This is a genomic window from Agarivorans sp. D1326, assembly GCF_056958115.1.
In genome coordinates this window covers 351,910-467,252 of the sequence record NZ_JBTWEN010000004.1, presented here as the reverse complement: position 1 = coordinate 467,252, position 115,343 = coordinate 351,910, and the positions used below count along the sequence as shown (strand labels likewise).

Sequence of the window (115,343 nt, the reverse complement as noted above, 5' to 3'; positions counted from 1 at the left end):
ATAGAACATAGGAGCGATATACATGGCCACTCGGGGCATTAATAAAGTAATTTTGGTTGGTAACTTAGGACAAGATCCTGAAGTTCGTTTTATGCCAAACGGAGGGGCCGTCGCCAATATTACTATTGCAACTTCAGAAAGCTGGAGAGACAAGCAAAGTGGTGAACAAAAAGAGCGTACTGAATGGCACCGTGTAGTGTTGTTTGGCAAGTTAGCCGAAGTTGCAGGCGAGTACCTTAAGAAAGGTTCGCAAGTATACATTGAAGGTCAATTACAAACACGTAAATGGCAAGACCAAAGCGGCCAAGACCGCTACTCTACCGAAGTGGTTGTGCAGGGCTTTAATGGCGTGATGCAAATGCTAGGTGGACGTCAAGGTGGTGGCCAAGGTCAAAACATGGGCGGTGGTGCTCCGCAGCAACAAGGTAACTGGGGCGGTCAACAACAAGCTGCGCCTCAAGCAGCCCCTGCTCAGCAAGGTGGTTTCCAGCAACAAGCTCCACAGCAGCAAGCACCTCAGCAAGGTGGTTATCAGCAACAGCCTAAACCTGCTCCGGCACCTCAACAAGCTCCACAGCAGGCAACTCAGCAGTTTAATGAGCCTCCTATGGATTTTGACGATGATATCCCGTTTTAAGAACAGGATTTCTTAGAAGTGTACGAATACTAATTAAGCCCTTACTTTGAAGGGCTTTTTTGTACCTGTAAGTTTTCAAAATACTATTTCAGGCTGCTGAGAAGTTGCTTTAGATGAATTACTGGGATGGCATAGCTGATCGCGCTTGGGTCAGCCAATACGGCTTCTTTGGTCGTTTTGACGAAAACTTTATTGATGATAGCGATAACTTCGCCTGTTTCTGGGTGATAGAGGGGGCTGCCACTATTACCGGGATAGGCAGTGGCATCAAGTTGATAAATATTATAGGGTGATTTGAGACGTTTTAATTGAGCAAGGTTTAGTTCGCTGGCATTTCTCGCCGGTATAACCACGGGTGTAATACTTGAGATGATCCCGCGGTGCGTAACCGGATATAGACCTAATACAGCGCCTATTGGGAAACCCGTGAAGGCATATAGTTCCCCTTCGCGAACTTTCTGGTTTGAAAGCGTTAGCGGTTTTAGGGCTTTGCCTTCAATTTTTAGTATGGCTAAATCGTGTTGTTCAATGCTAGCCACTACGCTGGCAATACGCAGTTCTGGCGAGCGACCTTGGCCAACAAATACAACTAATTTTTCGTTCTGCTGTTGGTTTAGGCTTTTTGGGATCACATGTGCATTGGTGGCGATAAGGTGAGAGCCAACAACAAATCCGGTACCTCGCAAGCTGGCTCTAGGAGAATTTAGTTTATTGTAGGTGCCAATTCCTACAACAGACGGTTTGATTTTTTCTATAGTGTCTGCAAGTGCGCTGGAAGCTTCTACACTAAACAGAGATGAAAAAGAGGCTAGGATTACGATGAAGACGAGTTTCATACTATATTCTTCCTTGAATGACCTTTTAATCTTAATTTTTACTATGCATTAGAGCAAGTTGCTATGTTGTTCGTGGTTATATGCAGGCGAATGGATGTCGTCAATCTTATAAGGCTAACTAGTTATGAGTTTTAATTACGAAGATGCTTTTTCTCGGAATATCGGTTGGGTAACGGAAGCAGAGCAACAGGTGTTACGTGGAAAGCGTGTTGCAATGGCGGGTGCCGGGGGTGTTGGTAGTGAGCACATTGTTACCTTGGCTCGCTTGGGGGTTGGCAAGTTTCACATTTCTGATTTTGATGAATATGAAGTTCACAACTTTAATCGTCAAGCTGGCGCGTTTATGTCTACCGTTGGCCAAGACAAAGTAAAAGTAATGGAAAACATCTGCTTAGATATAAACCCTGAAGCGGAGGTGAAGTCCTTCCCTGAAGGTATTTTTGAGCACAATGTTGATGAGTTCCTTGAAGGTGTGGACGTATATGTAGATAGCCTAGACTTTTTTGCCTTGGCTGCGCGAAAGTTGGTCTTTCAAAAGTGTTTAGAGAAAAATATCCCCTTAGTTACTGCTGCACCGTTGGGTATGGGCTGTGCATTTTTGTGTTTTATGCCTGGCAGTATGAGTTACGAAGAGTATTTTCGATTTGAAGATGCTACTAGTGAAAACGAGCAATATATTAAGTTCCTAATTGGTTTATCCCCCGCTATGTTGCAGCGCCCTTATCTGGTTGACCCGAGTCGAGCCGATTTTCACGCTAAAAAAGGACCATCGATGCCTATGGCGGTGAAGATGTGTGGTGGTATAGCGGGTACGTATGTTTTAAAAATCCTACTTAATCGTGGAGATCTAATTACCGCACCTTACGGCTTGCATTTTGATGCTTATCGAAATCGATTTAAGAAAACGTGGCGACCAATGGGTAATCGTAATCCCTTGCAGCGAATGGTATTTAAGATAGCCAAAAAGATAGTTTTAAAAGAAGAAAGCTGAGCGTTTTTTATGTCAGTAAGTTTTACACATCATAATTGATTTATTTATTTTTAGCGTGTAACTATTTGTTAATATTGGTTAATTATATTTGGCCCGAGTTTTGCTTTATGCACGGTCTTTATATCTAAACGCTATTACCAAATTGGATGGGTGAAATGAACAAATTGAAACTTACTTGCTTGGCTGCAGGCCTAGGATTTGCAAGTATTTCTGCTAACGCTGAACTAATCACTGAATGGAATTACTCGAATGATGCGGGTTTTAAAGAGTGGAGTTCAAACGCTGGCCAACTAGGTATTGATACCGGCGGCGCAACAGCCGATGAGTTTGATCCTCTTTTTGGTGGTGAGTTACCTAAAAGCCTTGCATGGGGTACACCATACGGCGCTGTAAACCCTCAACTTATCAAAAGTTCACTTGAGATTGACGACGCTCAGTCTGGTCAAGTAAGTACAAGTGTAGTTGACGGTGTTGGTGCATTGGATTTCGTAACAGGTACAGGCCTTACCCATGAAAACTGGGGTGTAACTGGCAATACGTTGTCTTCAGCAGTTTTGTTTGATGGCTTGTTCCTGCAACCTCTAGCTCCTTTTGTTGGCCCAGCACTTCCTGCGCCGGTTCTTGAGTTTGATGTATTGTTTGAAGAAACGTACAACACTCCTACTAATGACACCTGTAAATACGGTGATACTAAAGTAGGTGAAGCTGGCATTAATGAAGCTGGTTGTGCTGACTTATTCACATTGGTACTAGATGACGGAGTTACGTTTACTGAAGTTGGTGATGATATCTACCTTCAGAACAGCTTCATTCTACCAATTCCTGGTTTTGACGATTACGTGTATACCTTAACTACTCGTCTTCAAGGCTTAACTGTATTAGATAACCTAGATTGTGGTCCTGACTCTACATGTATTGGTTTCTTAACTGAAGAAAACCAGAAGAACGAATTAAAGGCAGCTTTCGCTATTTCTGCTGCTCAAGTAACTGAGCCAGGTACTTTAGCTATCTTTGGTTTAGGTTTGCTAGGTTTGGCTTCTGTTCGTCGCCGCGCTTAATTAGCTGCTCTTATATAATTGCTGCTGCGCTTTCGCAGCAGCAATTTTTATTTTCTTTAAGAAACTCTCACTTCCAAAGATCAAATTCTCAATTGTAACTGTCTTGTTCGAAGGCTCAGCTTTCTCATCTACCTTTGTAGTGCTTAGCAACTTAACACCAGAATGCTGTTGTTTGTTGGTCCAAGGTAAATCGTAAATTGGATTTAGTAAGGGAAATCTTCATATATTAAGCTTTAGAACAAGGATCTTAAGGATCTTTTGCGGTGGTAAATATAATGGGTTTTTGTGTCAGTAATTTTTACATCCTATTTACTTCAATGATTTGATTATTTCTTAAGCTACTGCTTTTAAAGGTTTTTTAAAGTTGGCACCTAGATTGCTTTGTATGACTTGTATTTCGAATCGTACTGACCAAATGGATGGGTGACATGAACAAATTAAAACTTACATGCTTGGCGGCTAGCTTAGGTTTTGCAAGCATCTCTGCTAACGCTGCTCTTATCACTGACTGGGATTACCTAAACGAAGCTGGTTTCGATCAGTGGACTTCTGATGCTGGTTCAATTGACCCAACGGGTATTGATGCAACTGGCGAAACTTTAGATGATTTTGACCCACTTTTTGGTGGCGAGCTTCCTAAGTCTCTTGCTTGGGGTGACCCGTACGCTGCTGAAAACCCAGATCTTAAGAAAAGTGCTTTGAATATTGAAGATTCTAAATCAGGTACTGTGACTACCAGTGTTGTAGATGGTGTTGGTGCTTTAGCATTTTCAGAAGGTACTGGCCTTGTACACGAAAACTGGGGTGTAACTGGTGATACTCTAGTAGCAGCTACATTGTTTGATGGTTTGTTCCTTGCACCTACAGCACCTGTTGCTTTCCCATTAGCTCCAGCACCTGTACTTCAGTTCGGTGTGATTTTTGAAGAAACCTACAACACACCAACTAACAATGTTTGTAAGTACGAGCCAACTCAGTTGGTAGGACAAGCCGGTATTAACCAAGAAGGCTGTTCTGACTTATTCACTATCGTGTTGGGTCCAGATGTTACATACACAGAAGTGGGTGATGACATTTACTTAACAAATAGCTTCGTACTACCAATTCCAGGTTACGATGACTATGTATACACCCTAACTACTCGCCTACAAGGTTTAGAAGTATTAGGTGATATTGATTGTGGACCAAACGCAACTTGTATTGGCTTCCTTACAGAAGAAGATAAAACTAACGAATTGAAAGCTGGTTTCGCTATCTCTGCTGCACAAGTATCAGAGCCAGGAACATTAGCTATCTTTGGATTAGGTCTATTAGGCTTGGCAGCTGTTCGTCGCCGCGCATAATGCTTAATTAAAAGTCGCTAAGTTTTAGCATTGTACATCCAAAGCGCAGCCTAGTTCTGCGCTTTGTTTTTTCTGCAAGCCTGCCTTTTATAATTCTAAATTGTTTCTAAAATCTAAATGTTATGTTTAGAAAGTTTGAAGCTTTGAGAGCGCTTTATGATCCGAAACAAACATGTGAAAAACCTAGCAAGTATCCCTTATCTTGGGGCTGTTGTGAGAGGTGGCATTTCGTTATTGGTTAAGCGAGAAGCTAAGCTAATTGCTCAGCACTTTGCAGAGTATCTTCGCCCGGTAGTTGCTTATAAAACCGATACCGTACAAGAAGCATTTCGAATTCGTCATGACGTATACTGTGAGGAACTTAATTTTGAGCCAGTCCGTGAAAACGGTATGGAACAAGATGAGTTTGATGAATACTCTCGCTTTTGTTTAATCGAGCACAAACCTAGTACCAACTATGCAGGCTGTGTGCGAATAGTATCTCCTTCTAGTAAAGATGAGTTACTGCCCATCGAGAAGTTTTGTTCTAATGCTATTGAAGGTGCTAAATATCACCCTTCGCAATTTGCTAGAAGCGAAATTTGTGAAATATCGCGTTTAGCGGTTCGCCCACAATTCCGACGTCGTAAAGCGGATAACTTTGATGGTGCTGCCTCTGGTGCGATCAATGAGCAAACCTATTCTGAGGAAGAGTTACGTTGCTTTCCTTTTTTAGCTATTGGTTTGTATTTGTCTATTGCCGCTTTAGCTGTGCGAGCTGGCACCCATCACGCGTTTGTTATGATGGAGCCGCGTCTTGCTAGAAGTATGAGCTTTTTAGGCATTAAGTTTGAGCAGCTTGGTCCAGCTATTGAGTATCATGGCTTACGTGCGCCTTACTACATTAGTGCAGGAACACTTACACGTACGTTACCGGTAGGCTTTCAAGTCTTGATGCGTAATATTGATAAAGAGGTAGAGAAGGGTTGTCTAGCAGCAAGAAACAATGATGACAATGATGACTATATTAAAAAAATGTATTCACCGAGTTTCTATAAAAATGACTCTCCGAACATATCGTTACGAGAGAGCCATAAATGGTGTGAATCTAAAGGTTTATATTTGCCCCAATAAAGTCTTATTAGGGCTATATAGATTAATTTAGCTGAGCTTCTAGTTCAGCTTTTTTATTGGCTAACTCTGGCTCAATATTTATTAATCCATCGAGTAGCTGTTTAGCTTCTTTGGTTTGCTTATTTGCAATTAGTGCTTCTGCTAAATGCAAACCTACCTCATTACTAGCATCTTGCTTGTAACTATCTTCAAGCGCTTTAGTTGCTTCTACTATTTTCCCTGACTTAAGTAACATGTAGCCGTAGGTGTCTTTTACCTGTGGTATATCCGGCTTTAGTTCGTGGGCTTGCTTGGCGTAAGTTAAGGCTACTTCAAATTCGTTTAAGTCATGATAAACCCAAGCGAGGTTGTTCCAGGCAACAAAGTTATCTGGCTGATCTTTAATGATCGCTTGGTACTCCTCAATTGCTTGCTGCGGGTTAGCTTTCATTTGCAGTTCTGCAAGTTGCAGTTGAAGAGGTTTTGCCGCTTCGCCATGAACATCGATAGCTTGTCTAATGAAAGCAACGGCTTGCTCGATTTTATCTGCTTCTTTGTATGATTTGATTAACAGGTTGGCGGTTTGGGTACTTGGATAAGCTTCATATAGTTTATTGAAAGTGTCCGTTGCCGCAGGCCAGTTTTCTTGAACTAAATAAATGTAACCTTGCTGCTGCAAAACCGCTGGTGTGTTCATTTGATTTGCATCAAGGTTGTTTAGGGCATCTTGGCTGGCTACGGCATCACCCGCTTTTAGCTGCAATACAGAATGAACAAACAGTAAACGTTGGTTGTTTTTATATAGTTTTACTGCTCTATTGCTTAAGGCTACGGCTTCTTTCAAGTTACCAGAAGATTCTAAGATGTTGATGTTCTTAACATACGCCGGTAGCGAGAGAGGAGAGTTTTCTAGCCAAGCTTGATAACTTAAAATGGCCTTCTCTTGATTATCTGTTTCTAGGTACAAATCACCGATCAATTGCCAAACTCTGTCTTCGCGGGTTAAAGCATCAATTTGCTCAAAAGATTCAATGGCTTTCGGAAACTCTCGGGTAAATAAAAAGTATCGGCCTAACTGTTCTTTCAACAATGAAGAATCTGGAGCTTCGGCAAGTTGTTTATCAAGAAGTGCCTTTACCTCCTCAGTCTTTTCTATTTGAGAAGCGTGACTCATTAGAAACTCAAAAACACGTAAGTTTTCAGGCTGCTCGGTTTTAACCTCGTAGGTTATCTCATAGGCCTTTTCTACTTCGCCTTTTTGCACATAAACCGATGAGCTAAATAGTTTTGCTGCTAGGTCATCAGGTTGGTCTTTCAATATTGATTGATAAGCTGCGAGTGCTTCGTCGTAGCGCTCTTGCTGCTCAAGAATGGCACCTTTAAATAGTTTTACACTTTGATCTTCTGGGTGAGCATCTATCCAGCTATCCAGAGACTTTAGCACTTCATCAGCTTTTCCTTGGCGGAAGTAATGAGTTTGTAAACCTAAAAATGCTTGGGCATGAGCAGGATCTTCGGCTAGCACCTCTTCTAATATGCTAATTCCATCTAAATCATTTTGTTTAAGCTTCAGTAAACCCAATTTAGCTTTTTCTGATAAGCCTCCTGAACTTGCTGCTTTTTCGGCAATTTGTACTGCTTCTTCGGTGCGGCCTAAACGGTTGAGCTGCATGCTCACTGTGCTTAAGAAGTCGCTGTCTTGGCCCTCAGCAACCGATGCTTGGTTAAGCTGATTGAAGGCGTTGTCTAATTGGCCAATCCTAAACTGAGTAGTTACGTATAAACGTTGTGCCAGGGCATTCTGAGGATCTTTAGTAATTACTCTCTCTAGTTGAGTTAAGGCTTGTTCGTACTTTTGTAATTTGTAAGCAGAGATACCTGCAACAATTTGGGTAGCGGTGTTATGAGAACCACTTTGCAAGGCTTTAGTTGATAAGGTAAATGCATTCTCAAAATCTTCATCTTGAAAACGTACATAAGCTTTAAGTTGATTGCTAAGCATGTGGTTTGGTGCGATTCTCAAAATACTGTCTAAGTATTTCTCCGCTTCGCTAAATTGCTTATTTTTTACCAAAGCCTGTGCTAAATACAAAGTGAACTGAGCAGCATCTGGGGCCAGTTCCACTGCTTTGCTGTATGACTCTACTGCTACTTCTGTGTCATTAGACATAGACGCAAGGTGGCCTTTTAGCAGCCATACATCGGTATTGTCTGGTACTTCTTGGCTTAGCTGTTCCAGTGTTTCGTTGGCAGCCCCAAATTGTTGGTCTGCTGCTGAGATACTGGCCTTTACCATCCGCGAGTAGGTACCTTCAAAGCCAAGCTCTTGGGCCTGGTTTAAGGTGGTTTTAGCCGGATCAAATTGACCATTTCTAAATAGCGAAAGGGCGTGAATTGCCAGTAATTCGGTTTCTAGCTCGGCCTCAAAAGGTCTATTTTGAGTAATCAATTCGCCTATTTTTTCAGGTTCATTTTGATTTAAATAGGTTCTAGCTAGTAGGGGAATGAGTTGCTGTTTTTCAGCGTTTAAGTCTAAGGCTCTAAGTAGCTCTTTTTCTGCTGCTGGATAGTTACCACGTTCTAGGTAAATTTCACCCAAATTCAAGCGTGCCTGTGCCAATGAGGCATCTTTTTTTATGGCATTTTTTAGTTCGATGATTGCAGCGTTCTGATCATTTTTTGCTAAGTATTCGGTAGCCTTAGATAAGTGCTGTTCTGCGGTGTCCCCACCACAGGCAGTTAATGCGATGGTTAAGGCACTAACTGCCAGAATTTTCTTCATTCCAAACCTATGATTACTCATATTATTCCCTGTTTGTTGGATTGATAAATCACATTAAAATAATACAGCTTAATTAACCCGATGTCTTACTTTGTAGCGTGTTTTGTTTTTATGTGGATTTTGACCCTTACTTTCTGTTCCAATATGCGGTTTAATTAGCATTAGAAAACTGTTTTCAAATTTAAATGGATGTATACATGGACGTGAGTATTGCCGTAATTGGTTTAGGTTATGTTGGCCTGCCGTTGGCTGTAGAGTTTGCTAAAAAACGCAGTGTGGTTGGTTTTGATATTAATCAAGGACGAGTGACTGAGCTTCAGCAAGGTGAAGACCTTACCCAAGAGGTTAGTAATCAAGAGCTAAAAGACGTTGCTGGCAATATGTCTTACAGCTGCAACATTGAAGATTTAGCAAAATGTAACGTGTTCATTGTGACCGTTCCTACTCCAATTACTGAGCATAAACAGCCAGATCTAACACCTTTGGTACGCGCCAGCGAAACAGTTGCCAAAGTACTTAAACCTAATGACATTGTTATTTACGAATCTACGGTGTATCCAGGTGCTACTGAAGAGCAATGTGTGCCTGTTTTAGAGAAGAACTCGGGCCTTAAGTTTAATAGTGATTTTTATGTTGGTTACAGCCCTGAACGTATCAATCCGGGCGATAAGACTCACCGTGTTTCTACGATTAAAAAAATCACCTCTGGCTCAACCCCAGAAATCGCGACTATCGTCGATGATCTTTACGCTGAAATCGTGGTAGTGGGTACCCACAAAGCTAGTAGCATTAAGGTGGCAGAAGCGGCTAAAGTTATTGAAAATACTCAGCGTGATGTAAATATCGCGCTTATTAACGAATTAGCGCTCATCTTTAATCGCTTAGATATTGATACCGAAGCAGTACTAGAAGCCGCCGGCACTAAGTGGAACTTTTTACCATTCCGCCCTGGCTTAGTTGGTGGTCACTGTATTGGTGTCGACCCTTACTACTTAACGCATAAAGCTGAGTCTATTGGTTACCGCCCGGAAGTGATTCTTGCAGGTCGAAGAATTAACGACAATATGGGTCGTTATGTTGTATCACAGTGTATTAAGTCAATGGTGAAACGTAATATCTCGGTAGTAGAAAGTAAGATTTTGATTTTAGGTTTAACCTTTAAAGAAAACTGCCCTGATATTCGAAATACCAAAGTTATCGATATTGTTCACGAGCTTGCAGATTACGGTGTTCAAGTCGACACTTACGACCCATGGGCAGACAAAGATGAATGTCATGAAGAGTACGGTATTGATTTAGTAGAAAGCCCACAGGCTGGTAATTACGACGCAATCATTTTAGCCGTTGCTCACCAGCAGTTTAAAGATATGTCAGTAGAACAAATACGTGCCTTTGGTAAAAAAGACCACGTACTTTACGATCTTAAATATCTATTGCCAGTTGGCGCCAGTGATTTGCGTTTGTAATGGGGACTGATACCGTGCAGCGTTTTCAACAAGTGTGTGAGCAACTAAAAGCCGAACCTAAAGTGTGGGCAATTACCGGTGTGGCGGGTTTTATTGGCTCTAACTTATTAGAAGCCTTATTAAAGTTAAACCAAAAGGTAGTTGGTTTAGATAACTTTGCCACTGGGCATCAGCATAACTTAGACGAAGTTAAAGGTTTGGTAAGTGAGCAACAATGGCAGCAATTTCGCTTTGTAGAAGGCGACATTCGAGACCAAGCAACTTGTCAGGAGTTTTTATCTGGTGCTGATTTTGTGTTGCACCAAGCAGCCCTTGGCTCGGTTCCTCGCTCGATAAATGACCCTATTACCACCAATGAAGTAAACATTTCTGGTTACTTGAATATGTTGCAGGCAGCTAAAGAGCAACAGGTATCTGCCTTTGTTTATGCCGCGTCTAGTTCAACTTATGGCGATCACCCAGATTTACCTAAAGTAGAAGATAAAATTGGCAATCCCTTATCGCCTTATGCCGTGACCAAGTATGTTAACGAGCTCTATAGTTCAGTATTTCAACGTACTTACAATTTCCCATCTATTGGTTTGCGTTACTTTAACGTGTTTGGTCCTCGCCAGGATCCAAATGGCGCATATGCGGCGGTTATTCCTAAGTGGACAGCGGCACTGATTGACGAAGAACAGGTATTCATTAATGGCGATGGTGAAACCAGCAGAGATTTTTGCTTCATTGACAATGTAGTGCAAATGAACATTTTGGCTGCAACTGCCGGTTTAGAAAGCAGTGAAGTATTCAATGTAGCCCTGAATGACCAAACCAGCTTAACTCAGCTCTATGACTTACTGTGTGAAAACCTATCTAAGTACGGGGTTGTGCGCTCTGCCAAGCCGGAGTATCGCGATTTTCGGGCTGGTGATGTACGTCATTCGCGCGCTGACATTAGTAAGGCTGAGCAATTGTTGGGTTATGCGCCAGAGTTCACTATTGGTCAGGGCTTAGCTATCGCCATGCCTTGGTATATTGAGCAATCTAAAGCGAACTAAAGCTGTAGATTGACAGCGCTGAAGATCTTTTTAAGGAAGAAAAGATAAGTAGTGGAAACCAGCAGTAAGCTTGATGCTGGTTTCTTTATTTTAGCCATTTGCTGAGGTTGTTTAGCATATCTAAATGAGAGATGCCGATACTTTACAGTGGCGTGAAATTCGCTCACTAGACCAACTTGTAGCTATACAAGAACAGTGGCAGGCCCTTAGTCAGTTATGCCAAGCAGACATGTTTAACTGTCCTAGTTGGTTAGTACATTGGACTAATCAGTTTTGGGATAAGCACTGTGAGCTTTATTGTATGGCTGGGTTTGCCAATGAAAAGCTGGTGGTATTAGCGCCTTTTTACACACGGCGCAGCGCTAAGCTGTTGGGGATAAAGCAGCTGTTTTTACTTGGTCAGGGGGAGCCTGAGCACGCGGAGGTAGCATCTGAATACCCTGATGTACTGCTAAATCAAGACTATCAGGCAGAGGCCTTAAAGGTTTTGTTAGCGTGGCTGTCTAAGATTAGCTTTGATGTGTTTGTTGCTCGCGCGGTAATAGAGCATAGCTTTTTGCATCAGCTGCTTAACAGCGTGCCTAACATTCAGCTTGCCGAGGCTCGTCGTTATTCTTTAGAAGTAAAGCCGTGGTCTATAAAGCAGCTTAGCCGTAATGCTCGCTCGCAGTGGCGCAGAGCCGATAAAGCTTTAGCTGAGAAAGGGGCAGAGTTTAGATGGTTAACAAGCTCTGAAATTGAACAGTATTGGCCAAGCTTGGTGGCGTTTCATCAGGCGAGGTGGCAAAAAAAAGGCAAGCTTGGTGCATTTTCCGATCAGCGTTTTAGCCAATTTCATCAGCAGTTTCGCCAGCAGCACCCTGATTCAGTCGCTATGAGTGGTGTGTTTATTAAGCAGCAACCTTTAGCATTAAACTTCTATTTGCTAGAACAGCAGCAGTTACATTTTTATCAATCTGGCTGGGATGAAAAACAGTTTTCGCAATGTTCACCCGGATTCGCACTTCATGTATGGAGTATTTTAAACAGCAAAGCTGTGCTTTATGACTTTATGATGGGCGCCACCGCGCAAAGCTATAAAGCAAAGTTTTCATGTGACGAAACCAACTTGGTTAATCTGTCGCTGATTAATTCCCCATGGAGGGTAAGACTATTCAAGCTCGTCGACAAAATCCTTTAGCGGCAGACGTAACACCGCTAGGTAGAAGGCCTTTACCTATTAAGGAAAAAACAGCACCTTTGGCCTTCTTTTTCCTTTGCCTATACAGCATTGCGGTGCTGATTCGGCCGCATGAATTTTCGCTATCAACGGCTAATTTCATCATCATTAAGGTATTTGCGATTCTTTCCTTTGGCTTTACTTTGATTACCTTAAGACCAATAAAGCTGCAGCCTCAACACTATTTGTTACTGGGCTTAGTGCCATTGATTATGATGTCGGCATTTTTAAATGGTTGGGGCACCGGGGGGATTTTTCAGGCGCAACGCCTATTTGTAAGCTCCATTATTCCTTTTTTCCTTTACAGCGCGTTAATCGCTACCCCAGGTAGGCAGCGCTTACTCATGTATATATGCATCGCTGCAGCCTTGGTGATGGTATACAACGGACATATTCAACAAGCCTCATTTAACGGAAAGTATGGCATTGGCATTGGCGATAGTATTACTGTTGGCCGTGAAGAGATGCGCATCACTTACCTCGGATTCTTTAGTGACCCTAACGATTTAGGTATGTTCTTGGTAATGAATATGCCTTTTGTCGCTTACTTTTTTGGTCGAGGTGGTGCGGTTGTAAAAATAGCAATGCTGGCTATTTTAGTGGCGTTTGGCTACGGCGTATATATGACCGGGTCTCGGGGCACATTGCTGGGCTCTGTTGCAGTAATTGGTCTGTATTTCCTCATTAGTAATGCTGGTGCGCGGCTTATTTTATTTGCATGTTTAAGCGCGCCAATTGCTGCTACCTTATTGGCATCGTTTGGTGGCTTATCTTCGACAGAGTCCTCTGCTGCTGGGCGCTTAGACGCTTGGTACGATGGCATTCAAATGCTTATCCATAACCCTGTTTTTGGGGTAGGTATGGGTAACTTTATGGATCATCACGGCAAAGTGGCCCATAACTCCTATGTGCATGTGGCAGCGGAATTAGGTGTACCTGGCTACAGCCTGTGGGGCGGTGCGCTAATTCTTAATATGCTGGTGGGTTACGCGATCTTGAAGCGATTCAATCGTTATCCCAACGATGATGATCCGCAAGACTTAGAAGTGAGTGAAGAGAAATCAGAACAGTACAAAGAAGAAGCTAACCTGAATAAAGCGTTATTTTATTCGATGATTGGTTTTATGGTGACAGCCTTTTTCTTAAGTCGTCAGTTCACTCTGCTGATGTTTATTTTTATGGGGATGCAAACCGCTAGTCATTTACGCTTGATGAAGTTGCGCCCAGATTTAGAAGAAATGTTTTCAGCCAAAATGGTTTGGCGATGTATGGGTTATAGCTGGGCGGTAATCGTTGCTGTTTACATGACCTTAAAGGTTGGTTTATAGCCACCACAAATTGAATAACTCGGCTGAACACGGCCGAAGGCAAAGGATTAACTAGGTTAAAAATGCAATTATTTTACTACAAGGATGAAGTGGGCAATTTTGGTGATGACCTTAACCCATGGTTATGGCCCAAGTTACTTCCTGACTTTTTTAATGACGATTCTTCAGAGTTGCTAGTGGGCATTGGTACTTTGTTGAACCACCGGTTACCCAATGACAAAACCTTACACATTGTTGGCTCTGGTGTGGGCTATGGTCAACTGCCAGCGGTTACCGATAAGTGGAAGGTTCACGCTGTTCGTGGACCATACAGTGCTAAAGCTTTAGATCTTGACCCTAGTACCGTTGTGACAGATTCAGCCTTATTACTGCGCAATGTGATGGAGCCGACTCATAAAGAAAGCGGTGATATTGGCTTTATGCCGCATTACTTGAGTTGTCGTAGTGCCGACTGGGAGAATATTGCCGAAGCTTGTGGCTTTAGGTTTATTTCTCCTGAGTGGTCGGTAGACAAGGTGTTTGCAGAGATGGCGCAATGCCGATTGATGCTAACAGAAGCGATGCACGGTGCTATTGTTGCCGATGCGCTACGCCTTCCTTGGAAGGCGGTTATCTTGGGTGACCATGTCAATCAGGTTAAATGGCAGGATTGGCTATCAACGGTGGATATGCAGTATCAACCGGAAAGTGTGCCTAACTATTTTTATAGTGCAGGCATGAGCTCGGTTAATGCCATTAAAGATGAAGTGAAGCGGCAACTACAAAGTGTCGGTTTTGGCAAAAGTTGGTATAAACCCAAGCCGCGCAACTCGAGCGCTAAGGTTCGTTCTGAAGTTTGTTCTCAACTGAGTGCTATTGCTAATAGCGCCCAAGGGGAGTTAAGTGGTGAGGCTATCCAGAACCAGTTGATTCTTAGACTTAATCAAAGCTTAGACGCTTTACAGGCGTAGCTAATCAGGAGGGTATAAGCGATGACAGTTGCAGTCAGCATTATCATTCCTGCCTATAACTCAGCGGCTTTTATCGACAAAGCCATCGAGTCTATCTTGGCGCAAAGCTTTGATGACTATGAGATTATTGTTGTAGATGATGGTTCTAAAGATGATACCGTTGCGAGCTTGGAAAAGTATCAGGCAAAGATACAGTTAATTAGCCAGCAAAATGGTGGCGCGTCTAAGGCAAGAAATACCGGTATTCAAGCGGCAACAGGAGAGTTTGTTGCCTTTCTCGATTCTGATGACTTATGGCGTCCACAGAAGTTGATGGATCAAGTTAACGCTATGCGTGCACAGCCTGACTGGGTGGCCTGTTATACCGAGACATCCTACAAGGCTGATGAAGAAACCCTCAACCAACAAAGTGAGCAAGCTCCGGAGCTAGTCTCTAAGGACTTACAGCAAGTCTTTTTACATCCTTATTTGGTGACATCTTCATTTATGGTACGCCGAGAGGTGCTTAATAAGGTGGGGTTGTTTGATGAAAGCTTAAAAACCGCTGAGGATATCGACCTGTACCTACGGATTGCAGAGCAAGGGCTAATCGGTTTATTGCAAAAAAGCTTAGTGTGGAAAGCCGATATAGAGGGAAGCTTAGGCAGTTTGTTATCCTCTTATCAAGACAACCTTGATGTTGTAGATGCGTTCTTAGCACGGCAAGGTAGTAACAGCACTAGTTGGGGTGATCTGGTTGGTAAAGTGAAGGCCAAGATCTACCTAGATTGGGGGAAAGACTTGTTATGGGATGAGCAATGCTTTGCTGCCTTTAAAGCTTTGTCACAGTCTTTAAGCTTGAAGTTTTCTGGTGCTACCGTTTGGCTAATGATAAAAGCGCTTATTAAAGCCGCGCTGAGCCCGCTGCGGGGCTCGAAGTAACATACGCCAAGCTTGGTCTGTTGTACTTAACCGCAGAAGTGCAACAGACTTTAGCCGTTACGTTTAAGCATGCTAAGCACTTCTTTAATCGAAGCCCTATCTAAAAGCAGCATCAAGCCCAAGTAAGTTATCCCACCCAAAATGATTTGTAGCAGCAACGCCACTACGATGTCTGCTTCAATAAATGATTTAGCGCCATAAACTACCGCAAACATTGCTGCGCCCGACAACATTGGGGCTAACAGCAACTTAACAAATTGGCTGAATTGCGTATTTAAGGTTTGGCTATTTCGCCAAGCCACGATTAAGTAGGCAATCGGAAATCCACACAACCACGCTAAAGCTAAGCCGGTTGCACCATAGCGAGCTGCGACCATTATGCTTATAAACATGATCACCACCATAAAGCATAAGTTCACCAGCATGTGGTTCACTTTCTTTAAGCTTTTTAGTGCGGGGTTAAATAACTCTTCACTGAAGCGAAGTGGCATAATCATCAACATAATAGTGGTTGGAATTACTGCGCCTAACCATTTTTCGCCGAGTAGCAGCGGAATCACCAAATCGGTGACTGAAGCCAAGCCCCAAAAAATGGGCAAGGTTAAGCTAATGCATAAACGCTGTGCCTTCAGCACATAGTTGGCGATGAGCTTTGGTTGATCTTGTATTTGAGAAAATGCAGGGAAGGCCACTTGTCGAAGTAAGGGCATGATTTTCTTCTGCGGCATTAGCGCTACTTGCAAGCCAATGGCATACAGGCCTACCTCGGTTGGTGTCATTATCCTACCGGCAATCGCTACATCCATATGCATGAATACATAAAACAATACCGATTGAATAGACAACATACCGCCAAATTTAAGCATGGCGGTTATATCGTTTATCTTAAAGCTAGGTAGAAAATCAATCGGTTTGGCAGCAAAGGTCAGCGCGGCTCGCAAGCCAATAAAGATTATCTCGCCAATGACCAAAGACCAAAATCCATAGCCTAAATAAGCCATCACTAAGGTTGACACTGCCGCTACGATATTAGAGATAGCGGCAATAATCGATACTCGCTTAAACTCCATGTTCTTAGCTAGCAAGGCGGCGGGAATCACCTCTAAAGCTAAGATAATAAAACACCAAGCATTCACTTTTAAAATTTGGCTTACTATGTCTGATTTATAGTAACTGCCGGCCACATCAGCTAAAGAATACTGCAGTGCGAAAAAGCCAAGGTGGCTAATAATAATAGCGCCAAATAACTGCTTTAAACTTTGTTTAGTTAAGTTCTTTTCTTGAATAATTGACGAAGCGAATAAGGAGCCTAGCAATAAGTTAAGAAAACCAAACAGTACGTCCGACATAGCAACCAGGCCATAGTCGTCTGGGCTTAATAAGCGAATAACCCAAAAAGTCATAGCCCAGCGCAGTATTTGGGTAACAATTTTCCCCATGGCTACCCATTTTAAGGAAGATAGAACTTGATTTTTTAGCTTGGAATCTTTGGTCATGTTAAGGCTTTTGGCTCGAGAGGAACAAATTAGTGGTATTGCTTGGGGTGATATAAACCTAAGCTAGACAACAGTTTTTTTAGCTGGTTTTTAAATAGCAAAAAGACTTTGGCCGGTGAACGCCTGAGGAACAACATAGTGGCCGAAAGGTAGTGATGAGCAGCAAAGCGATATCCCTGCTGTTTAGCCCAAATCACTATTTCTTTTAGCAGCGGGTCCTTGCTAATTAGAACTTCATTAATGAATGCTTGCTTGTGTTGCTGGTAAACCTCTAAATCAAAGTTGTCTTTATATAGCTCAAGTTTACCGGCCAAATCTAAGGTCAGCAGGGTGCGTAAACACTTATCGCAGTGTGAGCAATTGCCCGCTCTATCACCTTTCACGCAAACATCTAATACTTTGTATGAATCTGGGTTGCTACTAATACGCAGGGTTTTTTCTACGCGCGAGTGCTCGCTACCCACCGAGTGACATTGCAAGCTTTCAGTAGCCAAGAGCGGCATACTAAAAGCGTCGCTATATGCCATGTCGTAGCTCTCGCCAACAAATAAATCTTGATAGCTGTAGGCGGATGAATATAAAAAGTGGCCAATGAATTGTTGAAACAACATCGGGATAGCGGCATTTCGCAGAGTGTGAGTTAACTGAAAATCCAAACTACGGCCATAGAAGTCATTCATATTTGAGTTAACAGTAATGAACGGAAGCTGCCAAGTATCGGCTGTTTCTTTTAATTGTTGGTAGCGTTCGCGAAATAGGCGTTCTTCTCCCGGCCCGTGAGAACCCACATTATTGTAAAGTAGATGAGTAATCTTGAGCGCTTTAGGAGGGCTATCTGAAAAGTAGTCGGTAATGGTGCAAAACGAATCTACGCCCGCAGAAAAGCCAGTGATAACGCCGGTAGCTGACGAGCTTTGTGTATTGCAGTGCTCGGCGGTAATGTTCACTCGCTGCAAATAAGGAATGGTTTGGGTCAGTATAGTTTGGTAAGCGCCATTTAAACTAAATAGTAAACGCTCAGACACGCTACCTCTAACATGAATGTTTTCATTGGCTAACATTGCTGGAAGTAATAAAGCCATTAAGGCTGTGTCACTGCTACTCGACAGTTCTTGTTGGGCAAGGTTATCAACTTCAAACCAAAGTTGTTGATGACTTCCTTTTAGGTCGAAGTCCACTTGATAAACAAGCGCACTGCCTTTCGCCACAATAGTAACTGGACCGATGTCCATATCGCGTTTTCCTTAACACTACATCACCAAGCTCAATGCTGATTAGGCTAACGTATAAAACAACAAATTAGTAGTAATCTTGGCGTTTAAATTCACGCCTGTTTAGCGTTACTATAATGCCTAAGTAAAAGGAATTGCTCGATTAATGGAAGACCTCGCCAACCCAGTAGTAGATGTTTGTTGTTTACTTAAATGTTAGGGTAAGTAGCAAAGGTGTTTCATTGAACGTAGTTAATAACAGCGCTTGAGAAAAGCGAGTAAGCAACTTGCCTGTTCAATACTTTGAGCCTTGTACACATTAGTTATCATACGGATATGGAAGTCAACGATGGCCATTTACCCATCTTTTTTACGAAGCTGCTTAATGCCCGCCTACGAGGCGATTAAAGGCAAAGACTTGTTAAAGCATTTAGGTGCTTATGAGCAACGCCTTTCATGGACTAAAGAGCAGTTGTTAGCTCATCAATGGCAAGAGCTACAAAAACTGCTGCAGCATGCTTACCACAATACTCAGTATTATCCTCGGGTTTGGGCTGAAGCAGGCATTAAAGATCCGCGTGATATTAGCAACATGCGTGACTTTGAGGCTTTGCCGATAGTCACCAAAAACGATATTAAGCAGCACTATGCTGAGTTTGTTTCGAGCAAACATCCAAACAATATCCGTAAGTCCACCGGTGGCTCTACCGGACAGCCTTTTCACTTTGAGCTGGACCTCAACAGCAATACTCGCCGAGAAGCTGTTATGTGGCGAGGTTATGGCTGGCTAGGCGCAGGACTAGGTCAGAAAACCTTGTACCTATGGGGGGCCGATTTAGGCCAGCCTTCGCGCTTTAAAACCATTAAAAATGCGCTTTACCACGGCTTTTATAATCGAAAAATGCTCAATTCTTTTGCTATGACTCAAGATAACAAACAAGAGTATGTTGATGATATTAATGCCTATAAGCCAACAGCTATGGTGTCTTACGTAAACCCGCTTTATGAGCTGGCTCGTTATATTAACGACCAAGGAATAAAAGTGTGGCGCCCCAGCACTATTTTAACAGGGGCTGAACCTTTACATGACTTTCAACGAGAAGAGATAGAGAAAGCTTTTAAAACGCCGGTGTACAACACTTTTGGTTGTCGAGAATTTATGTTGATGGCGGCAGATTGCCAAGAACAACGTAATTTGCACATGAACATCGACCACTTGGTGATAGAAACAATCGATGACCAAGGGCAGGTGGTAACAGAGACCAGTGGTGACCTCTTGGTTACCGATCTCTATAACTATGGAATGCCCTTGATTCGTTATGTAAATGGCGATCGCGCAACGATTAACCATCAGGCCTGCAGCTGCGGAAACCCTTTGCCAATTATGTCTAGCATTGACGGGCGTAAGCTAGACATTATAAAAACGCCGTCGGGTGGCAGTATTCCTGGCGAGTTGTTCCCACATTTATTTAAAGAGTTTGTCGGCATTTCGCGCTTTCAAGTTGTTCAACAGCAACTTGAACAAGTCACTCTAAAAATTGTAGCTAATGAGCAATTTAGTGAAGCAGATAAAACCGCCATTAGTGATGAAATAAACAAATATAGCAATGGTGAACTGATGCTTAATTTTGAGTTAGTGGATGATATTCCGTTAACAGCCAGCGGTAAACACAGGGTAACTATTTGTGAAGTCTAAGCCAGCAATGGTGATTATCACCAATTTATACCCTCTCCCTTGGGAACCTAATCGCGCTAAGTTTAATCATCAGCAATTTGAATTGTTAAAGTCTGAGTATCAGTTAAGCATGTTAGTTCCGGTGGCCTTTCCTGAATGGTTTAAACATCGTAAGCAGATTAAACAGTCAGAAAAGTTACGTTACGCTCCGTATTTTTACACGCCAAAAGTGGGGCGTCGTTTTTATAGCGTGATGATGTTTTTGTCTTTATTATTGCATTCTGGGTTGTGGTTAAAACGTAAGCAAGTCAAAATCTTAATGGCAAGCTGGGCTTTCCCTGAAGCGGTTGCAACCAGTTGGTTAGCTAGAATGTTTAAAGCCCGCTTTTTCTTTAAGGTGCATGGCAGTGATATTAACCAATTAGCAAAAGATCCTGCACGTGCAAAGCAAATGAAAGAAGCCAGTCAAAGCGCATTGGGTATCTTGTCGGTATCGAAAGCTTTAGCTAAAGAAATGCAGCGACTAGGAATAGAGCAATCCAAGGTTTCTGTTATCTACAATGGCGTCAATCATCAAAAATTTGGTAGTGAAAGTGACAAACCAATAGCGCAAGACTACATCTTATATGTAGGGAATTTAAAGCCAGACAAAGGCGTTGTAGAGCTCTATGAGGGCTTTGCTAAGATTGCCGCTAAACAGCCTGCATTAAACCTGGTTTATGCTGGTACTGGTGCCAAACGAGCGACCATTGAGCAACAAGCGCAAGCTGATGGATTAACAGATCGAGTGACATTTTTGGGCTCTGTTGCGCACGCCGATCTACCAGCTTGGATAGGCAATGCTGAACTTCTCGCCTTGCCTAGCTACGCAGAGGGGGTGCCTAATGTTGTATTGGAAGCGATGGCGGCTGGCACACCGATATTGGCTACTGAGGTTGGGGGCATTCCCGAGGTGATGGATACTAGCTGTTGCGGCGTGCTTATTCCGCCGAAGAGTTCGTCGGCGGTGGCAGAGGGGCTAGAGCTGATGCTGGATAAACAGTGGGATAAACAGGCGATTAAGCAGCATGCTAGTCAGTTTTCTTGGTCGCTTAATCAACAACAATTTTTAGCAATGTTGAAAAATGGTGAAGTTTAAAAGATAAGTTAATAATTTGCTGGGGCTAAGCAGGTATTTTGTTACACTAACAAGCTTGATTAAGCTCTTAGTATTGGCACAAATGGATTTGTAGTTAATGTTGAATAAGATCAAATATCTTATACGTAGTAAAGTTCTGCCTGATAGTTGGTTTCTGATTAAAAGAAGTCCGCGCGAGGCTGCGCTTTATTTAACCTTTGATGATGGACCTTATCCAGAGTACACCACCGCTTTATTGGCGCTGCTTGCTAAGCATCAAGCCAAAGCAACTTTCTTTGTATTAGGGGCGCGAGCAGAAAAGTTTCCTGAGCTCACACGCCAAATTGCAGAGCAAGGTCATAGCCTTGCTAACCATTCTTACAATCATCCTCGCTTTGATCATATCAGTGCCGCTGAGCGCAAGTTGCAGATAGAACAGACCAACAACGCTATTCAAAACCTTACTCAGCAACCGTGTCGCTTATTCCGCTCCCCGCAAGGACGTTGGAGCAGTTCTTTACTGGTTTATTTGATTCGGCGTGGGATTACTGCAGTGCATTGGAGTCGCGACTCCTTAGATTACAAAAAAGAGCCTAGTGCAACACTAATAAAACGCTTTAACGAGCAACCAGTAAGCGCAGGCGATATTATTTTATTTCATGATGACAACAACCTTTGCATTGACGCTCTAGCGGAATTGATTCCCAAGTGGCAAGCGCAAGGTTTTGAACTTAAAGCATTGGAGAGCTGAGTTAAATGAACATTTTGTTCCACCACCGAACACGTGGCCGAGGAGCCGAAGGTGTACATATTCGTGGTGTGGTTAAAGGTCTACGTGAACTAGGCCACAAGGTAAGCATTTTATCTCTGCCTGGTGCTGATCCGGAAGAAGAGCTGGCGGCGCCGAAACAGCAGCAAGCGGCTAAACCGCCTGCTAAAAAGAGCTTATTTTCTCGCCTAGCTGAGTTAACCAAACATACCCCGGAATTTGTGTTTGAACTGTTTGAGCTGGCTTTTAATGTGTTGGCTTGGTGGCGCTTACGTAAAGCGGTTAAAGAGCAGCAAATAGAGTTTGTTTATGAGCGCTATTCATTGTTTATGTTTGCCAGTGTGTGGTGGGCAAAGCGCCATAACATCCCGATTGTGTTGGAAATTAATGACTCCTGTTTAGTGCATCGTGTTCGTGAACTATTTTTTCAACGTTTTGCTCGCTCAATTGAGAAGTGGATTTTTAGTAACGTTACTGGTTTAGTGTTTATTTCTAGTCGCTTTCAACAAGTTGCTCAAGATGCTTACCCAAATATTGCTCCCTCAGTGATTTCGCCAAATGCTGCAGATTTAGATCAGTTTATTATCGATGATGCTGCTGCTTTAGCCTTACGCCAAAAGCTAGAGGTAGAAGATAAAGTTGTCGTTGGCTACGTTGGTGCTTTTGTACATTGGCACGGTATCGACTGGTTTGTTGATTTGATCGCTGAGCGCCTAAAAGATTATCCCAACATTGTTTTATTGTTGGTAGGCGATGGCGTTTGTTATCAAAGTATTAAACAACGAATTGCTGATGCAGGGGCAGAGAAGCAAATTATTATGCCCGGCAGAGTCGCCCATGACCAAGTGCCGACCTATTTATCTGCCATGGACTTTGGCATTTTGCCGGATTCAAATGACTATGGCTCACCGATGAAACTGTTTGAGTTTATGGCTATGGGCAAAGGTATGGTTGCTCCTGACTTTACGCCTATTGCTGAAGTTGTAGCCGACGGCGAAACTAGTTGGTTGTTTAAAGCAAACGACCGCGATTCTTGCGTAGAAAAGGTGCTCAGCCTTTCTTCTCAATTGGAACAACAGCAGCAAGTTGGTCTGCAAGCTAGGGCTTATATCGAGCGAGAAAGACAGTGGCGTCATAATGCTGAACAACTATTAACCTTGGTGAAGTGATGGAAAATATCAAAGCTGATTTTCGTCGTAAGCAAGAAATCTTCAGATTAGATGGTGCGTCTGTAAGCATGCTGAGGATAGTGATGGCAGATGGTTCTAGCGCCAATATTATCTATCGCTGGATGCGTTGGTGCGCCAATCATAACTTGGGCTTGCTTGCCTATTTCTTCCAATGGCTGAATAAGTTTATGAATGGTTGCGTAATTGGCTCTGGTGCGGAATTTGGCCCAGGTTTTGTGATTATGCACCCAGTAGGCATTGTGATTAATTCTAAGGTAAAGGGCGGTAGTAACATTACTTTAGAAAGTGGTGTGGTGATTGGTGATGAAAAGGGCAAATCACCGCGTTTAGGCTCTGAGCTATTTGTCGGTGCTGGCGCCAAAATCATTGGTGACTTAGATGTTGCCGACCAGGTAAAAGTTGGCGCCAATGCTGTGTTAACTAAATCTGCAGAAGAAGGCGCAACCATGTTAGGTATACCCGCTAAAGCATATCGCCGAAAGTCAGCCGAGATGGAGCAGTAAATGGAATTGTTATTTTGGTTGGCAGTGGGTTTAATTGGCTACAGTTATGCTGCTTATCCAGTTGTACTGCTAATGATTAGCGGTATTAAACAAGCGGTTCGTGATACCCGCTATCTCTGGCGTCGCCGAGAACGCCGTTCACTAGAAGCTAAAGAGTGGCCGTCTGTTTCAATTATTATTGCCGCTTATAATGAAGAGAGTTGCTTGCAGCAACGGGTAGACAATTTACTGCAACTTAGTTATCCCAAAGATAAACTTACCATTCACATTGGCTCTGATGGCAGCACGGATAAATCTGCAGAAATTTTGCAGGCCGTGGAGGCGAGCAATTTTAAAGCCCATATCTTTGAGCAAAATCGCGGCAAAATAAATGTACTTAATGACTTGGTGGAATTGGCCGAAGACCCGATTTTAGTAATGTCTGATGCCAACACCCATTTTGAAGTGGACGCTATCGAAAACCTAGTTAGGCACTTTGATAGTGACGACATCGGGGCGGTTTGTGGGGAGCTGCATTTAGTTGATTCGGAGTCAGCAGATAACAAAGACGGTATCTACTGGCGTTACGAGCAAATGCTTAAGTTTCATGAGTCGCGTTTAGGTGCTCTGCTTGGAGCTAATGGCGCTATTTATGCGATTGCTAAACCTTTATATCAGGCGCTACCTGCTAATACGATTGTTGACGATTTCATGATTGTGATGAATGTGTCTAAGGCGGGAAAAAAAGTTTTGTATGAACCAAACGCGGTAGCGTTTGAAGAAGTAGCGCCTTCGCTACAGGATGAAGAAAAACGTCGAATACGTATTGGTACCGGTAATTATCAAGCTTTTACTCGTTGTTTATGGGCACTAAATCCACTGCAAGGTGCACGCTTTTTTGCTTACCTAAGCCATAAAGTGTTGCGCTGGTTTACCCCGCATTTAATGTTGATTGCCTTGCTGTGTAACCTAATGTTGGTGACTAAGCCTTTGTATGCCAGCTTGTTGGCCGTTCAATTGGCCGGCTACTTGGTGGCAGCTTGGGGGAACAGTCGCAGTAAGCGGGGTAAAAGCGTGCCTGGCAGCATTGCGTTTCTAACTTTTTTTGTATCTATGAATATGGCTTTATTAAAAGGCTTCTACTCATTCTTGTTTAAAAATGTGCAAGGCACATGGCAAAGGACATCACGGTGATAATCTTTTTAGCTTTAATTGTATTGCTGCTAGTTGGCGCAGCAGCGGTAACCTTAATTATTCGAAAGAAGCAGATGCACCTATGGTTACCTCATTACCTAAAACAGAAGTTTAGAGCCAAGGCAAAATTTGAAGGACCAACCCACGTTTTGTTTTGTTTTGTCGACCACTACGAGCCGCAGTGGGGCAAAAATATTAGCCTCGAGCAAGAGCGCGCTCGTGTGGACCGCTGGTTTAATGAATACCCGGTAGTTGCAGGTAAACACCAAGATGCGGATGGTTGTCACCCTAAACATTCGTTCTTCTATCCAGAAGAAGAGTATCGCTATGAGCACTTAGCCAAGGTAGCCGATATATGTGCGCGTGGTTTTGGTGAAATTGAAATTCATCTGCACCATGACGACGATACCAGCGATAATTTGCGCAAAACCTTGGAAGGCTTTACCGAGTTATTACATGAAAAGCATGGTGCCTTTGTACGAAGTGAGGAGACCGGCAAACTACAATACGCGTTTATTCACGGCAACTGGACCTTAGATAACTCGCACCCAGATGGAAAATTGTGTGGTGTGAATGATGAACTTATTGTGCTTAAAGAGACCGGCTGTTTTGTTGATTATACCTTCCCGTCTGCTCCGAGTGTTACCCAACCCGCAACGGTGAACGCGATTTATTATGCCAAAGACGATCCTCATGCGCCTAAGTCGCATGACACTGGCAAAATGGTCAAAGTAGGTGGTCAAATGTGGGGTGATTTAATGCTAATTAATGGCCCGCTAGACCTTAACTGGAAAGCGCGTAAAAAAGGCATTTTCCCGCAAATCGAGAACTCCGATATTCGCACCAGCATGATGCCTACCAAAGATCGTGTTGATTTGTGGGTTAAGGCAAATATTCATGTCGAAGGTCGACCGGAGTGGCGCTTCATTAAGATCCATACCCATGGTACCCAAGAAGCAGACATGCCCACTTTGCTAGGTAAACCTTTCGATGACATGTGTAGTTACTTGGAAAGCAAGTATAACGATGGTGAAAACTACGTATTGCACTATGTGTCGGCGCGTGAAATGTACAACATGGCTAAAGCTGCCGAAGCTGGTGAGTCGGGTAACCCAAATCAGTATCGAGACTATCTAGTTAAAGCGCCAAATTATAAAACTTTAGATGAGCATACGGATGCTGAATAAAGCCAAGATACGGCAATTTTTTTTCGGTAAGCGTAGCGTATCTCAAAAGCGCTGGCAGCAACGCGTGCCCGGCATTTATGTATTTAATTATCATAGAATTGGCGACGCACGCTTTAGTGAGTTTGACCCTAACGTTTTTAGCTGTACCGCAGAGCAATTTGAACAACATTTGCTGTTTTATAAACAAGAGTTTGAAGTATTAGATGAAGCCGCGTTAATCGCTTTACTTGACTCGGGTGAAGCCATCACCAAACCCTATGCGTTAATCACATTTGATGATGGCTATATCGATAGCTACCAGCATGCCTTTCCTTTGTTAACAAAACATCAGCTTAGCGCAGTGTTTTTTGTGGTGACTGAATACACCAATGGTGGCATTTTTGCCTGGTGGGACGAGGTAGCTTGGCTAGTTAAGCATTGTCAGTCTAATACATTAAAACTAAAACACTGGTCCCACGCTGTAGACTTAAGTGGCAAAAACCAAACTCAAAATATCCGCAAACTGCTTTATGCCTTCAAGGAAGACCATAGTTTCTCCATGGAAGAGAAGTTAGATATGTTAAAAGCAGAGTGTAAAGCGCCTCCAATGCCCAGCTCACATAGCTTGTTTGCGAACTGGCAGCAGCTAAAGGAAATGGCAGAGGGTGGAATGACTATTGGCTCACATACTCGCAGCCATCCGATTTTAGCGCATTTATCACTAGAGCAGCAGCGCGAAGAGTTAACTCAATCGCGAGATTTCATCGAAAGCAAACTGGGTACTGCGGTTTCCATGCTTGCCTATCCTGTAGGGCGAACTGACAGTTTTACTGAGCAAACCCAAGCGCTTGCACAAGAGTGTGGTTACCGTTTGGCATTCTCCTTTATGAATGGCATTAATACTCAACTAGGTGCGCAGAGTGCTTACCAGTTAAAGCGGATCTCAGTAGACGGCAATAAAGAAGTTGATTCGCTGAAAGTACAAGTTATGGAGTTAAATACCAAGCATCGAGCTTAACTAGGCTTGCTCAACCCGTACATTTGCACTTAACTGAATAAGCAATTGTAAACGCCTTTTCACATAGAGGATATGGAATATGCAAGGATTTGCTATTAATGCTTCAGGCATAGTCTGGCGGCCGTTAGTTGTTTGTTTACTGATTTTGGTGGCTGCTGTTAGCAATGTGGCAAAAGCAAGTGTTGAGCTAAATGTTAAAACTCTCCCCAGCACGAATAAGTTCCATTACATCGTTATTCCATTTCCTAATTTTACCGTCTCAGAACAACAGGGCTTTACTCTGAAGCAGCAGGGGGTAAGCCTTAAGTTTACCGCTCATGCCCATTTACTTTGGCCAAAACTTAAAAGCACTGCATTCTATCGAGGTGTATTGTTTAAAGTTGAAGGTTTGGAACAAGGCAGTGTAGAGCTCAGTTGGGGAGAAGGTTTGGCGAAGCCGGACCAAGCCCTAAGCTTTGAAGAAGCTCAGCTAGCAGAGCTGCACTACCCAGAAACTTGGCTCAATAAGGCGCTGTATTCCCCGCTAATTTACAACGCTAATAATATTGATTGGGGTTGGTTAGACAATGCCTATTGGCGTTACGCGGCTTACAGTGCCGATGAAGCTATTATTGAGCAGGTGAGTAAACCTAAAGATCCCGCCAAGAAAACCACATTACCCACTAACAGTGCAGCGCCCTGGTTGTATGACCGACCATTCACCTTCTATCAGCTGTATTTTAAGACCGCAGACCCACGTTGGAAGAAAACAGCTCACCAGCAAGCACAGTTTTTTATGAGTCAGCTCGATGACAATGGTGATTTTGCACTAAAAGGCTCGGCCGATCTCAAATACATGTTAAGTGGTGGTCTGCTAATTGACTACCTTTTCTATCCACATCGATCGACCAAGCTGGCTATTGAAAAAATGACTCAAAAAGGACTGGCTTGGCCAGCCCGCTATTCAACTCAATTAGGCTTTTGGACAGAACGTCATCTGTCAGTTGCTTTAAGTTTGGCGTTAAACCAATGGGAGTTACATAGCGATGAGCAGTCCTCTAAGCGGGTAGAACAGCTACTTGAAGGTATCCGCGAGGACTTATGGGTGAGCGCTCCGGGGCAAGGTGGTTGTATAAAGCACAGTTTGAAAGCCCATTCTAATAAAAACAGTAAAGACATGGTCTGTTCTCCGTGGATGTCGGCATTGGTGGTAGAACAGCTGTGGCGTTACTTTTGGATGACTGATGATCAAAGAGCAGCGGATTTGATTATCGACTTTTCTGACATGCTGCTACATCACGGTTTATATACAGTAGAGTACAAAGGTAAAACTTTGTACATACCGGATTACTTGGTGTTTTTTAAGCAGTCTATTTTTCAAGATAGAAACTCATGGACCGAGCGACAACATGCTTGCGATGTAGCCGGTATGGTTTACAAAGGGGTGTATCTAAAACGACAGCGTCAACAAGATGAGTTCTTGCTAGAGCTGCTTGCTCAAGAATTGCTGAACACTTGTGAGGGCACAATGGATAAGAAAGGGAAAAAAGCCATGAGTAATCCCAACTGGTCGCTAAAACCTCTTAGAAAGTTTAACTGGTGGTTTGCCAGCAATGGCTCGTTAACCTGGTTGTTGAAACAATAATTGGGTGTCTTGGTATTTAAGTAATTGCATCGAGAGCGCCTGTTTGGCTTCACGACAGTCGTTGTCGACACACAAGGCAGAAGCGGCCACAATTGCGCTTTGGCGTTGCCCTGAGAGTATCTCGCTAAAACGTTGAGCTCGCAGAGCAGAACGATTTGATACCATGCCTTTAGCGCCTGCATAGCTATAAGCTAACACGCCAGGGCGGTTGGCTGCAGAGCGGAAGTAAACGAAGTTAATTGCTTGTTCTGTCTCTGAGCTATCAATTCGCAGATTCTCAGGTACTACTTCATTTAAGTAAAATGAGGCTTTGTTGTCTAAGCCTAAGCCACTAAACAAAAACACCCAATGATTGAGCTCTACTTGATTAACACTAAGGCTTTGTTGCTCAACAGATTGGTACTGAGCTACCTGAAGGGCCGGGTGGTAACTGGTTGTTGCTCTAGTATCTTCGGTGTTTAATTTATTGGCATCCCATACTGGCCAATCAATTAGGCTTGGTGAAAAAATCAATAGCGCCAAAGTTACAAAGGCTAAACCGCGAACTGAAGGGCCTTCTATTTGCTCTACTTTAGTTTGAGCTACTAACTCGCTGGACAGCTTCCCACCAACGTAAAAAGCTAATAACAAGTATGGGATATATAAATACCAGCCAAGGTTATTATGGTCATAAATTATTTCGCTTTGCATCTGCGTTTCATGGCCAATCAAAATGATTGTGATGATCCGAACCCAGTTAACGATTAACGCGCCAAACATGCAAATAGCAAAAAAGATTAAAGCATTTTTAACACTGCGAATATTGAAATAGATATATAACAAACACAGAAACAAAGAGGTAATAAAGTAGCGTAAGCCACTACAGCCGTTAGCTATTTCGAATTGCCCAGAAGGAATTGACACTACATTTCCTTCAAAGAAACTAGGAACATGGGTATAGGCCATAACCATCTCTACAACGGCGGTAGATAAGCTCTGTAAAGGTGGCGATAAAATGCCCCAAATCGGAGTGGCAAACAGGAGTACTAAGGCATAAACGTAAAGGCTTTTGTGGTGTTTGAAGATACTCAATAAGCTAAATAGCAAAACAAAGGGTAACAGCGCTCTAACGGGCAAGCTAATTTGGCTTAAGTAAAGCAGCAACTCTATGGCTAGACTGGCAATTAACAATACCAACCACAAGCTAGCACCTTGACGAAACTGCAGTTGTTGACGGCAATCGTAAAGCACATACAGAGCAACAATTGGGATCAAGAATGCATGCGAGTAGGTGCCATCATCAAAGCTATAGCGCCAAATATCTAATACTACCGGCCAAAAGAGCAAGGCAATTAAGGCGGTAGTACCAAGAACAACAGCGGCTTGAAGTAAGCCGCTGTTGTTTAGTTTGTTGCTTGACTCTGTTGCTACCAAAGATTAACGCCCTTTTCCGAACAAAATAATCTCTGCGGTACGCACTAATATCAAAAGGTCGAGCAGGAAGCTTCGGTGCTTGATGTAGTAAAGGTCAAACTTTAGCTTCTCAAGTGCATCCGCTTCAGTGCTTCCATAAGGGTACTTAAGCTGAGCCCAGCCAGTTAAACCTGGTTTAACGTTGTGGCGCTGGTTGTAATAAGGAATTGATAATACCAACTCTTTCACAAAGGCAGGGCGCTCAGGACGAGGCCCAACAAAACCCATATCGCCCACCAATACGTTATAAATTTGCGGCAGCTCATCGACGCGGTATTTACGAATAAAGTTACCCACTTTGGTTACCCGAGGGTCTTCTTTTTGCGCCCATTTAGCCCCATCTTTTTCAGCATCAGTGCGCATACTACGGAACTTGTAAATGTTAAATGGTTGACCGTTTAAACCAATGCGTTCTTGCGAGTAGAGCACGGGGGCTCGAATGCCTTCCTCTAACTTAATCATGATGACGGTAATTAACATCAATGGCCAAGTGAGGAACAAAACAATTAGGCCTAAGAAGGTGTTACATACCCAATCTAAAGAGCTACGTAGATAGTTGGTAGAGTGGAAACCATTGCTGTAAATAACCCATGAAGGATAAATAAGGTTTACTGCAATTTGCCCTGATTCGCGCTCGATGAAGTCGATAATATCGGTGATTTCAACGCCACGCAGTTTACATAAAAATAAACTATCTACCGGCAAGTTGGCGCGCCGCTCATCGGCTGCAATCACTATTTCTTCTACGCCGTTGGCCAGTACAAACGACTCTAAGGGCTGGTCAAGCTCGAGAATAGTTTCGCGTTGAATACCGTCATCAGAATCACCAGGCATACGAATAAAGCCGGCCATTTCAAAGCTTACACGGTCAGATTTACGGCGCATGCGTTTTTCAATAATACTGGCGCGTTCACCGGCTCCTAGTACCAAAATTCGTTTGCGGCCCATATGCTCATATTGCATTTTAAGCGCAAAGTAACGAATAGTGGTTAAGCCCATCATGACTGCGGCGTAAAGCAGCTCGCGGAAATTACCAGGAAGAACATCTAAAGGCGTAAGTACATAAATAACCGAAGATATGAAATAACCTAAGGCAATACTTACTAATAAACGGCGAATAACTCCCCGAAAGGTTTCACGAATCTTTTGGTTATATAAGCCAACTGACAATATTGACAGTTGTATTGGGAAGGTAAATGCCAAACAGTGTAATAACAGTATTCCTTCACCATAGGCGGGGATGCCTTCAAAGCCGCTAAAGCGGAGAAGTTCAACACCAATGACAAAAACCCCGATGAGCACCAAAAATTCGGCAAGAATGATCGCTCTACTACCGGGATCTAGATTATGAAATTTCGAACCAGCCACGCTTCTTCCTTGAAACAAGATATTAAATATAGTTTTAAGACTAATCAGTATACCGAGATTTAAACGCAGAGCCACAAAAAATCGGTGTTACTTGTGCCCAGCTAGTTAAACCTAAGTTTGTTACCTGCACTTTACATTTCCAACAGCCAGTAGATAAATGTCGATATATTAAAACTATTTAGCTCAAGAGATTTACAACATGCGCGCTCGCACACTATCATGGAAAAAAGGACCACCTCAATCAATGTTATTTTGATGGACTCTCAGCGAAATGGACAGTGCTATGAAAAAACTCAACCAAGTAGTAATTAAATTGCTCTCGTTTATGGCGATAGGGCTTTTCCTAACCGCTTGCTCGAACAACCTACCTACTTTACCTGGCGCGTCGGTTCATCCGTCGCTTACTGCTAACCCAGCTGATTACAAATATTTGATCGGCCCAGGTGATGAACTCAACATCTTTGTATGGCGTAACCCTGAAATATCGGGCACCTTCATTGTGCGTCCAGACGGCATGGTGTCTACCTCACTAGTTGAAGACTTAGAGGTATCGGGTAAAACACCAACTGAATTAGCCCGCCTGATTGAATCAGAATTAGCGGAGTTTATTCGTGACCCGATTGTAACTGTTACTGTTGAAGGCTTTATTGGACCATTTAGCGAGCAGGTTAGAGTAATTGGTGAAGCTTTCGAGCCTCAAGCAATTAACTATCGCGAAGATATGACGCTGCTGGATGTGATGATTCAGGTAGGTGGCCTAACTGAATACGCTGATGGCGATAACGCCCGCTTAGTTCGGGTGGTTAGCGGTGAGCAGCGTTCATATAAAGTACTTGTTGGTAAATTGATTCAAGACGGTGAGATTGAAGCCAATGTAGACGTTCTTCCTGGTGATATTATTATTATCCCAGAAGCATGGTTTTAGTCGGAGTAGTCGTATAAATGCAAGATTTAATTGAGGACTTTCTGCAATACCTGCGAGGGGTATGGTTAAAGCGCCGTTATATTTTAATCGCACTGTGGATTATTTGCCCTATTGGCTGGATAGCTGTGACATTGATGCCAAATCAATACACTGCCGAGGCTCGGGTTTACGCAGATACTCGCTCATTATTGCAGCCTCTACTTAAAGGTTTAGCCATCCAGACTGACCCTAGTCAAGAGTTAGCGATGATGGTTAAAACTTTGCTAAGTCGTAGCAATCTGGAAAAAATTGCTCGGGCTAGTGATGCTGACGTTAGGGTGAATAACAGCACTGAATATGACGCTTTGCTAGATAGCCTAAAAGAAACCATCGAGATAGACAAAACTCGTCGAGAAAACCTCTATACCATTAGTTTTGAAGCCGACTCACCACAGTACGTTCGTGATGTAGTGCAAGCGGCATTGGACGTATTTGTAGAGAATACTCTCGGTGAAAAGCGCCAAGATACTGATACCGCCAACTCATTTATTAATCAACAGATTGAAGAGTATGAGACGCGCCTGATTGAAGCGGAAAAACGCCTAGCTTCTTTCAAGCAGGAATACACAGCCTTTTTGCCTGGTAAAGAATCTACTTACTACAGTAATCTCGAGAACGTTAAAAAGCAGTTAGAAGAGACTCGCTTACAACTTAGTGAAGCCGAAACCAAGTTGGTCTCAGCCAGAGCGCAATTGGCTAGTGAAGAGGTATTGGCCTCCCAACAAACCGCACGTGTTCGCACTGAGTTCGATGATCGTATTTTGGCAATGCAAACGCGCTTAGACGACTTGTTGTTGCGCTATACCGAGCGCCATCCTGATGTGGTGGAAGTGCAGCGTCAATTAGCTTCTTTGCAAAAGCAAAAGGAAAATGCCTTAACTACTGCAAAAACGCCAGCAGCTCTCGCTTCGGAGTCGGTGATATATCAAGATCTCAAGATTACCGTTAGTCAGATAGAAAACGATGTGGCTTCGCTTAAAGTTCGCGAGCAGAGACACAAAGAGAAAGTCGATAACTTAGAGGAGCAGCTACGCCAGGTGCCTGACGTAGAAGCAAAGCTTACTGGGCTTAACCGTAACTATGAGATTACCAAGTCTAAGTACGAAGACTTGTTATCGCGCAGAGAGAGCGCGCTTATTTCACAAAGTGCCGGCAAAACTACTGACGACATTAAGTTTAGGGTTATTGATGCTCCAAGGGTTCCCATTGAACCTTCTGGCCCAAAACGTCCTCTTCTTATTGCCGGAGTACTGATTTTTGCCCTAGCTGTTGGGGTTGGTTTGTCGTTGGCCTTTAGCCAAGTGAACCCAGTGGTTTCAAGTATCCAGCAATTATACCAGCAAACTGGTTATCCTGTTCTAGGAGTGGTATCTGCCACAGAAAGCTCTGGTTTGTTGAAAGTAGAAAAACGTAAGATGCGAGTGTTTGTATTGTCTAACGCGGTTTTACTATGTGGCTTTGTTGGCTTTATGGTGATCAACCTATTGCCAAACTTACACAGTAAAATTATTACCGGTTTAGGTGGATTGCTATGAGTACCATAGAAAAAGCAATGGGCAAGCTTGCTAAACAAGCCCAAGCCAAGCAAGAGGGTAGTGAACAGCCTGAAGCTGCTGAGTCAAACCAAGCCGCGGCTAGTAGTGAGCCCTCGACAGAAAAGCGTGAAAAGCCGGTATTGCAAATAGACTCCGCAGTGTTAAAACGTTTAGGCATGCTGTCAGATATTCGCTCTCGCGAAACCAGAATGCTCAGTGATGAGTACCGAAGCATTAAGCGTAAGCTGATTAAAAATGCATTTGAGCCAGGTTTAATACCGAAAAATAAAAGTAACTTGATCATGGTTACTAGTGCTAACCCTGGGGAAGGTAAAACATTCACTTCAATTAATTTAGCGCTGAGCTTAGCCTTGGAAAAGGATAAAACAGTACTGTTAATTGATTCTGACGTGTTAAAGCCAACTGTGAGTAAAACCTTGGGTATTGGTCAACACATGGGCTTGATGGAGTATCTACTAGGTGAAACAGACGACATTGCTGATGTTATCTATCACACCAATATACCTAATTTAAGAATTATGCCGGCGGGCATGCCACATCACTTGAGCAATGAGTTGTTGGCCAGTGATAAAATGCGCTCTCTTACTGAAGAGCTAAATAGCCGTTATTCCGACCGCGTCGTATTGTTCGACAGCCCACCGGTACTTGGGGTAAACGAAACGGTGGTATTGTCTAACTTCATTGGGCAAGCGGTGGTGGTAGTTGAACAAGATGGAACCAAGCTCGCTGCGATTAGATCTGCTGTATCGCAATTTAGCGATGAGCTGGCGATCGGATATGTATTGAATAAAGCAGTACACGGCAAAACAGGGACTTACGGATATGGCTACGGATATGGCTATGGTTATGAGGAAGAACGCAGCGCCTAGAGCAGTTGTTGCGCTTGCTATTGCTGTTGGGATATCAAGCTCGGTTAATGCCGCAGAGGTAGAGTTTCGCCCAGAAATCGGTGCGGAGCTAGTTTATACCGATAATGCAGGTCTTACTGAGGAAGCGCCAGAGTCTGGTGAAATTGGTGTGTTATCAGCGGGCATTGTCACTGAAGTTATTGGTAAAGACGGTGAACTCTCCCTCGATTATCGGGCAAGGCAAACCTATCACTCTTACGATTCCGAAAAAAATAAGCTTTATCACGAGCTAGATTTTACTGGTGATAAAAAATTGGGAAAATCTGGCTTTAGTGTCGATGCTGTTGCATCTGTTGATATTCTGCCTGCTGAAGTAAGTAGCAATGCTATTACCGATGTGATTTCTGGAGACTTGATTCAAGGCAGTGAGTTAGGCCTTGGTTTAAACTATCAATCAAACCCCCGTAAATGGGTAGATCTAAACGCTCGAGTTGCCAGTAGCTTGTATCGTTATGAAGACGACCGTGGCAATAACAACGACTATGATGCATCACTGCTGTTTAAAAATGGCCAAAAAGTAAATTCAGTATTTTGGTTAATTGATTCTAGCTACATTCGCCGTGAAGCGCGGGGGAACTCTTCAGAAACTGAAAATATTAAATATAAAGGTGAATTGGGTTTGCAGCAACGTTCTGGCTTCAGCCCCTTTATTCGCTACTATGCTGAGAGTTACTTGCAAGGTGTTAGCTCATCGGAAAAGGTGGGAGAGTCAGAAAGCTGGGGACCAGCAGTTCGTTACTTTCGCTCTCGTTTAAGTTACTTCGAACTGAGCTATAACTTTTCTCTAGATAAAGATAAAAACGAAGATTATGTGGGCGCTGCGGTTAATCTCGAGCCGAATCGCCGCACCAAATTGTTCTTTGAATATAGTAAGCGTTTTTATGGTGATGCCTATGAATTTACCTTCTTCCACCAAAAGCGCCGTATTAGTACCGACATTAGCTACATTGAAGAGCCCACAAGCTTCGATCGCCGTTTCTTTGTTGAAGGTGACAGTGTAGAAGAGCAAAAGCTTGATAAAACCTTTAGATGGAATACAGGCTTAGACCTTCGCCGCTCAGGGCTCGATTTTGAGTTACGCCATCAAACCCGTGAAGGTTTGCGTGATGTAACGGATTTTGTCAAGGACACAACTTATGGTGGCGGAATTAGCTTAGACCATAAGTTAAGTCGTAAGCTGGTCATTGCCTTTGCATTTGATTACGACCACTACACATTTGACCGCCTCAATGGCATCGACCAAGTGGATAAGTACAGTCGCTATGATCTGTCACTAAATCAAGACCTCATCGAAGGGTTCTTCCTCACTTATCGCTACCAATTTACTCATCGTAGCTCCAATATAGTGGGCAGAACCTATGACGAAAACCGAGTATCGATTAACGCGACTAAGCAGTTTTAAGTATGTATGAATCATTTTTTGGCTTAAGTGATAAACCATTTAAGCTTAGCCCCGACCCTAAGTTTTTTTTTGCTAGCCCTCACCACGATCGCGCGGTGTCTTATCTGCGTTATGGCTTATCTCAAGGTGAAGGTTTTATTGTTGTAACGGGGCCAATTGGTACCGGAAAAACCACTATCGCCAGAAGCTTATTAGCCTCTGTGGACGACTCAATTGTGGCTGCTCAAATTGCGACAACTAAACTTAACCCCGACGAACTAGTTCGCTTAGTTGCAGCCCAATTTAGTATTGATGTCGAAGGCTTGAATAAGGCCGATATTCTAAAGCGATTTGAACAATATTTGCTTACTTTAAATAAGCAAGGCAAACGCGCATTATTAGTGGTTGATGAAGCTCAGAATTTGCCAGCAGAAACCGTTGAAGAACTGCGAATGTTGTCTAACTTTCAACTCAACGATAAACCTCTTTTTCAAAGTTTCTTACTTGGGCAGGAAGAGCTAAAACCGATTATCGAACTGCCAGAAATGGAGCAGTTTAGGCAACGGATTATAGCCTCTTGTCACCTAAAACCTTTGGACGCAGAGCAAACCCAAGGTTATATATTGCACCGCCTCAAGCAGGTGGGTTGGAATGAAAACCCTAAGTTAGATGATGATATTTTCCAGCAAATTGCTGACTTTACTAAAGGTATTCCACGAAAGATTAATATCTTTGCTGACCGACTGTTTTTATATGCGTTTTTGGAAGACTTACACGCGATTAGCCAAGCAGACGTAGCTGCAGTTATTGAAGAGATGGGCGGTGAGCTTTCTGGTTCTTTACAAGGTACGCCAGAGCAGCAAGGTGTCTCGGATATTGATGCGGTGTTGGGGCGTCAATATGAAGACGGTACCGGTGTTAATGCCAGTATTGGTAATGCTGCTATTAGTGATAGTCAGTTAAAAGCAAAACTACTAGATGTGTCTAGCTATCTAGAAGAAGTCGTGTTGCGAAAAATTAAAATCATTCGCTATCTAGATAAAATGATTGAGAAGAAGCGCAAAGAAATCGTCGAGTTAAGCGAAAATAGCTAAGTATTTCTCATTACCCGCTGTCACAAAGCCTAGCTTGGAAATGGAAGGTCACGTTTGAGTATTATTGTTGGTTTATTAGGCTACAGCATTGCAGCGGTGGTGTACCTGCTATTCAGTTTACTGTTGCTCACCACTAAACAAAGCGGCTTCCAGCGCCAAGCATTGAGCTTGGTGGTGTTTTTCACGCTGCTTTGGGCTAGCGCTGGGGTTGCTCAGATGTGGATAGCCCTTCCCCTTGGCTATTTGTTTGGTATCGAGAGCCTTCGTAATGCACTGTGGTTCTTATTGCTTTATGCCACCATAGCTCCACGTTTCGAGCTTAGTAATTTTGTTCGCGGCCCTTGGCGTAAAAAAGGTTTGCTACTTGGCCTGATATTTATCGCATGTCTACAGTTAAGCACTGCTTTGGCTGGCCTGCAGTTAAATCAGTTTTGGTTGGTAACGCAGTTATCACAAACCGTTATTGGTCTGTGGTTAATAGAGCAGTTATATCGACGCATTGATGTTAGTGCTCGCCCTACCATTAAACCTATGTGCCTTGGTTTGGGCGGCATGTTTGCTTTCGACTTTGCGCTGTATGCCAACGCCTTAATTACTTCAGGGATCTCTTTTGATTTTTGGAGCCTACGTGGATTTGTGGCCATTTTAGCTGCGCCGCTGGTGTTATTAAGTGCGCGCAGGATCAAGCGTTGGTCGACCAAAATCTATGTATCACGTGATGTCATTTACCACAGTACTCTGTTATTGGTGGCCGGCGGTTATTTACTGGTAATGGCTTTAGTCGGTTATTACATCAGGTATGCTGGTGGTGACTGGGGTAGCATGGCGCAAAATGGCTTCTTTGCCTTAAGCGCGTTAATTCTAGTCAGCTTGTTTTTATCTGAACGCTTACGTAAGCGTTTAAAAGTACAAATCACCAAACACTTTTTCGCCAATAAATATGAATACCGTGAAGAGTGGATGAAGTTTGCAGCGGTGCTTGAAGAAGATGGCGTTTCGCCCTATAGCATTGCACTTAAGGCAATTAACCAGCCTTTCGATTGTCAGTATGCTGGCTTGGCTATCGTAGAAAACGGCCGGTATGTGGTTAAAGCCACTTATAACATTCGAGATGATGACTCTCAGGCTCAGTTATGTTTAGACCACTTGGCTGGGCAAGCCATTGAGCACCAATGGATTGTCGATATTGAAGAGCTGAAAGAAGATACCAGTGTGGTGCCTTTTCAAGTCTCGACTAACCAGTTACAGCAAATTACAAAGTTTTGTTATGTCATTCCGATGAGCACCAGTGCTGGCTTTAAAGGGGTGATTTTGCTGTCTGCGCCCTCTGCTATCCATAGTGTAAATTGGGAAGACCGAGATTTGATGCGCGCGATTAGTCGCCAACTGGCGGTATTTCTTAACTTGCACCGTTCTAACTTGGCGTTGGCCGAAAGCCAACAGTTTGATACCTTTAATCGCATGTCTGCTTATCTGGTGCATGATCTTAAAAATGTTTTGGCACAATTGCAGCTGATGTCGAAAAATGCGGTTAAGCATAAACATAACCCTGAATTTATTGATGACGCGTTTGAAACGGTAGACTCTGCAGCCAATCGTTTGGCTAAAGTTGTAGCACACCTTAGCAAGAAACAACGAGTTGATACGGTAGTTGCTCCTTTTCAGCTAAAAGCGGCACTTGAGCAGGTTGCCCAATCGCGTTCCATTAGTAAGCCTATTCCGCAGTTAGCGTTCACCTTAAGTGAGAACTTTGAACTGGTGGGTGACCAAGAGCGCTTTGTAAATGTGGTTTCGCATCTAGTGCAAAATGCGCAAGATGCTACGGCAGAAGACGGCTTGATCAGTATACGCGCTGGCAAGCAAGCCAATGAGTGTTTAATAGAAATACAAGACAACGGCGAAGGAATGAGCGTAGAATTTATTGATACACGCTTATTTAAGCCGTTTGATACTACCAAGGGCAATGCTGGCATGGGTGTAGGCGCCTATGACGCGAAGCGATTTGTCGAAGAACTTGGTGGGCATATACAAGTTACGAGTAATGTTGGCGAGGGTAGCTTATTTAAGTTGTACTTGCCCATTCACAAAATTTAGCTGGCCTAATGCGCCAGCAAAGCTGATGGAAGAAATAACATGGAAACGTTACTGGTTGTTGAAGACGACCCAGGTATTCAAAAACAGTTAAAGTGGAGCTTTAGTGACTACGAAGTCATTATTGCTGGTGATAGAAAGGAAGCCATCACTGCTCTACGTCGTTATGAGCCTAAAGTGGTGACTTTAGATTTGGGTTTACCGCCAGATGAGGCTAATGCCAGTGAAGGCTTGGCAACGCTAAAAGAAATGCTGGAGTTAAACCCAAAGCTTAAAGTTATTGTTATTACCGGTAACGAAGATAAAGAAAATGCCCTAAGCGCTATCGCCATGGGGGCACATGACTTTTATCAAAAGCCGATTGATGATGACACCATGTCGGTAATTATCGCTAGAGCCTTCTGGGTTGCCAATATAGAGTTAGAAAACGAGACTCTGAAGGGTGCATCGTTAGATAACAACGGCTTTTTGGGGAACTCTCCGCAAGTTCAAAAAGTCTGCCGTATGGTGGAGCGCATTGCCCCTACCGAGGTAACCACACTGTTGTTAGGTGAAAGTGGTACGGGTAAAGAAGTGCTTGCTCGCGCTATTCACCAACAAAGCCCACGTAAAGATAAACCTTTTATCGCCATTAACTGTGCCTCTATTCCAGAAAACTTGCTTGAAAGCGAGCTATTTGGTTTTGAAAAAGGCGCATTTACTGGGGCACATAAAACCACCGAAGGTAAGATTGAATGTGCCAATGGCGGTACCTTATTCTTAGATGAAATCGGCGATATGCCGTATCCGTTACAAGCTAAGATTCTTCGCTTCTTGCAAGAGAAAGTGGTCGAGCGAGTAGGCGGACGTAAAGAGATCGCCGTGGATGTGAAAATTGTTTGTGCAACCCACCAAAACTTGCAAAACATGGTTGAGCAAAAAGAGTTTCGTGAAGATTTATTTTACCGAATCAGTGAGATCACCATTAATATCCCGCCGCTTCGTGACCGCGGTGAAGATGTGGTGTTGTTAGCGCGTGCTTTCTTGCAAAACTATAACAAGCAAATGCAGCGTAACATTAATAACTTTAGTGATGACGCTATTACAGCTTTAAGCAATCACCGTTGGCCAGGCAATATTCGCGAGCTGCAAAATAAGGTGAAGTCGGCAGTTATCATGGCCGACAATAAGCAGATTACTGCCGATGACTTGGCCTTGCCGATTGGCGATGAAGAGCAAGTTAAACTGGCGCTAAATCTTCGCCATGTGCGCGAAGCTGCTGAGAAGCAAGCAATTAATAAGGCCTTAGCGCTAAGCAATGGTAATATTTCTAATACCGCTGGTCTGCTTGGTGTTACTCGCCCAACCTTGTATTCTTTGCTTGATAAATACGGTTTAAAAACTGATTAAGGTCGGTTTATTTGTAAAGTGGCGAGAGCCGCTTGTTGTAGTTACTCAATTAGGCCCCACATGGACAAGTCACAAACAGAAATGAATATATTGGTCACCCCTGAGATGGCCAATTTCTCCGGTAAGATGCATGGTGGAGCCATGTTAAAAAAATTGGATGAAGTAGCTTACACCACCGCTATTCAATATTGTGGGAACTACGCAGTAACGCTATCGGTAGACCAAGTATTGTTCAAAAACCCGGTAGAGATTGGTGAGTTTGTTACTTTTTTAGCTTCGGTTAATTACACCGGCCGAACTTCAATGGAAATTGGCATTAAAGTGGTTGCTAAGAATCTTAAAGAGCAAACTGTACGCCATACTCACTCTTGCTTTTTCACTATGGTAGCGGTTGATGAGCAAGGCAACTCTGCAGAAGTGCCGCCGCTTGAACCAAGCACAGAAGTAGCCAAACGCCGATTTAATGATGCATTGCGCCGTCGTCAGCGGCGCATGGAAAAAGCGTAATTTTGTTATAAGATATTGGCTAATAAGTTTTTTATCAAAATAATCTTGTTATTTACGGGATTTGGTTAATAATGCTTCACTCGCTAGAGTGAAGCATTATTGCGGTGACATAACCAATTAGTGACGTATAAAACACATTATCAGCTTTAAGCTGAACCATAAAACATCGTTTTGCATCAGCCATTGGATGGCTTGATGTCTTATCAGGTATAGCTCTCATTTTTACTAGCGAATGACTAGCACATAATCATTTTAAACTTATGTGATCCTGGGGTGCAGGAAGCTGCCCTAAAGGATGATTTGGAGAGAATATAGTGACAAATAATTTCAACCGAAAAGCCTTTTTCGGTGCTGCGTTGTGCACGCTGCTTTCTACTCAACTTTATGCCCAAGTTGCGCCAATATGGGAAGATTACTTAGATGCAAAACAACATGCTGAGCCGCTACCCATCCCTGATTTTTCGTATGCTGGTTTTGACCGTGGTAACAGTGCAATCCCTTCGCCAAATTGGACTGTATTTAACGTTAAGGATTATGGCGCTATTCCAAACGATGGCCGAGATGACCTTAACGCAATCAAAGCTGCGATAAATGCAGCTCAAAAACAAAAAAATGGGGCGGTGGTGTATTTCCCCAAGGGTCGTTACCTATTAAGTGAAAACACTGGAGTATACAGTTCTCTGCTTAGTATTACGGCAAGTAACTTAATCCTTCGCGGGGAGGGGGATGGAGATTCAGGTACAGAGTTGTTTTTTAAGCATCACTTGGAAACCGCCACTCCTCAAAACAAATGGACTGTACCTGCAATGCTCAGCATTAATGGCAGTACTGCGAGTTATCAAGGTAAGTATGCTACTCGCATAACCGGTGACGCTGCTATTGGCGCCGATACTATTAACGTTGCCGACAGCAGCATGTTACAAGTTGGTGACCATATCTATCTTGCACTTAATGACCTTAGCGCTGTAACAAATCATGCCGTCTCACCTTACTACGTAGAAAACAACTGGACGAGCTTTAAGCAAGGGCAGTTTCGTAAGGAACTTCATCAAATTAAGTCTATTAATGGTCGAAAGCTTACGTTAGCTGAACCAATTTTAATGCCTATTGATTCTGCTTATAACTGGGAAGTGAAAACCATGCAGTTGGGTAGCCATTTTGGTATTGAAAACATGCGTTTAACTGGCACGTGGACTGAGAAATTTGTGCACCATAAAGACTACATTCATGATGGTGGTTGGAAAGCCATTAACATGGGAAAATATACTCATTCGTGGTTAAAAGATGTGCGTTTTACTAACTGGAATAGCACCTTAAATATTTCCAGCTCGATAGCGAGTAGCGTTATTAACGTCACCTTAGATGGACACCGAGGTCATAGTGGTATTCATATACAAAATAGTTATGGTGTGTTGGTTTCACATAGCCACGATAAAACTGACGGTGGAATGTTTCACGCCCAAGGGGTGAGCTCTCATTCGGCTGGCATTGTGTTTCATCGTAATTCTTGGCCTCAAGATACGTCTTTCGACGCTCATGCGAGCTTCCCTCATGCTACGCTATTTGACCGTGTAGATGGGGGCTTTAGTTATAGCAGTGGCGGTAACGGAGGCGATGCCTCGAGCCAACCTAACCATATGGAAGACCTGGTGTTTTGGAACTTTAAAGATTTAGGCAAAAAGTCTGGTGAGCCTGTGGCGTGGTGGCGAACTAACAGCATTTACACGCGGTTTCTATTGCCTAAGTTGATTGGTTGGCACGGTGCTTTACCGAGTTTTATAGACAGTGAGTTAGGGCTTAATCAAAGCTATGGTGAAAAAGTAAGCCCTGAATCACTTTATGAAGCGCAGTTACAGCATCGCCTAGGAGTTACACCCGGTTGGCTACAAGATATTAATGCCAAGTATGCAGGAATCGATACTCCTGATTTAGTGGCTGACTCATTAAACTTCGCGAGTGACATCAAAACTCTACCTAAGGCAAAAATCTATACCTTTGAGCTTGAGTATCAAGCGAGCATTAGTCGTGATGTGAGTATTGAGCTTTGGCGTAATGGCAGTTGGCTGGCAAATGCTAAGAAAACTGTGGCTGCAGGTTCGGGTAAGGTACAACTTAATCTAAGCTTTGATAGTGAGTTAGTGGCTGGAGCTGGGTATTTACTTAAATCAAGTATTCGTCCTGTAGGTACGAACTGGCAATCAAACATAGCCTTGGTTCAAAAAAACAATATTGAGGTGGTTGAACAGCCACATACGGTGTTACCCGTTAGTGGTTGGAAAAACTTAAAGATTCGCCACAGCGCTAAATGTTTAGATGTGGCGGCAGGTGCAACAAACAATGGTAGCCAGTATCATCAGTGGAGCTGTAATCAGGCTAATGTAAACCAACAATTTGCATTTGAAGATGTGGGTGCAGGTTGGTATCGAATTAGGGCAAAAGTGAGTAATAAGTGTGTTGATTTGTCTCGTGGCGAGCAAGCCGATGGCGCTATCATTCAGCAATATAGTTGTATTGACGGTAATCAAAATCAGATGTGGCAATTGATAGACAAAGGCGATGGGTGGTTTAATTTAATGTCGAAGCAAAGTCGTAAGTGTTTGGATGTTAGTGCTCGCTCTGTGGAAAATAAAGCGCTGATTCATCAGTGGCAATGTAAGGACAATGATAATCACAATCAGCAATTTACTTCTTACTAAAAGCTTGAGGTAACTCAATATAAGGGGGCTGACATAGCCAGGCCCCTTATGTTTTTAATAGCCGTTTAGTCGGTCGAAGTACTCCGGCAAAAATAGCGATATTTGCGGTATGTAAGTGATTAAGATCAGGAAGAACAATAATAAGCTTAACCAAGGTAAGCATGCCTTAATCACCCAACCCATGCTCTTTCCAGTTATCCCCGCTGTAACAAAGAGGTTTAAACCAACTGGTGGGGTAAGCATTCCTATTTCCATATTCACTACCATAATGATCCCAAGGTGAATAGGATCTATGCCCAGTTGCGTAGCAATAGGGAACAAGATGGGCGCCATGATAAGCAAAATGGCGGAAGGCTCCATAAAGTTACCGGCAATCAGCAACAAGATATTCACTACTACCAAAAATGCCCAAGGCTGAAGACCATAGGCCACAATGGATTCGGCAATCATGTGAGGAATGCGCTCGGTGGTTAATACATGCGCAAACAACATTGCATTAGCAATGATGAATAGCAGCATAATGCTCACCTTTGCCGCGTCTTTAAGCACTTGGCGAACCTCCGGATCACTAACTGACTTAAAGATACTAACCGGGAATAGCATTAAGTTACGGGCAACGGCCGAGCCGATGTTTTCGCCTTCATTCTGCCAAGCTTGGTGTTTAATTGGGCCAATATCTCGATAGCCATAAACCGACACTAAAAAGGCATAAATTGCTGCCACTGATGCAGCCTCGGTTGGGCTAGCTACGCCGCCATAAATTGAGCCAAGAACAATCACAATCAGCATCAAGCCACCTGTGGCTTTAAGTGCCGAAATCGCCCATTTTTTGCAACCCGGATAGGCTTGAGCAGGCAAGTTTTTTACTCGCGCAACGATATAAATGGCAATCATTAAAATGGTGCCCATCATGATCCCAGGAATAAACCCTGCCATAAACATACGCGAAGCCGATACTTCCGTAGCGGCGGCGTAAACTAGCATCACAATAGAAGGTGGGATCAAGATGCCAAGCGTACCGGCATTGGCAATCACGCCAGCTGCTAGTGATTCCGGGTAACCAGAGCGCACCATGCCTGCAATTACAATAGAGCCAATGGCTGCTACGGTAGCAGGGCTAGAGCCAGATACTGCCGCAAATAACATACAAGCCAATACCGAGGCCATGGCTAGGCCACCACGAATGTGCCCCACACTATCCATGGCAAAATTAATTAGCCTGCGAGCTACACCGCCTGTGGATAAAAAGGCTGATGACAAGATGAAAAAGGGGATGGCTAACAAAGTGTAGTGTTCAGAGGTGGCTTCAAATAGCTTTAAGGCCACTGAGGCTAAAGAGTCGTTAGAAAACAATAGAATGGTTGTCATGCTAGCAAAGCCAAGCGCGATGGCGATAGGCATGCCAATAATCATGCATACAAACAGTAAAATAAACAGAGTAAAAGTTGTCATGGTCAGTTCCTTTGCCGCAAGTGCTTATTGTTTTTTTAGTTCGTCGGCGAGTTGCATGCTTTCTTTGGCTTCATCGGCCAAGTGAAAGCCGTCTTGCTGGTTGGTTAGTACTTTCCAGCCCACTTCTAGGAAGCGAATGACCAACAGTACAAAGCCAATGAACAACACACTCATGGTTTTCCACTTTTCTATGGGCAGGTCTTCCATCTCAATGCCAATACGCGCTAGCTTGCTTAAGTAAACCCAAGAGCCATACATAAATAGGCAGCAATAAAACAAACATAGGCTTAGCGCTATTAAGGTAAGCCACTTGCGTTGGTTAGGCGGTAACACCTTTACAAAGGCATCTACGCCAATGTGAGCGCCTTCGCGTACGCCCCAGCTCGCGCCTAGTAGCACTAACCATGCTGAGCAATACAAGGTGACTTCTTGTACCCAATGAATGCCGGCGTTGAATACAAAACGCATGATTACTTCTACAAATACCAATAGCGTCATGGTAACCAACAATAAAGCGATGAAGTTTTCTTCAAAGCGGCGGAACCAAGCAACAAACTTCATGTGATTTCCTTATCCAAGAGCGTAAGTCAATGAATGAGCGCAGAGCGAGGGGACTCTGCGCTTCTTCACTTACTGGTTAGCAGCTACTGCAGCATCAATAATGTTTTTGCCAATTTCACTTTCGAATTGCTGCCAAACAGGTTTCATTGCTTCTACCCATTGCTGACGTTGCTCTGGGCTTAGTGAAATGATTTCTGAACGGTTTGAAGCCATGATGTTGGCCTTGTCTTTCTCGGCTTTTTGAGCCGCTATTTGATTACCGTGTGCAACTGCTTCGTCTAGAGCCGCCTTTAACTCGTTGCGTATGTCGTCCGGTAGCTCATGCCAAAATTCGGCTGAAGTAACAATTAGGTAGTCCAATACACCGTGGTTTGACTCGGTAATGCTGGCTTGTACTTCAAAGAATTTTTTAGAATAAATATTGGACCAGGTGTTTTCTTGGCCATCAATGGCGCGGGTTTGTAGTAGGGTAAAAACCTCTGAAAAGGGCTTTTTAAGTGGCACTGCATCAACGGCTTCAAACTGAGCGGCTAATACATCGGAAGACATAATGCGGAACTTTTTGCCTTTTGCATCGGCAGGGGTGTAAAGCGGCTCGTTAGCCGATAGCTGTTTCATGCCATTGTGTAAGTAACCTAGCCCTACTAAGCCTTTACTTTCAAGTGAAGACAATAATTCTTGTCCGGCACTACTGGCTTGGAAGCGCTCAACGGCCGCCATATCTTGGAAAAGGAAGGGAAGGTCGAATACTTGTAATTTTTTAGTGTATTTTTTGAATTTAGATAGCGAAGGTGAGATCAGCTCAACATCGCCCAGTAGCAGGGCCTCTAGCTCTTTCCCGTCTCCGTATAGCTGAGAGTTTGGATAAACCTTAACTTCTACTTTTCCGGGTAAGCGTTGGTCGACGAGTTCTTTAAATTTTAAAGCCATTTGGCCTTTAGGAGTATTTTCTGCAACAACATGTGAGAATTTCAGCTCGATGGGGGCGGCATTTACAGCGCTGGCAAATGCAATGCTTAAAGCGGTGAGCGTACTTGCTAATAGCTTCATTTTATTCTTCCTTGTGTAGGGTTGGTTGTTTACAACGCTACACCTTAGAGCAAGCAGTAAGCCAAGTTTTCAGGTTGGCTCTAAGTGGTTGAATAAATGGGCTTAGTTGATTTCTTCTTAATCGGTAAATCTATCTTCAGCTAAAGTTATGGGGGGATTCGCCCCCATCCAATAATGGAAAATGGGTCGGTTTCACCCCATTACTCGGGTTCGACTTGTTTGTAGTCGCCCTTGTCTAATTGATACTTTTTCATCTTTTCGTAAAGGGTTTTTCGGCCGATTTGTAGCTCTTCCTGCACGGTCTTTAAATGGCCTTTATGGCGCTGTAGTGCATCTTGCAGCAAGGTGCGTTCAAAACGATAAAGCTGTTCCATTAAACTCAGTGACTGCTGGTGGTTTTGACTCTCGCTAAATGCCGCATCTTCGCCCATTAATACCCAACGCTCAGCTAGATTACGCAACTCTCGAACATTGCCGGGCCAGTCATGATTAACTAATTCGGCTAAGCGTGACGGCGAGACTTCGGGGCTATTTAACTGATAGCGAGCAGCAGCTACCCGCAGAAAGTTTTCCAATAGTAATGGAATGTCTTCAGCACGTTCACGCAAAGCGGGTATGTGCACCTCAACAACGTTTAAGCGATAGTACAAATCGCTGCGAAACTCACCTTGCTCGCCCAGATCTTTTAAATCACTTTTGGTGGCGGCAATAACGCGAATATTAAGTGCAGTGGCTTGGTTACTGCCTAATGGCTCTACGCTGCGCTCTTCCAGCACCCTTAGCAGCTTAATCTGCAGCGCCATTGGCATGCTCTCTATCTCGTCGAGAAATAGGGTGCCGTGATTGGCAAAGGCAATTTTGCCAATGCGTTTTTTTTGTGCTCCAGTAAATGCGCCGGCTTCGTGGCCAAATAACTCGCTCTCAATCATTGTTTCTGGCACTGCACCACAGTTGATTGCCACAAAAGGCTGTTTGGCGCGCACGCTATGGTCATGTAAAAAGCGCGCAACCAGTTCTTTGCCGGTGCCTGTTTCACCATGAATCAATACATCTGCAGGGGTATCTTTAATATGACTAAGAATTTTGCGCATGCGGGTGATTGCGGGCGTTGAGCCAAGTATTCTTGGTCCTGGCCCACTTTGAGCGTCCAACTCCGCTTTTAACTCGCGGTTTTCTAAGGTGAGTCGGCGCTTTTCTATAGCTCGTTGCAGAACATCTAATAAGTGGCTGGTGGAAAAAGGCTTCTCTAAGAAATCATAAGCACCATCGCGTATCGCCTTAATGGCCATAGATATATCACCATGGCCGGTAAGCAGAATAATCGGTAAATCGGCATCAATTTGATGGGCTTGTTGCATCATCTCTAAGCCGCTTAAACCTGGCATATTGATGTCTGAAATGATCACGCCTGGCCAGGTAGGTTTAATTTGCCGTAATGCCTGTTCGGCATTTTCAAAGCGCAGACATTCGTAGTCTTCTAACTCTAAAGTTTGTCCCAGAGAGCGCAAAATATCGGGATCGTCATCAATGATTATTACCGGTGTATACACAGTTACCTCTAGTGTTAGCTATTAGCAGGTGGGGTGTGAGTGCGTAAACGAATAACAAACTCAGGGCCAATATCCGCTAAGTTACTCACGCTCAATTCGCCTTCAAAAGACTCGATTAAACGTTTAGATATTGCCATGCCTAAACCCAAGCCTTGTTTTTTGGTAGTGAAAAAGGGCTCAAATATACGTTGCTGCTGTTCCTCGCTCAACATCGGCCCGTTATCCCAAATAGCAATGCACTGCCAGTTGTCTTGCTGATATTGTCTAATGCCTAGTAGGGGAGATTGAATACCTTCTAGGGCGTCAATGGCATTGTTAATAAGGTTTATCAGTACTTGCTCTAGTTGAATGGCGTCGGCTTTTACCCATTGCTCATCTTGGCCGCTAAATTCAATTTTAATGTTATTTGCGACAATTCGGTTGGCGAGAATAGATAGGGCAGCGTTAATCGAAACAGCGCTAGATACCGCACTGGTTTGTCCGCTGGATTTCCTCGAGAAAATCTTAAATTTAGCAATCATTTTACTCATCATAGAGGTGAGTTTAATGATGTCTTGTAGGTTGTGAGTCACTTGCTCATGTTGCTGTTTTTGTTGGAAGCGAAGGGCGTTTTCGGCATAGCTTTGCATGGCCGTTAAAGGTTGGTTTAGTTCGTGATTAATCCCCGCAGAGAGCTCACCTAGGGTGGCAAGTTTAGCGGCTTGCACCAGTTCATCTTCAGTTTTTTTAAGGGTATTGGCGGTACGGCGATAGTCATCAATGGCTTGCTGTAATTGTTGATTGCTTTGAGTAAGCTCGGCGGTGCGTTGCGTAACTCTTTCTTCTAATTGATGGTTGGCCTGGGCTTGCATTGCACGGCTTAGTTGTAGCTGTCGCCAATATAAATAAAGCAATACCAAGCCAAGATAAAATAGCGAACTTAAAAAAAGCGCCTCAGCTATATCGCCTATATAACCACTGTCTTTAGATAAAGCATATAAACGCCAACCGGCGGTGGGCAATACTCGGTTGGTGCTAATGTAGTCTACTCGTTGGCCACCATAATTGGGCAAATTAATACTGTTTGGGCGTAAGTCTTGCGCCATATTTTTTAGCTGGTGTTCGCCATATTGACGAGAGTTAATTAGCTGCTGACGCAACGATTCTGGCAAAGCTTTAATGCTGCGGTAAAGCCAGTGAGCTTGCGAGGCGTAAAAAACCACACCGTGTTTGTCGGTAAGTAGGTACTCAAAGTTAGGGTCTCGCCAGCTCTTATCAATAATGTTTAGCGCGACTTTTACCACTATTACCCCAACTACCCGTTGTTGTACTTTTACCGGAGCAGAAAAATAATAGCCACGAATGCCTGAGCGAGAACCCAAGGCAAAGTATTGCCCATATTTACCTAAGATAGCGGTTTGGAAATAGGGACGGTAGCTATAGTTACTTCCCACAAACGAGCGGGCACTTTGCCAATTACTCGAGGCCAAGGTGGTGCCGCTAGGGTCGAGTAAGTAGGTAACATCACTGCCTTGTAGATCGTTTACATGTTGCAGGTAGAGGTTAAGAGCGTGACGACGCTGGCTGGTAACATTAAGACTAAGTGGCTCGGACAGTTGCTGCTGAATCGCCAACACTTTGGGGAAGTTGCGAAATCTATCCAGCTCATGCTGAATACTGCGTTGTAAACGTTGGCTTTCTTCAAGGAGTTGGCTTTGCTGTTGCTGCTTAGCTTGGTATTGCGCAGTGACACCCGCCAGCAATGATAGTAGCAACCAGGCTAGCACCAGCAGCAGCTTTTGCCTTAAGGGAATGTTGTTTTTTGAACGCTGTTCCATCGCGAACCAATTTACCAAGGGAATAAAATAAGCTTATATAACAATTGCCGATATTGCTGGTTGTTCAGTCACATAGTGCAAATTGTGAACGAAATGCTCGCTGCTAAGTGACCATATATTACCTACGGTTATAAAAAATCCCGTTTTATTCTTTATTGTCTTAGGTCGTGCTTGGGTAGACTAGCTGCAATTGTGAATCTAGGGTGCGATAAAATGCTGTTAAAGGAACTTTCGTCATTGGCTAGTCCATTGTCTGAGCAACAGGTTAGCCTGCTGCAACAGGCTACGGCTGAGCTGTCGGTAACTCAACTCGCCTGGGTAAGTGGTTACCTAGCGGGCGTAGGACAAAACGCGGGTCAATTGGCACCGCTTGCGCAAGCACAACCTGCAGGCAAACTAACTATTCTTTATGCTTCTCAAACGGGTAATGCCAAAGGTGTTGCCGAAGAGTTGCATGCTGCTGCTCAAGCTCAAGACATTAATGCCGAAGTTGTTAATGTGGCTGATTACAAAGCAAAAAGCTTGAAGAATGAAACCCACCTGTTAATTGTTGCCAGTACAAATGGTGAAGGCGAGCCACCCGATGATGCTATCGAGTTCCACGAGTTTTTAGCCTCTAAAAAAGCACCGAAGCTGGATAACTTAAAATACAGTGTATTGGCTTTAGGCGATTCAAGTTATGAATTTTTCTGCCAAACCGGTAAAGATTTTGATGAACGTTTAGCGGCTTTAGGCGCAGAGCGTGTATGTGAGCGTGTTGATTGTGATGTTGATTATGACAAGGACGCTGCAAGCTGGACTGAGCAAGCATTAGCCGAAGTTAAGCAAACCTTAAGCGCAGAAGCGACTGGCTCGGTGGTTAGCTTGCCGGTAAACGCTCCAGCAGCTAGTCAATACAACAAAAAGAACCCTTATGCTGCTGAGCTGAGCTTAAGCCAGAAGATCACTGGCCGTGATTCAGCGAAAGATGTTCGCCATGTTGAAATCGATTTAGCTGATTCAGGCATTCAATACCAAGCCGGTGATGCCTTAGGTGTATGGTTTGAAAATGACCGTGAGTTGGTGGCTAAAATTATCGCGCGTTTAGGTTTAAAAGAAGACCAAACCGTTAGTATTGACGAGCAAGAGTTTAGCTTAGCCGACGCACTAACTGAAAAGTTAGAAATTACTCAAACTAGTGGCGCGTTTGTTGAAGCTTGGGCTAACTGGTCTGCTAGCAAAAAACTACAAACTGTGGTTGCCGATAAAGACAAACTGCGAGAGTACGCCGCTAATCATCAAGTGATTGATGTATTGCTAGAGAAAAAAGCCAAAGTGGCAGCACAAGATTTTGTTGATGCTTTGCGTAAAATTACTCCGCGACTTTACTCTATTGCCTCTGCACAAGCAGAAGTAGAAGAAGAGGTTCATTTAACGGTTGGTGTAGTGAGCTACCAACAGGGTGATGAACAGCGCTTGGGTGGTGCCTCTGGTTTCTTAGGTGCTCGTGCTGAAGAAGGCGCCCAAGTTAAAGTATTTGTTGAACATAACGACAACTTCCGCTTGCCAAGCAACCCTGATACGCCAGTAATTATGGTTGGTCCAGGTACGGGTATCGCACCATTCCGCGCATTTATGCAACAGCGTGATGCCAGCGATGCTGAAGGTAAAAACTGGTTGTTCTTTGGTGATCAAACCTTTACTCAAGACTTCTTGTATCAAACCGAATGGCAAGGCTACTTGAAATCAGGCTTGCTAAGTAAGCTAGACGTAGCATTCTCGCGTGACCAAGCGGAGAAAATCTATGTACAAGATCGCTTAAGAGAAAATGCTGAAGAAGTTTTCCAATGGTTAGAAGAAGGCGCCCACCTATACATTTGTGGTGACGCAAACCGCATGGCGAAAGATGTTCACCAAGCCCTTATCGATATTATTGCTGAGCAAGGCAAACAAAGCCCTGAACAAGCAGAAGAGTATTTAAAACAGTTACGCAGCGCTAAGCGTTACCAGAAGGATGTTTACTAATGAGTTCGGATCTAATTGTTGAAGGCAAGTTGTCAGATAATGAGCGCCTAAAGCGAGAGAGTAACTTCCTGCGTGGCACTATTGAAGCTGACCTAAGTGATCGAATCACTGGTGGATTTACAGCAGATAACTTTCAGTTAATTCGTTTCCACGGTATGTACCAGCAAGATGACCGTGATATTCGTGCAGAGCGAACCAAGCAAAAGCTAGAGCCGCTGCACAATGTAATGTTACGAGCGCGTATGCCTGGTGGGATTATTCAGCCTAAGCAGTGGTTGGCCATTGATAAGTTTGCTACCGACCACACTATGTATGGCAGTATTCGTTTAACCACGCGTCAAACTTTTCAGTTTCACGGGGTGTTAAAACCAAACATTAAATTAATGCACCAAACGCTTAACAGTATTGGCATTGACTCTATTGCAACCGCTGGTGATGTTAACCGAAACGTATTATGTACCAGTAATCCAGTTGAATCTGAACTGCACCAAGAAGCTTACGAGTGGGCGACCAAAATCAGTGAACACCTATTACCTAAAACTCGCGCCTACGCCGAGATTTGGTTAGATGGTGAAAAGGTTGAAGGTGGCGAAGAAGAGCCAATTTTGGGATCTAATTATTTACCTCGTAAGTTTAAAACGACGGTAGTGATCCCACCTCACAATGATATAGACGTGCATGCTAACGACCTTAACTTTGTAGCGATTGCTGATAACGGCAAGCTAGTCGGTTTTAACGTATTGGTAGGCGGCGGCCTTGCGATGACTCACGGTGATAAGTCTACTTACCCGCGTCGCGCCGATGACTTTGGTTTTGTTCCTCTTGATAAAACCTTAGATGTAGCTGCGGCAGTAGTAACTACGCAGCGCGACTGGGGTAACCGAGTTAATCGTAAAAATGCTAAAACCAAATACACGCTCGACCGTGTGGGTAGCGATACCTTTAAGCAAGAAGTTGAAAAGCGCGCTGGCATTAGTTTCGAAGCAAGTCGCCCCTACGAGTTTACCTCTCGCGGTGACCGTATTGGCTGGGTAGAAGGCATTGACGGTAAATACCACTTAACGGTATTTATTGAAAACGGCCGCTTGCTAGATTACCCAGAAAAGGCCTTGAAAACCGGCGTTGCCAAAATTGCTGAAATTCACAAAGGTGATTTCCGCATGACCGCTAACCAAAACTTAGTTATTGCGGGGGTAGCGGCTAAAGACAAAGCCAAAATAGAAAAGCTTGCACGTGAACATGGCTTAATTGATGATAGTCACAGTTCGCAGCGTCTAAATTCTATGGCTTGTGTTGCGTTCCCAACGTGCCCATTAGCCATGGCTGAAGCCGAGCGTTACTTGCCTGGTTTGGTTGACGATGTAGAGCAATTGCTGGCTAAGCACGCAATGAACGATGAGCACATTATTTTACGAGTAACTGGCTGTCCTAACGGTTGTGGACGCGCAATGCTTGCCGAAGCAGGCTTGGTGGGCAAAGGACCAGGTAAGTACAACTTATATCTAGGTGGTAACCAAAGCGGAACACGTATTCCAAAACTCTATTTAGAGGGCATTGGTGAGCAAGAAATCTTGTCTGAATTAGACGGTTTAATTGCTCGCTGGGCTAAAGAGCGTGAGCAAGATGAAGCTTTTGGTGACTTTGTAATTCGTGCTGGAATTGTCGCTGAAGTAAAAGTAAGCGTTAGGGATTTTCATGACTAACTTAGATTTGGAGCAACTGGCTGTACTCCCTGTTGAGGCCCGTGTTGCTGAGTTATCTGAAGTAAATAAAGAACTTGAAGGCATGAGTGCACAACAGCGTGCGGCTTGGGCCCTAGAGAACTTGCCCCAGCAAGTGGTATTAACCTCTAGCTTTGGCATTCAAGCTGCGGTTAGTTTGCACCTGTTGACGCAAATTAAGCCCGATATTCCGGTGATACTTACCGATACAGGCTACTTGTTTCCTGAAACATATCGCTTTATTGATGAGCTAACTGAACGCTTAAACCTGAACTTACAGGTATATAAGTCGAAGCAGTCTAACGCATGGCAAGAAGCGCGTTTTGGTAAGCTTTGGGAGCAAGGTGTTGAAGGCTTAAAGCAATACAACACCTTGAATAAAGTTGAGCCTATGCAGCGCGCTTTTAAAGAGCTAGAAGTTAAGAGCTGGTTCTCAGGTTTGCGTCGCAGTCAGTCGTCTTCTCGTTCAGACTTACCTGTGCTGCAAATTCAAAATGGTGCTTTCAAGATATTACCCATTATCGATTGGAGTAATAAAGATGTGCACTATTACTTAAAAGATCACAACTTGCCTTATCACCCTTTGTGGGAACAAGGCTATGTGTCGGTTGGGGATGTGCAAACCTCACAACCCTTGCAAGCTGGGATGAGTGAAGAAGATACTCGCTTCTTCGGCTTGAAGCGAGAATGTGGCTTACACGAAGAAGTAGCTGGCAGCGGTATTTAGATTTGTCAGAGTTAAACCAAAACGCGGCTTTAGCCGCGTTTTTTGTTTTAATGCTTAGTGAAGCTCAAAATAGTTATGTAACAGTTGTTCTAAATGCTCTTGATAAGAAGCTATAGGCTGAGTGGTAATCAGCTTAGCTAGCTCATCACCAATGGGAGTGAAGCGATGGTAAAGCAGCCTGGCGCCTTTATAGCGAGGCTTTAAGGCATAGTGTGCTTGCCCATGTATCAATGGTGTGTCGTGATGTGATGAAGGGCGGATCTCGAGTTCCTTATCGAAAATTAACCCTAAGTCAGTTAACTGCAAAACATGGTGATAAGGCATGCGATGCTGTCCTAAGCTAATTTTGTCTAATTTGGCTCTTACCAAACCTAAATTACTAGCTGGCCTTGCAACGCCGGTTAAGATCTTGTTGTTAGTTTCTCCACCTACACTAGAGCTTAATTCACAGGCGGTTTGAAACCACATTGCTTCACGTTGCGTCATTAGTTTTAAGGTGCGCAGCGCTTTAACCGAAAAGCTACCAGGAGTAGCAAGCTCTTGGCTTAGAATATCGGCCCACAACATTTGCATTGATTTAACTTGGGTATTGCTAGCTAAGTGCAAAAACTCGGTCAACCAATCGGCGTCAGGTTCACTGCCTACGTCTTGTTCACTGGTTTTTTGTGCGGCAAAGTAGAAAATACTTTCTAGGTTTTTTTGTTGCGTAGCTAGTTCAACGGTAGTCCTAACCTTAGCGCGTTGTGACCAGGTAGAAGCAGCCTTTTCCTTATGTAATAGGGCATCTAAACCGCGCTGCTTAGCTATTTTGGCTAATTGCAGTTTACTGTTCTCAACTTGGCTGTTTTTGTTCTCGATGATCGGCTTATCTGACATGAATTACTCCTCGCTGCCTCATTTTTACTGAGGATTCACCGATAAAGCAAGTTTGCAATCATTGTTAAAAGTGTTAAATTTAGGTTAACTGGTGATAAGGGAGGTGGTTGTGTTAAAAAACCTTACCGTATGGACTAAACGACATAAAGTTCTAACTGTTTTAATGAGTGCCTACGTTGTTAGCTTGTTGGTGTTAATGACGATGTTTGAATAGGCGTAATTAAGTTTACGCCTATCAACTTTTCACTGTTGCTTAAGTTAGATATTCGCCTCAATCAAACCAATAACCTGATCGATTTCTTGTTGATTTAACTCTCCATCCTTAGCAAATAAAACGGTGCCGCTGGCATCAAGTAGAATAATGGCCGAAGACTTTGCTTTTAGCTGCCATAGCTTAAACAGCTCTCCTTTTTTATCTAGTACGAAGCTTGCTTTTGGAAAGGTTTTTTTGTTTTTCTTTAGTTTCCCTTTTACAAAACCAGAAGTGCCAAAGATGGCGTCATCTAGGTTTACTATGGTTACTGTTTGGTAAACATCATCGCCAAATTTGGCTTGCTTTACGGCTTCGATCATTGGTGCATTGAGTTCTTTAGCACTCGTTCGTCCGGCCATTGCTTGAATAAGCATCACCTTGCCGTTAAGTTGTTGAGTACTCCAAGCGCTATAACTGATATCGTCACCAGCAAGCTGTAGTTCCCCTGCGTTATCAATATCAATGCTAGGTAGGTTGCCGCCAGTATTTACGTTAAGTGCCATCGCCCATGCTGGTAGTAGGCTTAAAAGTAGTAATAGATGCTTCACGTGGTAATCCTTTATGCTTGGCTGAGTTAATCAGGTCAGACCTGCGTGAAACATTTATAACAAAAAATCAACAAATCTTAATAGAGGGCATCGCTAATCAATTGTACTTCTGCGAGCAACATCTCTTTTATGAGCTCTGACGAACCTGAAACAAGGGTATGAGCACTATCTCCAATGATTATTGTAGGTCCTTCGATACCGCTGCTGGCATCAATGGTTAACCAAGCGGGTGAAGCACTTCCAACGCTGTCTGCCGGATATACCATATACAAAGGATAGTTGGGTGCCAGTTCACTTAATACTAGCGCGAGCAATAAGGCGCGCTCATCGCTATCGGCTCGGTTGTCTTTTAATACATCTACCGGAGAAGTAAAGCTGTAATTGTTCTCCTGTTTGCTGGGTATAGTAAGTAACCAAGCTTGAGCTTCTGCAAGTGATCTATTCAAATCTCCTTGCTGGGTGAAGTGCTCAATAATTGGACTTACGCGGTCGCGATTTTGGTAAAACAGCTGTGAGTAATTAGGGCGAACGCACGGGTACTGCGCCCCTTGTGGATGTAAGCACGGCAGTAACCCTAGGTGACGAAATGCATCGTGAGTATATTGTTCATAGGCATCCCACAGCATTTTTGAAGAGGGGCTGTCACTGTCACTACGCAGTGCTTGAAGGATGTCATCTAAACGGGTTTCGGGGTCGTCGACATACTGATTAATCATTGCAACAGCATGTTCTAAGCGTGGGCTTAAATAAGCGCTAATTGCCTGCGATGGGTAAGTTAGGCTGTAACTTAACCGAAAGGTTTCTACCTCAGACTGATGAATTAAATCTTCAGAAAATTGAAGTTTTAGCTGCTGATATTGACCTTGGGTATCAGACCATTGCCATTCGCCATAGAATGTATTGTCATCAAGTTGTTCATTGGCAGCAATGCTAAGAGACTGATTACTAAAAAGTAAGCTGCTTAAACAAAGCAAGCCCAGTGCAGCAGTTCGACTCATAATCGCCTCTCAGTGCTAATTAGCTATACCTTAAGTAAATAGCACTGATTGGCGAGTTTGCTAAACTTTGTTAATTATTTGTTACTTTGGGCAGGCGCCTTTTTGATAAGTATTTATCTCAGGATCGCCACAGGCAGAACAGGCATTACCGTACTCTTTCAACTCACCATTTACTTCGCCACATACTGGGTCATATTCCATAGTACAAATCTGTGGGCGAGGTTCTTCACAGCTACCATCAACCTTGAGCATTGACTCTGGAGTTTGGCTACAGGCCATTAAAATAAGAGTAAAAAATGCGATAACAACGTGCTTAATCATGAGCAATAACCTAAACTTTTAAAGGCTTTAGATTGTAGATGATAAACTTATGATGCGTCGACTGAAATACGCTTTTATTACTATGTTTCTGCTGGCTTTTTCTGCCACTGCTGGCCCTATTATTGTGCAAAAAAGCTCAGACCCAAATAAGGTTGATGCCTTTGAGCTACAAAAAGAGCTGCTAGAGCAACATTTATGGCAAGAGCAGTTGCGCAATCAAGCTCAGCTGCAATGGTTAAGAGAGCTGCCCATTGGTTGTGTTTTTAACGCAACAGGCGACTATCAATGTGGTTTAAATTGGTATCGACCATACCGCTACCAGCAACAGCAGTTATATATCCAAATTCCTGATCCAGAAACAACCCGCAGAAATACACATTAGCTTCAATAATTTGTGGCGTTAAGTGCTATTCTAGGCGCTGGTTTTTGCTTTCAAACATATTGTATTTATGCATATTCATATTTTAGGTATTTGTGGCACCTTTATGGGTGGTTTGGCGATGCTTGCACGTGAGTCAGGAATGCGTGTAACGGGCAGTGATTTAAACGTATATCCACCCATGAGCACGCAATTGGAGTCCTTAGGTATAGAGCTTATTCAGGGTTATGATCCTGTCCAATTAGAGCCTGCTCCTGATCTAGTGGTAGTAGGGAATGCCATGAGTCGGGGCAACCCTTGTGTTGAATATGTTTTAGACAAAGGCCTCAAATATTGCTCCGGTCCAGAGTGGCTTAAACAGTATATTTTACCCGAAAAGTGGGTATTGGCAGTGGCAGGCACGCACGGTAAAACGACTACAGCAAGTATGCTAGCGTGGATTTTGGAAGACAACGATATGGCGCCCGGTTACCTTATCGGTGGCGTTCCGCGTAACTTTTCAGGGTCTGCTCGATTAGGTGATACGCCATTTTTTGTGGTGGAAGCAGACGAGTATGACAGTGCATTTTTTGATAAACGCTCCAAGTTTGTTCATTATCAACCGCGCACTTTGGTGTTAAACAACTTAGAGTTTGACCATGCTGATATATTTGACGACCTAGCTGCAATTCAAAAACAGTTTCATCACTTAATGAGAATAGTTCCAGCTTCTGGCCGAGTTATCGCACCAAAAAATAATGAAGCAATTCAGCAGGTTATTAAGCAAGGATGTTGGTCTGATCTGGAGCAAACTGGAGACGGTGAAGCGTGGCAGTGGCACGCTAATAAAAGTGATTGTAGCGAGCTGGATATAGTATTAAATGGTCAATCCCAAGGTATTTTAAGTTGGGATTTAATTGGACAGCACAATGCTGAGAACGCCTTAATGGCAATAGCCGCAGCCCGTCATGTTGGGGTTTTGCCTAGCCTTGCCATTGATAGCTTACAAAAATTCTTACCACCTAAACGACGCCTCGAATTGTTAGCTGAGCGAAATGGTATTCGTTTGTTTGATGACTTTGCCCATCATCCAAGTGCAATTAGTAGCACTTTAGCTGGTTTACGTGCCCAAGTAGGAAAGCAGCGAATTATTGCAATTTTAGAGGCGCGCTCTAACACCATGAAAATGGGCGTGCATCAAGAACGTTTAGCCGAGAGTTTACAAGTGGCCGACGTGGTATTTTTGTATCAGCCAGATCAAAGCAATCAATACATTGCTAATACAGCAGCCAAGCTTAAGCTGGCGAAGGTCGCTAGCAGTATTGCCGAGATAGTTGAGCAAGTAGCTGAAATGATGGCCGAAGGTGATCAGATTTTGGTAATGAGCAATGGCGGGTTTGAAGGTATACACACTAAGCTTAGTGCGTTAATCAAGCATTAAAAAAGGGCCCTTAGGGCCCTTACTACTTACTTACCCGGTGGGCGCAGTAGTGACAATACAAAGTCATTCAAGAAATCTACAACTTCTTGGCGCTCTGGGCTGTCTGGTCGATTAATCATTTGTACTGCTAGGTACAATCCTGCGTTAATCGCTTGAGCAGCTTGTAAAGCATTTAGCGCGCTACTGATTTCTTTGCTATCGAAGCCCGATTGAATGCTCTCGCCAATTTGTTGGTTGATTTTAGCCATTACAGCGCTAAAGCGTGGCCATACGTCTTCACGTACTGAAGAGCTCCACTCTAGCCAAATGTGAGTCACATCTGAGTTGCTGTAAGCCAGTTCTACCAAAGCTGACAAATGATGCTGGATAGCAGTAATCGCATTTTCATCAGTTGGGTAAGTTTGCTCAACCAAACCTAACATAGTTTGCTCTACCTCAGATAGAACAGCATCCACTAGGTCTTCACGGGTATTAAAGTAGTTAAAAACAGTTGCTACCGATACGTTTGCTAGTTCAGCGATTTCGGCGTGACCTGCACGACCAATACCGCGACGGGCAAAAATTTCAACAGCGCATTGCATGAGCTGTTTACGGCGAACTTCTGGTGACAGCCGGGTACGGCGTCTTAAGGTGCTAGTTTGCATAGTTTGTTCTCGCGTTTGTTATTTCAATTATTATTTTTTATGAGGCATTTCTTGTTTACCATTTCAGATAAAAATCATCTAAAATGTGTCGTTCAGTGAAAAAGAACCGACGACATGCGAATGCCTTTCAATTAAATCATAGTGTATTTACAAGCTAATTAATAGCTATTGATATAAACAACTAATGATTTGTTTGTTAATTTATTGATAATTCGTATATTTGTTTTTCTTTTTTCATTCATGCTAGATAAGTTTTTGCTGAGATACTCAGCCAATTGATAGGTCGACATTATGAAACATCGCGTAGAAGAAATGATCAGCGAGCAGGAAATTGCTCAACGAGTAGCAGAAATTGGTAAGGAGATTGAACAAAAGTTCTCATCTGACCGTAAATTGGTACTGGTTGGCTTATTACGTGGCTCTTGTATTTTTCTGTCTGATTTGGCGCGTAAAATTGATCGTAGCTTAACGCTCGATTTCATGACGGTATCAAGCTACGGCAGTAGCATGGTAAGTACCCGAGACGTTCGTGTACTAAAAGATTTAGATGATGATATTAAAGGCTGCGACGTGATCATCGTAGAAGATATTATCGATACCGGTAATACCTTAAGCAAAGTGAGAGAAATGCTGTCCTTGCGTGAGCCAAACAGCGTATCTATTTGTACTTTGCTAGATAAGCCTTCGCGCCGAGAAGTTGAAGTACCTGTTGATTGGGCTGGATTCACTATTCCTGACGAATTTGTGATTGGCTATGGCCTTGATTTTGACCAGTACTACCGCAATCTACCCTATGTGGGCAAAGTGATACCGCTAGACTAAGTGGTTAATCATTGGGCCCTAAGGGCCCTTTTTTTTATTGTTAATTTAAGTTGTGATTATGCAGGCGTTAGCGATTCAAGGTTTGAAGAAAACCTACCCCGGTGGGGTGCAAGCGGTAAAAGGCTTCGATTTAGTGGTTGAGCAAGGAGATTTCTTTGCGTTGTTAGGCCCAAATGGAGCAGGTAAGTCGACCTCTATTGGGGTGATTACCTCCTTGGTAAATAAGTCTGCTGGCTCGGTTAAGATTTTTGGGTATGACATTGATACCGATTTGGAAGCGGCCAAGTCTTATGTTGGCCTTGTTCCCCAAGAGTTTAACTTCAACCAATTTGAAACAGTGTTGCAAATTGTGGTGAATCAAGCAGGTTATTATGGCGTGCCGCGGCCTCTTGCTATGCAGCGCGCAGAAAAGTACCTCGCCCAATTGGACTTGTGGGAAAAGCGCAATGCCCGAGCGCGCGAACTATCCGGTGGTATGAAGCGCCGATTGATGATTGCGCGTGCTTTAATGCATGAGCCAAAGTTGCTTATCTTGGATGAGCCTACCGCTGGGGTAGACATAGAGTTACGTCGTTCAATGTGGGATTTTTTAAAGCAGCTTAATAGCCAAGGCATAACCATTATTTTAACTACTCACTATCTAGAAGAAGCTGAGATGCTGTGCCGCAATATCGGTATTATTGATAAGGGTGAGCTGGTAGAAAACACTTCAATGAAGCAGCTTCTCTCGAAGTTAAACCTAGAAACCTTTATTTTTGATATTGAAAGCCGCCAGCAAGCAGTGGAGCTAGCGGGTTTTGAATCACGCTTAGTTGACGACCACACCTTGGAAGTTGATGTTGAAAAAAGCCAAGGCTTAAATGCGGTGTTTCGCTTGCTGGATGAAACAGGCGTGGTGGTTCATAGCATGCGCAATAAAGCCAATCGTTTAGAAGAGTTGTTTGTAACCTTAGTGGCTCAAGGGAGGCAAGCATGAAGCTCGCATTGTATGGCACCGCGTTAAAAAGCATTTTAAGTAAAGAAATCATTCGGTTTGGGCGCATTTGGGTACAAACCCTGGTACCGCCTGCCATTACTATGAGCCTGTATTTTGTTATTTTTGGTAACTTAATTGGTTCACGAATTGGCCAAATGGGTGGCTATAGCTACATGGAATTTATTGTTCCTGGATTGATTATGATGTCGGTAATTACCAACTCATACTCTAATGTGGCATCTTCGTTTTTTAGCTGTAAGTTTCAGCGAAACATTGAAGAGCTGCTCGTCGCGCCGGTACCAAACTACATCATCATTTTTGGTTTTGTTGGTGGTGGTGTTGCTCGTGGCTTATGTGTTGGCTTTATTGTAACAATGGTATCGCTATTCTTTGTTCCTTTGCAGTTACACAGTGTTGCCGCGATTATGCTCACGGTGTTGTTAACCTCAATACTGTTTGCATTAGGTGGGCTTATTAATGCGATTTACGCCAATACCTTTGATGACATTAGCATCATCCCTACCTTTATCTTGACGCCGCTTACTTATTTGGGAGGGGTATTCTATTCAATTAGTTTACTGCCTGAGTTTTGGCAGGGAGTGTCGCAAATCAACCCGATTGTTTACATGGTTAACGCCTTTCGATTTGGCTTCTTGGGCATAACCGATGTATCGCTGCATTTTTCATTTAGCATGATCTTGGGCTTCATCGCCATTTTGTATACCTGGGCGTATATCTTGATCAAGCGCGGTTACGGGTTGAGAGCGTAATGGAAGGTAATTCTCGAAGCGTTAGCTCTAACCAGCAAGGTATTCACGAAAACTTAAATAAGGTGGTACAACGTCACCTTGATGAAGAGTTCAAAAAGCCTTATCGCCAGCATACTCTAGAAGCATTTTTGCAGTTAGAAAAGCAGGTAGAGGTGGCGGCGCGACCTCTGGTGTTTGATTCTTGCTGTGGTACGGGTGTGAGCACTGCTGCCTTGGCTGAATTGCACCCTGATGCTCTGGTGATCGGCATGGATAAATCTGCCCATAGACTAACTAAGCACCAGGCGCATTTTGACCAAGCTGGGCAAAACTACTTGTTATTGCAAGTGGATTTAAACGATTTTTGGCGTTTGGCCGTGGAAGCTGGGTGGCAGCCTAGTCATCATTACATCCTATATCCGAATCCTTGGCCAAAGTCGCGACACTTGCAGCGTCGTTGGCACGGCAGTGCAGTGTTCCCTTATTTGCTTAAGCTTGGTGGGCAACTCGAACTGCGCAGTAACTGGCAAACTTACTTGGAAGAGTTTCAAGTAGCGCTAGAATTAGCTGGCCATTCAAGCCAGCTAAATAGCTTTAAAACCGATACACCAATTACTGCTTTTGAACGTAAATATCAAAACAGTGGCCAGCAACTTTGGCAGCTGCGTAGCCACTTAGCCTAGCTAATGCTTAGCGTGCTGCTGCGCTTCTAAATGGGCTATTCCAGCATCAAATAGTTGGTATAGCCCTTCCAGTACTTTACTCGCCTGCTGAAAATACTCATTCACCGAAATAGTCGGCTGAGGTTTGTTGATCAACTCGACCTCTATGGTATCAAGTAGCTGTTCCAACAAGGGCTGATAAGCCGGGTCATTGGGGATAAAGCTGTGAGCAAAATGGTTAAGTGATTGCGAATCAATTTGGGCGATTTTATTGTGCAAGAAAGCCAAACGGATTCGCTCAACACTGCTGCTTTGTTTAGCGGCTGCCAAACCGCTGCCTAGCGCCCTTACTTGACCAATTGATTCAGCTGTTTCCAACAGTTCAAACCACAAAAAGTCGATGTTTTTATGTTGCTTACTTAGGCTAGATAAGCAGTAAAAGCTGGCTAGGTCTTGAGACAAAAACAGCAAGTTTTTGATCATCAAACTGTGTTGAGCAATGTTGTTCTCTAAGTTATTGCTTGGCCAATTTTGCTGTAGCCTTGGCCAGTGTTGATTAAAGCTATCCCAACGAGCTTGGCGCGATACAAAGCTGTCTTCGCTTAAGCTAAGGTGGGCGCTTACAATTTGCTTTTGTTGCGCATTTAATGCGGCAGATTGCTGTTGGTCGCCATTTAGAATGGCGCAACTTAGGCCGCGATGTTTTTGCAGCGATACCACCAAGTTCTTTAGCTGCTTTAATGCTGCAAGGCCTGCGTACTGCTGTTGAGTGCGGCGCTTGGCTAATAACCAAGAGATAGCAACTGATATTAGCAGTAGGCTAATTACGCTAGTGGCAATAATAACGCTAGTATTCATATTACGCTCCTTGCTGACTTAACACGCTAAGGTGTTTGGCAATGTCGGCGCTTTGCTCGGCGCTGGCGGTGTTTTCTCGGGCGGAGTCTGCTACTTGGTTGATGTGAGCAGAAAGCTCGATAGTTGCCGCGTGTTGTTGTTCACTGTTGCTCGCTATCATTTCTGTTTGGGCTTGAAGCTCTTGGTTTTTGGTGTAAATCAGCTTAAGTTGCTGGCGTGAATTATCCACAGTGTCTTGAATCTCTTGAGCTTGGGTGGTTAGCTGAGTAATGTGCTCGAGCACTTCATTAATGTTGCGTTGTACTTCACGCATACTGTCGCTGATTTCGTTGGCAGATTGATGACTGCGGTTAGCAAGATTTCTTACTTCGTTGGCCACAATGGCAAAGCCGCGACCATGCTCACCTGCACGAGCGGCTTCGATGGAGGCGTTAAGTGCCAATAAGTTCGTTTGTTCAGCTATTTCTTCAATGGTTTTTGAGATGCTGCTTACGGTGTTCGATTTTTGGTGTAATTGGGTCACCTTCTCAAGGCTAACTTCTCCTTTAGCCACCATTTTTTCGGTACCTTGTTGAGCAACTAAAGCAGCCTCTTGGCCCAATTCCGAGAAGCGCTTGGCTTCAAAGCTGGCTTCCGCTACCAGCTTAACTTGCTCGGCAACATCCTTAATACTTTCACTCATTTCTACTACCGCGCTGGCAGAGGCTTGGCTAGCATCTGCTTGTTGCACAGCGCCTGAAGCTACCGACTGAGCCTGCAATGACAACTCTTTTGAGCAGTGACTGATTTCGTCTAAGGCATCTTGCTGTTCTAATACTCGGCGTTGCTGTTCTCTTAGTAGTTCGAGTTGCTGGTGACGAGTATCTTGGAATAGGTAGCTGGCTAAGCCTTTACTGTGTACCTTGTCTGGTTGTTCAATCTGTTGCATTAACAGTTTGAGCACACTTAAGGTGAGACCACTTAAACACAAGCTTAAACAGACTAAAGCGAGGTTAGCGAGGCTTTGCTGCTGTTGTAGGTCAATAATGCTCAATCCTATAAGCACTAAAAAACCAAACAGAAAGCTATAAAAAATAGTGGCTGCACTACGCATTTAAACTCCTTTATACGTATCCGCATATTTACTTATTAGGAGTCAAAGCAAAGACTGTTCCCTTTTGAGTGTTTTGTTTAAAAGAGTCGCTGGTGGCCAGTTGGGTGAGTTGCAATATTTGCTGATGATAGTGGCGAAGTTGGCTTAGGTTTTGGCAGTGGGCAAGTGCTTGCCAATGTAAAACAATCTGTTCTACCTTGGCACAGTAGCGGTAGTTGTTTTGAGCTTGTAGCAACACCATTATTTCTTCAATTTGCTCTTTGGTGCCATCTAGCTCAGCAGGCGAAAACAGTGGGTCAGAGAGCTTCTGAGCCTGCATGCGCCAATGTCTTCTTGTCATATGATTGAGCGATTGAAGCAGTTGTGTATGTTCAATCTGTTGTTGATTATCAGCTCGACGATGGCTTGATACTATTGATGGAATAGGTATTAATGCTAAGGCAAATAACACCAGCAATACCAGATAAATACTTAGCACGACCGCTCCCTGCGCTACAAACTTCAATCTTTAGTTCTTTACAGCAAAAAACAAACCAAAGCTTTGGTAAGTCCTTAATAAGGCAAACTTATCGCTAGTTTTGACTTTATTGTTGGGGAAATATTTTGATGATGTTGCGGTGAGGTTAAATGTAAGGGTTTATTTGCTGTTTTATGACAAAAGGTACAATAATGGCGCACGTAGATGGTGCGCCATTCTAAAGCCTGCACAGCTTTGGTGCTAAGCTAATTGAACTGGAATATCTTTGCTAGTTCTAACGATATCGTTGTTCTCGTTTAGGTAAACCAAAGAAGGTTTATGAGACTTAGCTTCTTCGTTGCTCATACCAACATAAGCACAAATAATAACTCGGTCGCCCACGGCTGCGCGACGTGCTGCTGCGCCATTTACTGAGATGATTTTTGAGCCGCGTTCACCAGAGATTGCGTAAGTAGAAAAACGCTCGCCATTCTCAATATTATAGATATCAATTTTCTCGTATTCGAGAATACCTGCTTGATCCAAAACATCTTGGTCGATAGCACAAGAGCCTTCATAGTTGAGCTCTGCATGGGTTACGCGTGCTTGGTGAAGTTTGCCTTTTAGCATAGTGGTTTGCATTGACGTTCTCTCTTTTAATCGACGAAATTAGTGTAGTTCAATCACGCAGTTATCTATTAGCCTTACTTCTCCTAGGAAGGCGGCCATTAGAATAACAGCAAAGCGAGATTGGGGGGTTAGGGGGCTTAGGCTTTCGGCGTCTACGATATCGATACCGTCGCACTTAAATCCGTTGTTTTCCAGCGCTTGTTGGGCTGCTTTGCTAAGTTCAGCTTGATTGCTGTGGCTTAGCTGTGATGCAATGTTCTGCATCTCTTTTGCTAATAATGGCGCGGTTTGTAGCTGCTCGCTGCTTAAGCGGTTGTTGCGTGAGCTCATGGCTAAACCACTCGCTTCTCTTACCGTAGAAAGGCCAATAATTTCAATTGGCAGTATCAGATCTGTCGTCATCTTGCGAATAAGCGCGAGCTGCTGATAGTCTTTTTCGCCAAATACTGCCAAATGTGGCTGCACGAGATTAAACAACTTACAAACCACAGTCGAGACGCCGTCAAAATGACCAGGGCGTAATTCGCCTTCCAGAATGTCTGAAAGAACAGGCACTGTTACTTTAGTCTCTGCTTCCAAACCATTTGGGTAAAGTGCTTCAGCGCTAGGGGTAAATACAAAATCAGCACCAGCTTGGTTTAGCGCTGTAATATCTTGTTCTAGGGTGCGAGGGTAGTTGGCTAAATCACTGCTGTTGTTAAATTGCAGCGGATTAACAAAGATAGACACCACCACTACATCGCAGCTTTTTTGGGCTTCTTTAACTAGCGCAATATGGCCAGCATGCAGATTACCCATGGTGGGAACAAAGCCAATTTTTCGACCTTTTAGGCGCGCGGCATTTAGGGCCGAGCGTAATTCACTCGGCTGTTCTACAACTTTAAGCATTAACTGAAACTCTGCGCTTCACCTGGGAACTCACCTGAAGCAACTTGTTCTAAATAGAGACTAATTGCACCGCGAATATCACCGGTTTCAGCTAAGAAGTTTTTAGAAAACTTAGGAATATGGCCTTTGCTAATGCCAAAAGCATCATGCATTACGAGGATTTGGCCATCGGTTACGTTACCTGCGCCAATGCCAATTACCGGAATAGTTAAGGCTTCCGTGATGAGTTTAGCGAGTTCAGTGGGAATGCATTCTAATACCAACAATTGAACACCGGCTGCCTCTAGTTGCTTAGCATGCTGCAACATCTCTTGAGCTTGTTGCTCGCTGCGACCTTGAACTTTATAACCACCAAACAAATGCACTGATTGAGGCGTTAAACCAAGGTGACCACATACTGGAACGCCGCGCTCAACCAAGCCTTTAATGGTAGGGCTTAACCATTCTCCACCTTCTACTTTTACCATTTGCGCACCGGCTTGCATAAGCTTGGCGGCGTTTTGGTAAGTTTGCTCTGGAGTGGCATAAGACATAAAAGGCATGTCGGCTACGATCATAGTTTTTTCGGTTCCACGAGCAACACAGCGAGTGTGGTAGGCAATATCATCAATGCTTACTGCCAAGGTATCTTTGTGACCTTGCAGCACCATGCCTAGTGAATCACCAATTAACAGCATATGCATGCCTAACTCATCAAACAATGCAGCAAAGCTCGCATCGTAAGCGGTGATACAGGAGAATTTCTCGTTGTTTTGTTTGAACTTTTGTAAGTGAGAAACTGTAAATCTGCTCATAGTTCGTTACCGTTTGCCTCAAACTACGAGGCAAATTTGTTAGTGAATATTAGCTTTAAGCCCACTCTTGGGGGCATTTAAAAACTTGTAAGCCGTTGCTGTCGATAGATTCTGCTAACTGTTGCACCAAACTTCCGTCTGGTAAGCATAAATCATTGGCAATTTCAGCGAGCGGTAATAATACAAACTCTCGCTGTTTCATTCCATAGTGCGGCACGGTTAGTCGTGGTGTATCGATGATTTGTTTGCCATAAAGCAATATATCGAGGTCTAGGGTCCTAGGGCCCCAACGTTGTTCTTTACGTTCGCGACCTTGTTCTAATTCGATCTTTTGGCAAAGGTCGAGTAAGTCGAGTGGTGCCAAATCAGTTTCTAGCTGGAGTACTGCATTCAGATAGTCTGGCTGATCTTGTGGCCCCATTGGACGACTTTGATACAGTGAAGAGCTAGCAACAACATCGAGTTCAGCCGAGGCAGCTAGAGCACGCCTAGCTGCGATGGCTTGATGGAGCGGGTTGACTAAATTACTGCCTAAGGCCAGGAAGCAAGTGGTCATTATTAACTGTCAGTCTTTTTTGGCTTACGCGGACGACGGCGGCTTTTGCTGCGGCCTGAGTTTTTATTTAACTCGCGAACCATGGTATTGCGGCCTTGCTCGTTACTGCGTTGCCATTGTTGCCACCATTGGGCCAACTCGCCAAGGTGTTTGTCTTGAGTGGCTTTAGCACGCAACTCTAAAAAGTCGAAAGCAGCTCTAAAGCGCGGATGACCAAAGGTTTGGAAAGCACGTTTACCAAAACGACGATCTAGGCGAGCCTGAAGCTGCCATATTTCGCGAATGCCAGTGGTGAAGCGTTTTGGTATCGCTACGCTCTTACACTGTTGGTCGAGCAACCAGTTCATCGCCATTGCCGATGCGTCATGCTCGCCTAAAGAAAGCTCTATGAGTAATTCATCTTTCTTTATTTCCAATAGTGGCCACAGCAGTGCTGCAAATACAAAGGCAGGTGTTACTTTTTGGTCGCCACGTACCCGCTTATCGGTGCTGGCTAAGGCCATGAGCATAAAACGTAGCTCTGGTGCGTCTTCATCCCATTGTTGTAACAAGGGTTTTAACAGCGGGAATAGCGGATAAAGCAGCTGAGTATCAGCCAGCATTTTGAAGGTAGATTTACCATCGCCGCCTAAGAATAGCTTTAAACATTCTTCAAATAGGCGCGCTGCGGGAATATCTTTCAGCAGGTGACCATACTGAGCAATCGGGTCACAGCTTTCAGGCGCAATGCTAAAGTCCAGTTTAACCGCAAAACGTACAGCGCGAAGCATCCTTACTGGATCTTCACGGTAGCGCGTTTCTGGATCACCAATTAATTGTAAGCGGCGCTCCGCAATATCATTTATACCACCCGCAAAATCGACAACGGAAAAGTCGGCAATATTGTAATACAGCGCATTTACGGTGAAGTCACGACGCTCTGCATCTTCATCGATGCTGCCGTACACGTTGTCGCGCAGTAACATGCCTTCTTCACTGCGTTTTGATTCGGTATTGGCATTGGCGCTGTCATGATGGCCACGGAAGGTGGCTACTTCAATGATTTCTCGGCCAAATAAAATGTGCGCTAAACGAAAACGGCGGCCAACTAAACGACAATTGCGGAATAAGGCTTTAATCTGCTCAGGGGTAGCATTGGTCGCAATGTCAAAGTCTTTAGGTTGCTTGCCTAGCAATAAGTCACGCACGCCACCGCCCACTAAATAAGCGTTGTAGCCCGACTTGTGTAAGCGATAAAGCACCTTAAGGGCGTTTTCGCTGATGTCTTGGCGAGAAATATTGTGCTCAGCACGAGGGATCACCTGTTGCTCCAAGCCTATTGGTTCAGCGCTATTTGGCTTGATGATCCGCTTATATACTTTGGCGAGTTTGCGTAAAATGGGTGCCCCCTTGAGCGCGCATTATCTACATGGTGAAAAATAAGGCGCTAATATAGCTTTTTTACAAAGAAATACAACTAATTCACTGGCTGTCTAGTGAGATTTTTGGTACTACAGAAAGCCGCCAATTTTCTAGAGCCTTGATTAGTATTTGCTCACAGCTTAGTTCAAGCCAGTCGGCTTCGCTCGTTTGCCCTAAATATCTTAAGGCTTGCAGCAGTAATTGCTGATTTTGCTTGCCCGAAATAGAAGGCGCGTGGTTTTGCTTACTGAGTTTATTGCCACTTTCATCAAGCACTAATGGAAGATGCAAATAATTTGGAGCAGGTTTAGCTAAAAGCTCAAAAATGGCCAACTGCCTACCAGTGGTAAGAATTAAATCTGCACCTCTTACTACTTCGGTAATCCCTTGTTCGGCGTCATCTAAACTCACCGCTAGATTATAGGCATATAGGCCGTCACGGCGTTTTATGATGAAGTCTTCTTTGGCTAAGGCGGCTGGAATATTTACTGTGCCGTAAGCCACATCTTCAAATTGTTCAATGGCCCGCGTGCTTTGTAATCGCACGGCTTGATCTTGGCCACTTAGCTGTAGATTGCGACAAGTACCAAGATAGTAGCCGCCGGAAGCTTTTATTTGTTTGCGGGTACATTGGCAAAAGTAAGCACTGTCTTGGTTTAGCCAATGGTTAATTTGATCTTGGTACGCTTCTAGGCGCTGGCTTTGATATAAGACTTCACCATCCCAATGCAGACCAAACTGTTCTAGCTGTTGCAGGATAAGTTTACTCGCACCGGCTTGTTCTCTCGGTGGATCGATGTCTTCAATGCGAACTAACCATTGACCATGGTGATGACGAGCTTGAAGGTAGCTGCCAACGGCGGCAACTAAAGAGCCTAAGTGTAATGGGCCTGAAGGGGAAGGGGCAAAACGGCCTACGTAGGGCTTAGCGCTCATAGTAAAATTCTTACAATATAAAGCTAGGCAGATAGAGTGATTAGCTTATCTGCCTTGGCTTTAAACAAAAACTAGCCGACCAGTTGTTTCTCTTTGATCTCAGCTAAGGTTTTGCAATCGATACACAGATCAGCTGTTGGTCTAGCTTCTAAACGGCGAATGCCGATTTCCACACCACAGGCATCACAAAAACCGAAGTCATCTTCAATTTTAAGTAAGGTCTTCTCGATTTTCTTGATCAGCTTGCGTTCGCGGTCGCGAGTACGAAGTTCAAGGCTGAATTCTTCCTCTTGCGCTGCGCGGTCAACTGGATCAGGGAAGTTAGCCGCTTCGTCTTTCATATGCGTTACAGTGCGATCAACTTCTTCACGAAGTTGGTTGCGCCACGCTTCAAGAATAGTTCGGAAGTGGTCTAACTGAGCATCGTTCATGTACTCTTCGCCAGGCTGAGCTTGATATGGTTCAACCCCTGCGATAGAGAGCACACCTAGTGTTTTCTTTTTGCCGTCTGGCATACTTCTCTCCCAAATTCCGTACGACTTTTTTCGTTAAACAGTCGAGGATGTAAATTAGGCGGGTATCTATAGCAGAAAGGCTAACGTACCGCAAATGAATTGCCATGAATTTGCCAATTCTGCCTAAGCTCGGTAAAAGAAATTAGACTGTTTGCTGTTTTTTTGACCACTCCTCTAAAGTAGTAAATGTTTTGCTGATGTTGTCATAAAAATGTCACCGTCATCCCTATCATCTAGCCGTTTTTTGCAAAATGTTCCAGTTTGCCATGAGTCAAACTTAGCTCAATTTCATGTAAATATTAATGTACAAGTCAGTATAGCACTGACTGTTCTAGTACACCGGAACGGCATGATCTAGCGTGCATTGTTGAGGGCTTAGTTTGGCTTTGTAAGCCAGCACTTCTACCCCTTGTTGCTTAGCTAATTCTAGTAATTCTGCGTAAGTTGGGTCGATGTGAGCAGCAGCTTGAACAGTATTTATTCCACTGTGTAATACGGCAAACAACAATATTGCGCGATGACCTTGTTGCTTCATTTCAATTAGTTCTCGTAAATGCTTTTGACCGCGGGTGCTTACTGCATCTGGGAAGTAGCCTTTACCGTTTTGCAGCAAGGTACAAGACTTCACCTCTATGTAGCACTTTTCACGCTTTGGGTCTTCCAGCAAAAAATCGATGCGGCTGTTTTCGCTGCCATATTTTACTTCGCGGCGAAGCTGAGCATAACCGTTTAGCTCGGTAATAATGTCTTGTTGAATCGCTTGTTCAACCCACTCGTTTGCTTTGGCTGTATTTACACAAATAGTATCGCCATCTTTGGTTTGGCACAGCTCCCAGCTAAGTGAGTACTTACGCTTAGGGTTGTTTGATTGACTGTACCAAACGGTGTTGCCAGGCTCGGCACAACCGGTCATAGCGCCTGTGTTGGCACAGTAAATGGTGGTTTCACTGCCGTCTTCAAGCACCACATCGGCGAGAAAACGTTTATAGCGTTTGATTAAGGTGGCAGCTTTTAATGGAGATTCAAATGACATACAGCGTGGTTAAGCGAGTAAATAGTGAATGCATGCTAACACTTAAGCACTAAGCTGGAGAATAAGTTTACTTGGGTCACTCTCACGCTTTGGGTACACTAGCCGGATTTAGTGTTTCGCAATAATGGAGCGGTTTTGAGCGCATTGCCTGTTACCCAGATATTCCCTGATTTATTGGCGAGTTTGAGCAATAAACAACAGTTTATAGTGTGCGCTCCACCGGGAGCCGGTAAGTCGACAGCATTACCGCTAATGTTACTGCAACAAGCAAAGCTTAAAGGCAAAATTATTTTGCTGGAGCCACGACGTTTAGCTGCGCGCAATATCGCAGAGTTTTTGGCAAGCCAATTGGGCGAATCGGTAGGGGAGCGAGTTGGCTACCAAATGCGCGGTGACAAGCGACATTCTTCTCAGACTCAGTTATTAGTGGTAACCGAAGGCATATTAACCCGCTTGATTCAGCAAGATCCTGAGCTTGATGGCGTGGCGATGGTGATCTTCGATGAGTTTCACGAGCGCAGCATTCATGCTGATTTAGGTTTAGCGCTTAGTCTAGAAGTGCAGCAGGCTTTTAACCCAGAGTTGAAGCTAATGATTATGTCGGCAACGCTTGAAAGTGATGCCTTGAGCAAGCTATTGCCCGAGGCGCAGATACTAGAAAGCCAAGGTCGCAGTTTTCCCATCACTTATAGTTATCACACCATTAAGCGAGATTGGCAATGGAGCGAGCGCTTTGCTCAGTTAGTGGCAAAAGCCATGGCCGAGCAATCTGGCAGTGTGTTGGCGTTTTTACCGGGGAACGCTGAAATTCGCCAAGTTGAGCAGCACTTGCGGCCATTATTGTCGACCGAATATCAGCTATATAGCCTATACGGCAAGCTAAGTTTAGCCGAGCAACAAGCGGCTATTCGTACGGCGCAAGACGGCAAACATAAAATCGTACTAGCCACCAATATTGCCGAAACCAGTTTAACCATTGATGGCATTAGTTGTGTGGTAGACAGCGGTTTAGAGCGCCAAGCCAGTTATCACGCCAATAGTGGAACCACGCGCTTACAAACCAAAATGATTTGCAAGGCATCGGCGATACAACGGGCCGGCCGAGCAGGGCGCTTACAAGCTGGTCATTGTTATCGCGCCTACAGCGAAGAGCAGTTAAATCATCGCCCCTTTGCTGCCAGCCCAGAGATCACTCGCAGTGAGTTAAGTCGTTTGGTGATTGAACTCCTACATTGGGGAGCCGATGCCAGTGAATTGCAATGGCTAGACATACCACCTAGTGCTCACCTTGGGCAAGCCAAGCAATTGTTGAGTGATTTAGCCTTACTAAAGGATGGGCGTTTAAGCGACCGAGCGGAGCAATTAAATACCAGTGGTGTTGGGCCACGAATGTTAGCCATGTTAGATCAAGCTCAGCAATGGCAGCAGCAACACAATGTTGAAGGATTGTTGTGGCGAGCTTGTGAGTTAGCGGCTTTGTTAGATAGCAATAACTCACATCAAAGTGATCAACTTAGCCAAGCATTTACAGCCTTAAAAGGCTTTGCTAAGCAGCAATATCAGCAACAAATAAAACAACTGGCTCAGCGTTTTAAGGTTAAAGCGACTGGGGGCGTAGCCGAGCATTGGGATGGCTTGTTGTTAGCCCAAGCGTTTCCCGACAGAATCGCCTTAAAGCGCCAAGGGCGTAATTATACCTGCAGTGGTGGTTTTGGTTTAGCGCTTGACGAACAGCAGCATCAATTGAGCAAAAGTGATGCCTTAGTGGTGTGCGATCTATATTGGCCAGAGGGACGAAACCAAGGCAAAGTTGCGCTGGCTTGCCAGCTAGATTTACCGCAACTAAAAGCCTTACAAGCAGAGCGCTTTACTAGCAGGTTACATTGCCAGTGGTCCGACTCTGCTAAACGAATCGTCGCCGAAAAACAGCAATGCTTAGGTGAGTTGGTATTAAGTGCCAAAGCAGCTGAGCAGCTTGAAGCAGAACAAGTGGTAAGTGCTTGGCTTAAGCAGATTCGAGTTAAAGGCTTTGCTTGGTTGCCAGTTGGCGATAAGGCCAACGCTTGGCTTGAGCGGGTACGTTGTGCTCAACAGTGGTTTAGTGAACTGGCGATGGCAGATTTTAGCGAAGAAGCGCTGTTAGAGGATGCAGAGCAATGGCTCACTATGCACTTGGCGAGTTGCAGAACATGGCAGCAGCTTAAAAATATCGATTGGTTGGCGGCCTTGAAGTCGCGGCTAGATTGGCAGCAACAGCAACAAATCGAAAGTTTAGTGCCTAGCCACTATTTAGCACCTTCCGGTAACCGGGCGGCCATTCGTTACCAACTAGGGCAAGCTCCGGTTGTGGCTATTAAACTGCAGGAGATGTTTGGCCAACCGCAGTCTCCCCAGCTAGGCAATAAAGTTGCTATTACCTTAGAGTTGCTCTCTCCTGGCGGCAAACCCTTGCAGCTTACTCAAGATTTAGCCAGCTTTTGGCAGTCTGCTTATGTAGAAGTTAAAAAAGAGATGAAAGGGCGCTACCCTAAGCACCCTTGGCCTGATGACCCGGTTAGTGCACAAGCCACTCATAAAACTAAACGTCAGCTTAATTTATCCAAGTAAGTAAAACCTTCAGCATTTTATAATCACCATATTGTAATGTTATTCGTGACAGTTTGTGATGTTGGCGATGCTATATCCAAACAATTTGTATCGGTATTATGTGCCGGCACTCGCTAATCAACAGCGAGCTGCTTAACGCGTTATTAAGGACGAGTTACTTCTTAATACGGTTTGGTTATCTCAATAGAGTTAACCAATGATGATTCTTTACAAATGGCGAGAATAAACTTTATGAATAAAAAGACTATATTGAGCGCACTAATTATTTCTTCAGTTTCTGTAGGTGCTCACGCAGCCAACACAGATGTAGATTGGTTTGTTGGTGGTGGTGTTGGTTATCAGGCTGACAATATCAAAGGTGAATATACTGGCGGAGATGATGACGCAACTTTTCAGTTACGTGGTGGTGCTATCATCAACGAAAATCACCGTGTGATGGGCACTTATGCTTACATGGATGAATTAAGTCAAAATACCTTTTTAGCTTCTTACGATTACATCCATCCGGTTAGTGAGAAATTTAGTGTATTTGCTGGTGCTTCTATTGGTGCGGCAGACAGCGAAATTAATAATCAAAGCTCCACAGAATTTGTATGGGGCGGACAAGCTGGTGTGATGTATCGCATCAATAGTAACTGGAGTGCAGAACTTGCTTACCGTTACTTAGACCAAGATTATCAATCGCACGGAGTTAAAATAAACGATACGCAGCAAGTTTATATGTCGGTAGATTACCGTTTCTAATTTTGCTCAGTTTGGGCTGAGCATGGATGTTAGCCCTAGCTCTTATTTACAGTAATAACTAAATTTATTTGTCTTGCTTTCTGTTACGATTATTCTATTCATTTACTTCAATTGGAGTGCTTTTCTTTGTCTACGCTCCCGCTTATTTCAATACGTTCAAGGTTTTGCTTAGCTTTACTGCTATTTATGGTCGTTGGCTGCAGTTCACCAGAGAGAAATGCTGCTCAAGAATCTGAGTTAATGTATCCATTAGCCACCGCTGGGCTGCGGTATTGGGATGGCGAAAGCACCGAAATTACTGAGCATAATATTGAGCAAGAGTATCAAAGCATCCTCGACAGTCGAGCGCGAAATAACGGTGTGGGAAGTGACATTTACCACTTGGCGTTGTCGGGAGGTGGAGTAAATGGTGCCTTTTCGGCTGGTGTATTAAACGCTTGGACGGCTAACGGTGATAGGCCAGAGTTTGACTTGGTGACTGGGGTATCAACCGGCGCGATTGTCTCAGTTTTTGCGTATTTGGGCAGTGACTATGATTCAACCCTAAAAAATTATTATACCGAAACGCCAATGAGCAGTTTATTTCAGGTTAAAAGCATTTGGAGCTTACTGCGTGGGGAAGCGGTACTTGATACTGCAGGCTTTGAGGATCAAGTACGAAGTTACATTGATGCCGACATTGTTAAGCAGTTAGCAGAGCAACGGGCTAAAGGACGTTTATTGGTTATTGGAACAACTAACCTGGATAACGAAAAAATGTCTTTGTGGGATGTGGGAAAGATTGCTCAAGTAGGCAGTGACGAGGCCATCACACTGATTCAAAATATCATTATTGCTAGTAGTTCTGTGCCAGGTGCATTTCCAGCAAAAAGCATTGTTATTGATGATGGGCAGCAGCGCTTCGAAGAATTACACGTAGACGGTGGCGTATCTCGGCAAGTGTTTTTGGTGCCTCAATGGGCTTACTATAACCTACCCTTTGAACGTAATCCTCAGCATGTCTTTGTCATTCGCAATGGCTTGTTAAAGCCACATTATCAAGTCACCAATAATAACCTTACAGATATTGGTTTACGTTCCATTTCAACTATCATCCGCAATCAAGGAATTGGCGATGTAGAGCATATTTATCACTTTGCTCAACACAATCAAATGAGCTTTAGGCTTGCCTATATTGATAATGATTTTTCTAAAATTAGTGATGAAGCTTTTACCAAAGAGTACATGACCAGCCTGTACCAATACGGCTATCAAAAAACCATAGCCGATTCTTTATGGGAAAATGTACCTCCTAGCTTGCAGCATGTTCAATAAACCTGCCGCATCGCCAAGCAAAAATACGCACTGTGTAACGCGCGCCGTATAATGCCTACTGCGTATTAATTTTATGCAGTAGCTCGCTGACGCCCAGACAAAACCAGCGTGGTCATCCCCTAGCTTTTCTCATGAAGTGGTTTTTCTAGCTCTGCATTCTGCGGCAAGGTTGTCTGGCGCTTGTGCCACCCTCTTTACTCTGCTCTTGTAAGCTTCGCTGACTAGGATTGACTGTCACCTTGGGGACACTTTATTGCTCTAATAGTTCTTATTAGCCAATATTGCCTATGGGATGGGGTAGAGATCATAAATTAAGCTTTTGCCAGTTGACCGCGTATTTATATATAAATAGTTTATTTGCAAATAAATCCTTGAGGTTGGGTTTGCAGAGCAGGGAAGTGTAGAAAATGGATGCTTGGATTATTTACATCATTGGCAGTATCAACTTCATCAATTTTACCGCGGCATTCAGTATTTACTGTGTTGCGACTAAGCAAATGGAGTCTCGATGAAAACCGATAGTAACCGTGTTGCCATGGCTAAAATCTGCCTAATGTATTTCTTCTACAACTTTTTCTGGTCTTTAAGCTCTGGATCGTTGTTTTCAGTTTGGCTAAATGATCGCGTGGGTATTGATGGCTCGCAGATAGGAGTGTTGTTTGGTTTGCAAACCGGCATAGCCGTGTTGTTTAAACCTGCCTTTGGTTACATATTGGATAAGTTAGGGCTTAAAAAGCACCTAATTTATTTTATTGCAGTACTGAGTTTAGCCATTGGGCCGTTCTATATTTATGTCTATGGTCCTTTGTTGGCAAACAGCGCAACCTTTGCACTTGGTATTGTGGTTGGCTCTGTGTATTTGGGAATGCTGTTTCAGGCAGGAAGTGGTGTGATTGCTTCTTACAGTGACCGCTTTGCTCGCTGCCACGCCAGTGACTTTGGTATTGTGAATGGTTTTGGCATTGCAGCTTGGGGCGTGTCGGCAGTGTTAGCTGGCTTTTTGTATAACATTAATCCAGATCTTATTTTCCACGCGTGCAGCGTTTCTGCAGTACTCATGCTGTTGTGTACCTTGCTGCTTAAAGTGCGCCACTTAGACGGCTTAGATAATGAGGTTATTTCCCAAGAGAAGATCCAAAAAGCCGATGTGATTGCTTTACTTAAGCAGCCAAAAATGTGGGCCTTTATGACCTATGCAGGCACCATTTCGGTGGTGTTTTGGACGTCGATGACCCAGTTTACTCGTTACTTTATAAGCTTCTTTCCCACCCAAGAAGAAGGCATTTCCTTTAGTTCTAGCATGGATGGCATAACCGCGATCTTTTTGTTTTTCTTCAGTATGGCGGTGCCATTGATCATTAAAAAGGTGGGGGCAAAAGGCAGTTTAGTATTAACTGCAGCGGGCATTTCTGCGGTGTTGTTAATGATTGGTTACGCTGGCTTAGGTGAGAAGAATTTTTACTTAGCGCTGGTGGCTAAATTGCTATTTGGTATTGTGAATCCAATGCTCATTATTTCGGTATTTGCGTACACCGCCGAGCAGTTCGACAGAAAAGTTAACTCCTTTACTTATATGTTTGGTTTTCAGGTAGTTAACAATGTAATGACCGCGATTGCTTCACCGGTTATGGGCAGTATGTACGATCAATATGGCTTCCCTTGGAGCTATATCTATTTTGGTTTGTTTGCCGCCGCTGCCACGGTGTTAGCCATGTTTACGCTTAGCGCAAAGTCACAAGCGCCCGCAGCCAATAGCGCTATAGCTAATTAAATCTATCTGTTTTTGTTCTCCTTGTTTGGGGCCAGCTTTTGCTGAGCCCTTTTTTTGTAGCAGCTAGCTGACGCACTCCCCTTTAATTTTCACTTGAAGCCAAGCCTTTGAAGAGGCTTATACGTTTGCTTAAGACCCGCTATTTATTTAGAGCAGGATCATATTTGGCGCTTTTTTCAATTGATCTTATTGCTTGGTGAATAATATATTTATATATAAATGTATTATTTCTATTTGAAGCTTGAGGGCGAAATGACTAGAGAAGTGATTGAATTGAGCGGCTGCCGTTGGCAGATGGAGCGAATGCGGCCCGGTCAAGGTATAAAAGAAGGCTTACATTTGTTACCTGCTGAGTATCAAGGTACGCACTTTAGCTGGAATTTTGCGACCGTTCCTGGCGATGTTTATACCGATCTTTGGCGTGCTAATGAAATTGCCGATCCGTATTTTGCCCGCAATATGCATCGGGCTAAATGGGTGGCCGAGTATGAGTGGTGGTACTGCCATCGTTTTGCGGTTACTGAATCGATGCAAGGTAAAAAGATTGTACTGCAGTTTGAGGGTGTAGATTACAGCTGTGATGTGTGGCTAAACGGCACGCACCTTGGGCGCCACGAAGGCATGTTTTCTGCCTTTGAGTTTGACGTAAGTGATGTGGTTAGCTTTGAAGATTGGCGTGGTGGTGCCAATATGCTGATGATTAAGCTTGATCCTCCACCTAAAAATTACCGAAATTGTGGCGGTAAAAAGGTTAACTTTTCGGGCGACTATTTCTCTGGATTAGTGCCATTTGGCATTTGGCGCCCGGTGCGAGTGGTAGCATCTGAACAGCTTAAAATATCAAGCATCCGTAGTGATGTTCGACTTGAGAATAGCAACACTGCGCTTGTTGATGCCAGTTACGAAGTCATTAATTATAGCTCGGAGCCTAAGCAAGTTACTTTGCTTTCACAGTTGTCGGGCAAAAATTGTCAAACCGAAACAATATACCAACAGTCTGTTCATCAACTGGCTCCCGGAATAAACACTTGTAGCCACACCATCAAAGTTGAAGATGCCAAGTTATGGTGGCCTTGGGATATGGGACAGCAACACCTTTATAACTTGCAGGTGGAAGTCCAAGTTGACGACTCTCCCGTCGATAGCTGCGCAGAGGTGATCGGCTTACGTGAGGTTAGCATGGCGTTTAATCCGGGCTATTCGCGCGAGCAGGCCGAGTTTCCATGGACCTTTGTTATCAACGGCAAAAAGCATTTCTTACGTTCGGCTTGTTGGGGAGGCCAGCCTTCGTTTCTATACGGTCAAAACAGCCTAAGCAAATATGAAGATCGCTTAGCAATGGTTAAACAGGCTAACATCAACAACTTGCGTATCTTCGGTTGGCACCCACCAGAAGTACCGGATTTTTACCGCATTTGTGATGAACTAGGTATCACCGTTTGGACTAACTTTACTTTGGCGACTCAGGCTTACCCAAAAAATCCTGAGTTTATTAGTGGGGTATTACACGAGTGTATCGAAACCGTTAAGCAGCGCCGTAATCATCCGTCGCAAATCTTTTGGATGGGCGGAGAAGAGGTCTTTTTCTCAGGGGCTCACGAAGAAAGTGGTAACAAAGCTTTAATGGAGCGTATTGGCGAAGCGGTAGCGGATCAAACCAATGTTCCTTATGGTTTGGCATCACCGCTTAGCTCAGAGTCGGCAGTGAATATGGGCTTTAAGCCGAATGAATCCATCCATGCTAACGAACACTACTATCAGGGTGGGGCAGAGTTTATGGAGGAGTATTACCCGGCCCTAGATTGCGCGATTATTCCAGAGCTAACCGCTGCTTCAGCTCCGTCGATTCCAAGCCTCAAGAAGTTTATCCCTGAAGATGAACTGTGGCCGATGGGACCCAGCTGGGCCTACCATTGGGCAGACATAGATATCCTTAAAAACCTAAATTTTGAAGTGTTTAATGACTATAAAATGGGTTCTTTGGAAGAGTTTGTCGAAGCCACACAAATTGCCCAAGGTACAGTGATCCAATTTGCGCTAGAAACCTATCGCCGCCGTAAGCCAAAAATGAGCGGGGTAGCAATCTGTCACTTTATTACCCACGTGCCAGATATTAAGTGGGGAGTGGTCGATTTTTATGGTGAAAAGAAAATTAGTTTTGATTACCTAAAACGAACCTACCAACCATTGCTACCAAGCCTGCAGTTTGAAAAGCGCCGTTGGCAAGCGGGTGAAGTATTTTCGGTCAGTTTGTGGGTAGTGAACGATTACCAACATGCCTATCAGCAGCTAAGTTATGAGTGGCAAGTTGTCTATCAAGGGCAGGTTTGTGCCAGCAACTGTATTAACTTGGATGTGCTGGCTGACAGCTCGGCTAAATTTTCTGAGCTGGAATGGCGCTTACCGAGTGATGCTAGCGGCGAATTTGAAGTGAGATTGGTGCTAAAAAATCAACAGGGAGAAAGTTTAGCAAGCAATGCTTACCGCTTGTTAGTGGGTGACCAGCTTGCCGCCAAACAGCAAAGTTTGGCCTATTTAGCCGAGGCACAAGCGCGCCTAGATAAATATGGCCACAGTGTTTACCGTTACTGGCCAGAGATGTGGGAGTTTAAATAAGCTCGCATAATGGGCTTAAATTAGCTGTTCTTAGTGAGAGATATGCGGGTTTTTAAGCCTAAGTTACAACCACAGCGGTGAGCGTTCATCGCTGTGGTTTTCGCTAGCGACTAACAACCCAATTGCTGAGTAATCTGCTTGGCAGTCGCTTGGGCTCTGCTTATTAGTTCTGAGCTTGCCGAGTGCTCATCTGTAGCTGTCGAGTTGAGCGTAGTAATGGCCAAAGAGGCGATCACTAAGCCTTCTGGCTCTCCCACTAATACTGCAGATTCATATACCCCTTTTGTGAGCTCATTGGCAGCAGAATAGGTTCCGTTTTGCTTGATTAAAGCGAGTTGCTGAATGAACAGTTTGCGTTGCGCGGCTTTCATTTGTTGGTAGTGTTGGTCGCGCTCCAAGATCATTGCTTGTACATCGGGCTTACTGTTCGCCAGCAATACGCGCCCAGAGGCAGTGGCGCTGGTAGGAAAAAGTGAACCTTCAGCAATATTAATCGACACTGGGTCGTGGCTTTGAGCATGCACTATCACCATGGCTTGGCTTTGATACAACATGCTTAGGTGGCAAGAGTGACCAGATGAAAAAGCCAGGTCTTCCATGTGCGGCAGGGCGCACTGGCGCATTTTATCTATTGGAGAAATGCGGCGAGACAGGTTGTAAATTTTTAACGAGGCGCGATATTTACCTGATACTTCATCTCTAATTAAGTAGCCTCTTGCTTCTAAACCAACCAATACGCGATAGATTTCGTTGGCGCCTCTAGCAAGTGCTGTGGCTATCTCGGTTTGAGATTTTGGCAATTCTTGGCTAACCATGTATTCCAAAATATCTAAGCCTTTATCTAGCGCAGGCACAGCGTATTTGTTAGTAGCAGGCGATTTCTTATCCATTCGTCATTTAACTTTTACAACCCAAAGTTTGCCTATGTTAACAGCGAGCTGATTTAAAGAAAAATAATCGCAGCTTTAGTCATTGAGCTGATTTTTGTTGTGTAACAGCGAGTTGTTTAAACAGCCTTATAAGGCGCGTTTAATTAATAGCTTCGTTTTTGTTTATCCAGAAATAAGTATCTGCGCAGCATGCTTATATTTGTGCTTAAAAAATTGGGCTAGTGGGAGTATCCTAACAGCACTTTTGGCCTGCCTTTTTTCTCGCATTATCTATTGCAGGCCATCCCCTAAGGTTTGATTAAGCAGTAAGGCAGTATGAGTCCTAAGAAGCCCGATAGCTCGGCCAAAAAGCCAAGCCCCAAAAAAGCCTCGGCAAAGAAGCCGGCTAGCAAAAGTAAACGTACTCCAGCTAAAAAGACCACTAAACCGCGCTCAAGCGCTAAAAAAAATACTAAGCCTTCATGGGGAAAACGCTTGTGGGGCATTAGTTGGAAGCTAGCATTAGTTGGCATTGTCATTATGGTTGCCTGGGGTGTGGTACTAGACAGCAAAATTCAGCAGCGTTTTACTGGTGATAAGTGGCAACTGCCGGCAGCGGTGTATGGCCGAGAGCTACAGCTCTATCCTGGTTTACGCCTAAGCAGAAAAGAGCTGCAAGATGAGTTGGCGTTACTAAATTATCGCAAAGTAAAACGTGCTAAACGTGGTGGTGAATATGCGGTATCGGAAACCAAAATTGAGGTAGTACGCCGCCAATTTGAGTTTGCCGATGGGGTAGAGCCCGAGTTGCCGATGCTGCTCACTTTTAGCCCTTCACGTTTGGCCAAAATTCAGCACCGTGATACCGGTGAAGAGATTGCTCAAACCCGACTTGACCCAGTATTGCTTGAACGCCTGAATGTGACAGAGCAGGAAGACCGGTTGTTTGTGCCTTTAAATGATATTCCAGCAAGCTTAAAGCAGGCATTGATACTTACCGAAGATCGCCAGTTTTATGAGCATGACGGAGTGTCACCCATGGCGATTGCTCGCGCCTTAGTAGTGAATTTACGTGCCGGACGCACGGTACAAGGCGGCAGCACGATTACTCAACAGTTGGCTAAAAACTTCTTTTTAACGCGCGAACGTACCTTATGGCGTAAGTTGCAAGAAGCCTACATGGCGCTATTAATAGACTTTCGCTACAGCAAAGATGAAATTTTAGAGAGCTATTTTAACGAAGTGTATCTTGGGCAAAATGGAAGTAATGCGGTGCATGGCATTGGCCTCGCTAGTTATTTCTATTTTGGTCGCCCAGTGAATGATTTATCGGTGGAGCAAGTGGCTTTGTTAGTGGCCATTATTAAAGGCCCTTCATATTACGATCCATGGCGCCAAGAACAGCGCGCGATAAATCGTCGTGACTTGGTTTTACGTATATTAGCCGAAGAAGGTGAATTGTCGGCCGAGCGTTATCAGCTGGCTGTGAAAAAACCATTAGGCTTGAGCAAGCGTGGCAGTATGGGCTATCAGAAAACGCCAGGCTTTGTATCGCTGGTTCGCCGAGAGCTGCAGCAGCATGCTAACAACTGGCGTAATTACAACGGTGTGAAGGTATTTACTACGCTGGATCCGCTATCACAACGTCATGCTCAAAGCGCCGCGCAAAATGTTTTAGAACAGTTAGACAAGGGCGCGAAAAAGCAATTGCAAACTGCCATGGTGATTAGTGAGCGCCATACGGGCGCGATTCGCGCGCTAATTGGCGGCAGGGAAAAGAATAACCAAGGGTTTAACCGGGCATTGGATGCGCGCCGCCAAATTGGCTCCTTAGTTAAACCCTTTGTCTACCTCACCGCGATAGAGCAAGGGCATCAGTTAGGCGAGTTGTTGGAAAACAGCCCCTTGGCGGTGCCTTTAGATGATGGCACCAATTGGCAGCCTAATAACTACGATAAGAGCTTTAGTGAGCCTGTGATGTTAGTGCGAGCCTTGGCTGAGTCACTTAACGTACCCACGGTGCGCTTAGGCCTTGAAGTGGGGGTCGATTCGGTAGTTGATACCTTAAAGTTGGCTGGCTTGGAGGAGAATACTCGCCCTTATCCGTCGATACTTCTGGGAAGCTTAAGCCTGTCTCCATTTCAAATGGCACAGCTTTATCAAACCCTAGGTGGGGACGGTGAGTATCGCCCACTTTATGCCGTGCACCAAGTGAACGACGGGCAAGGCAACGTATTGTATAAAGCTGATAATGATGCAGAGCGCCGTTGGTCTGAAATGGCCAACTTTCTCACGCTGTATGGCATGAGCCAAGTGACTCGCAGTGGCACAGCGCGCTCGCTCAAGTGGCGTATTCCCAAGGTTGATTTGGCGGGCAAAACGGGCACCACTAACGATTTACGCGACAGTTGGTATGTGGGCATAGATCAGCGAGAGATTGTTACGGTTTGGGTTGGGCGAGACGACAACAAGCCCGCAGCAGTTACCGGCTCTTCTGCGGCATTACCGGTGTATGCGGCATATCTCAAAACCTCGTATCCACAGTCGCTACGAGCCATGCAACCCGATAACCTTAGCTGGGTACATTTTGCCAAAGCGAATGGGCATCCAACTTCTGCCGGCTGTGGTGAAACAAGCTTACTGCCTGCACCTAGCAGCCAAGCTGAATTAGCCGAAGGCTGTGTGCAACAAAGTGCAACTAAGGCCAAAACGTGGCTACAAAGTTTATTTAATTAAGGATCTGGAATGTTACAAGCAAACCAAGCGCAAATTATGTTGCAGCTACAAGACAACATGAACGCCAAAGTGAACCCAGAGTGGCTAACTACTCGTTCGCCATTTTTGCGTGCGGTAGTTATTGAAGGCGCAGAAGCCATTGAGCATCACGGTTGGAAGTGGTGGAAGAAACAAGACTGCGACCTAGAACAGCTACAAATGGAGCTAGTGGATATTTGGCACTTTGTATTGTCTGAGTTACTGCTGCAATCAGATGGCGAACATGCACCCGCTCAGGCTTACATTTTTGAGAATATAGAGCAAAGCACTGTGCAGTTTGATGGCAAACAATGGCAGTTTAGCCAACTTAACTTATTAGAAAAGCTTGAATTGCTTATTGGTTTAGCTGCCGCTAAGCGCACCAGTATTGGCTTGTTCTCGGCTTTGTTGGTGGATTGTAAGATGAGCTGGCTGGATCTTTATCAGCAATACGTGAGCAAAAACGTGCTTAATTTCTTCCGCCAAGATAATGGATACAAACAAGGTACTTACCGCAAAGTGTGGGATGGCAGAGAAGATAACGAGCATTTGGTTGAGCTAATGGCTAACTTAGATGCTTCGGCATTAAGTTTTCAAGACGACTTGTATCAAGCCTTACATCAACGCTACGGGCAATCTAAATAATGTAGCATTTGCTGCAATGTGGCGCAGTTTTGCGCCACATGTGAGTGCATTTGCATTGTGCAACAACTTCTCACTCTTCTGACTTCCTTATAAAAAACTAAATTCATGCGCGATTTCTAGATTATTTCGCTATTGGTAGGCTTTTCATTAGCTTGAAACTGGAATTTTTAGTCTAATCAAAAAAGATATCAAAATTGGCCTCGTTATTGCTCCTTAGTATTTGTGTGGTTAACAGATGAACTTCACATTCACAATTTAAGTAGTAGAGGTAAATATTATGGCTGTTTCAAGTTTTAGAGGTGCATCAGGTGCGAGTTTTTGTCCAAGTAAGTCGAGCGATAAACGAACCCGCAATAATGCTAAATAATCTTTCATTCAGTGATTGTTTAGTTGTTTAAAAGCGCTTAATAATCTTAAGCGCTTAAACTTTACCCCGCATTAAAATCTCACACGTCTCATTTTTCTGTATCTAACTGCTAGAAAAACCACAACTTTTCCTTTTTCTCTCACTTTTTTCTAAAAAAATTTAAATTTCTTTGAAATAACCTAGTAGACAGCTAGGTCTTCTTGGTCATGGCTATACAGAGTTAAGCCATTACTAGGAGAAATAAAATGAAAGCCGTTATGTCAGCAATGTTAAGCGTAGTTTTTGGTTCGTTCTTAATGTTTAGCGCTGCGAGTCAGGCGGCGGTTGGTCCCCTAAATGGGGCGCAAGGAAGCACTAATATCGGTACCAGTGGAATAGACCGTCATACCTGTCAACGCGAAGCATTACGTGGCGAAGTACAGTCGCCGTTTTGTTAAGTAGATAAGTTTTAGGAGAATGATGATGAAAGCGTTAACCACCAGTTTAGTTAGTGTAGTGTTTGGTTCGGCCTTGATGTTTAGTGCAGCAAGCCAAGCTTCTTTTACCCCAGCAAATAGCGCGCAAGGTAGTGTGCAAATAGGTACTAGCGGTATCGACCGTCATACCTGTCAGCGTGAAGCGCTGCGCGGCGAAGTTCAATCGCCATTTTGTTAATAATTAGGGAAGGAGAAGAATGATGAAAGCATTAAGTTCAGCAATATTGAGTGTAGTGTTTGGTTCTGCCTTGATGTTTAGCGCAGCTAGCCAAGCCTCATTTACCCCAGCAAGTAGTTTGCAAGGTAGTGTGCAAATAGGCACTAGCGGTAATGACCGCCATACCTGCCAGCGTGAAGCCTTGCGTGGCGAAGTGCAATCACCTTTTTGTTAAGCACTGAGAATACTAAAAAAGGCGATGTAGATTTACATCGCCTTTTTTAATGGGGAGTTTAATACCAATCACACCAAGTACNAAGGCGATGTAGATTTACATCGCCTTTTTTAATGGGGAGTTTAATACCAATCACACCAAGTACGTGATCAGAAATAACGCAGGAAAAATACTCGAGAATAAGGCAGGATTTTTCGATAAGTCGTTATTCTACAATCAAAAACTCTAACGCAGTTATCGAGTATTTTAACTAGATAGAATGAACAGTTACCTAGTACGATTAGCATAAGCACCTGGTCGACTGCGATCGCTAAACTGGGTTTGCTCAAAGTACTCTACAGGGAGGCTTAGTTCAGCATGATGGTGATTTAGCTGGTTATTGCGCTTGCTGGTAAAGCGAAAAGCGTTATTGCTAGTGCTGCTGGCAGTGTTACCTTGAAAAACAGTTTCTTTTTGGACGGCTTCAAACATGACGAACTCCTAATTAATAGTTCGCGCCCTTAGGCGCTTTAGCGGTATTTGTTAGCCGCCCGCAAGTTGGCGATTAAATCGGCGGCATAGTTAATTTATTCTTTAGCCGTCTAGATGTCTAATTTTATTTTGCTACAAGTCATAACTAACAGTTATTTATCGCGCCACAGGGTAAACTATCTGCTTACTTATTAAAGGTGCTTGTTTAATGCTAAAAGTGTTCTACCTGTTAATTGCGTGGCTAGCGGTATTGCTGGGCACGGTAGGTATATTTTTGCCTTTGCTGCCTACTACGCCATTCATTTTATTAGCCGCGATTCTATTTTCCAAAAGCTCTCCTCGGTTTGCTGCTTGGCTTGAGCAGCATCGCACTTTTGGTCCTTTATTAAATGATTGGCAGCAACATGGTGTGGTAAGCCTTAAAGCAAAGTGCAGCGCTACTCTTATGGTGGCTATTTCGGCGGGTTTAATGTTGTGGATGGAGGTCCCTTGGTTTGCCCGTATTGCCGCAGGTACCTGCCTGTTAGCAGTGATGGTTTTTCTTTGGACTCGACCTTCAGTAAAAAACTCTTCCCGCTAAGTTATTGCTTACTATACTCATTTTGTGAATTTTAAAATCATCAATAAGAGTCTGGATATGAAAAAACATATTTGTTTGTTGTTAGGCTTTATTGCTGCTGGGGTACAAGCTGGTAATGGCACCGAAGTGGCGAATATAAATTGTAATGGCACTTGGATACGCTCGGGTACCGATAAGCTGGAGTTAATTAGTGCTTGTGGCAAGCCTGAGTACGAAGAAGTAGTAAGCGGTGATAACTTCAATAAGTTAGAAGGCGTGCTTTATAACATTAAAGGCAAGAAATACGTGGTGTATCTAAAAACCGGCCAGGTAGTAAAAATTGAATGGCTAAGATAAAGCCGCACTCTTGGGCAAGTGCGGCAATACAGCTTATTTTAACTTTGCAAAACAACGCTCTGCTGCAGCAATAGTGGCATCAATATCTGCTTCGCTGTGAGCAAAAGAAGTGAATGATGCTTCAAAAGCTGACGGGGCTAAGTAAACGCCTTCTTCCAGCATTAAGTGAAAGAACTTTTTGAAACGTTCTGCATCACAGGCGCAAGCTTGGGCGAAGTTAGTCACGCTGCTTTCTTCGGTGAAGAAGAAGCCTAGCATTGCACCTACTTGATTAACGGTTAATGGAATGCCTTGGCGATCTGCAGCCGCTTTGAGGCCTTTGGCCAAACGCTCGGTGATTACATTTAGGTGTTGATGAACCGCAGGATCTTTTAGGGCATTAAGTGCCGCTAAACCAGCCGCCATAGCAATAGGGTTACCCGATAAAGTACCCGCTTGATACACCGGACCAACAGGCGCTAAGTGATCCATAATTTTTTGGCTGCCACCAAAAGCGCCTACAGGCATGCCGCCGCCAATCACTTTTCCTAAACAAGTTAGGTCGGGTTTTACCTCATAATGAGCTTGTGCTCCGCCTAATGAAACTCGAAAACCCGTCATTACTTCATCAATAATAAATACCGCTTGGTATTTATCACAAATGGCGCGTAGCCCTTGTAAGAAGCCGTCTACAGGAGGGATACAGTTCATGTTGCCTGCCACTGGCTCTACAATGATACAAGCAATGTCTTCTGGGTACTCGGCAAATAAAGCTTCAACCGAGGCTAAATCATTATAGGTGGCAGTAAGAGTATGTTGAGCAAAGTCGGCGGGAATACCCGGCGAGCTTGGTTGGCCAAGGGTTAATGCACCAGAGCCTGCTTTAACCAGCAATGAGTCGGCATGGCCGTGGTAGCAACCTTCAAACTTAAGAATTTTGTTACGGCCGGTGTAGCCACGAGCAAGGCGAATCGCGCTCATGGTGGCTTCGGTGCCCGAGTTAACCATACGCACCTGGTCCATCGATGGCACCAACTCGCACACTAGATTAGCCATATCGATTTCAGCAGCGGTAGGCGCACCAAAACTCAAGCCTTTAGCGGCTGCATCAACTACAGCTTGGTGAATCGCAGGGTGGTTATGACCCAAAATCATTGGGCCCCATGAGCCCACGTAATCGATGTAGCTGTTGCCATCGGCATCGTAGATGCGCGCGCCGTCGGCTCGTTCAATAAAAACCGGTGTTCCACCTACGCCATTAAAGGCACGAACTGGTGAATTAACGCCACCAGGAATAGTTTGCTGGGCTTGGCTAAAAAGTTGTTCTGAACGAGACATAAAGCATCCTTTAAAATCTGAGTCACGCGCCACAAAGGCAGTAAATTGCGCTCACTATAACAAATAATCTATAGCCAAGTAATAACGCGTAGAAGCTGCATTTAGGCGCTGGTTCAGCTTGCGGGCTGTAGCTATTTAAACTCGATAATTGGGCTGCGTTATCTAACTCGTTTCACCGGCAGAAAGTTAGTGGTATCGCAGAGAGCTAACTGTAGTTTGTTGCCGAGGGGAAATCTGGGTAAACTGTCGTCTTTTCGCGACAGGTGTATACAAAGTGGCAAAGCCAAAGTTGTTAGTTGTAAGTTTAATCGGTGCCTTGGCTTTAACCAGTGTGTATGGTTTATCGGTTGTTGTTGAAGAAAAAGATCAACTCATTAGCCAATTAAAACAGCAGCTTAGTAACTCTCTTGAAAGCCAGTCGGTATTACAACAACGTTTGTCGATGGTGCGCCTAGAGCAAGATACCAGCTTGGCAGAGTTAGCGCAGTTAAAACAAAGCATTAATCAACTGACCGAGCAAAAGCTTGCCTTAACTGAAGAGCTGTTGGTTTATAGAAAAATCATGGCCCCAGAACAACAAGCTGGCGGCATGAAAATTGAACAACTAAACATTGAACCCATGCTTAGCCCCAACTATTACCGAATGCAGGTATTGTTGATGCAAGTAGCGCGCAACAAGCGTTGGTTAAGTGGGGAACTGCAGTTAGTGGTGGTGGGTAGTCAGAACCAAGAACCAGCGCAATATAATTTGGCAGATTTACAAAGTGAGGCAACTCCTTTAGCGTTTAAGTTTCGTTATTTTCAAGAAGTGAATACCGACATTAAGTTGCCCGAAGGCTTTAAAGCAGAGCGGATTGAGCTTACCGCTAAAGTTAAGGGCAATAAATGGAACAAAAAGGCCGAGATTATTTACAAACAAAATTGGCCTGTAGAATAAATACTTAGCGACGGCTTAGAGCTATGGATAAACCCTCTTAGGATAATACTTGAACAAATTACTCGGGTATTAGATAATCTGCGCCAGTTAACATTTTTAAGGAATAGATTGTGTCAGAACAAGCTGTAACTGAACAAGCCGCATTTCCAATTCAATTTACCGACGCCGCAGCGTCGCGAGTAAAAGAGCTAGTTGCTGAAGAAGAGAACCCAGCGCTAATGTTGCGTGTCTATGTCACAGGCGGTGGTTGTTCTGGTTTTTCTTACGGATTTACCTTCGATGAAAAAGTAAATGAAGGTGATACCTTAGTAGAAAAACAAGGTGTATCAATGGTTGTAGATTCAATGAGTTTGCAATATCTAGTGGGTGGTATCGTAGATTTCACCTCCGGCCTAGAAGGTTCACGCTTTCTAGTGAACAACCCTAATGCTAGTACAACCTGTGGTTGTGGTTCATCATTTAGCATCTAAGCTGATTAGCAAAACACCATACAATTGTATCTTTTTGTAAGCTACCGTCTGGTGGCTTCGTTATTTTTCATACTTAGCTAACGCTTTGTAGCAAATTTGTCAGTAGTCTTCGGCAAAGCATATAGATTGTTTGCACTAACTTGTATACTGATTCACTTACTTGAATCATCGACAGGGAGTGTTTGATTGTGTCTGTTGCCGTAAAACAGTTTTTTGCTGCTCGCCCATATATCCTTTCTATTTTTATTGTTGCTGTAGTGGTGTTTTGGATGCTCTCTGGTCAAATGACTAATGCAGATGAAGCCAAGCCTGAACCTGAGAAAGCCGCTCACAAGCTAACCCGCGTGCAAGTGAAAACCTACACTGCCGAGACCATTGAACGCAGCTTACATTTATACGGACAAACAGAGGCGCGCCGTCAAAGTGTTATCTCTGCCGAAGTATCTGGTCGTTTGTTGGAGTTTTTGGTTGCCGAAGGTCGCCCAATTAAAAAAGGCCAAGCCCTTGCTCGTTTAGATATTCAAGATCGACGTTCACAGCTACTGCGTGCCGAAGCCTTGTTAGAGCAACGCACCATTGAGTATGCCGGGGTTAAGGCTCTTAGCAAGCAAGGTTTCCAAGGTAAAGCACGCTTAGCAGAGGCCAAGGCCGCGCTGGTGGATGCAGAATCCAATGTTAAATCGCTTAATTTAGCCATTGATAACACGCTGGTATTAGCCCCATACAACGGTATTTTTGAAGAAAATATTGTTGAGGCGGGTGCTTATCTAGGTATTGGTGACCCAATCTTAAGGCTTGCCGATACTCAGCAACTATTGGTGCGTACTGATGTTTCTGAGCGCGATATCTCGCAGCTTTCTTTGGGTGAAAAAGCCTACGTAAACTTGGTTACTGGAGAAGAAGTTGAAGGAAGCATCGACTTTATTGCTACCTTGTCTGATCCCAATACCCGAACCTTTAAAGTAGAAGTGTTGCTCGATAACCAACAACAACAGTTGATGGCAGGTGTGAGTGCCAGTGTGCGTTTCCCACTTGAAGAGGTAGAGGCAATTAAAGTTAGCCCTGCAGTATTAGCCTTAGATGAAGAAGGTAATTTAGGGGTTAAAACGGTTGTGGATGATGTAGTGCAGTTTGTACCAGCCAGTTTAGTGCGCTCAGATCCAGACGGTGCCTGGTTATCTGGCTTTAGTGGTGACAACGATGTGATTATTTTAGGCCAAGGTTTTGTGCGCGAAGGCGATAAGGTTGAGCCTGTCACCAAAGCGGAGTTGTTAACGCAAGAGAGGGCTGAATAATGCACGCTTTTATCGAAGCCGTTTTATCGCGAACTCGAACCGTACTGTCTATTTTACTGTTCTTGTTTGTTGCCGGCATTATTACCTACAACAACATTCCTAAAGAATCGGATCCCGATGTAGAGATCCCGGTTATTTACGTATCGATCCCACACGATGGGATTTCGCCTCAAGATGCTGAGCGCTTGTTGCTGCGCCCTATGGAGCAGGAATTACAAGGTTTAGAAGGCATTAAAGAAATGACCGCCACGGCCAGTGAAGGTCATGGTTCGGTGGTGTTGGAGTTTATAGTTGGGGTTGATATCGACCAAGCCCTGTCGGATGTGCGGGCTAAGGTGGATCAAGCCAAACCTAAACTGCCTGCCGGTGGCGATGAGCCAGAGGTGCATCAAGTCACCTTAGCCACAGAACAGCCTGCTATTACGGTGTTGTTGTCGGGTGACTTGCCACAACGTGCCTTACTAACGATTGCCCGTGACCTGCAAGACCAAATGGAAACCATGAAGCAGGTACTAGAAGTTAACATTGGTGGAGACCGTGAAGACTTTTTGGAGATTACGGTAAACCCGCTTTTGATGGAGTCTTACGGTTTAGACCAAGCTGATATTTACAACTTGGTAAGCCGCAATAACCGTTTGGTAACAGCGGGTACACTTGATACCGGCAATGGCCGTTTTGCGGTAAAAGTACCTGCGGTATTTGAGAACGTTAAGGACGTTATTGAGCTGCCAATTAAGGTAGAAGGTGATCGCATTGTTACCTTTGGTGATGTGGCCTCAGCCAGACGTACCTTTAAAGATGCCAGTACTTACGCGCGGGTAAATGGTAAGCCAACCATCTCTTTAGAAGTGAGCAAACGTCCCGGCGAAAACCTGATTGAAACCATTGAACAGGTAAAAGCGCTAATTGCTCAAGAACAAGCGTTTTGGCCTGATTCGGTGATTATTGATTACGCCGGTGATAAATCTAAAGACATTCGCACCATGCTGTCAGAGCTGCAAAATAACATCTTGTCTGCAGTCTTGTTGGTTGTGGTGGTGATTATTGCGGTAATGGGCGTGCGTTCATCTCTGTTGGTGGGAATAGCTATTCCCGGCTCGTTTTTGGCAGGTATTTTAATGCTGTCTTTAGGCGGACTTACTATCAACATGGTGGTGTTGTTTTCGCTGATTATGGCGGTGGGAATGCTGGTGGACGGAGCCATTGTGGTTACCGAGTTTGCCGATAGGCAAATGAGCGAAGGTGTTCCTCGTCATCAAGCATACTCGCTGGCATCGCAACGCATGTCGTGGCCAATTATTGCATCAACTGCAACTACCTTAGCGGCGTTTGCTCCGTTATTGGCATGGCCAGGCATGGTGGGGCAGTTTATGGGTTACTTGCCGTTAACTTTGATTGCGACCTTAAGTGCTTCCTTGGTGATGGCGTTAATCTTTGTACCTTCTTTGGGCAATATTTTTGGCCGTCCACGTAAATTAACTGCCAAGCAGCAACAGGCACTAATTAAAGCGGATAAAGGCGAATGGCAAGGCCTTGAGGGGTTTACCGGTGTTTACTTACGGGTGTTGCACAAAGCGGTAAATGCACCGCTGCGAGTGCTGGGTTTGGGCATTGTTATTGCGATTGCAGTAATAATGGCTTATTCCAGTGCGGGTAAAGGGGTGGAGTTTTTTCCTGAAGTAGAGCCTGTGGGTTACAACATTATCGTTCGTTCGCACGGGGATTACTCTACCGATGAAAAGCTACAAGTAATGCTTGAGGTTGAGCGCCGCATCATTGATTTAGAAGATTACGATACTTTGTACACCAAAGTAGGTGGTGATCAGCTTGGGGATATTCGGGTTAATCTTAAAGATTGGAATGAACGTCGACCAGCTAACGAAATTATTGAAGACATGCGTTCACGCTTAGCACCTATTGCCGGCTTAGAAATTGAGTTTCGCAAAGACAAAGCGGGGCCGCCGGCGGGTAAAGATTTACAGCTTGAGTTGAGCTCACGTTTTCCGGAACGCTTAGAACCCATGGCCAAGAAAATTCGAGAGTTGGTGAATGACAACCCGCATTTTGTTAATGCCGAGGACTCTACCACCAAACCGGGGATTGAGTGGCAGCTTAAGGTTGACCGTGCCAAAGCTGCTCGTTTTGGCGCCGATGTTACTTTGCTAGGCAATACCGTACAGTTTGTGACTAATGGCCTAAACATTGGTGATTATCGCCCCGATGATGTAGACGATGAGCTAGAGATCCGAGTGCGTTTTCCAGAAGAGAATCGCAGTATTAGCCGCTTGAGTGAGTTACGGGTGAAAACGGGTTATGGCTTAGTACCGATTACTAACTTTGTAAGTTTAGAAGCTAAGCCAAAACAAGATGTAATCAACAAGGTGGATGGCCGCCAAGTAATAACGGTAAGTGCCGACGTAGCGGCTGGGCAAAACTTAAGTATTGAGTTACCTAAGATCCAAGAGCAACTTAAGCAGCTTGAGCTTGATCCCTTGGTTGATATTAAATTGCGTGGTCAAAATGAAGACCAACAAGAGAGTATGGCGTTTTTAGGTAGAGCCTTTATGGTGGCGCTATTTGTGATGGGTTTGATTCTTATCACTCAGTTCAATAGCTTTTACCAAGCCTTGTTAATACTCTCGGCAGTATTGTTCTCAACCATTGGTGTATTGCTTGGCTTGTTAATCGCTGGGCAAGCATTTGGCATTATTATGAGTGGTTTGGGGGTAATTACCTTAGCGGGGATCGTGGTGAACAATAACATTGTGTTGATTGATACCTACAACGTTCTGCGTCGCCAAGGCATTGCCGCCCAAGAAGCTATTATGCGTACCGGTGCACAGCGTTTACGCCCAGTAATGTTAACCACTATTACCACCATCTTAGGCTTAATGCCCATGGTATTGGAGCTGAACATTGATGTGTTTGAGCGCAGCTTTGAAGTAGGTGCACCTTCTTCTCAGTGGTGGTCACAACTGGCTACAGCAGTTGCTGGTGGCTTAAGTTTCGCAACACTGTTAACCCTTATTCTTACACCGTGTTTGTTAATGCTTGGTGCTAAATTTAGCCGCAAAGATAAACAAGCTGCGATAGAAGAAGCGAAAGAGCAGGAGTTGTTGGGGGCATAGACGTTATTCGTCATACTGTTCGCCTCTGAAGTTTTGTGCAATACAAGGCTTTAGAGGCTACCTTCTAGCGCGTCATTTCTTCGCTTTATTAAAGCGAAACGCGTTGTAGTATTGTTTCGAAAGCGGCGTGTTAAATTGCTATTAACTGTTTTGTTGAGTAAATACTCGACAGTTCTTCAAATAAATTCAAAATTGCAGTAAAAAATTTTCCTTTCTAGTTGTGCCTTCGTGACGGTTAATCTCGACAATTTTTGGTTTTTTTGTAAATGTTTACCCGCTTGTCACGGCTGGCTTTTCGTTTGGTTTAACTTAAATGTTGGTTAACAGGTTTTTTGAAAAGTTTATGATTTTAGTCGCTTATTTCGTTATTTGTCGCACTTTTGAGACAGTTGTGTGTGATTTGTCATTAAGGCATTCTGACTACGTATAGTAAATAACCTTATGTTTTTAACGCTTGGTTTGGTGATGTTCTCCATATTTCGTTGTTGTTTGTGGTTACGTTTACACCTTGCTGGGTTGTTGTATATTACAAAGGTTTCTAATCGTATTAAGCACTACGAGTGTTTAGAAAAACTTATAGAAACAGGATGTTTTATGGGGAATAAAACAAGGAAAATGGCGCCATTGTGTTTAGCCATAAGTTCGGTAATGGGCTTAGCTGCTCATGCTGCAAGTGAAGAAATGCTGCAGATAGAAGCCGAAGCTTATGTAGAGAGTGGTGGTAGCTTTGAAGACGGGCAAAGCTTTGCAGTGAGTGTATATCAACTCGATGGTATTACCGCGGTTAATTATGTAAACCGTGGTGATTACTTGGTCTACGACATTGTGGTTGATGAGCCCGGAAACTATAGCGTTGAGTATTTTATTTCTACCGCTATTGAAGCTGGTGCTGAAATCGAAATACTGGTGAATAGCGATGGCTCTTGGTTACCACAGGGGCGTGCAGCTGTACCAGCAGAAGGTTGGAACACTTTTAACTCCTTGAAACCTAATCACCTTGTAGCACTGCCTGCGGGAAGTGTTCAGCTGCAGTTAAGAGCAACCGGGGATGACGATTGGCAGTGGAATCTTGATCGCTTTGTATTGAATAAAGTGAGTGAGTTACCTGATATCGCTGAGCCAGACCTTCCCGAAGGAATGTTAAAAGTTAACGCTGTTGACTACATTTCTAGTGGTGGTGACTTCGATGATGGACAAGCCAGTAGTGTAAGTAGCTATATTGCGCCAGGTGGTCTATCGGCTATTAACTATGTAAATAGAGGCGATTTTGTTGAGTATCAAGTTGAATTGGCCGAACCTGGTGAGTATAGCCTTGAGTATCTAATTGCGACTGCTCAACAGCAAAATGTAGAAGTAGAAATTGCGCTAGAGCAAAACAATCAATGGCTTGTACAAGGCCGCACCTCTGTCATTGCGGGTGGTTGGGATAACTTTGTGGCGCAAAAAGCCATGCATACTGTTAATTTGCCAAGTGGTGTAAGCAGCTTGCGCCTAACCGCAACTGGTAGCGCCGATTGGCAATGGAATCTGAGTAGCTTTACCTTAGAAAAAGTCAAAGATATAGAGCCCCCGGTAGACCCTGAACCACCTATTGAACCTCCGGTTGAGCCTTTACCGCCAACAGAGGGCGCAATAAGTGCTGTTAACTACATAAATAGTGGTGGCTCTTTTGATGATGGCCAGATAAGTGCGATTAATCGATATGTTACTGCAGCAGGTATTGAGGCAATCAATTATGTGAATCGCGGTGATTATGTTGATTATCAGCTAAATGTGGAGCAAGCCGGTTTCTTCAACATTGAATATCAAATTGCTACGGCGATGCAAGCTGGTGTCGCGATTGAGGTAGCTGTGAAAGAAGGCAACACTTGGAACACTGTTGGGCGTTCTAGCGTTTCTGGAAATGATTGGGATAGTTTTACAAGCTTAACCTCTGACTTTGCCTTTGAGTTGCCAAGCGGAGCTGTCACACTTCGTTTAAGTGCTGTGGGCAGTGCGGATTGGCAATGGAACTTAGCGAGTTTTTCTTTGCTAGAAACTGAAGAACCGAGCGAGCCAGTAGATCCTGATTTACCTGTTGATCCTAATGCACCAAGTTCGGTGTCTGGCTTAACCGATGTATCTCGAAGCGGTTACAGTGCCCAAGCATTAGATCCTGCCCAAGTCGCTGATTTACCAGTACCTGCTCCTGCAGGTGAGGGAATGGTATGGCTTAAGCAAGAAAAAGTATCTGATACATTTAACTATAACTTTGCTGAGACCAGCGCGCGAGCTTCGTTTGGTGAAGATGGGAAATGGTACAACTTCTACCACAATAATTGGAACGGCCCAGGTACGACCTACTGGCAACATAACCATGTGTCGGTTGATGGAGATAAAGGTACCTTGGTACTTAGAGCTTCGCGCAACCCAAGTACTGTTAAAATGGGTGTACCGGGTGTTAATGCTGGTTGTATTACCTCTAATGAGCGGGTGATTTATCCAGTGTTTGTAGAAGCCAGCGTGAGTGTTGCTAATATCGCCTTGGCGTCAGACGTATGGTTACTAAGCCCTGACGATACTCAAGAAATTGATATTATTGAGGCTTATGGTGGCGCTGCTCACTTCGAGAAGTTTATTCACTTAAGTCACCACTCTTTTGTTCGCTCACCGTTTACTGATTATCAACCGCGTGATAACAATAGTTGGTGGGAACGAGCAGGCGTAAACAGCTGGGGTGAGCATTTATGGAATGCTGGAAACCGCAAGTTTGTGCAAGTAGGTGTTAACTGGTTAGGGCCGAAACACTTTGAGTATTATGTGGATGGTGAACTAGTAAGAGTACTATTTGATAAAGCCTTTGCCACTAAAATCAATGGTACTTGGACATATAGTTACCCTTACCGAGATGCGCAAGGCCAGCTAGCATTTGACCAATTTGGATACCAAGCGGTGATTGAGCATGCTAAAAACAGTAATGATTTTTCATTTGAAACGCTAAAAGCAGCGAGCAGCGTGTCTAATGTGTCGGTGATTGATCCTGAGAACTATCAAGGGGGCAATGGGTTCACTAAAGCGATGGATATTATCGTTAATGTTGAATCGCAAAGCTGGCATGTTGCTGCAGGCCGTGTTCCGTCTGATGCTGATTTGCTTAATCCCGATAAAAACACCATGGAAGTAGATTGGATTCGAACCTATAAACCGAGCACTGAGCGCTAGGTTTAAGGGCGAACCTTAATGTTGAAGGAGGGATGTTATCCCTCCTTTTTATTTTGCGGGGTACAGGGCGCCAAGAATAGCTGGGCGGCTTGCTCCGGTTACTGAGCTGGCGTTGCCAGTTTGTTGTTGTTTAAAACAGCGTGCTAACCAAGCAAAAGCCATCGCTTCTAAGGCTTGCTCTGGAATGCCTAATTCTGAGGTGCGGCTGAGTGTTAACTTAGGCAATGCCCTCGTCAGCAATCCTAATAGAAAGCCGTTTTTGTCTCCGCCGCCACATAGATAAACCTTGCCCCTATCAGCATCAAATAACTCTTGAGCAATACTCTGAGCGCTTAGGTGGTGCAAAGTACATTGCACATCTACAGGCGCTATTTGGGTAAATTTTGGCTGTGTAAGAAAGCTATCTAACCAAGCTAAATGAAAATACTCGCGACCAGTGCTTTTTGGGGCAGCTATGGCAAAGTACTTATCTGCTAGCATTTGTTCTAGTAAGTTTTGCTGGCAGCGGCCGCTTTTCCCCCACTGACCGTTATCATCATAATCCAAGCCATTTGGGTGATGACGTTTAAAGTGTTGATCTAACAAAGTATTGCCTGGTCCGGTGTCATAGCCCAATAAGCTTTGCCCTGGAACTAAGCGGGTAACATTGGCGATGCCACCTATGTTAACAATAAAACGAGCTTCGTTAGCATGGCTGAACATTGATAGATGGAAGGCAGGTACCAACGGCGCTCCTTGGCCGCCTAGCGCCATATCTTTGTTGCGAAAATCTGCCACCACATCAATGTTGGTTTGTACTGCAATGTGGCTAGGGCTACCAATTTGTAGGCTAAAGGCTAACTCGGGAAAATGGCGTATGGTTTGCCCGTGGCTGCCAATGGCAGCAATATCACTAGCCTTGAGTTTAGCCTGAGCAATAGCTTGAGTTGCGGTAGCTGCAAATAGCTGGGCAACCGCCACGCTAGCCTCTGCCATGGTGGCTAGTTCGTTGGCTGCGGGGCTGCATAAACCGTGTAGTTGCTCAAGTAAGGTTTGTGGTATTGGCTGTTGGCAATGGGCTAGCAGAGCAGGTGTTTGCTGGCTAAAATCAACCACCACTGCGTCTACGCCATCCATGCTAGTGCCCGACATTAAGCCCACATAAATGTCTGTCATTTATTTACCTAATTCATGGCTAGCAATACTCGTTTGGTATTGTCTAGCTGCTTGATTCTGGCCTTAGCAATCGGCAAGAAAATGTCTTTTTGCTTACCTTTTAAAGGTGTTGAAGTAGGCAGTTTCACGGTACGTGGGTTTTTGTGTACCCCGTGTACTAAAAATTCATAGTGTAAATGTGGGCCGGTAACTCGTCCTGTCGCGCCAACGGTGCCAATTTTCTTGCCCTGTTTAACCCGCTGGCCAGTTTTTACGTAGCGCTTATGCAAATGTAAGTACTTGGTGACGTAGGCGCTGCTGTGCTGAATAAACACATAGTTTCCGTTGTATTTGCTGTAACCCGATTTAGTGACTCTGCCATCGCCGGCAGCTTGCACTGGCGTTCCCACTTTAGCCGCATAATCAATGCCGTTGTGAGCGCGCACTCTGCCGGTTACTGGGTGTAAACGGCGCGGGTTAAAGTTAGAGCTAATGTATTTGAAGTTAACTGGCGCGCGCAAAAAGGCTTTACGCATTGGGCGGCCTTCTGGGGTGTAATAGTTGCCATCTTCGTGACGAACCGCTCTAAATACATCACCTTGGTTAATAAACTCAGCGGCAATAATATCGCCGTTTCCTGCAAATTGACCGTCGATATAGTGCTCTTCAAACAGCACCATAAAGCTATCATCTTTACGAATGTCTAAAGCAAAATCGATATCCCAGCCAAAAATAGCCGCTAGCGCCATAATTTGCCCTTGACTGAGTTCAGCGCTAATACCGGCATTCCAGAAGCTTGAATTGATGGTGCCTTGGGCAAAGTTAGTTCTTACTTCTAGCTCTTGGGTACCTACTTTTACCGCGAAACCATCTTGCTTATCTCGCTCAATAATCAGTGTTTGATGTTTCGATTGTGGATAATGTAGCTCCATTAATCGATCTTGGTCATCGAGATAAAAATCCAGCGTATCGCCAGGATGAACCGTACGCAGCTTTCTCGCTTCCCCGCCGAGTTGGTCTATGTCGTGTAAAGTGCGAGCACTTAAACCCACCCGCGAGAAGATAAGCGCCATGCTGTCACCCGATTTAACGGTTTGGCGTTTAAGGGTGTAGAAGTGCTCGGGTTCTTCGAGGGCTTGTTGCGGTTCTATCTCCAGTTGCAGGGGATAACGAACACCAAGGTTAAGTTCTTTGCCTTGCTGCAGTTGCGCAATTAACTCGGCGGCATCGCTGACCTTAACGGTATTATCGGTAGCGCTAGGTTGCGGATTTAATGAACTTGATTCATCAGCAGTTTGGGCGATTTCGTTTGCTGTATTAGCTGCTGGGGCAGGGGATTTAGCAACAGTATCTACGGTTATGTGTTGCTCTTCAGTTTGCTCAACCGCTTGGTTTGGGGAAAGCTCCGCCACTTGTTCAACTGCGGGTTGGCTAGCTGGCTGTTTCTCTTCTACTTGCTCAAGCTGAGCGGCTGTAGATTGTAGCTTGTCTAAACTGGGCTCGTTAGTGCTGGCGGCGTCTGTTGGTCGCACTTCTTGGATGTTGTTGGCCTTGGCCGAAAGATCGATAGTTTGTCGCTGGCTAGCACTCACCGACTTTTTTTCACTTGGGATGAGCAGTGCGGCTATTACCAGCATTATGGCAACAAACAACAGCCGACGATGACGTTTAGGTAATAAGCTTTGCAATCTACTTCCAACATACAAACACAGTGATTACCGCGATTGTAGCCAGATGCTAGTAATAATGCCAGATTCAGCGGCGCAAGCCGTGAGCTAAACAGGCTACAGAGCAGTTGCTGACCAAATTGGCGCAAGCTGGTTAATAGTAGTGCAAGCGATTGAATCAGCAACTTTTGCTTGTGCGAAGGCTTATCGAATGACTAAAGCATATTTGTTGGTTTGTTTGGGACTAAAAAAAGGTAAAGCGACATAAAATATCAAATACCTCTTTAGGGGTGGTTTTGTCTGTCGAAAATTTTATAAGATCTTTAGCTTGCTTAAAACTGGCACAACACTTTCATTACTTATATCGAAGATTTTTCTTCACTCGTATATGCTCTCGTCCCACTCAGTTTATCTGGGTGGGTTTTTTTTCGGCTTTTTTCCAGCATGCTACAAAGTTGCTTTAGGCTCTCTAGAGTGCGAAGTGTTAAGCGATGGGCCTTATCGGGGTCTAGATGGTAAATGTGTTGCAGCTGCACAGCTTGAAGCTGAGGCCATTGCTTCCAAGAGTGTTCAAATTCCCATTGGGCAATAATAATGGCTTGAGGATCAGCTTCTAGTACCCACTCCTCTGATAGCAATGGATAGGGTGCCACCGCTTCGGCCATAATATTTTCTCCGCCACATAAGCGAATGCCATCATCAATCCAGCTTTTCGCAGATATGCTACGCAGCGGCGTGTGCCACATCTGATAAAACACACTCACTTTGCTTTTAGACTGATACTGCTGCGCCAATTGAGCTAGCTGTTGCTCGGCAAACTGGCTTAAGCGTTGTCCGGTTTCTTGCTCACCTAAAATACTACCCAGCTCTGCCAGTTGTTTAGGTAGGTTGTCTAGCCGTTTGGGTTTGGACACAAATACTTGAATATTTAAGGCGCGTAGCTTTTGCGCCAAACTTTGCTGATTTCCTTGTTGCCAGACCAAAACTAAGTCGGGCTTTAAAGAAATGATGCTCTCGAGGCTAATGTATTGATAATTACCAATGCGTGGCAGCGCTTTAGCGGCTTCTGGATAATCGGCATAATCTACTGTGGCAATTAGCTTATCACCGGCACCTAGGGCGTAAACTTGCTCGGTTAAATGTGGGGCTAAGGAGATAATGCGTTGCGGCTTAGCGTAAAGCGCAGTGCTGAAAAAGGTCGCTAGCAATACGACAATGAGCTTAACGATATTGGCTCTTTTAGCCTTAAAGATAGATAACACGCGCAAGGTAGATTGGACTAAGAATAAGTAGATACAGTAGCGCACTCATATTGAGTTTTAAGGCAAGTCTGTCTAACTCAGCCGCTTCTGGGTATTGCTGGCTTGGGCCAAAGCGGGCTTGTTCAACTTTTTGCTGTTGGTAATGGCGAGGTCCACCTAGCTCACTTTGTAAGCTACTTGCGCTTACGCTAATCAGTTTACCGCTGCCGATATAGGGCCAACGGAAGCCTTCACTAAGCGCGGCCTTGTTACGAGAGAGTTTGCCATAACAACAGATAATCAAGGCTAATAGTTGAAAGGGCAAGTAGCTAAATAGTTGATAGAAGCGACTTGCGGTATGACCAAACTGGCGAAATTGCACGAGTTTAGGGTTCCAAGCAAAGTGCAACTCGGTAACGATGCGGTAGATTAAGGCCGGTACAATGCCTGCCAACATAAACCAAAAAATCACCCCAAACCAATTGGCCGCTAGCCTCAGCAATAGCATTTCAGCAGACGCTTTGGCTACGCCAACCGCAGACAAACTTTCGCAATCGCGTAATACCCAAGGGCGTAAAATATTGCGGGCGGGTTTGTGCAAATGTTTATTGAGAAGGTGAGTAATGCGATGGTAACTGTGCATTGGGGCTTGCCATTGAAGCAAGCAAAGTAGCAGTAAACTGTCTACTAACACGGTGAGGGGATTAAGTTGGTTAAACAAGGCTAAGCCTAGGCTTAGTGGCAGTAAAATCGCCAGTAAAGCCAAACCGCCAGCAATGCGCTGCTGGCGAGGACCATTGCCGCTGCGATTTACTTTTATTGATAGTTGCTCGGCAAACCAACGGACTAGCAGCATTACCTGACCAAATCCGCGGCCTGGTATTAAACGTTCTAAGGCTATACCCAAAAAGGGCAGGCTGAGGCTAAGCCACAGCCAGGAGCTTTCGTCCATTAGTCAGTTAGCTTCTCTAACATGGCTAGTACCAAGGCAGTAGAGTGCTTGGCTGCTGTTTCTAAGAATTCATCAAATGAAGATGGAGACTCTTTACCAGCAATGTCCGACAGCGCTCTAACCACTACAAATGGCACTTTGGCGAGATGACAAACTTGCGCAATAGCGGCGCCTTCCATTTCTACCGCTGTCATATTTGGGAAGTCGGCACGGGCTTTAGCAACACGTTCAGGATCAGCCATAAAAATATCGCCGGTACAGATTTGACCACGCACAATTTGATGACCTGAAAGCTGCTTAGCAGCCTGTTCGGCAATCTCGATAAGCTTAGCGTCAGCTTTATAGGCGGCCGGGTTAGCGGGCAGTTGGCCCATTTCGTAACTAAAGGCTGTAAGGTCTACATCGTGATAGCGTAATTCGTTAGAGATAACCACATCGCCTACTTTTAAAGCGGGGTCAAAACCTCCGGCAGAGCCAGTATTGATCACTTGAGTGGGTTGGTAGCGTTGCAGTAACACGGTAGTGGCAATGGCGGCAGCTACCTTGCCGATGCCAGAGCGGGTTACTACTACTGGGTGCTGGTTAATTTCACCACTATAAAATTCACAACCAGCAAAACTATAGGTATCACAGTTATCGATCATTTCGCGAAGTGCTACCACTTCTTGTTCCATTGCACCAATAATAGCTGTAGTCATAACCGTCTCTTTATCAAAAGGAAAAATCAGCGGAATATTACCATAAGCTAGTTTAAGGAACAGCTACAGATCGCGCACAAACACCCGTTGTGTTTTACGCTGTTTAAATTTGATGTGCTGGTAAAACTGATTTGCTTGTTCGCGGGTAGAGTCACAACGTACTCGAATTTCGCCTACGCCGCGGCTCGTTGCCCAATGACGGCATTGTTTAACAAGTGCCCGGCCAATGCCTTGATTTTGTGAGTCTTGATCCACCACCATACCGCTAATCTCGGCAAAGGGTAGCGAGCCTAAACGCAAGGCAACAAATACGTGCACCCAACCTACTATTTGCTCTTGCTCGTTAAGGTAAACAAAGGCTTGGTGGGCAGGGTTTTCTAAAATAGCGTGAATATTCGGTAGTACAGTTTGTGCCGTTGGGTTGTAGCCTAGCTGCTTTGCAAGCATGGCCACGTCAACCGCGTCTTCTTCATGAATAGGGCGAATTTGCATAGCATTCCTTAATCGTAGTGGAACTAACAACTGGTTTGATAATAAACCATAGTTACCGACTTAAGCGGTTAACTGCAAGCAGCTTAGGTAAGATTTATGACTTTTTTAAGACAAAGTGTTCGAATATATTAATCAAGTTATCAAAATAGGCCTGACTTCATCGAACAAACCAATATGCAGCGAGTTAGATGAGGGCTTCTTTCAAAGACTGTGCTTGGCAATACACTTCGCATAAAGCTTGCTCGGTGAGGCTCAGCTCTTCAAATTCCCATTCCGTATAAGATTGCACAGCCTGAGGATGCTGCAGGCTAAATTGTGCTAGCCAATTGCTAAGTACTTGTTGCAAGCATGGCTTAACTTCAGCTTCGTTAAGCGGGGCAATGGAGAGAGCTTGAGTGTGGGCATTAATCTGTTGCAGCATATACTCTAGCGGCGGCTCCACATCGCAGACTAGCGGGCAAACAAAGTAAATACCGAAGGCTTGCTTTGAGCTGCACTTACCTACTTTTATTTGCCAGCCATCGGCAAATTCAAACAGACAGTAATATTCGCCTATATTGGCCTGACTTGGCGCTGGTGGTGCGAGGTTTTTACTCTCTTTTCGTTTTTGGCTTAGCGAGTCTAGATAGTCGCCTAGCATAGTGGATAAGCGCTTGGCGGTATTTAGGTCATCAGGTTCCAATTGCTTTTTTTGCAGCCAATAGTTAATTGCACCTAATATGGCTAGAGCCATATATTCTTGGCTAAAATGGCTGCTTAGCAGGCCTTCTATATTTCCTTCCATTAAATCTGCAAGGTGATGAAAATCTTCAATTGAGACCAAGCTTTGGATGGAGAAGTAAGAATGACCAAATTCAATAATTTGGTAGCCAAGTTGTAGCTGAATTTGCGGAACTATCACTGCGAGGGTGTTGTTTTTTATCACATTCATTCAGCCATTTTCCATGGTAATGCCAGCACATTAAAGCATCGCATATCATGGGCTTAGAGTAAAATTAGTGAGAAGGGTAATGCTTGTCCAACTGTCCTTAATATTTAGTTGAATGAGTATCTTGCTCTTATCCCGCACTAATCTTTTTATAGCGGTGTTGTTGGCTATGCTCCTAAAACAGCGGTTGCATGATTATGAGTGTTCACGTTGCCGCTGAATGATTTCTAACACGCCTAAATAAATCATTACTAAGCTTAAAAAGAATCCGATGTAGAACATAGTATCCCCTTGGTATTTGCGTTTAATTATTATTGCTATTAGGTATTGCGGTCTCCATTTTCAAAACTGCGGGTAGCAAGCAACTCACTGCTAATAAGTTGCTTGCTCACTTCCTAAGAAAAGAGTGTTATTTTGAGAAATCTACGTAGAAGGTTTTCTTCTCTAGGTATTGCTCAAAACCATATTTGCCATCTTCACCGCCGGAGCCACTTAGTTTGTAGCCATTGTGGAAGCCTTGATGTTGCTCGCCATGACCGCGGTTTACATATATCTCTCCGCATTCAAGGTCGTTTACCAAGTCCATCACTAGTTTGATTCGATCAGTGAAGATCATCGCCGACAAACCGTACTCAGAGTCATTGGCATAGTTAATCACTTCATCAAACTCAGTAAATTTAACTACGGGCAAAATAGGGCCAAAGATCTCTTCATGAACGAGGCTCATCTCTTGGGTTACGTCGGTAAACACGGTGGGTTCAAACCAGTAGCCTTTTTCAAACTCCTCGCCGCTTAAGCGTTTACCACCAGTGACTAAGGTGGCTCCTTCTTCTATAGCTTTAGCAACCATGGCTTCCATATTGGCTAGCTCTTTAGCGCTTACTTTTGGCCCCATGTCGCTATCTTCGTTCATTGGGTCACCAACCTTTATGGCTTTCACCTTGGCAAGCAATTTGTCCATAAACTCGGTGTAGATGGCTTCGTGAACATATAAACGTTCGTTACAAGTACATACTTGACCACAGTTATCGAACTTAGAGTTTAGCGCTGCGTCTACTGCCGCATCTATGTTAGCGTCGTCGAGCACGATAAAGGGCGCTTTGCCGCCTAGCTCTAGTTGTACATGTGCGAGGTTGTCTGAGGCTGCCCGCACAATGGCTTGGCCAGCTGGAGTGCTGCCTGTCATTGATACCATGGCTGTCTTTGGGTGGCGAACCAGTGCATCGCCTAAAGAGCGACCAGGACCGGTGACTACGTTTAACAAACCTTTTGGCAAGCCAACTTTCTCGGCCAGTTTTGCTAGCTCAAGTGTTGCTAATGGTGTTTCGGTAGTTGGCTTAACAATAATCGCATTACCCGCCACTAAGGCTGGGCCAATTTTGCGACCAGCTAGCGCTAGTGGAAAGTTCCATGCAGTAATCGCTACCACTACACCACGCGGTACCTTGTAGATCCAAATGTGCTCGTCAGGGTTGTCAGACTCAACAATGTCACCTTCAATGTGGCGAGCCCATTCGCAGGCGTATTCAATAAACGAGCAGGTTACGTCTACTTCCATGCGCGCCACTTTTAGTAACTTACCTTGTTCTTGCACAAGCAGCTCGGCTAAGAAGTCACGGTTAGCTTTAATCTCTGCCACTAACTCATACAGTTTTTCAGCACGTTTGCGAGCAGGTAGCTTACGCCATTGCTTTTGTGCTGCAACTGCTGCGCTCATGGCTAGCTCTGCATCGGTTTCATCGCCATTAGCGACAGTGGCGATAACTTCTTCAGTTGAAGGGTTAAGTACCTCGGCGCGTGCTCCTGATTTTGCATCTAGCCAGCTACCATTGATGTACATCTGATAATTTTTCATGAACAACCTATTGTTTAAGCGAAGTAAATGGCTAGCTGGTCGGCTAGCCTTCCCATTAATTTACGAATTTAAAGCTTTGATGTTCTGAGCCATCACATTCACCCAATGACAAGTTTTTGCCATTTTTCTTGGAGCCTTTCGCCATTTCTAGGCATTCACCAGTGGCAAGGTTTTTAATGCTGAACCAATTGTGGCCTTTGTTTGATAATAGCCAAGACTGGGCAGCTGATTGCTCATCACAGGGTTGTTGGCGTAAGTCTTGTTTGCCTTCTCGTGCTGCAACACAAAAATCATTTGCGGTGTTTTTGATGCTAACTTGCTGGCCCTGTTCACTCACTTGCTCGGTAAAAGTAAACTTCTGCTGTTGGCCACGATGGCTGCAGTAGCTTTGGCGATAACGTGCGCCTTTTTCTGAGCGAGGGTTTCTAATTTCAAAACACTTAGTGCTGTGGCGCAAGCTCAAACCAGCTGTATCGGTCGGGAGTTTTACCAGGCCAAGTTCCTGCTGGCTTGCATCGGCTTTTACTGGCACGTAAACACGTACCCAATCCACTAGCATCTTGTTTCTGGTTTCATCAGCTAAATCTTCATCGCTAGCGATGTGACCAACACTTGAGCGCCAGTCGTGATCTTCCATGTCGATGATCATGAACATCTCACGGTCTAGGCCAAGATTTTCTGGGTCTTTAAGTGACGTTTTGTTTAAGCGACGAACTAAACGTCCATCAATGTAAAACTCGACATTCCATGGATCGATCCAGTATGCGCCAAAGCGATGAAAGTTATCGCGATACGGCGCTTCGTTTGGTAAAAAGTGATGCTGTTGAGAGCCGATATCTCGGATAATTTCGTTGCTTTCTTCGTCACGAATAAATACATGGTAGTTGGTATTAGCATGGCGAGAATGCTTGTGATGGTTGGCGCGATCGCTGCCGTATATCTCCAGTATATCTAACTCGCGCTTGTCATCGGCACTTAATAACCAAAAGTTAGACGATAACACTTGGTTAGCCACTTTAATTTTGGCTTCCATGTAAACTGGGTAGATGATTGGCGTTTTAGAAGTTACTACACCTAGGTGAACCTTATCGGTATCTGGTTTTCTGGCGGCTTTAATAACCAGTTTTCCATCTACTACATCAGAGTGGTCAGAACTCCATATGGTTAAGCCTGGGCCAGTCCAAGCATTGTGGTAATGATCGTTCCATTTTTCACTAAACTGTTGGTTTTTTCCTTGGTAGTTAAAATCGTCAGAAAAGGCGTCAATTAACTCCCAAGTATTCCCAAATCCAGGGTCTGCAGGTACGTCGTAGTCTGCCCAATCTTTGGCTTGAAGGGAAAAAATCAGGCTAGTGGCGGCAAGTAATAGAGTGTTTCTAAACAGCATTTTGGCTCATACAGTAAAAATTTGTAAACCAATTATGCCAGACATTTTTAACTTAAACTGCAAACTGGTTAACGTTTATTTCAATTGGTTGATAACTTAATTTCGTGCAGCTAGATTTGAATTAAAGCTTTCTAGGGAAAATACCAGTGCAATGAGGAGTTTATGAAGGGTGATTGAAGCCAACAAGAAGTGACATCGGAATACGTAGAAAAGGTATTTCAGGCAGGTAACAACAGCAGAGGTGGTGGAGAATGTGTTGAAGGGAATAAATTGAGCAATCAGCGTGGCTGATTGCTCTTAACAGCAAAATTATTTAGCCCAAATGATCAAACTGAATAATTTTTTACCGCGCTTAACTACTGAATACTTACCGTATAAGGCATCGCTGGCTTGCAAGGTTAGCTGAGGGTCGTTTAGCTTTTCGCCGTTTACAGACACTGCGCCGTTACCAATAAATTCGCGCGCCATTTTATTTGATTTAGCTAACTCACTCGCTGTAAGTAGCTCAACTAAACCAGCTTCGCTTTGTTCAAGTTGAGTGGTAGGCAAACCATCTTGGGCTAGCTGCTCTAAATCTGACTCACTGAGAGAGGCTAAGTCGCCAGAGAATAGCGCTTGAGTAATTCGCATTGCTGAGGCTAAGCCTTCTTCGCCATGCACTAAACGAGTTACTTCTTTGGCTAAAATACCTTGCGCTTCTGGGCGACCTTGGGCGGCTTTATCACGCTCTTCAATGGCGGCGATTTCGGCTACGTCGATAAAGGTGAAGTAACGCAAGAACGAATATACGTCGGCATCAGCCGTGTTAATCCAGAATTGGTAGAACGCGTAAGGCGAGGTGCGCTTAGGATCTAACCAAATGGTACCCGTTTCGGTTTTACCAAACTTGGTGCCGTCGGCTTTGGTCACTAATGGCATTGTTAGGCCATATACTTTATTGCTGTACATGCGGCGAGCTAGGTCGATACCGCCAGTGATGTTGCCCCACTGATCAGAGCCACCAATTTGTAAGGTGGTGTTTTCTTTGTCGCTAAGCTCGGCAAAGTCGTAAGACTGCAGCAACATGTAGCTGAACTCGGTGAACGAGATACCCGACTCATCACGGTCGATACGCTGTTTTACCGATTCTTTTTTGATCATGGCGTTAACGCTAAAGTGTTTACCTACGTTACGCATGAAATCAATTACGTTTACTTTGCCAATCCAATCAAGGTTGTTAATTACCTTGGCTGCATTTGCTTGATCGCCAAACTCAATAAACTGGCTAACTTGCTTCTGCAGTTTGCCTACCCAGCCGGTAACTACGTCATCGCTGTTTAGTTTACGCTCTGCGGCTTTAAAGCTTGGGTCACCAATTAAACCGGTTGCACCACCCACCAAGGCTAAGGGCTTGTGACCAGCTTGTTGGAAACGCTTAAGCATTAGCAGTGGTACTAGGCTACCAATGTGTAGGCTGTCGGCTGTTGGGTCAAAGCCACAATACAGGGTGCGGGCTCCACTAGAAAGGTGTTCGGCCAGTTCTTCGTCGGCAGTGCATTGAGCAACTAGGCCGCGCGCCTTCAAATCTTCTAATAATGGATTAACCGTTGTCGTCATAATTTAACCTGTATGTATTTCTGTACCCGTTTGGGCGCTATGAACAATTTTCGAGCCGAAGATTCTACACTTAAGTCCTTACTAAAAAAACTGCTTAGTGGACTTAAGCGCGGTAAATACTCGGCTTACTTGATTTTTCCGCTGCTTAGCTCGTCGGCAAGATCTAAGGGCGCAACAATTGTGCCTTCACCGGCAAAGCTAGGAGCCACTGCTAGATCAAAACCATCGTTGGCCATTCCTGGGAGCCACTTCTCGGTCAAGTCACTCAAACTAATGGCGAGGGCTTTAAAGTTTGCGTGATCTTTACTGGCCCAGTGTTCGGCAAGTGCTTGCTCGCTCCACAGCAGTAATACTTTTTCGTCACCGGTTTCGATAATCAAACAACCCTGTTCGTCACTTAAGGTCCAAACCTGCTGGGCCTTACGGGCTTGTTCGATAAAGCTTTGATAACGCTGTTTAGTGGTTAGACGGTCATTTGCGTCGATTAATGCTTGAGAGCTCATGTTGATTCCTAGGTGCGACTGTATTAGCGGCACGCAGTATAGCAGCTTCAAGAGGTGCTGTTTATCTTTGCTGAAGAGCAATTGAGAGCACTGCTGTTGATCATCTAATGTTTAAATCTTGTGCTCTCTTGATCTACAACTAAGACCTAGCTGGCTCCTGCCAGTAAACTAGCCGCCGTTTTGGGTTTTTCCCACCTTATTAAAGAGTGAAAGCTGTGCAGCTAGATTTATATGTAAACACCTTAGGTCGTCATATTAAGCAACATTTTAGCGGGCGAGTGCGCAAGCTAAGTGTGGATGGCGATTTCACCTGCCCAAATCGCGATGGCAGTATTGGTAAAGGTGGCTGTACCTTTTGCAACGTAGACGCTTTTGTTAAACCGCAACAACAAATGATGTCGATTGGCGAGCAGTTGGATGCACGCAAGGCTGAGCTAAAGCATAAAGACATCCGTTATTTAGCCTATTTTCAGGCCTATACCAGCACCTATGCCGAGGTGGAATATTTACGTGGAATGTATCAGCAAGCTTTAGCCGATGAGTCTGTGGTGGGTTTATGCATTGGTACCCGCCCAGATTGCGTACCTGAAGCGGTGTTAGAAATGCTGGCAGAGTATCAGGCTCAAGGTAAAGAAGTTTGGCTAGAGCTAGGTGTGCAAACTGCCCATGATGAAACTTTAAAGAAAATAAACCGTGGTCATGATTTTGCAGCATTTCAAAAGGCTGTAGCCCGTGCCCACCAATACGGTTTAAAAGTATGCGCCCATCTTATTTTGGGTTTACCGGGCGAAGAGCCTGAACATTATATGCAATCACTTAAGGCGGTACTTGCCGAAGATATTGCCGGTATTAAGCTGCATCCTTTACATGTGGTTGAGGGTAGCACCATGGCTAAAGCGTGGCGAGCAGGCCGCTTAGATACCATGAGCCAGCAGCACTACGTTGAACAAGCGGTAAATCTTATTCGCCATACCCCTGAACATGTGGTTTATCACCGTGTAAGTGCCCATGCTCGGCCGCCGGTTTTACTGGCGCCAAATTGGTGCCAAAACAAGTGGTTAGCCCTCACAGATATTGCCAAAAAGTTGGCCAGTGATGGCCCCCAAGGCAGCGCATTAAGTTAGAGTGTGATGCAGTAAATGTGAGCTAATTGCTTGTTTAGTAAATGATTATTTTCTTATGTCATATAATCAGGTAAAGTAGCAGCGGTTGCAGAAAAAATGGACAATCGATGCACGAAAACTTTTATCCAACAGTCTGGATGCAGGCAACAATAGCATTACTTAGCATACTGCTAGTCATTGTTATTGTTATGTGGGCCTTAGCTCGCAGAAAGGTGCGTGCTCAGCGCGCGGCAATGGTGAAGTCGCCGGCTGCTCAACTGATGATTGATCTAGAAGCCAAACAGGTTATTTTTGCTAATCCTCGTGTTTGTGAGTTACTGCAGCTTGCTAACAATGGTAAACATTGGCAGTTCTTCGATTCTGCCCACCTTGAGCAATTGTTAGAACTACTAAAGCCCCATCAGTCTTCGGCTAGTATTGAAGGTGTTCACTGGCTGGTTAATTTCCCCCAGCAAACTCGGGTTTTGCTTCTTTACGCTAGCTTAACTGCGCATAATGGCCGAGAGGTTTGGTTCATTAATGCTTACGAAAACGCCCAAGGTTATTCTTATTTAAATCGAATTGAGCAAGAGCAAAAACTGTTCGCTAACGTGCTTAATTCCATTCCAGAATTTATTTACTTTAAAGACGCTAATGAGCGTTTGCTGGGCTGTAATCAGGCATGGGCGGGCTTTCATGGCTTAAAGCCTGGTGAGCTTGCTGGTAAGAAGCTGAGTGATTTTTTAACCCGAAATGAGTTAGAGCGCAGCCAAACCTATGACAACCAAGTATTGGCAGGCGAGCCTTGCCAACATACCGAATGGTTTAGTGCCCCAGATAGCCGACAAATCCTGCTGCAAAACAATGTCTATCCGCTTAAGAACCAACAAGACGAAGTGACAGGTGTGCTTAACGTGTCTTACGACGTAACCAAGTGGCACGAGCTTAACCGTAAACTGGAACATGAAAACCAAAACCGAATCAGCTCCGAGAAAGAGTTGGGACGGCAAAATAACCTTATTCGCACCGTGTTTAACTCAACCCCCGATCCATTGGGCTTTATTGATGATAAAGGTAACTTTGTTGGCGGGAACGAACCTTTCGCCAAAATGTTTGGTTTTACCAGTGATGAGTTGCTGGGCAAACACCTTACCGAGGTTCTTAGTGAAGAACAGTTAGAACAACATCAGTTGCAAAACCGTCAAATTTTAGAAGATGGCAAGCCGATCCGGTATGAAGAATTAGTGTACTTGGATGATGGTCACCAGATTTGGTATGAGGTGATTAAAGGCCCTTATTTTGATGATGTGAGTGGCGAGCGCGGCATTATCTTCATCACTCGTGATGTTACCGAGCGTAAAGCCACCGAGCAGCAATTGGCCGACGCGATTATGCAGTTACAGGAACTCAGCTTTATCGACAGCCTAACTCAAGTAGCTAACCGCCGTAGTTTTGATGAGAAATTATTGCAGTTGTGGCTAACTCATCGTCGTGAAGGGGTAGAGCTAAGTTTGTTATTGCTGGATATTGACTGCTTCAAGCAATATAACGATAACTATGGCCACCAACAGGGCGACGAAGCTTTGCGCCAAGTGGCTAAGTTAATCAGTCGCTCAGTGAAACGTGGCTCCGATTTAGTGGCCCGTTATGGCGGTGAAGAGTTTGCCATATTGCTACCTAATACTGGCTGTGAAGGTGCTAAGCAAATCGCCGAAACCGTGTTGCGCAATATGAAAGAAGCAGAGATTCCTCATGAATTCTCAGATGTGAGCGACTTTGTATCGGTAAGTATTGGTGTGGCCAGCGTTATTCCTCAACAAGGTGTGGATTATGGCGAACTGGTAAGGGTGGCAGATTTACAGCTTTATCGTGCTAAACATCAGGGTAAAGCCCGCTACTGTAGCGCCGGAGACAGCGCTATAGAGGATACAAAAACAGCGCCCTAGCTAGGCGCTGTAACCTTGCTCAATACCTTTAGTTACAACACATACAGCATCATGCGCGTGTAGGCTTTCTAGGTGGTTTACCCTTACCCAAAAATCAACTAAGTCTGCTCGGTTATTCAAGCTGTGCTGCAAATGGCGAGCGGCATCTTCACAGAACATCAAGTTTTGCCCATTGAGGCGAGCAAATTCTTGTTCATCCTCGCGCTTAACCGCGGCTTGTACTGGGGTTTTTAAACTACTTTCCACTTCATCAATCAAACTGATAATGGGAATATCCTGATGTTCAGTGGCAATTTTAACTTTTAGCTGAGCGATACTACGCTGGCTGTGGGGGGTAGCAACAATGCCTTCACTGCTGCCAAGCCATTGATGCACCGCTTCACTTGAAACTTGCTCATCGGCAAATTGTTGTTTGAAGGCCTGCTGAATAAGCTGGCGTGATAGTGCGGCGGAGCAAGGGCAAGTGGATGAGTACGGAACCTCAACTTCAAGCTCAATAGTGGTTTGTTGTTGGTGACGAGTGGCAGTGATTGCAACAGGATAAGCCTTCCAACCAGTTTTGCCAGATAACAGCGATTTACGGCGCAAATGGTAGTCGAAGCTAAAGCGAACCTGCGCTTGCTCACTTAAATCTTGATGACTTTCAATAAACTGATCCAAAACGCGGTGTAATCCAGCATAATCCAATACGCCTTCGTTAGATAATTGATCCAATATCAAATATAAACGAGACATATGAATGCCCTTGGCTTGTGGGTCATCTAAGCTGACAAAGGCCTCAATGTTAGCACTCACGCGGCTAGCTGCTTGTGCTTCAAATGCCAGCATTATGGGCATTTCAATTTGGCT

At 44.2% G+C, this 115,343-nt stretch carries 99 protein-coding genes (1 of these 99 running past the window's edge); 57 read left to right on the top strand and 42 right to left on the bottom strand.

Annotated elements, in window-relative coordinates; genetic code table 11:
• Positions 1–22 precede the first annotated feature (22 nt).
• A complete protein-coding gene (locus ACYFDN_RS10830) occupies positions 23–637 on the top strand; it encodes a single-stranded DNA-binding protein (protein WP_483511091.1) in 615 nt (204 codons plus the stop codon).
• An 83-nt stretch (positions 638–720) separates the two neighbouring features.
• On the opposite strand, the gene ACYFDN_RS10825 is transcribed toward ACYFDN_RS10830, so the two are convergent.
• Complete coding sequence (locus ACYFDN_RS10825; protein ID WP_472589269.1) at positions 721–1,473, bottom strand: S1 family peptidase; 753 nt, start codon at positions 1,471–1,473, stop codon at positions 721–723.
• 124 nt (positions 1,474–1,597) lie between these two features.
• Here ACYFDN_RS10825 and ACYFDN_RS10820 point away from each other — a divergent pair, with 124 nt between their 5' ends.
• From ACYFDN_RS10820 to ACYFDN_RS10805, 4 genes are all read left to right on the top strand, one after another.
• Positions 1,598–2,464, top strand: coding sequence for a ThiF family adenylyltransferase (locus tag ACYFDN_RS10820; RefSeq protein ID WP_483511090.1), 867 nt, complete (start codon positions 1,598–1,600; stop codon positions 2,462–2,464).
• 155 nt (positions 2,465–2,619) lie between these two features.
• Complete coding sequence (locus ACYFDN_RS10815; protein WP_016403876.1) at positions 2,620–3,522, top strand: THxN family PEP-CTERM protein; 903 nt, start codon at positions 2,620–2,622, stop codon at positions 3,520–3,522.
• Positions 3,523–3,950: 428 nt separating this feature from the next.
• On the top strand, positions 3,951–4,865 hold the full coding sequence (locus ACYFDN_RS10810) for a THxN family PEP-CTERM protein (RefSeq protein WP_016403875.1): 915 nt from the start codon (positions 3,951–3,953) through the stop codon (positions 4,863–4,865).
• Positions 4,866–5,021: 156 nt separating this feature from the next.
• Positions 5,022–5,978, top strand: a complete 957-nt coding sequence (locus ACYFDN_RS10805) for a PEP-CTERM/exosortase system-associated acyltransferase (RefSeq protein WP_016403874.1) — start codon at positions 5,022–5,024, stop codon at positions 5,976–5,978.
• Between the two features lie 22 nt (positions 5,979–6,000).
• Here the strand turns inward: ACYFDN_RS10805 and prsT are convergent, their stop codons facing one another.
• Positions 6,001–8,760, bottom strand: a complete 2,760-nt coding sequence (gene prsT / locus ACYFDN_RS10800; protein ID WP_483511089.1) for an XrtA/PEP-CTERM system TPR-repeat protein PrsT — start codon at positions 8,758–8,760, stop codon at positions 6,001–6,003.
• Between the two features lie 176 nt (positions 8,761–8,936).
• On the opposite strand from prsT, the gene tviB reads away from it, so the two are divergent.
• The 6 genes from tviB to ACYFDN_RS10770 all read left to right on the top strand — a co-directional run bounded on the left by tviB (position 8,937) and on the right by ACYFDN_RS10770 (position 15,663).
• Entirely contained in the window at positions 8,937–10,205 is a 1,269-nt protein-coding gene (tviB, locus tag ACYFDN_RS10795; RefSeq protein ID WP_483511087.1) for a Vi polysaccharide biosynthesis UDP-N-acetylglucosamine C-6 dehydrogenase TviB, read from the top strand.
• A 14-nt stretch (positions 10,206–10,219) separates the two neighbouring features.
• Positions 10,220–11,245: an SDR family oxidoreductase gene (locus ACYFDN_RS10790; protein WP_249483383.1), complete on the top strand. Its 1,026-nt coding sequence runs from the start codon at positions 10,220–10,222 to the stop codon at positions 11,243–11,245.
• Between the two features lie 124 nt (positions 11,246–11,369).
• On the top strand, positions 11,370–12,425 hold the full coding sequence (locus ACYFDN_RS10785; RefSeq protein WP_483511086.1) for a GNAT family N-acetyltransferase: 1,056 nt from the start codon (positions 11,370–11,372) through the stop codon (positions 12,423–12,425).
• Complete coding sequence (locus tag ACYFDN_RS10780; protein WP_338623777.1) at positions 12,383–13,792, top strand: O-antigen ligase family protein; 1,410 nt, start codon at positions 12,383–12,385, stop codon at positions 13,790–13,792. The genes ACYFDN_RS10785 and ACYFDN_RS10780 overlap by 43 nt, the downstream gene beginning before the upstream one ends.
• Positions 13,793–13,854: 62 nt before the next feature.
• Positions 13,855–14,742 (top strand): polysaccharide pyruvyl transferase family protein, encoded by an 888-nt coding sequence (locus ACYFDN_RS10775; RefSeq protein ID WP_483511084.1) that lies wholly within the window; start codon positions 13,855–13,857, stop codon positions 14,740–14,742.
• Positions 14,743–14,763: 21 nt separating this feature from the next.
• Positions 14,764–15,663, top strand: coding sequence for a glycosyltransferase family 2 protein (locus ACYFDN_RS10770; RefSeq protein ID WP_483511083.1), 900 nt, complete (start codon positions 14,764–14,766; stop codon positions 15,661–15,663).
• Between the two features lie 50 nt (positions 15,664–15,713).
• On the opposite strand, the gene ACYFDN_RS10765 is transcribed toward ACYFDN_RS10770, so the two are convergent.
• Both ACYFDN_RS10765 and ACYFDN_RS10760 read right to left on the bottom strand, forming a co-directional pair.
• Entirely contained in the window at positions 15,714–17,159 is a 1,446-nt protein-coding gene (locus tag ACYFDN_RS10765) for a lipopolysaccharide biosynthesis protein (protein ID WP_483511081.1), read from the bottom strand.
• A gap of 29 nt (positions 17,160–17,188) precedes the next feature.
• A complete protein-coding gene (locus tag ACYFDN_RS10760; RefSeq protein ID WP_483511080.1) occupies positions 17,189–18,391 on the bottom strand; it encodes a hypothetical protein in 1,203 nt (400 codons plus the stop codon).
• Positions 18,392–18,719: 328 nt separating this feature from the next.
• Between ACYFDN_RS10760 and ACYFDN_RS10755 the strand changes: the two genes are divergently transcribed.
• From ACYFDN_RS10755 to ACYFDN_RS10715, 9 genes are all read left to right on the top strand, one after another.
• Positions 18,720–20,066 (top strand): phenylacetate--CoA ligase family protein, encoded by a 1,347-nt coding sequence (locus ACYFDN_RS10755; protein WP_483511078.1) that lies wholly within the window; start codon positions 18,720–18,722, stop codon positions 20,064–20,066.
• Entirely contained in the window at positions 20,056–21,183 is a 1,128-nt protein-coding gene (locus ACYFDN_RS10750) for a glycosyltransferase (RefSeq protein WP_483511077.1), read from the top strand. The genes ACYFDN_RS10755 and ACYFDN_RS10750 overlap by 11 nt, the downstream gene beginning before the upstream one ends.
• A 97-nt stretch (positions 21,184–21,280) precedes the next feature.
• A complete protein-coding gene (locus tag ACYFDN_RS10745) occupies positions 21,281–21,913 on the top strand; it encodes a polysaccharide deacetylase family protein (RefSeq protein ID WP_016403861.1) in 633 nt (210 codons plus the stop codon).
• Between the two features lie 5 nt (positions 21,914–21,918).
• The gene (locus tag ACYFDN_RS10740; protein ID WP_483511075.1) at positions 21,919–23,100 is read left to right on the top strand and encodes a glycosyltransferase family 4 protein; all 1,182 of its coding nucleotides are present in this window, start codon (positions 21,919–21,921) and stop codon (positions 23,098–23,100) included.
• Positions 23,100–23,624, top strand: a complete 525-nt coding sequence (locus ACYFDN_RS10735) for a serine O-acetyltransferase (protein ID WP_040307672.1) — start codon at positions 23,100–23,102, stop codon at positions 23,622–23,624. Before ACYFDN_RS10740 ends, ACYFDN_RS10735 begins: the two co-directional genes overlap by 1 nt.
• Positions 23,625–24,797, top strand: a complete 1,173-nt coding sequence (locus ACYFDN_RS10730) for a glycosyltransferase family 2 protein (RefSeq protein ID WP_483511074.1) — start codon at positions 23,625–23,627, stop codon at positions 24,795–24,797.
• Positions 24,794–25,984: a hypothetical protein gene (locus ACYFDN_RS10725; protein ID WP_483511072.1), complete on the top strand. Its 1,191-nt coding sequence runs from the start codon at positions 24,794–24,796 to the stop codon at positions 25,982–25,984. Before ACYFDN_RS10730 ends, ACYFDN_RS10725 begins: the two co-directional genes overlap by 4 nt.
• Complete coding sequence (locus tag ACYFDN_RS10720; RefSeq protein ID WP_483511071.1) at positions 25,974–26,981, top strand: polysaccharide deacetylase family protein; 1,008 nt, start codon at positions 25,974–25,976, stop codon at positions 26,979–26,981. The genes ACYFDN_RS10725 and ACYFDN_RS10720 overlap by 11 nt, the downstream gene beginning before the upstream one ends.
• 79 nt (positions 26,982–27,060) lie before the next feature.
• Complete coding sequence (locus ACYFDN_RS10715; protein ID WP_483511070.1) at positions 27,061–28,605, top strand: hypothetical protein; 1,545 nt, start codon at positions 27,061–27,063, stop codon at positions 28,603–28,605.
• Here the strand turns inward: ACYFDN_RS10715 and xrt are convergent.
• Entirely contained in the window at positions 28,582–30,018 is a 1,437-nt protein-coding gene (gene xrt / locus ACYFDN_RS10710; protein WP_483511068.1) for an exosortase, read from the bottom strand. The genes ACYFDN_RS10715 and xrt overlap by 24 nt on opposite strands.
• A gap of 3 nt (positions 30,019–30,021) precedes the next feature.
• Positions 30,022–31,425: a TIGR03013 family XrtA/PEP-CTERM system glycosyltransferase gene (locus tag ACYFDN_RS10705; RefSeq protein WP_016404019.1), complete on the bottom strand. Its 1,404-nt coding sequence runs from the start codon at positions 31,423–31,425 to the stop codon at positions 30,022–30,024.
• Positions 31,426–31,708: 283 nt separating this feature from the next.
• Here ACYFDN_RS10705 and ACYFDN_RS10700 point away from each other — a divergent pair, with 283 nt between their 5' ends.
• The 9 genes from ACYFDN_RS10700 to ACYFDN_RS10660 all read left to right on the top strand — a co-directional run bounded on the left by ACYFDN_RS10700 (position 31,709) and on the right by ACYFDN_RS10660 (position 44,011).
• Positions 31,709–32,350, top strand: coding sequence for an XrtA/PEP-CTERM system exopolysaccharide export protein (locus ACYFDN_RS10700; protein WP_194164229.1), 642 nt, complete (start codon positions 31,709–31,711; stop codon positions 32,348–32,350).
• A 17-nt stretch (positions 32,351–32,367) separates the two neighbouring features.
• Positions 32,368–33,924 carry an XrtA system polysaccharide chain length determinant gene (locus ACYFDN_RS10695; RefSeq protein WP_016404017.1) on the top strand — a complete coding sequence of 519 codons (1,557 nt, stop codon included), beginning with the start codon at positions 32,368–32,370 and terminating at the stop codon, positions 33,922–33,924.
• Positions 33,921–34,814, top strand: coding sequence for an XrtA-associated tyrosine autokinase (locus tag ACYFDN_RS10690; RefSeq protein ID WP_406610363.1), 894 nt, complete (start codon positions 33,921–33,923; stop codon positions 34,812–34,814). The genes ACYFDN_RS10695 and ACYFDN_RS10690 overlap by 4 nt, the downstream gene beginning before the upstream one ends.
• Positions 34,768–36,255 carry a TIGR03016 family PEP-CTERM system-associated outer membrane protein gene (locus ACYFDN_RS10685; protein WP_483511067.1) on the top strand — a complete coding sequence of 496 codons (1,488 nt, stop codon included), beginning with the start codon at positions 34,768–34,770 and terminating at the stop codon, positions 36,253–36,255. Before ACYFDN_RS10690 ends, ACYFDN_RS10685 begins: the two co-directional genes overlap by 47 nt.
• 2 nt (positions 36,256–36,257) lie before the next feature.
• Complete coding sequence (locus tag ACYFDN_RS10680) at positions 36,258–37,328, top strand: XrtA/PEP-CTERM system-associated ATPase (RefSeq protein WP_406610365.1); 1,071 nt, start codon at positions 36,258–36,260, stop codon at positions 37,326–37,328.
• A 54-nt stretch (positions 37,329–37,382) separates the two neighbouring features.
• Complete coding sequence (prsK, locus tag ACYFDN_RS10675; protein ID WP_483511065.1) at positions 37,383–39,422, top strand: XrtA/PEP-CTERM system histidine kinase PrsK; 2,040 nt, start codon at positions 37,383–37,385, stop codon at positions 39,420–39,422.
• Between the two features lie 39 nt (positions 39,423–39,461).
• Complete coding sequence (gene prsR / locus ACYFDN_RS10670; RefSeq protein ID WP_016403557.1) at positions 39,462–40,808, top strand: PEP-CTERM-box response regulator transcription factor; 1,347 nt, start codon at positions 39,462–39,464, stop codon at positions 40,806–40,808.
• Positions 40,809–40,868: 60 nt separating this feature from the next.
• The gene (locus ACYFDN_RS10665; RefSeq protein ID WP_152785912.1) at positions 40,869–41,315 is read left to right on the top strand and encodes an acyl-CoA thioesterase; all 447 of its coding nucleotides are present in this window, start codon (positions 40,869–40,871) and stop codon (positions 41,313–41,315) included.
• Positions 41,316–41,629: 314 nt separating this feature from the next.
• Positions 41,630–44,011 (top strand): DUF4955 domain-containing protein, encoded by a 2,382-nt coding sequence (locus tag ACYFDN_RS10660; protein WP_483511063.1) that lies wholly within the window; start codon positions 41,630–41,632, stop codon positions 44,009–44,011.
• A 54-nt stretch (positions 44,012–44,065) separates the two neighbouring features.
• On the opposite strand, the gene ACYFDN_RS10655 is transcribed toward ACYFDN_RS10660, so the two are convergent.
• The 5 genes from ACYFDN_RS10655 to ACYFDN_RS10635 all read right to left on the bottom strand — a co-directional run bounded on the left by ACYFDN_RS10655 (position 44,066) and on the right by ACYFDN_RS10635 (position 50,441).
• Positions 44,066–45,463 (bottom strand): TRAP transporter large permease, encoded by a 1,398-nt coding sequence (locus ACYFDN_RS10655; protein ID WP_016403559.1) that lies wholly within the window; start codon positions 45,461–45,463, stop codon positions 44,066–44,068.
• 24 nt (positions 45,464–45,487) lie between these two features.
• Positions 45,488–46,024, bottom strand: coding sequence for a TRAP transporter small permease (locus tag ACYFDN_RS10650; RefSeq protein WP_016403560.1), 537 nt, complete (start codon positions 46,022–46,024; stop codon positions 45,488–45,490).
• Positions 46,025–46,093: 69 nt separating this feature from the next.
• Positions 46,094–47,074, bottom strand: coding sequence for a TRAP transporter substrate-binding protein (locus ACYFDN_RS10645; RefSeq protein ID WP_406610369.1), 981 nt, complete (start codon positions 47,072–47,074; stop codon positions 46,094–46,096).
• Positions 47,075–47,274: 200 nt separating this feature from the next.
• Positions 47,275–48,624 carry a sigma-54-dependent transcriptional regulator gene (locus ACYFDN_RS10640; RefSeq protein WP_338623828.1) on the bottom strand — a complete coding sequence of 450 codons (1,350 nt, stop codon included), beginning with the start codon at positions 48,622–48,624 and terminating at the stop codon, positions 47,275–47,277.
• A gap of 14 nt (positions 48,625–48,638) precedes the next feature.
• On the bottom strand, positions 48,639–50,441 hold the full coding sequence (locus ACYFDN_RS10635; protein WP_483511060.1) for an ATP-binding protein: 1,803 nt from the start codon (positions 50,439–50,441) through the stop codon (positions 48,639–48,641).
• Positions 50,442–50,654: 213 nt separating this feature from the next.
• Here ACYFDN_RS10635 and ACYFDN_RS10630 point away from each other — a divergent pair, with 213 nt between their 5' ends.
• From ACYFDN_RS10630 to ACYFDN_RS10620, 3 genes are read left to right on the top strand one after another with little or no spacing between them, the layout of a single operon-like run.
• Positions 50,655–52,445 (top strand): assimilatory sulfite reductase (NADPH) flavoprotein subunit, encoded by a 1,791-nt coding sequence (locus ACYFDN_RS10630; protein ID WP_472589246.1) that lies wholly within the window; start codon positions 50,655–50,657, stop codon positions 52,443–52,445.
• Positions 52,445–54,148, top strand: a complete 1,704-nt coding sequence (gene cysI / locus ACYFDN_RS10625) for an assimilatory sulfite reductase (NADPH) hemoprotein subunit (RefSeq protein ID WP_338623835.1) — start codon at positions 52,445–52,447, stop codon at positions 54,146–54,148. The genes ACYFDN_RS10630 and cysI overlap by 1 nt, the downstream gene beginning before the upstream one ends.
• Positions 54,141–54,893, top strand: a complete 753-nt coding sequence (locus ACYFDN_RS10620; protein WP_483511058.1) for a phosphoadenylyl-sulfate reductase — start codon at positions 54,141–54,143, stop codon at positions 54,891–54,893. The genes cysI and ACYFDN_RS10620 overlap by 8 nt, the downstream gene beginning before the upstream one ends.
• A gap of 54 nt (positions 54,894–54,947) precedes the next feature.
• On the opposite strand, the gene ACYFDN_RS10615 is transcribed toward ACYFDN_RS10620, so the two are convergent.
• The 4 genes from ACYFDN_RS10615 to ACYFDN_RS10600 form a co-directional block, all read right to left on the bottom strand.
• Positions 54,948–55,769 carry a TIGR03899 family protein gene (locus ACYFDN_RS10615; protein ID WP_016403567.1) on the bottom strand — a complete coding sequence of 274 codons (822 nt, stop codon included), beginning with the start codon at positions 55,767–55,769 and terminating at the stop codon, positions 54,948–54,950.
• A 258-nt stretch (positions 55,770–56,027) separates the two neighbouring features.
• Positions 56,028–56,570 carry a YtfJ family protein gene (locus tag ACYFDN_RS10610; protein WP_338623839.1) on the bottom strand — a complete coding sequence of 181 codons (543 nt, stop codon included), beginning with the start codon at positions 56,568–56,570 and terminating at the stop codon, positions 56,028–56,030.
• A 77-nt stretch (positions 56,571–56,647) separates the two neighbouring features.
• Positions 56,648–57,568, bottom strand: coding sequence for a hypothetical protein (locus tag ACYFDN_RS10605; protein ID WP_483511057.1), 921 nt, complete (start codon positions 57,566–57,568; stop codon positions 56,648–56,650).
• Between the two features lie 81 nt (positions 57,569–57,649).
• A complete protein-coding gene (locus tag ACYFDN_RS10600; protein WP_152785930.1) occupies positions 57,650–57,889 on the bottom strand; it encodes a Kazal-type serine protease inhibitor family protein in 240 nt (79 codons plus the stop codon).
• A 49-nt stretch (positions 57,890–57,938) separates the two neighbouring features.
• Here ACYFDN_RS10600 and ACYFDN_RS10595 point away from each other — a divergent pair, with 49 nt between their 5' ends.
• Both ACYFDN_RS10595 and mpl read left to right on the top strand, forming a co-directional pair.
• The gene (locus ACYFDN_RS10595; protein ID WP_051147667.1) at positions 57,939–58,271 is read left to right on the top strand and encodes a hypothetical protein; all 333 of its coding nucleotides are present in this window, start codon (positions 57,939–57,941) and stop codon (positions 58,269–58,271) included.
• Between the two features lie 67 nt (positions 58,272–58,338).
• On the top strand, positions 58,339–59,688 hold the full coding sequence (gene mpl / locus ACYFDN_RS10590) for a UDP-N-acetylmuramate:L-alanyl-gamma-D-glutamyl-meso-diaminopimelate ligase (RefSeq protein WP_483511055.1): 1,350 nt from the start codon (positions 58,339–58,341) through the stop codon (positions 59,686–59,688).
• A 26-nt stretch (positions 59,689–59,714) separates the two neighbouring features.
• Here the strand turns inward: mpl and ACYFDN_RS10585 are convergent, their stop codons facing one another.
• Positions 59,715–60,332: a TetR/AcrR family transcriptional regulator gene (locus ACYFDN_RS10585; RefSeq protein ID WP_016403573.1), complete on the bottom strand. Its 618-nt coding sequence runs from the start codon at positions 60,330–60,332 to the stop codon at positions 59,715–59,717.
• 291 nt (positions 60,333–60,623) lie between these two features.
• Here ACYFDN_RS10585 and hpt point away from each other — a divergent pair, with 291 nt between their 5' ends.
• The 4 genes from hpt to trmB are packed head-to-tail and all read left to right on the top strand — an operon-like array spanning position 60,624 to position 63,562.
• Positions 60,624–61,154 carry a hypoxanthine phosphoribosyltransferase gene (hpt, locus tag ACYFDN_RS10580; RefSeq protein WP_016403574.1) on the top strand — a complete coding sequence of 177 codons (531 nt, stop codon included), beginning with the start codon at positions 60,624–60,626 and terminating at the stop codon, positions 61,152–61,154.
• A gap of 58 nt (positions 61,155–61,212) precedes the next feature.
• Positions 61,213–62,130 carry an ABC transporter ATP-binding protein gene (locus ACYFDN_RS10575; protein ID WP_483511054.1) on the top strand — a complete coding sequence of 306 codons (918 nt, stop codon included), beginning with the start codon at positions 61,213–61,215 and terminating at the stop codon, positions 62,128–62,130.
• A complete protein-coding gene (locus tag ACYFDN_RS10570) occupies positions 62,127–62,900 on the top strand; it encodes an ABC transporter permease (protein ID WP_483511053.1) in 774 nt (257 codons plus the stop codon). The genes ACYFDN_RS10575 and ACYFDN_RS10570 overlap by 4 nt, the downstream gene beginning before the upstream one ends.
• Positions 62,900–63,562: a tRNA (guanine(46)-N(7))-methyltransferase TrmB gene (trmB, locus tag ACYFDN_RS10565; protein ID WP_221074872.1), complete on the top strand. Its 663-nt coding sequence runs from the start codon at positions 62,900–62,902 to the stop codon at positions 63,560–63,562. The genes ACYFDN_RS10570 and trmB overlap by 1 nt, the downstream gene beginning before the upstream one ends.
• Here the strand turns inward: trmB and ACYFDN_RS10560 are convergent, their stop codons facing one another.
• The 11 genes from ACYFDN_RS10560 to sfsA form a co-directional block, all read right to left on the bottom strand.
• Positions 63,563–64,399, bottom strand: coding sequence for a nitrate- and nitrite sensing domain-containing protein (locus tag ACYFDN_RS10560; protein ID WP_016403578.1), 837 nt, complete (start codon positions 64,397–64,399; stop codon positions 63,563–63,565). It lies immediately after the preceding gene.
• Between the two features lies 1 nt (position 64,400).
• The gene (locus tag ACYFDN_RS10555; RefSeq protein ID WP_152785938.1) at positions 64,401–65,492 is read right to left on the bottom strand and encodes a methyl-accepting chemotaxis protein; all 1,092 of its coding nucleotides are present in this window, start codon (positions 65,490–65,492) and stop codon (positions 64,401–64,403) included.
• Positions 65,493–65,520: 28 nt separating this feature from the next.
• A complete protein-coding gene (locus tag ACYFDN_RS10550) occupies positions 65,521–65,970 on the bottom strand; it encodes a hypothetical protein (RefSeq protein WP_483511052.1) in 450 nt (149 codons plus the stop codon).
• Between the two features lie 240 nt (positions 65,971–66,210).
• Positions 66,211–66,591, bottom strand: coding sequence for an aspartate 1-decarboxylase (gene panD / locus ACYFDN_RS10545; RefSeq protein ID WP_016403581.1), 381 nt, complete (start codon positions 66,589–66,591; stop codon positions 66,211–66,213).
• 27 nt (positions 66,592–66,618) lie between these two features.
• Positions 66,619–67,467 carry a pantoate--beta-alanine ligase gene (gene panC / locus ACYFDN_RS10540; protein ID WP_483511050.1) on the bottom strand — a complete coding sequence of 283 codons (849 nt, stop codon included), beginning with the start codon at positions 67,465–67,467 and terminating at the stop codon, positions 66,619–66,621.
• Positions 67,467–68,261, bottom strand: a complete 795-nt coding sequence (panB, locus tag ACYFDN_RS10535) for a 3-methyl-2-oxobutanoate hydroxymethyltransferase (protein WP_483511049.1) — start codon at positions 68,259–68,261, stop codon at positions 67,467–67,469. Before panB ends, panC begins: the two co-directional genes overlap by 1 nt.
• A 55-nt stretch (positions 68,262–68,316) precedes the next feature.
• The gene (folK, locus tag ACYFDN_RS10530; protein WP_016403584.1) at positions 68,317–68,817 is read right to left on the bottom strand and encodes a 2-amino-4-hydroxy-6-hydroxymethyldihydropteridine diphosphokinase; all 501 of its coding nucleotides are present in this window, start codon (positions 68,815–68,817) and stop codon (positions 68,317–68,319) included.
• A 2-nt stretch (positions 68,818–68,819) separates the two neighbouring features.
• A complete protein-coding gene (pcnB, locus tag ACYFDN_RS10525; protein ID WP_246611892.1) occupies positions 68,820–70,118 on the bottom strand; it encodes a polynucleotide adenylyltransferase PcnB in 1,299 nt (432 codons plus the stop codon).
• 160 nt (positions 70,119–70,278) lie between these two features.
• Positions 70,279–71,154: a tRNA glutamyl-Q(34) synthetase GluQRS gene (gluQRS, locus tag ACYFDN_RS10520; RefSeq protein WP_483511048.1), complete on the bottom strand. Its 876-nt coding sequence runs from the start codon at positions 71,152–71,154 to the stop codon at positions 70,279–70,281.
• Positions 71,155–71,225: 71 nt separating this feature from the next.
• Positions 71,226–71,669 carry an RNA polymerase-binding protein DksA gene (dksA, locus tag ACYFDN_RS10515; RefSeq protein WP_016403587.1) on the bottom strand — a complete coding sequence of 148 codons (444 nt, stop codon included), beginning with the start codon at positions 71,667–71,669 and terminating at the stop codon, positions 71,226–71,228.
• Between the two features lie 331 nt (positions 71,670–72,000).
• Positions 72,001–72,702, bottom strand: a complete 702-nt coding sequence (gene sfsA / locus ACYFDN_RS10510; RefSeq protein WP_483511046.1) for a DNA/RNA nuclease SfsA — start codon at positions 72,700–72,702, stop codon at positions 72,001–72,003.
• 135 nt (positions 72,703–72,837) lie between these two features.
• Between sfsA and hrpB the strand changes: the two genes are divergently transcribed.
• From hrpB to ACYFDN_RS10485, 5 genes are all read left to right on the top strand, one after another.
• Positions 72,838–75,309: an ATP-dependent helicase HrpB gene (hrpB, locus tag ACYFDN_RS10505; protein ID WP_483511045.1), complete on the top strand. Its 2,472-nt coding sequence runs from the start codon at positions 72,838–72,840 to the stop codon at positions 75,307–75,309.
• A gap of 231 nt (positions 75,310–75,540) precedes the next feature.
• Complete coding sequence (locus ACYFDN_RS10500; protein WP_483511043.1) at positions 75,541–76,053, top strand: porin family protein; 513 nt, start codon at positions 75,541–75,543, stop codon at positions 76,051–76,053.
• A 126-nt stretch (positions 76,054–76,179) separates the two neighbouring features.
• On the top strand, positions 76,180–77,367 hold the full coding sequence (locus ACYFDN_RS10495) for a patatin-like phospholipase family protein (RefSeq protein ID WP_040307607.1): 1,188 nt from the start codon (positions 76,180–76,182) through the stop codon (positions 77,365–77,367).
• Positions 77,368–77,875: 508 nt separating this feature from the next.
• The gene (locus ACYFDN_RS10490; RefSeq protein ID WP_483511041.1) at positions 77,876–79,138 is read left to right on the top strand and encodes an oligosaccharide MFS transporter; all 1,263 of its coding nucleotides are present in this window, start codon (positions 77,876–77,878) and stop codon (positions 79,136–79,138) included.
• Positions 79,139–79,390: 252 nt separating this feature from the next.
• Positions 79,391–81,754 (top strand): glycoside hydrolase family 2 protein, encoded by a 2,364-nt coding sequence (locus ACYFDN_RS10485; protein ID WP_483511040.1) that lies wholly within the window; start codon positions 79,391–79,393, stop codon positions 81,752–81,754.
• A gap of 110 nt (positions 81,755–81,864) precedes the next feature.
• On the opposite strand, the gene ACYFDN_RS10480 is transcribed toward ACYFDN_RS10485, so the two are convergent.
• The gene (locus ACYFDN_RS10480; RefSeq protein ID WP_483511039.1) at positions 81,865–82,644 is read right to left on the bottom strand and encodes an IclR family transcriptional regulator; all 780 of its coding nucleotides are present in this window, start codon (positions 82,642–82,644) and stop codon (positions 81,865–81,867) included.
• Between the two features lie 315 nt (positions 82,645–82,959).
• Between ACYFDN_RS10480 and mrcB the strand changes: the two genes are divergently transcribed.
• From mrcB to ACYFDN_RS10455, 5 genes are all read left to right on the top strand, one after another.
• Positions 82,960–85,359, top strand: coding sequence for a penicillin-binding protein 1B (gene mrcB, locus ACYFDN_RS10475; RefSeq protein WP_483511038.1), 2,400 nt, complete (start codon positions 82,960–82,962; stop codon positions 85,357–85,359).
• Positions 85,360–85,368: 9 nt separating this feature from the next.
• Positions 85,369–86,022 carry a dUTP diphosphatase gene (locus ACYFDN_RS10470; protein WP_016403598.1) on the top strand — a complete coding sequence of 218 codons (654 nt, stop codon included), beginning with the start codon at positions 85,369–85,371 and terminating at the stop codon, positions 86,020–86,022.
• 612 nt (positions 86,023–86,634) lie between these two features.
• Complete coding sequence (locus ACYFDN_RS10465) at positions 86,635–86,826, top strand: hypothetical protein (protein WP_016403600.1); 192 nt, start codon at positions 86,635–86,637, stop codon at positions 86,824–86,826.
• Between the two features lie 22 nt (positions 86,827–86,848).
• Positions 86,849–87,043 carry a hypothetical protein gene (locus ACYFDN_RS10460; protein WP_152784127.1) on the top strand — a complete coding sequence of 65 codons (195 nt, stop codon included), beginning with the start codon at positions 86,849–86,851 and terminating at the stop codon, positions 87,041–87,043.
• A gap of 19 nt (positions 87,044–87,062) precedes the next feature.
• Positions 87,063–87,257: a hypothetical protein gene (locus ACYFDN_RS10455; protein WP_016403602.1), complete on the top strand. Its 195-nt coding sequence runs from the start codon at positions 87,063–87,065 to the stop codon at positions 87,255–87,257.
• A 267-nt stretch (positions 87,258–87,524) separates the two neighbouring features.
• On the opposite strand, the gene ACYFDN_RS10450 is transcribed toward ACYFDN_RS10455, so the two are convergent.
• Complete coding sequence (locus tag ACYFDN_RS10450; protein ID WP_483511035.1) at positions 87,525–87,728, bottom strand: hypothetical protein; 204 nt, start codon at positions 87,726–87,728, stop codon at positions 87,525–87,527.
• A 208-nt stretch (positions 87,729–87,936) separates the two neighbouring features.
• Here ACYFDN_RS10450 and ACYFDN_RS10445 point away from each other — a divergent pair, with 208 nt between their 5' ends.
• The gene (locus tag ACYFDN_RS10445; protein WP_220719005.1) at positions 87,937–88,308 is read left to right on the top strand and encodes a YbaN family protein; all 372 of its coding nucleotides are present in this window, start codon (positions 87,937–87,939) and stop codon (positions 88,306–88,308) included.
• Between the two features lie 57 nt (positions 88,309–88,365).
• Entirely contained in the window at positions 88,366–88,644 is a 279-nt protein-coding gene (locus ACYFDN_RS10440; protein ID WP_016403553.1) for a hypothetical protein, read from the top strand.
• 33 nt (positions 88,645–88,677) lie between these two features.
• On the opposite strand, the gene hemL is transcribed toward ACYFDN_RS10440, so the two are convergent.
• Positions 88,678–89,961 carry a glutamate-1-semialdehyde 2,1-aminomutase gene (gene hemL / locus ACYFDN_RS10435; protein WP_483511033.1) on the bottom strand — a complete coding sequence of 428 codons (1,284 nt, stop codon included), beginning with the start codon at positions 89,959–89,961 and terminating at the stop codon, positions 88,678–88,680.
• Between the two features lie 274 nt (positions 89,962–90,235).
• On the opposite strand from hemL, the gene ACYFDN_RS10430 reads away from it, so the two are divergent.
• From ACYFDN_RS10430 to ACYFDN_RS10410, 5 genes are all read left to right on the top strand, one after another.
• Positions 90,236–90,898, top strand: a complete 663-nt coding sequence (locus tag ACYFDN_RS10430; RefSeq protein ID WP_016403551.1) for a DUF6776 family protein — start codon at positions 90,236–90,238, stop codon at positions 90,896–90,898.
• Between the two features lie 110 nt (positions 90,899–91,008).
• Positions 91,009–91,368, top strand: a complete 360-nt coding sequence (gene erpA, locus ACYFDN_RS10425) for an iron-sulfur cluster insertion protein ErpA (RefSeq protein WP_016403550.1) — start codon at positions 91,009–91,011, stop codon at positions 91,366–91,368.
• Positions 91,369–91,556: 188 nt separating this feature from the next.
• Positions 91,557–92,663: an efflux RND transporter periplasmic adaptor subunit gene (locus ACYFDN_RS10420; protein WP_483511031.1), complete on the top strand. Its 1,107-nt coding sequence runs from the start codon at positions 91,557–91,559 to the stop codon at positions 92,661–92,663.
• Positions 92,663–95,791: an efflux RND transporter permease subunit gene (locus tag ACYFDN_RS10415; RefSeq protein WP_483511030.1), complete on the top strand. Its 3,129-nt coding sequence runs from the start codon at positions 92,663–92,665 to the stop codon at positions 95,789–95,791. The genes ACYFDN_RS10420 and ACYFDN_RS10415 overlap by 1 nt, the downstream gene beginning before the upstream one ends.
• Before the next feature lie 594 nt (positions 95,792–96,385).
• Positions 96,386–98,992 (top strand): carbohydrate-binding protein, encoded by a 2,607-nt coding sequence (locus ACYFDN_RS10410; RefSeq protein ID WP_483511029.1) that lies wholly within the window; start codon positions 96,386–96,388, stop codon positions 98,990–98,992.
• 48 nt (positions 98,993–99,040) lie between these two features.
• Here ACYFDN_RS10410 and ACYFDN_RS10405 read toward each other — a convergent pair whose 3' ends face one another.
• The 11 genes from ACYFDN_RS10405 to ACYFDN_RS10355 form a co-directional block, all read right to left on the bottom strand.
• Entirely contained in the window at positions 99,041–100,147 is a 1,107-nt protein-coding gene (locus ACYFDN_RS10405; RefSeq protein WP_483511027.1) for an anhydro-N-acetylmuramic acid kinase, read from the bottom strand.
• 8 nt (positions 100,148–100,155) lie between these two features.
• A complete protein-coding gene (locus ACYFDN_RS10400; RefSeq protein ID WP_483511026.1) occupies positions 100,156–101,814 on the bottom strand; it encodes a peptidoglycan DD-metalloendopeptidase family protein in 1,659 nt (552 codons plus the stop codon).
• 338 nt (positions 101,815–102,152) lie between these two features.
• On the bottom strand, positions 102,153–103,001 hold the full coding sequence (locus ACYFDN_RS10395; protein WP_483511024.1) for a cobalamin-binding protein: 849 nt from the start codon (positions 102,999–103,001) through the stop codon (positions 102,153–102,155).
• A 37-nt stretch (positions 103,002–103,038) separates the two neighbouring features.
• Positions 103,039–103,986 carry a cobalamin biosynthesis protein CobD/CbiB gene (locus ACYFDN_RS10390; protein ID WP_016403544.1) on the bottom strand — a complete coding sequence of 316 codons (948 nt, stop codon included), beginning with the start codon at positions 103,984–103,986 and terminating at the stop codon, positions 103,039–103,041.
• The gene (gene mtnN, locus ACYFDN_RS10385) at positions 103,986–104,684 is read right to left on the bottom strand and encodes a 5'-methylthioadenosine/S-adenosylhomocysteine nucleosidase (protein WP_220718997.1); all 699 of its coding nucleotides are present in this window, start codon (positions 104,682–104,684) and stop codon (positions 103,986–103,988) included. The genes ACYFDN_RS10390 and mtnN overlap by 1 nt, the downstream gene beginning before the upstream one ends.
• 63 nt (positions 104,685–104,747) lie before the next feature.
• On the bottom strand, positions 104,748–105,176 hold the full coding sequence (locus ACYFDN_RS10380; protein ID WP_016403542.1) for a GNAT family N-acetyltransferase: 429 nt from the start codon (positions 105,174–105,176) through the stop codon (positions 104,748–104,750).
• A gap of 184 nt (positions 105,177–105,360) precedes the next feature.
• Entirely contained in the window at positions 105,361–106,107 is a 747-nt protein-coding gene (locus ACYFDN_RS10375) for a hypothetical protein (protein ID WP_483511022.1), read from the bottom strand.
• Positions 106,108–106,513: 406 nt separating this feature from the next.
• Positions 106,514–107,959, bottom strand: coding sequence for an aldehyde dehydrogenase (aldA, locus tag ACYFDN_RS10370; protein ID WP_483511020.1), 1,446 nt, complete (start codon positions 107,957–107,959; stop codon positions 106,514–106,516).
• Between the two features lie 55 nt (positions 107,960–108,014).
• Positions 108,015–109,346, bottom strand: coding sequence for an RICIN domain-containing protein (locus ACYFDN_RS10365; protein ID WP_483511018.1), 1,332 nt, complete (start codon positions 109,344–109,346; stop codon positions 108,015–108,017).
• Between the two features lie 309 nt (positions 109,347–109,655).
• Entirely contained in the window at positions 109,656–110,942 is a 1,287-nt protein-coding gene (tyrS, locus tag ACYFDN_RS10360) for a tyrosine--tRNA ligase (protein WP_016403538.1), read from the bottom strand.
• A 125-nt stretch (positions 110,943–111,067) separates the two neighbouring features.
• Entirely contained in the window at positions 111,068–111,445 is a 378-nt protein-coding gene (locus ACYFDN_RS10355) for a DUF2750 domain-containing protein (RefSeq protein ID WP_016403537.1), read from the bottom strand.
• 215 nt (positions 111,446–111,660) lie between these two features.
• Here ACYFDN_RS10355 and mnmL point away from each other — a divergent pair, with 215 nt between their 5' ends.
• Positions 111,661–112,569 (top strand): tRNA modification radical SAM protein MnmL/YtqA, encoded by a 909-nt coding sequence (gene mnmL, locus ACYFDN_RS10350; protein WP_483511017.1) that lies wholly within the window; start codon positions 111,661–111,663, stop codon positions 112,567–112,569.
• A gap of 107 nt (positions 112,570–112,676) precedes the next feature.
• Complete coding sequence (locus tag ACYFDN_RS10345) at positions 112,677–114,494, top strand: sensor domain-containing diguanylate cyclase (protein ID WP_084681997.1); 1,818 nt, start codon at positions 112,677–112,679, stop codon at positions 114,492–114,494.
• Here ACYFDN_RS10345 and folE2 read toward each other — a convergent pair whose 3' ends face one another.
• Positions 114,495–115,343, bottom strand: partial view of a GTP cyclohydrolase FolE2 gene (gene folE2, locus ACYFDN_RS10340; RefSeq protein ID WP_338623940.1) — the 3' portion only. Its footprint extends 75 nt past the window's final position; the window shows 849 of its 924 coding nt (coding positions 76–924); the start codon falls outside the window, past its right edge; its stop codon occupies positions 114,495–114,497. It abuts the gene before it with no gap.

Coding starts and splice junctions, on each gene's coding strand:
- ACYFDN_RS10830 (WP_483511091.1), top strand. CDS start 23: ATGGCCACTCGGGGCATTAATAAAGTAATTTTGGTTGGTAACTTAGGA.
- ACYFDN_RS10825 (WP_472589269.1), bottom strand. CDS start 1,473: ATGAAACTCGTCTTCATCGTAATCCTAGCCTCTTTTTCATCTCTGTTT.
- ACYFDN_RS10820 (WP_483511090.1), top strand. CDS start 1,598: ATGAGTTTTAATTACGAAGATGCTTTTTCTCGGAATATCGGTTGGGTA.
- ACYFDN_RS10815 (WP_016403876.1), top strand. CDS start 2,620: ATGAACAAATTGAAACTTACTTGCTTGGCTGCAGGCCTAGGATTTGCA.
- ACYFDN_RS10810 (WP_016403875.1), top strand. CDS start 3,951: ATGAACAAATTAAAACTTACATGCTTGGCGGCTAGCTTAGGTTTTGCA.
- ACYFDN_RS10805 (WP_016403874.1), top strand. CDS start 5,022: ATGATCCGAAACAAACATGTGAAAAACCTAGCAAGTATCCCTTATCTT.
- prsT (WP_483511089.1), bottom strand. CDS start 8,760: ATGAGTAATCATAGGTTTGGAATGAAGAAAATTCTGGCAGTTAGTGCC.
- tviB (WP_483511087.1), top strand. CDS start 8,937: ATGGACGTGAGTATTGCCGTAATTGGTTTAGGTTATGTTGGCCTGCCG.
- ACYFDN_RS10785 (WP_483511086.1), top strand. CDS start 11,370: ATGAGAGATGCCGATACTTTACAGTGGCGTGAAATTCGCTCACTAGAC.
- ACYFDN_RS10780 (WP_338623777.1), top strand. CDS start 12,383: ATGGAGGGTAAGACTATTCAAGCTCGTCGACAAAATCCTTTAGCGGCA.
- ACYFDN_RS10775 (WP_483511084.1), top strand. CDS start 13,855: ATGCAATTATTTTACTACAAGGATGAAGTGGGCAATTTTGGTGATGAC.
- ACYFDN_RS10770 (WP_483511083.1), top strand. CDS start 14,764: ATGACAGTTGCAGTCAGCATTATCATTCCTGCCTATAACTCAGCGGCT.
- ACYFDN_RS10765 (WP_483511081.1), bottom strand. CDS start 17,159: ATGACCAAAGATTCCAAGCTAAAAAATCAAGTTCTATCTTCCTTAAAA.
- ACYFDN_RS10760 (WP_483511080.1), bottom strand. CDS start 18,391: ATGGACATCGGTCCAGTTACTATTGTGGCGAAAGGCAGTGCGCTTGTT.
- ACYFDN_RS10755 (WP_483511078.1), top strand. CDS start 18,720: ATGGCCATTTACCCATCTTTTTTACGAAGCTGCTTAATGCCCGCCTAC.
- ACYFDN_RS10745 (WP_016403861.1), top strand. CDS start 21,281: ATGTTGAATAAGATCAAATATCTTATACGTAGTAAAGTTCTGCCTGAT.
- ACYFDN_RS10740 (WP_483511075.1), top strand. CDS start 21,919: ATGAACATTTTGTTCCACCACCGAACACGTGGCCGAGGAGCCGAAGGT.
- ACYFDN_RS10735 (WP_040307672.1), top strand. CDS start 23,100: ATGGAAAATATCAAAGCTGATTTTCGTCGTAAGCAAGAAATCTTCAGA.
- ACYFDN_RS10730 (WP_483511074.1), top strand. CDS start 23,625: ATGGAATTGTTATTTTGGTTGGCAGTGGGTTTAATTGGCTACAGTTAT.
- ACYFDN_RS10720 (WP_483511071.1), top strand. CDS start 25,974: ATGCTGAATAAAGCCAAGATACGGCAATTTTTTTTCGGTAAGCGTAGC.
- ACYFDN_RS10715 (WP_483511070.1), top strand. CDS start 27,061: ATGCAAGGATTTGCTATTAATGCTTCAGGCATAGTCTGGCGGCCGTTA.
- ACYFDN_RS10700 (WP_194164229.1), top strand. CDS start 31,709: ATGAAAAAACTCAACCAAGTAGTAATTAAATTGCTCTCGTTTATGGCG.
- ACYFDN_RS10695 (WP_016404017.1), top strand. CDS start 32,368: ATGCAAGATTTAATTGAGGACTTTCTGCAATACCTGCGAGGGGTATGG.
- ACYFDN_RS10690 (WP_406610363.1), top strand. CDS start 33,921: ATGAGTACCATAGAAAAAGCAATGGGCAAGCTTGCTAAACAAGCCCAA.
- ACYFDN_RS10685 (WP_483511067.1), top strand. CDS start 34,768: ATGGCTACGGATATGGCTATGGTTATGAGGAAGAACGCAGCGCCTAGA.
- ACYFDN_RS10680 (WP_406610365.1), top strand. CDS start 36,258: ATGTATGAATCATTTTTTGGCTTAAGTGATAAACCATTTAAGCTTAGC.
- prsR (WP_016403557.1), top strand. CDS start 39,462: ATGGAAACGTTACTGGTTGTTGAAGACGACCCAGGTATTCAAAAACAG.
- ACYFDN_RS10665 (WP_152785912.1), top strand. CDS start 40,869: ATGGACAAGTCACAAACAGAAATGAATATATTGGTCACCCCTGAGATG.
- ACYFDN_RS10655 (WP_016403559.1), bottom strand. CDS start 45,463: ATGACAACTTTTACTCTGTTTATTTTACTGTTTGTATGCATGATTATT.
- ACYFDN_RS10650 (WP_016403560.1), bottom strand. CDS start 46,024: ATGAAGTTTGTTGCTTGGTTCCGCCGCTTTGAAGAAAACTTCATCGCT.
- ACYFDN_RS10645 (WP_406610369.1), bottom strand. CDS start 47,074: ATGAAGCTATTAGCAAGTACGCTCACCGCTTTAAGCATTGCATTTGCC.
- ACYFDN_RS10635 (WP_483511060.1), bottom strand. CDS start 50,441: ATGGAACAGCGTTCAAAAAACAACATTCCCTTAAGGCAAAAGCTGCTG.
- ACYFDN_RS10630 (WP_472589246.1), top strand. CDS start 50,655: ATGCTGTTAAAGGAACTTTCGTCATTGGCTAGTCCATTGTCTGAGCAA.
- cysI (WP_338623835.1), top strand. CDS start 52,445: ATGAGTTCGGATCTAATTGTTGAAGGCAAGTTGTCAGATAATGAGCGC.
- ACYFDN_RS10620 (WP_483511058.1), top strand. CDS start 54,141: ATGACTAACTTAGATTTGGAGCAACTGGCTGTACTCCCTGTTGAGGCC.
- ACYFDN_RS10615 (WP_016403567.1), bottom strand. CDS start 55,769: ATGTCAGATAAGCCGATCATCGAGAACAAAAACAGCCAAGTTGAGAAC.
- ACYFDN_RS10605 (WP_483511057.1), bottom strand. CDS start 57,568: ATGAGTCGAACTGCTGCACTGGGCTTGCTTTGTTTAAGCAGCTTACTT.
- ACYFDN_RS10600 (WP_152785930.1), bottom strand. CDS start 57,889: ATGATTAAGCACGTTGTTATCGCATTTTTTACTCTTATTTTAATGGCC.
- ACYFDN_RS10595 (WP_051147667.1), top strand. CDS start 57,939: ATGATGCGTCGACTGAAATACGCTTTTATTACTATGTTTCTGCTGGCT.
- mpl (WP_483511055.1), top strand. CDS start 58,339: ATGCATATTCATATTTTAGGTATTTGTGGCACCTTTATGGGTGGTTTG.
- ACYFDN_RS10585 (WP_016403573.1), bottom strand. CDS start 60,332: ATGCAAACTAGCACCTTAAGACGCCGTACCCGGCTGTCACCAGAAGTT.
- hpt (WP_016403574.1), top strand. CDS start 60,624: ATGAAACATCGCGTAGAAGAAATGATCAGCGAGCAGGAAATTGCTCAA.
- ACYFDN_RS10575 (WP_483511054.1), top strand. CDS start 61,213: ATGCAGGCGTTAGCGATTCAAGGTTTGAAGAAAACCTACCCCGGTGGG.
- ACYFDN_RS10570 (WP_483511053.1), top strand. CDS start 62,127: ATGAAGCTCGCATTGTATGGCACCGCGTTAAAAAGCATTTTAAGTAAA.
- trmB (WP_221074872.1), top strand. CDS start 62,900: ATGGAAGGTAATTCTCGAAGCGTTAGCTCTAACCAGCAAGGTATTCAC.
- ACYFDN_RS10560 (WP_016403578.1), bottom strand. CDS start 64,399: ATGAATACTAGCGTTATTATTGCCACTAGCGTAATTAGCCTACTGCTA.
- ACYFDN_RS10555 (WP_152785938.1), bottom strand. CDS start 65,492: ATGCGTAGTGCAGCCACTATTTTTTATAGCTTTCTGTTTGGTTTTTTA.
- panD (WP_016403581.1), bottom strand. CDS start 66,591: ATGCAAACCACTATGCTAAAAGGCAAACTTCACCAAGCACGCGTAACC.
- panC (WP_483511050.1), bottom strand. CDS start 67,467: ATGCTTAAAGTTGTAGAACAGCCGAGTGAATTACGCTCGGCCCTAAAT.
- panB (WP_483511049.1), bottom strand. CDS start 68,261: ATGAGCAGATTTACAGTTTCTCACTTACAAAAGTTCAAACAAAACAAC.
- folK (WP_016403584.1), bottom strand. CDS start 68,817: ATGACCACTTGCTTCCTGGCCTTAGGCAGTAATTTAGTCAACCCGCTC.
- gluQRS (WP_483511048.1), bottom strand. CDS start 71,154: ATGAGCGCTAAGCCCTACGTAGGCCGTTTTGCCCCTTCCCCTTCAGGC.
- dksA (WP_016403587.1), bottom strand. CDS start 71,669: ATGCCAGACGGCAAAAAGAAAACACTAGGTGTGCTCTCTATCGCAGGG.
- sfsA (WP_483511046.1), bottom strand. CDS start 72,702: ATGTCATTTGAATCTCCATTAAAAGCTGCCACCTTAATCAAACGCTAT.
- ACYFDN_RS10500 (WP_483511043.1), top strand. CDS start 75,541: ATGAATAAAAAGACTATATTGAGCGCACTAATTATTTCTTCAGTTTCT.
- ACYFDN_RS10490 (WP_483511041.1), top strand. CDS start 77,876: ATGAAAACCGATAGTAACCGTGTTGCCATGGCTAAAATCTGCCTAATG.
- ACYFDN_RS10485 (WP_483511040.1), top strand. CDS start 79,391: ATGACTAGAGAAGTGATTGAATTGAGCGGCTGCCGTTGGCAGATGGAG.
- ACYFDN_RS10480 (WP_483511039.1), bottom strand. CDS start 82,644: ATGGATAAGAAATCGCCTGCTACTAACAAATACGCTGTGCCTGCGCTA.
- mrcB (WP_483511038.1), top strand. CDS start 82,960: ATGAGTCCTAAGAAGCCCGATAGCTCGGCCAAAAAGCCAAGCCCCAAA.
- ACYFDN_RS10470 (WP_016403598.1), top strand. CDS start 85,369: ATGTTACAAGCAAACCAAGCGCAAATTATGTTGCAGCTACAAGACAAC.
- ACYFDN_RS10465 (WP_016403600.1), top strand. CDS start 86,635: ATGAAAGCCGTTATGTCAGCAATGTTAAGCGTAGTTTTTGGTTCGTTC.
- ACYFDN_RS10460 (WP_152784127.1), top strand. CDS start 86,849: ATGATGAAAGCGTTAACCACCAGTTTAGTTAGTGTAGTGTTTGGTTCG.
- ACYFDN_RS10455 (WP_016403602.1), top strand. CDS start 87,063: ATGATGAAAGCATTAAGTTCAGCAATATTGAGTGTAGTGTTTGGTTCT.
- ACYFDN_RS10450 (WP_483511035.1), bottom strand. CDS start 87,728: ATGTTTGAAGCCGTCCAAAAAGAAACTGTTTTTCAAGGTAACACTGCC.
- ACYFDN_RS10445 (WP_220719005.1), top strand. CDS start 87,937: ATGCTAAAAGTGTTCTACCTGTTAATTGCGTGGCTAGCGGTATTGCTG.
- ACYFDN_RS10440 (WP_016403553.1), top strand. CDS start 88,366: ATGAAAAAACATATTTGTTTGTTGTTAGGCTTTATTGCTGCTGGGGTA.
- hemL (WP_483511033.1), bottom strand. CDS start 89,961: ATGTCTCGTTCAGAACAACTTTTTAGCCAAGCCCAGCAAACTATTCCT.
- ACYFDN_RS10415 (WP_483511030.1), top strand. CDS start 92,663: ATGCACGCTTTTATCGAAGCCGTTTTATCGCGAACTCGAACCGTACTG.
- ACYFDN_RS10410 (WP_483511029.1), top strand. CDS start 96,386: ATGGGGAATAAAACAAGGAAAATGGCGCCATTGTGTTTAGCCATAAGT.
- ACYFDN_RS10405 (WP_483511027.1), bottom strand. CDS start 100,147: ATGACAGACATTTATGTGGGCTTAATGTCGGGCACTAGCATGGATGGC.
- ACYFDN_RS10390 (WP_016403544.1), bottom strand. CDS start 103,986: ATGGACGAAAGCTCCTGGCTGTGGCTTAGCCTCAGCCTGCCCTTTTTG.
- mtnN (WP_220718997.1), bottom strand. CDS start 104,684: ATGACTACAGCTATTATTGGTGCAATGGAACAAGAAGTGGTAGCACTT.
- ACYFDN_RS10380 (WP_016403542.1), bottom strand. CDS start 105,176: ATGCAAATTCGCCCTATTCATGAAGAAGACGCGGTTGACGTGGCCATG.
- ACYFDN_RS10375 (WP_483511022.1), bottom strand. CDS start 106,107: ATGAATGTGATAAAAAACAACACCCTCGCAGTGATAGTTCCGCAAATT.
- aldA (WP_483511020.1), bottom strand. CDS start 107,959: ATGAAAAATTATCAGATGTACATCAATGGTAGCTGGCTAGATGCAAAA.
- ACYFDN_RS10365 (WP_483511018.1), bottom strand. CDS start 109,346: ATGCTGTTTAGAAACACTCTATTACTTGCCGCCACTAGCCTGATTTTT.
- tyrS (WP_016403538.1), bottom strand. CDS start 110,942: ATGACGACAACGGTTAATCCATTATTAGAAGATTTGAAGGCGCGCGGC.
- ACYFDN_RS10355 (WP_016403537.1), bottom strand. CDS start 111,445: ATGAGCTCTCAAGCATTAATCGACGCAAATGACCGTCTAACCACTAAA.
- ACYFDN_RS10345 (WP_084681997.1), top strand. CDS start 112,677: ATGCACGAAAACTTTTATCCAACAGTCTGGATGCAGGCAACAATAGCA.